Here is a 115343-nt window from a genome sequence, read left to right as displayed (position 1 = left end):
TTTGAACCCCAATCATATATTTTCTTATGGTAGGCATACCACATCATCCACAAGCCAATCAGGATCATTGGCAGGCTCAGGAATTGTCCTTTGCTCATCCAGCCAATAAACAGCTGACCATTGTCCGGCTCACGGAAGAATTCAACCACAAAACGTGCCAGGCCATAACCGATCAGGAACAGCGCAGAAACTGCCATACGTGGACGAGGCTTGGAACTGAACCACCATAAGACAATAAACAGGATCAGGCCTTCACACAGCGCCTGATAGAGTTGAGATGGATGACGCACCAGTTGCAGGGGATCGGTCGGAAAGATCATGCCCCAGGCAAAGTTTGGGTCGGTGACCTGACGGCCATACAGTTCGCCACCAATAAAGTTACCAATTCGGCCAAACATCAAGCCTGTCGGTACGCAAGGTGCGATAAAATCCAGAGTCTGGAACCAGGTCATCTTATATTTCTTACACCACCACAACATGGCCAGAATGACCCCGAGGAAACCGCCGTGGAAACTCATACCGCCGGTCCAGATCTGGAACAGCCATAAAGGATCGGCCAGGAACTGGGAAAAACCGTAGAAGAAGACATAACCGACACGGCCACCAATGATCACACCGAGTGCACCGAAGAAAATCAGGTCAGACACCATATCCGGTGTCCAGCCACGTTGTTTGGCGCGAAACGTCGCCAATCCCCAGGCAAATAAAAATGCCAGTAAGTACATCAGTCCATACCAGTGGACTTGTAAGGGCCCGAGCGAAATCGCGACGGGATCAATATTGGGATAGGTTAGCATTCCTGTTCCTTGTGATTCTGTTTTGCACAGATTTTAGCTTAAAGCAAAGAAAAATGTTGTACATTCAATGTGTAAAGATCGAGAGCGTAAATTATGTGTATCGTGGCATTGGCGTGGCGGGTTCTAGATCAGGCCCCGTTATGTCTGATTTCGAACCGGGATGAATTCTATCAGCGGCCTACACAGGCACTGCATGAATGGGAAAATAGTCCGATTATTGCCGGACAGGATCTGCAGTCAGGCGGCACCTGGATGGGAGTGACGGCGGCAGGAAGATGGGCGGTGATTACCAATTTTAGAGATGGGCAGGACCAAAAGTCTTATCCGACTTCACGCGGTCATATTCTTCAGGATTTTCTTGAAGCTGAATTAACACCAATTCGGTTTGCCCAGGAACTGGAAAAAAAGCAATGTGACTATGCAGGCTTTAACCTGTTTGTCGGTGATCGAGAGCAGGCGGTCTATATGAGCAACCGTGGTGAAGCAGCGCAAGTGTTGGCGCACGGTGTATATGTGGTATCCAATGGTTTGCTGACTGAGCATTGGGAAAAGACCCGTCACTTACGCAAGCGCTTTACCCAGGAATTCCTGCCCATGATGCAGCATCCCGATATACCTGAGTCGGATCTCTGTTATGCCGTGTGGGATATTCTGGAAGATGAACGTAAAGTGATTCCTGAACTACTACCCGAAACAGGGATTTCGATTGAAATGGAACATCTGCTGTCTTCGACATTTATTCAAAGCCCAGCCTATGGCACGCGCTGTTCCAATTTTTTGAGAATGCAGCCTCAACAATGGCACTGGATTGAAAAGTCACAACAAGGTGCAACCGCAGGTCATACCATTGAGAAAATCATTGCTCTGCAAAAATAATGGAATAAAAAAATGCCGACAGATGTCGGCATTTTAAAAAATTATCTAAATTTTTGAAGTTAGACAAAAAATTACTTAGCTAGCAATGGTGCCTCCATCATTACGCGTAATCACAACAGTTGCTGAACGTGGACGTGCTGTCTTGTTCGAACGATCTGTTTGGCTGGCAGGCCAGTTACTGGTTGGAGCATCAAATTTTTTAGAATCTTCACCCGGATGTTGTACGTTGATGAAAATTGCTTTGTAGTCCGGTGTCATGGTGACACCAGTGATTTCACACTCTACTGGACCGGTCAGGAAGCGACGTAGATTTTCATCGGTCACTTTGGCACCAGCAATTGTTGCTTGACCATTAGAGGTTGTTACTACACCACCATCACCAACTTGTCCAGGTAATGCTGCCAGCATCATACAGTTGGTTACATCTGTATAAGCGCCGTCATCAGTCTGAATCCAGAGTACACCGCGAGGGTCAAACCACATACCATCTGGTGAAGACAGATCATTATTATCATTTAAGCCAGACAGGTTGATATTGGCATCCATCGATGCTTCAGCACCGAACAAGTAGATATCCCATTCAAAGCTTTCTGATGCGGTATTTTCCTCTTTAAAGCGAATAATATGGCCATTCACATTACCTTTACCGCCTTCAGGATCTGAGTAATTACGTGGGTTGGCAGCATCAACAGGTTGTGCCGAGTTATTGCCACGGTTACTGTTATTGGTCAGGGTAACGTAGACCTCACCATTCTCTGGGTTAACAGCTACCCATTCAGGGCGGTCCATCTTCGTTGCACCAACGGCATCGCCTGCTAAACGTGCAAAAGTTAATACATCTGCATCAGAGCTAAATGGATATACTGCATTTTGTGCAGTTAAACCGTTTTTACCATGAGCAAGTTCAATCCATTGACCAGTTCCATCTGCATTGAACTTGGCCACATAGAACTTACCGTTATTCATATATTTGTCACCAGCACGGTAGCCGGTATTGATATCTTTTGGATCCCATTTTGCATCAGAGACAAATTTGTAAATGTATTCACCACGTGAGTCATCGCCCATGTAGAAGGCAAACTGTTGACCTTCAACGGCACGGCTAGCACGACAGTCTTCATGCGCAAAACGACCTAAAGCTGTACGTTTTACTGGGTTTGAGCGACTATCAAATGGATTAATCTCTACAATCCAGCCAAAGGTATTCGGTGCATTACGATAGTCTTGACTTGCTGACGCCTTAGTAACGTCCGCTGACCAACGGTCATACATATCTTGTGATTCAAGACTTGCTGGCGCTGTTTCCCAGGCATAACGAGAAGATTTATCTAAATAAATAGTGCGGCCTTGGTCATCCAGTTCAGGGATTTTTTCACCAAAGGCATCTTTAATATAAATGATGCTGCCTTTCTCATCACGTTTAACTGTACCGTCGGCATTTTTTTCAGTTTGATAAGAAATCTCTAAACCTAAGCCATAACGTTTAAGTGCTATTTTTTCAGCTTCAGTGCGTGCTGCATACTGGTCTGTTCCTGAACGTTGGAAATAACCAATAAAATTTTCTTCGGCAGTTAAATATGTACCCCATGGTGTATAGCCATTACCACAGTTATTTTGTGTACCGCGAGTTTGACGACCGTTAGGAGAGAAAGCTGTGTGGATTAATGGAGAGGTCGTTACCGGCCCAGCAAAATCCATCACTGTTGAAGCCGTAATACGGCGGTTAAAGGGAGATGATTTTACAATTTCAACAGCCTGAGACTCTGTATTTTTCTTAACATGCACAATTGAAACACCATGTGCATTCACTTCACGAATGACTTCATCTTCTGGACGGCGACCATCTACTTTAGTTGCACCCTTAGGGTGTAAAAAAGTTTGATTGATGTATTCATGGTTCATCACCAGCAGGCCATGCTCAGATGCATTTTCCTCATAACGGCCAGTTTTAGTGCTTAAACCAAAATAGCTCATACCATCATGGCAGTCACCCGCACGGAATTGAAAGCTTGGACCCGATGGAACCTCGCTATCATTCCAGTCTGGGTAAAGTGGATGAATCGAGTCACCCATTGCATAGAGGACAGTGGCTGTATAGCCTTCAGGAACAGTAACCCAGTCATCCAGGTTTTTCTTCACCGGGCTAAAGCTTAATTTTTCTGGACGTACATTGTTGTCCGCTGGAGGAGTTGGTTTGTTCTCATCATCCCCAATATTTGCATTATCATCGTCATCGCTACATGCGGTCAGGCTAGAAGCCAAAGCCAATGCTGCAGCGCCACTAGCTGTTTTTTTAATTAAGCTACGACGAGAAATACGCTGCTCTAAAATATCACGAAAGTGCATGTTATTTGAGTTGTTATTATCTAGCTCTTGATCTTCATGATAGGGTGTTTGGTATGTCATTTTTAGTTCCTAGCAAAAAAGGCTTGGTTATAAAGTTATGAACAAATTAGACCTAAAGTATGACAAAATGGTTAAGTCTATATTTCAATAAAGTTAAATAAATCAATATATTGGTGTAAATTTAAACAAAAAGACAGCCAAGGCTGCCTGAGTTAAATACGATTCTTTTTGTTTTTGGATTCTTGTTATTATTGATCGGTTAAACGACGCTTTTCAATCAGTTTTCCTGCCAACAAACCCAGTTCAAACAGCAGCCACATCGGGACAGCCAGCATGATCATCGACAGGGCATCCGGTGGGGTCACGAACATTGCTACAAAGAAACAGCCGACAATAATAAAGCGCCGTTTCTCGACCAGGGTTTGTGTTGAAACTGCGCCAATCAAGATCAGAACTAGGGTAATAATCGGGATTTCAAAGGTAAAACCAAAGACCAGAAACAGTTTTAAACAGAAGCTGAGATAACTGTTGATGTCGGTCATCGGGGCTACGGTTTCAGGCGAAACACTGATAAAAAAATGCAGAATTGAGGGCAATGCCACAAAGTATGCAAAGCTGATGCCAGTATAAAACAGCACGATACTGCCGATCAAAAGTGGCAAGGCCAGGCTCTTTTCTTTGGCATACAGCGCAGGCTTAATAAAGGTCCAGAGCTGATACAGGATAAACGGCATCGCGATCATCAGCGCGACAAAGAAGTTCAGCTTAAAAGGTGCCATGAAGGTTGCAGTGACATCTGTGGCAATCATGGTTGAGCTGGCAGGTAGCTGTGCCCGTAAGGGTTCAGACAACCACTGGTAAGTCTGATTGGCAAAGGGCAATAAGCAGAAAAACAGGCCAATCAGGACAGCAACCACTTTAAACAGATGCTTTCTTAAGATGATCAAATGCTGGGTAATCGGCATCTGTTCGAGGTTCAGTGCTGCAGCATCATTGGAGGCTGGTGTGGTCGGCAAGGATGTCATACGGCCACCTTCATTTCTGTATAGCGTTGTTCGGAAATCACGGTTTGAATTGCTGTAGGCTTGGGTAAATACACGGGTGATACAGGCTGTATCACCGGCTGATAGCTGAGCAAGGGCTGGACAGCTTGCGATTTTATTTTTACTTCATCGCTTACAATCGGCTGCTGCAAATTAGCCACTTGTGCCTGCATCTTGGCCTCCAGTTCCTGAATCCGCTGCATTTCAGCCTGCATCTGTTCACGTAGCTCAGACAGGCGCAATTCACGATCAAGATCATTCTGAACATTGCTCACCATACGCTTGATCTTGCCGTACCATGTTCCGACAAAACGTACTGCTTCCGGAAGCTTATCTGGCCCAAGAACCAAAAGCGAAATAATCCCGAAAATCAGCAGCTCGGTCATTCCAATATTGAGCATAGCGAACTCTTAACTTTTAACCGAATGTTCAGGAGTTTTGACCTGAGCATCAATGGTGCGTGGCTCTGCAAGCTGAGCTTGTTCTGCCTCTTCATCTTTGACTGATTTTTTAAAGTCTTTAATCGCGCCGCCGACGTCTTTACCCAGATTTTTAAGTTTTGATGTACCGAACAATAAAATCACCACAATTGCAAAAATCAGCACATGCCAAATTGATAATCCTGCCATTATTTTATCCTCTATATTTCATGCACCTATCTCAGCAGGCTTGTATGACAGCGCGGTGACGCTTTGATGACAGTTTGCCGAAACAGTAGCAGGGTATGAATCACTCAGATCAAAAATTCTATCATTTGAGAAAAACTAAGCTGTGCTAGCATACAGCTTGATATGGAAATCTCAGCAGTATTGTCATGGCCTTAATTCTTCCCCTCCTGTCTTTTCTGATCGGTTATTGGGGGGTGCAATATTTAAAACCAGTTCGACCTCTCTTGGCGTCTTTATTGGCCCGAGTACTGATTCCAGTACTGATTATCTACAACATGGTGTTTTACCAAGAGGGCAGTTTGTGGCTGATTGCCTTCAGCTTTTTCTGTTCCTGTCTGTTCTTTGCCCTATTTTATTTCACCTTGAAAAATAAACTACGTGCCTTATGCCTGAGTTATTTAAATGGGGCATGGCTGGGAATTCCTTTTGCACTGGCAGTTTTTGGCCCGCAAGCGACCAGTACTGTGGTGGCGCTGTACATCGGTGGTTCTTTGTTTGGCAATGTCTGTGCGGTGATGGCAGTCAGTGAAGCCAGACAAGATAGCAGCTATATTTTAAAAAATGTACTGCTCTCACCACCAGTGGTGGCACTGTCAGTGGCAGCCTTATTGTCATTTTGGGATTTGAGTCAGTGGCAGCAAGTCGCTTGGGTAGAGAGGCTGTATCAGGCCAATAAAGTGCTGGTGACTTTTAGTGGCATGTGTGTGCTGGGAATGTGGCTGAGCAATGTGCGGATCAGCAGCTTTGATTTAATGCGCAGTCTGCAACTGATTTTTTATAGAGGGCTGTTTGCGGTTTTGCTGTGTGTTGCCGCTTATTATTATTTACCTATTCCGCAGCAGACGCTGACCTATGCGGTACTGCTGATGTTCTTTTTATTGCCGCCTGCAGCCAATATTGTGGCACTGGAAACCCATTATCAGGGAACAGGCCATTCCGCCAAATATATTGCTTCGGGAACTTTGGCCAGCGCGATCTTGATTGCCTTATATGGGGTAATCGTGCATGCGTTGATGCCTACGCTATAGATTCCCTCTACTTTTAGGAGATGAGAAACGCTGTTTCGCAAGGGGAGAGGTGAATAATCCCTCCCAACCTCCCTTTTACTAAAGGGAGGAGATCAAAAACTTACTTCGCCAAACTCTTCTTAAACAGCTGCATCGCCTGTCCACGATGACTGATTTTATTCTTTTCTTCCTTGCTCATTTCTGCACTGGAAATTCCGAGTTCCGGTAACCAGAACAACGGGTCATAGCCAAAACCATTTTCACCACGCACAGCTTCCAGAATTTTCCCGTGCCAGATACCCTGAAAGACTTGTGGTAAGGGATCTTCGGCATGTTGGACCAGTGCCAGTACACAAACAAACATACCCTCGATCGCTTCACCTTCTTGGCGTAAGGGTTTGAGATTGGCCAGCAGTTTTTCATTATTGGCGGCATCATTGCCATGTTCACCGGCATAACGTGCTGAGTAGATCCCAGGAGCTCCGCCAAGAACTGGCACACAAATGCCTGAGTCATCGGCAATCGCCGGTTTACCTGAGATTTTAGCCGCGTGGCGTGCCTTGATAATGGCATTTTCAACAAAGCTTAAGCCATCTTCGATGGCATCTTCGATATTCAGTTGACCTTGAGGAATCACATCTACCGGCAGTTGCAGTTCCGCAAACATTTTCTCAAACTCGGCAATTTTACCTTTGTTATTACTTGCCAATACCAGTGTGCCTTGGGATAACCAATCTGTAGAAGCCATGTGTCACTCATTCTCTAAATATCAATCGTGCTATTTTAACTGCCATTGCGGGTTTGTAGGCAATAAAAAAGCACCCGAAGGTGCTATTTATACCATTCAGCTTTATTGTGCCTGAATCCATCTGTCGGCACGGTCACGCGCCTGACGGATCTGTTCCTGGGTCAAGTTGGCCGCCAATGCTGTTTTCTTGCCTTCAGAAAGGGTAATCACTTTATTGTCGAGCATGCCATCACGGGTAGACAGTTCATACCACTGGTAAGCACCCATATAGTTTTTCTTTTTCTCTTCCATCATTGCCAGGTTAAAGCTGGCACGGTTATCGCCACGGCTAGCTGCTTTTTCAAAATACTGACGTGCCAGCGCTTCATCTTTTCTGGTGCCAATACCATCTGCCAGCATACGGCCTACATTCAGCTGTGCAACTGCCAGACCTTGATCCGCAGCAGCTTTATACCAGGCAAAGGCCTGTCGTTCATCTTTTTGTATATCTTTACCATACTGGTATTTGGTGGCCAGATAAAACTGTGCACCAGCCTGACCGGCTTTCGCCGCTTTGGTCAGACTATTGATATCCATGATGGAATACTGAGCCGCTTGACTGGCAATAGAAGGACTCGGTGCAACATAATCTGCATGGGCTTGCATGCCAAAAAGTCCCGCCAGTAGCGTCGTACTTAATAATAATTTTTTCATAGCGCGCTCACTCGATAAATTGCGACTTCACCAAATAGATTAGGGAGATGCTTGCTTAGCAAACTATCTTCTTGATTCCCGTTCACAGCGAGTCGATTAATAATTTTGATATTATTTTCCGCACAAAGTGCTTCAAAATCACGAAATGTACATAAGTGGATATTCGGGGTGTTATACCACATATACGGCAAGGCTTCAGAAACCGGCATTCTCCCTTTGATTGCCAAGAAAGACCGGGTCTTCCAATGTGCAAAGTTCGGAAAGGTAATAATGGCCTGTTTCCCCACACGCACCATATCACGCAATAATACGTCAGGTGCATCTACAGCCTGCAAAGCTTGTGCCATGACCACATTGTCAAAAGACTGGTCGGCAAAACGGCTTAAACCGAGGTTTAAGTCCTGCTGGATGATATTTAACCCGCGACTGACCGCAATTGCAATCTTTTCCTGATCAATTTCTAATCCGTATGCACGAATATCGTGCTTTTTACTCATTTGTGCCAGCAGTTCACCGTCGCCACACCCGAGGTCGAGTACGCTAGAACCGGGCTTGATCCACTTTTCAGCGAGTTGTTGATCGATACGCATTATACGGCCTCCTTTGGTGTTGCTTTCAGGTGTTCTTCACCACCCAGGAATGCACGCAAAGATTTTACATAGAGCGGAATAGGGAACAGGAAAGAGTCATGACCCTGTTCGGCATCAATATCCAGATAGCTCACAGGTTTATGGTTGCTAATTAAAGCATCCACGATTTCCTGTGAGCGGGCAGGAGTAAAACGCCAGTCAGTCGTGAATGACACCACCAGGAATTTGCACTGGGTATTGGCCATGGCTTTTTTAAGCGACTGTTCATATTCACGCGACGGATCAAAGTAATCCAGCGCTTTGGTCATGATCAGATAGGTATTGGCATCGAAGTTACGGCTGAACTGCTCACCCTGATAACGCAGATAGCTTTCGACCTGGAATTCGACATCGAAACCATACATAAATTTGCCTGATTTCAAATCGCGGCCAAATTTCTGTTTCATGGCTTCTTCGGACAGGTAAGTAATATGACCGACCATACGCGCCAGAATCAGACCACGTTTTGGATAGCTGTCATTTTCCAGATAACGACCATTATGGAAATCCGGGTCTGACAAAATCGACTGACGTGCCACTTCGTTAAAGGCAATATTCTGTGCAGAAAGCTTTGGAGCGCTGGCAATAATCACGCATTTTCTTAAACGGTTTGGATAATCCACTGACCATTGCAATGCCTGCATACCACCCAGTGAACCGCCAATGATGGCATCCCAGGTATCAATCCCTAAACGATCAGAGAGCAGGGCCTGGGTTTTGACCCAGTCGCGGACCGTAACCAGTGGAAAATCAGGGCCATAAGGACGGTTATCATTTTCAGGGTTTGGCGAGATCGGGCCGGTAGAACCGCTACAGCCACCAATATTATTCAGTGAAACCACAAAGAATTTTGAAGTATCAATGGCTTTGCCGGGGCCAATACATGAATCCCACCAGCCGGCTTTTTTATCATCTGCATGATGATAGCCTGCGGCATGGTGATGACCGGAAAGGGCATGACAAATCAGAATGGCATTGGACTTATCGGCATTGAGTTCGCCATAAGTTTCAACCATCAGTTCAAAACGTGGGAGGATGCGACCGCATTCAAGCTCTAACGGCTCTTCAAATTGGAACTTTTGTGGGACAACAATGCCCACTGAGTCAGCTGGAAAAGACACGGGGAGGATTCGCCTTAAATCTTTAGTATGAATAATAAAAGGATACCATTTGCCGGTATCCTTCTAAAGTCATTTTAGTGCTATGAATTATTGCTAATTCTAATACAGCCGTTTAGACCGCAGCAGCAATCACCTGATCAGTGCTTAAAACACCCTGATCAATCAGACGGTTGGTCGAGGCAATAATTGCTTCGATGGAAGAGGTCACGATGTTGTCATGTACCCCGGCACCAAAGGCAGATTTACCAGTACCTTTCACTTGAAGTTCGATCAAGGCCAAGGCTTTGGCATGAGCACCTGAACTGATGCTGCGCTCTTCATAGTTCACCACGTCAATCGGCAACTGAAGTGCATCCAAAATCGCAGAAATTGGACCATTGCCTTCACCACGAACACGACGTGACTGGCCATCAATTTCAAGATCAAGCTCAATCACCTGATTGCCATTGTCATCCGACAATTTATAGTTTTTCGCAAAATAGTGAACGTTTTTAGCATCCACATAAGTTTCTTTGAACAACTTCCAGATTTCAGTCGCACTGATTTCAGTGCCTTGCTCATCGGTACGTTTTTGTACGATCTGAGAGAATTCAATCTGTAAACGACGCGGCAAGATCACGTTGTAGTTCGATTCTAACAAGTAAGCAATACCACCTTTACCTGACTGTGAATTGACACGGATCACTGCGTCATAGTCACGACCCAAATCTTTCGGGTCGATTGGCAAGTACGGCATATCCCAGATTTCTTCGTTTTTCTGGAACTCGAAACCTTTTTTGATCGCATCCTGATGCGAACCCGAGAATGCAGTAAACACCAAATCACCGGCATATGGATGACGCGGGTGCACAGGTAAACCGGTACATTCTTCCACAGTCGCAATGATTTCATTGATGTTGGAGAAGTCCAAGTTTGGTGCTACACCTTGGGTATACATGTTCAAGGCAATCGCAGCCACGTCGACGTTACCGGTACGTTCGCCATTACCAAATACACAACCTTCGACCCGGTCAGCACCAGCCATAATTGCCAATTCTGAAGCGGCAATACCACAGCCGCGGTCGTTGTGGCAGTGAACTGAAATGATCACGCCATCACGACGCTGAATGTTACGGTGCATCCATTCGATTTGATCGGCATAGATGTGTGGACCTGAAACTTCTACCGTTGCAGGTAAGTTTAAGATCACTTTATTCTCTGGAGATGCTTCCCAGATTTCAGTGACGGCATCGCAGACATCTTTCGCGACTTCTAATTCGGTTGCAGTAAAACATTCAGGGCTGTACTGAAATACGAATTCAGTTTCCGGCTGTTTTGCGGCATATTCTTTCACTTTTTGTGCAGCATTAATGGCTAACTGTTTTGCACCCTCAACATCAACATTCAAGACTTTATTGCGGAATGTCGGCGAGTTAGAGTTATAGATATGTACAATGGCACGTTTCGCACCTTGTAAAGATTCAAAGGTACGCTGAATCAAATGATCACGTGCCTGAACCAAGACCTCGATATAAACGTCATCTGGAATATGACCTTCTTCAATCAATTTACGGGTGAAATCGAAGTCAATTTGAGATGCTGACGGGAAGCCGATTTCAATATGTTTGAAACCGATTTTCACCAACATCTGGAACATCTTGAATTTCTGCTCCATGTTCATTGGCTCAAAGATCGCTTGGTTACCGTCACGCAGGTCGGTACTCATCCAGATTGGCGCTTTGTTGATTTCATTGTTCGGCCATTGACGGTCTGGTAAGTCCACACGTTGATACATGCGACGGTATTTTTTACTTGGATCAGCCAACATCATGAGAGAGCTCCTTATGCTAACTTGGGTACCGTAATCTTGGTTAAAGCGGTGCGTGGGTCAGCGGCATAGATTTTGTCTATTCATTGGGTTTTAGTGACAGTCTGGTTCAAACCTGAAATATGGTCTAAATATTGGTGGTTTAGCTTCACCAAATGCACTAAATGCCTTACTTATAATTTAAAGTTTAATCCACTTATCCCGAAAAGTTTTTGCTATTTTTATGGATTTTAGTCGTATGGTAATAAAGATTTTCTTATAAAGTTCAAGTGGTGAGAAATATTTTCACTTATTTTAAATATTGTATTTTATATTTTCTCTATTTGGGCATAATTCGTTATTTATTACGTTCAATAGTGCCATAACGCAGTATATTTTAATAAAAAATAAATCCAATGATTTTCAAAGATCATTGACGTCAGGGCATCTTTTAAAGTTCAGCCCATTTACGCATTAAATTATGATACAGATTGGTCAGTTTCATGACCTCTGCATGCTGATCGCCCAGCTGCATTCTCAGGTTTTGAATACTCTGATCCAGATTAAACAGCATATGCCGCTCTGCATCATCACGGATCATGCTTTGTACCCAAAAAAATGAAGCAATTCGACAACCGGCAGTGATTGGCGTGACTTCATGCAAGCTGGTCGATGGATACAAAATCATATCGCCGGCAGGCAATTTTACTTCGTGATAACCGTAAGTGTCTTCAACCACCAGTTCACCACCGACATATTCTTCCGGCTCACTCAAGAAAACCGTACAGGATAAATCCGTTCTAAGGCGTTCATTGCTGCCGCGAATACGACGAATCGAATTGTCGACATGAAAGCCGAAAGATTCATTATTTTCATAGCGGTTAAACAGGGGAGGAATAATATCCAGTGGAATCGCCGCTGATAAAAATAAAGCATGCTGTCCCAGAGACTCAAGAATGATTGTGCTTAAATGCTGGGTCAGGGAATGATCTTCAGGCAGTTGCTGATTCTGTTTCACCGTTGCAGAGAGTGTACCCGCGGTAACTTTGCCGTTGACCCACTCAATCTTATTCATCTCCTCACGGAAATATTGCACCTGTTCTTTGCTCAGTACATTTGGAATATGATGCAGCACGAGAAACCCCTGAATAATCGTATTTTAAAAATAACATAGCCCCCATCAGGAGGCTATGCGGTTATATTGAATTAATATTTAAAGTTGACTGCTAACACTGCACTACGGCCTTCTGCTTCAGTGGCATAGTGAGAGGCATAAGCTTTGGTGAAGTAACGTTCATCAGACAGGTTATTGACGTTTAATTGCAAATCAACATTTTCATTCACGTTATAACGCGCCATAGCATCATAACGGACATAACCTGGAACCCACTTGGTATTGGCTGCATCACCATAAACTTTATCCATTGCAACAGCACCTGCACCTAAAGTTAAAGCAGGTGTTACAGCATAGGTAGTCCACAGGGTTGCAGAATTTTTAGGTACATTCTGCATTTGCTTACCTTTGGCAGGGTTGTCAGGTGTACATACCCCTTGACGGTTACAGGATGGGCCCGGGTTCACAGTTTCACTGTCGAGATAAGTATAACCAGCAGATACAGCCCATTTATCTGTAATTTGGCCATTTACGCCCAGCTCAAGACCGTCTACTTGGGTTTCGCCGCCATTGGTATATGTAGCAGCATCCAGTTGAATCCGTGTATTTTGTTTTTCAGTACGGAACACGGCAGCGGTTAAACTCAGTCTTTCATTTAACACATCCCACTTTGTGCCGATTTCAAAGGTACGGCTCTCTTCAGGATCTAATTCCATATAGGCTTGGCCAATTGCTTCTGAACCATCCCCGCCATCTACACCGACCGGATTGGCAGAAGTCGCATAACTTGCATAGATAGAACCATTTTCAACAGGTTTAAAGATTAATCCAGCCTGATAGGTCAGGAAGTCGGTATTATTTTCAATAGAGTCGCCAGTCGCATTTGTGGTTTGCTTGGTATCAAATTTATCCCAACGTAAACCCAAATCTAATAACCATTGCGGGCTAAACTCGATATTATCTAAGAGATAGACAGATGTAGTCTCGGTCGTGGTTGTCGTGAGATTTTTGTTGGCTGCGGAAGAGCCCAACCATTGATTACGTGAGTCTGGATTAGTTAATGATGTACACCATGCATCGTTGATAGCACAGTCGCTGTTGAAACCACCTGTGGTGGTACCTGGATAGCCTGGATAACTTGTTAAGTAGTTACCTTTGTCAGATTTTTGATCTGAGTACTCTGCACCTATATTAAAGCTATGCTTGAATGCACCTGTATTAAACTTACCTGTCAAAGCAAGCTGGTCGGTAAAGATGTTGGTATCAGTAATACGTGAGTTTATACGACGCCAGACTTTATCATTTAGCACGTTACCTTTGGAGTCATCTGGCTGGGTCCATAAGTAGTCATTTTTGGCAGTGCTATATACCGCTGTATTACTCAGGGTCAGGTTATCCGTTAAATCGTGTTCCAGTTTAATGGTGCCGATCTGATTTTCCTGTTTCTGGAAATCACGACTTAATAAACCATAATAAATGCCCTGTTTTACATCAACAGGTTTACCGATGGTGGCTTTTTTTGCCGCATCATACTTATAAGGAACACCTGAATCCGGCGTGTCATCCGATTTTAAATAGTAATAACTTAAAGTCGCGCGGGTAGGGGTGTCCAGACCAAATACAATACTCGGTGCAATACCGGCACGTTTATATTCGGCACCATTTTTCTGGCCAGCTTTTTCATTATGGTGACCCATCACGGCCACACGTGCTGCTATACCATTTCCAAAATCTTTATTGCCATCCAAGGTTATGCGTTGATAGTTGTCAGTACCACCCGCGACAGAACCTTCTAGAAAGTCACCCGCTTTAGCAACTTTAGAAATCATGTTGATACTACCACCAGTCGTTCCTGCACCGCCCATAGCAGATGCAGAACCTTTGGTGACTTCAACCTGTTCGACAGCAAACATTTCACGGTTCTGTGAAGTGGCGTTGCGTACGCCGTCTACATACATGGAACTTTCAGAATTATAACCCCGAATAAAAGGACGGTCACCGTTTGGGTTACCACCTTCACCTGCGCCCAAGGTAATCCCCGGAACTGTACGCAGTGCATCAGCTAAAGTCGTCACTTGTGTATCTGCAATCAGCTGTTTTGAAATCACTGAAACTGACTTTGGGGTATCGAGTAAAGGCGCAACAAATTTGCTATTCGCAGATTGATCTACTTTTAAGCTGGGTGTTTGTTCAGCTTTGACTTCTTGATGAATCGTCTCTAACTGGATCACCTGTTCTTCTGCCATCGCAGATGCAGCTACCATTGATAAAGATGAAACAATTGCAGAAGAAACGATTTTTTTACGTGTTTTAATGAAGGTCATGTTAAACCTAATAAATGAATGCTAAAAATGTATGCGAATAATAATGATTCTTGTTTTTATTTTTATCCTTTTGTCATAGGAATTCATGATCTTTAAGAAAATATTAAATGAGATTTTAAATGTAATGATATAACAATAAGTATTTAAGTTTTTGATTTTATTTAGTATTGATAAAGAAAGCGGATTGCTGGCTTTTTATTGAGAATAATGATGTTTATAAAAGGGCACAAATTAGGGAGGTTTCATGGAGTACTCATTGAGTGATAAAAAACCCTGCCGAAGCAGGGTTTTGAATCATGACTTTTATATTAGAAGTCGTATGAAACAGATAACCAGTAGTTACGGCCTGGAATATAAGTACCTGTTGTACTAGAACCAATATCTAAATATTTATAACCAGTAGCAGTTTGTAGACGACCACGGTTGTCTAAATATTCATATGATTTTGCACCTTCGGTAAAATCTTTGTCCAGCAGGTTGTTCACAGCCATATTCAGACGTAATTGATCACTGACGGTATAACTTGCACCGAGGTTGAATACGCTATAGCCCGCTAACTTGTCACCAAATAATTTATATTCTTCATAGTCGCTTGAGCCTAAACCTGAAGCAGGTGCTGTTGGCGTAGTCAGGAAGCGTTGACGATCAGATTTATATTCGTACTGTAACCATAGGTCTACAGCAGGCACCAGATGCCATGTTGAAGTCAGGTTAAGCGCATTACGTGGCTGGTTATTGTAATAAGTGCCTTCGTTTTCTCCATTCGTAATTTCACTTCTGGTATAGGTATAGGCAGCTTTCATATCCCATTCAGGCAAAATGCTGTATTGCAAAGTTGCTTCTGCACCATAAACTTTGGCCTTATTCGCATTCACGCTGGTTGAACATGAGCTTGCAGTCAAGCATTCAGCGGATACAGGAAGATTCTCTGAAACAATTGCATCTTTAATCTGGTTGTAAAAACCGGTTGCCGTGAAATTGATATCATCTGTCGGCTGTAAATTAAAACCTAATTCATAGTTGGTTGAGGTTTCAGGCTTTAAGTCCGGATTACCAAATGTCAGGTTTTGTCCCTGTCCACTGAGGCCAACAACGCCGTCATAAAGGGCTTTCGCAGAAGGTGCTTTATAACCTGTACTTACGCCACCTTTCACAGTCAGCATGTCATTGGTATTCCAGACTAGATAGGCACGTGGACTAAAATGACCGCCAAAACCGGAGTGGTCTTCAAAACGACCGCCATAGGTTAAACTTAAACTATCCAAAAGACGCCATTCATCTTCAGCATAAACTGACCAGGATTTTTTATCGAATTCGTCTACACCAGTCGAATACAGAGCGATATTATCTTTATTGGTTTGCTCTTTGTATTCCGTACCCACAGTGAGCTTATGCGCACCTAAAGTTGAAATAATATGGCTATCTGCAATTAAATCGGTATTTTTTAACACACGATCTGCACCAATTTGTGCATTTCCGACGGGTAATGCAGCTGAAGGTATCGTACGACCTTTGGTTTCAGTTTCTGAGTGGCTGATATAAGTATTCCACTGACCAAAGCTATAGTCGCCATCATGCCCGATTGCAAACTGGGTACGATCAAAAATCAATTTATCTTTATAACCATTTGCTGTTGTTGCAGTATCTAAAGTACCTAAACGATTGTCTTCATTCTTATAGTTTTGATGGCTGTAGAATGAGTCAAGCCACAAGGCATTTTGATCATCTACTTTGTATGTAAGTTTACCGCCTACATCATAATTATGTGCGGTGGTCGGGCGTGGATCACGGCCAGTTGAACCTTCGACACGCTCAGACTGACCCCGGTCATAATAACTGCCGCGAAGTTGCAGACCAAGCACATCATTGACCAATGGACCATTCACCAAGAAGCTGGTTTTCCAAGAATCTGCTTCAGTACCATGCTCCATAACGTTGCCACTGACAGTAACGTTCCCATTCCACTCGTCTGAAACTTTTTTGGTAATGATATTAATCACACCACCCATGGCATCTGAACCGTAGAGGGTAGACATAGGTCCACGAATGACTTCAATACGCTCAATGGCTGAAAGAGGGGGCATAAAGCCTGTCGCTGCTTCACCAAAACCATTCGGGGTAACATCGGTAGAAGTGGTTTGACGACGGCCATCAATCAAAATAAGGGTATCATCAGCGTTCATACCACGGATGCTAACATTTAGTCCTGCAGTTTTGCCTACGCCATTACGCACATCCACTCCAGGGACATCAACCAACAGGTCAGCAATATTGGTGGCATTCTTACGTTGAATATCTTCTTGAGTGATCACGCTAATTGAGGCAGGGGCATCTTTTAATTGTTGTTCAAACCCCGATGCAGAAACTACAATGGTAGATAAGGTGGTAGTTGGGATGTTGGAGGGGCTATTTGTCTCTGCAAAAGCAGATGTTGCTGTGACCCCAAAAATTGCCAATGTAAGCGGACGAAGACTAAAACTATGCATGACCAAATTCCCGAACCGAAGAATAAATTAGTATTGTTGCTCAAATAAGAAACTGGATATTAATGATAGTACTTATCATTTGCAATAAAAAATATACATTTTCTGCATTTAAGTGGGGTTGACTGAATATTTGAAAGGGTAGCAATTCGAATAAAAAAGACTTAAAAACTGGAACTCGCGCGTATTTTTTGTATATCCTTAAATGTTGTCATATAATGTGGCACATTTTTATAAACCTGTTATTACCAAATATATAGAGGAAGCCATGCAAGTAACTTCTGAAGCGGTTTCGGGCGTTGCCCGTCGTTTAAATGTTTCTGTACCGACGAGCCGTATTAATGAGCAATTTGAAGCTCGTTTAAAACGCACTGCTAAAACTGCGAAGATCAACGGCTTCCGTCCAGGTAAAGTGCCTGTAAACGTCGTTCGTCGTGAATACGGCGCTGGTATCTACCAAGAAGTTGTCAACGACATCATTCGTGATACAGTTTTCGAAGCGATCCAGCAAGAAAAAATCAATGCCGTAGGCATGCCGAACATTGAAAAAACTGAAATGAAAGACGACGCTTTAGTTTATGAAGCGACTGTTGAAGTTTATCCAGAAGTTGACGTGAAATTCGAAGGCTTGGAAGTTGAACGCAAAGCTTCAGAAGTGAATGACAAAGATGTTGAGAAGATGATTGAAAATCTTCAAAAACAACGCGCTTCTTGGGCTGAAACAAAAGGCATGGCTAAAAAAGACATGCAAGTAACTTTTGATTTTGAAGGTTCAATCGACGGCGAAAAATTTGAAGGCGGTTCTGCAGAAGACTTCAAACTAGTACTTGGTTCTGGTCGTATGATCCCTGGCTTCGAAGACGGTATCGTTGGTATGAAGAAAGGCGAAGAGAAAGTGATTGATGTAACTTTCCCTGAAGACTACCAAGCTGAAAACCTTGCTGGTAAACAAGCTCAATTCAAAATCACTGTGAAGCTTGTTGAAAAACAAAAACTTCCAGAAATCGATGCTGAATTCCTGAAAATCTTCGGTGTATCTGAAGAAGAAGGCATTGAGAAGTTAAAAGCTGACGTTCGTAAAAACATGGAACGTGAAGTTAAGAATGGCCTTCGCAACCAGGTTAAAGGCGCGACTTTCGATGCACTTGTAGCTGCAAACGAAGTTGAACTTCCAGCTGCTATGCTTGCTCAAGAAATTGACCGTCAACGTCAACAAATGATCCAGCAGTTCACACAGCAGTTTGGTGCTCAAGGTGCGAAAGCATTTGATTCAAGCATGCTTCCAGACGAATTGTTCAAAGAACAAGCTGAAAAATCTGTAAAACTTGGCGTACTTGTAAGCCGTGTTTTAGCTGATGCGAAAATCGAAGTAGATGCTGCACGTGTTGAAGCGTACATCGAAGATATGGCTTCTTCTTACGAAGATCCAAACGAAGTGATCGAATACTTCAAAAACGATGCGCAACAGCGTGCTCAAATCGAAGCAGTTGTACTAGAAGACCAAGTTGTTGATTACATTTTGGCTTCTGCTAAAGTAACTGATGCGACTGTAAGCTATGAAGACTTATTGAAAGAGCAGCAAGCTCGTCAACAAGGCTAATTTAGCTTTCGATAAAAAAGGCGCTTAATGCGCCTTTTTTTCATATTGATGCCTGAAAAAAGCATTTCTGTTTTTCACAAAACTAATGCAAAAAATATAATGGATTTGTTGGCGAATTTTTTGCAATTTCAGTGATTATACCTCATATTGTGATTATGGGTTAGGTCACAAAAAATTTAGGAATAAATAAACGTATGTATGTTCCAACGATTGAAAACGCTTTAGTGCCAATGGTGGTAGAACAATCCTCTCGTGGTGAGCGTTCTTTTGATATTTATTCACGCCTTTTGCGTGAACGTGTAATTTTTATGACGGGCGAAGTTGAAGACAACATGGCGAACCTGATCGTTGCGCAAATGTTGTTTTTAGAGGCGGAAAATCCAGATAAAGATATTCATCTATATATCAATTCACCAGGCGGTTCGGTAACTGCGGGTATGGCGATTTATGACACCATGCAGTTTATCAAACCTGATGTCGTAACGTACTGCATGGGTCAGGCAGCATCAATGGGTGCGTTCCTGCTGAATGCCGGTACCAAGGGCAAGCGTTATTGCCTTGAAAATGCCCGTGTCATGATTCACCAGCCATTGGGTGGTTTCCGTGGTCAGGCTTCAGATATTGAAATTCATGCACGTGAAATCCTGTTCATTAAAGAGCGTTTAAACCGTTTAATGGCTGAACATAGCGGTCAGGACTACGAAAAAGTGGCACGTGATACAGATCGTGACAACTTTATGACTGCGCAGCAAGCGAAAGAATACGGTCTTGTGGACGAAGTTTTAACTAAACGTCCATAAGTTTTAAAGATTGAGATAGTGGAGTAAATATGTCCGAACATCCTCAAGGACAAAAGCATTGTTCATTTTGCGGTAAAACGCAGTCTGAAGTCGGGAAGCTGATTGCAGGCGAGGACGCATACATTTGTAACGAATGTGTGGACGTATGCTTAGATTTGGTTCAAACCAGTCAGCAGGTGGAAACCAATGACTGGGCCAATCGTCCTTTGCCGAAACCGCATGAAATTCGTGCGGCCTTGGATCAATATGTGATTGGTCAGGACGTCGCGAAGAAAACCTTGTCAGTTGCGGTTTATAACCATTACAAGCGCTTGAAAGTGCAAAATAATGGCAAGAAAGCTGATGATTCAGTCGAGCTTTCAAAAAGTAATATTATGTTGGTTGGTCCGACAGGATCGGGCAAAACCTTGCTTGCACAAACGCTGGCACGTCTTCTTGATGTTCCATTTGCCATGGCAGATGCAACGACACTGACCGAAGCCGGTTATGTGGGTGAAGATGTAGAAAACATCGTACAGAAGCTACTGCAAAAAGCCGATTACGATGTCGAAAAAGCGCAAAAGGGCATTATCTATATCGACGAGATCGACAAGATTACCCGCAAGTCTGAAAACCCATCCATCACGCGTGATGTATCGGGTGAAGGTGTTCAGCAAGCATTATTGAAAATGATTGAAGGTACGGTTGCATCAATTCCGCCACAAGGTGGACGTAAGCATCCGCAGCAAGAATTCATTCAGATTGATACCTCGAACATCCTGTTTATCTGTGGTGGTGCATTCTCAGGACTTGAGAAAATTGTACAGCAACGTCAGGAAAAAGGTGGCATCGGCTTTACTGCAGAAGTGCGAAAAAAAGATGAAACCAAGAAGCTGTCTGACTTGTTCCGTCAAGTTGAAGCAACTGACCTGGTAAAATTTGGTTTGATTCCAGAATTTATTGGTCGTTTGCCAGTAATTGCCACTTTGGACGAGTTGGATGAAGAAGCATTGATGCAGATTCTGACTGAGCCGAAGAATGCGTTAACCCGTCAGTATCAACATCTGTTTGATATGGAAGATGTGGATCTGGTTTTTGAAGAATCGGCATTACGTGCAGTGGCTAAGAAAGCAGTTGAGCGTAATACAGGTGCACGTGGTCTACGTTCGATCCTAGAAAATTCATTGCTGGAAACCATGTATGACTTGCCAAGCCGTAGTGATGTCGGCACTGTCGTCATCAATGAAGCCGTGATTAAAGGTGAAGCAGAGCCGGAATACCGTGCCGAGCGTCAGCCACATGATCAGCAAGAGACTGCGACAAAAATAGATTTAAAGGTCGTGAATAGCAAATCCGCTTAATTGCTATTCGTCCGAAACGTGCGAAAACTCCGTGTTTTCGCACGTTTTTTATTTCCAAAAATAAAGCTCGGTGTTAATCTGATTCACTAGGCGTGGATGCCTAAAACTTATAAAAAACAAATCGCAAAGCACTTGCATACAAAAGAATAAAGACGCAGTGAGGGATAAGCATGCGTGGAGTCGCAATTGTACTCATCAGCAGTTTGGCATTGCTGGGGTGTCATGGTAAGAAAGCCGTCGTTGAGCCTACACAGCCACTCAGCACTTTAAAAAATATCGATCTTGAAAAAAAACCGGGCTTCGTCGAGCAGCATCGTATCGGCATGTTCACCATTGGCGGTTGGGTCAATCAAAAGCAGGGCAACCAGTTTCAGACGGTGAAACCGCAGCATGATGAAGCTGCCATCGTGTATTTATACCGGCCCGATTCTAAATGGAATCGTCAGGAAATTGTCGCTGCCAGCCTGTTTATCAATCAAGAACATATTCCAAGCTTATTGCACAACCATTATTACTGGATTGAAGTGCCTGCAGGGACCTATCGTTTGAGTACCAGTCGACCGCTAGGCGCGTTGCATTTCCAGAAACCTAAATATCTGGATTTTACTGTCGAAGCGGGACAGTCTTATTTTATTAAATATGATGAAGAGAATATCAGTACACGCCGGAGTGTTTCAGGGCCACTCATGCTGATGCCGGAAAAAGTTGGTCTGAATGAAATTGCTTTTACTCAGCTAAAATCAGACAGTTTTAACTTCGTGGCACAAGATCAGGAAACTGGCCAGATTCGTAAAAAAGCCCAAAAAATTGAACCGACTGCTTATGATCCATCATTAGATGTACAGTTAAAAGCACCTTTTAAACTTTGGGATCCACGTACCTGGTAATTGATATTTTATTGAGAAAATATAATAAAAAAGCACCCATTTAGGGTGCTTTTTTATTGCAGTCAAAATTAGCCCGCAGCAGCGTCAACTACTGGAATCTTACCAATTTTTGCTTGCCAGATTTTAGGTGCAGTCGCGTGAATAGAAGTACCATTCACATCAACCGCTACAGATACCGGCATATCTTTTACCACAAACTTGTAAATTGCTTCCATACCCAGGTCAGCAAAGGCAACCACTTCAGCTTCGCGAATAGCTTTAGACACGAGGTAAGCAGCACCACCGACAGCCATCAGGTAAGTTGCCTGGTTGTCTTTAATGGCTTCAACGGCAGCAGGACCACGGTCTGCTTTACCGATCATGCCGAACATGCCAGTTGCTTCAAGAACTTGACGCGTAAATTTATCCATACGCGTAGCCGTTGTTGGGCCAGCAGGGCCTACAACTTCGTCGCCGACTGGATCAACAGGGCCAACGTAGTAGATAAACTTGCCTTTCAGATCAACAGGAAGTTCTTCACCGTTGTTCAGCATGTCGACCATACGTTTGTGTGCAGCATCACGACCTGTATAGATTGTACCGTTAAGAAGAAGTGTATCGCCTGGTTTCCAGCTATTCATTTCTTCTTGGGTAATCGTGTCAAGGTCAACACGTTTAGAAGATGAAGAATCCCAAGTCACAGCAGGGTAGTCTTCAAGTTTAGGTGCTTGAATATGTGCAACACCTGTACCATCTAACTGGAAGTGTGCATGACGAGTCGCAGCACAGTTCGGGATCATACCGACTGGCTTACCAGCAGCGTGACAAGGGTAATCCTTGATCTTAATATCTAGAACAGTGGTTAAACCGCCAAGACCTTGTGCACCAATACCCAGAGCATTTACTTTTTCGAAGATTTCGATACGAAGCTCTTCCATTTTGCTTTGTGGACCACGACGAAGCAATTCGTCCATGTTGATCTCTTCCATCAATGCTTCTTTGGCAAGCATCATGGCTTTTTCAGCAGTACCACCGATCCCGATTCCCAGCATACCTGGTGGACACCAGCCTGCACCCATGGTTGGAACAGTTTTCAGTACCCAATCCACGATTGAATCAGATGGGTTTAACATTGCTAGTTTAGATTTGTTTTCTGAACCGCCACCTTTGGCTGCCACAGTGATATCTACTTTATTACCAGGCACAAGCTTGTGGTAAATCACGGCAGGAGTGTTGTCTTTGGTATTTTTACGACCAAATGCAGGATCGGCCAGAACTGATGCGCGAAGCACGTTCGAGTTTTCTAAATAACCCTGACGTACGCCTTCATTGATTGCATCATCCAGGCTCATGGTTAAATCGAATTTAACGTCCATGCCCACTTCAACAAATACGTTGACGATACCGGTATCTTGACAGATTGGGCGGTGGCCTTCTGCACACATGCGTGAGTTAATTAAGATTTGTGCGATCGCATCTTTAGCAGCTTTGTTCTCTTCACGATCATACGCACGGCTCATCGCTTGGATAAAGTCTTGTGGGTGATAGTAAGAAATGAACTGAAGCGCATCTTTAACCGATGTGATCAAGTCATCTTGCTTGATAATAGTTGTCATACAAATATCTCTTGAGCGGGCTGATAGCTAGCGGGCTAAATTATAAGACAAAAGAATCGGGTTGTGGGCATTTTGGGCGAGCATTGGCCGAAAGTTTATAGTTTAAGCAATCTGAGCAAGGACTTTAGCTATTCAATGGGTCAAATATGACAGCAAGTTGTCATATTCAGTGTCATATTTCAGATTAAAAATACGCATAATTTTTCTGATATTATATTAAGTATTTGAATTTTATTATTTATTTTAAATTTAATAAAAACCAGATTGTCATATAACTGTCATAAAACTTTTACATAATGCAGCTATCAAATAAAGGAGATCCTAACAATGGTTACAGGTATTTTGATGGCAGCTGGTTTTTGTGTATATATCGCTGCAACTTGGATGTATGGTCAGAAAGAAGAGCAAGCCTAAGCTTATCTTCTTTCTCCTATTTTAAGGTTTTATTGATTTACACTATCTTCAAATCTTCAAATCTTCAAATCTTCAAATCTTCAAATCTTCAAATCTTCAAATCTAGTTATAAAAATATTTGAAAACTCAAATTTAAAAAGTATCTTGCCTATAGTTTACTCAAGCCATGTTGACCATTTACATTTTTAACCCAGAAAAACTCAAAGCCTGAAAACCCTTACACATGGGGCATTTTTTATTGCTTAGACTGTTTCTCTCAACTTCTAGAAACAGGCAAGTAGAATGAACAATTTTAATGCAAGTGATATTAAAGAACATGCTTCAGTCATTGCTTCATGTGGTACTCAAGTCGGGAAGGTGGACCATTTAGAAGGTCAGGATTCAATTAAATTAACAAGAAGTGATGATGAAAATAATGAGCATCATCTGATTCCCTTGAGTTGGGTAAGTGAAATCAAAGACGATAGCGTCGTGCTCAATAAAACTGCGGAAGAGGTACGTAAAGAGTGGACTACCTTATAAGAAATTAAAGTTAGTGGACTGAAAAGCAGGGCTGCTTCAGCTTAATTTTTTATGTCACAGACTTTATGAGTAACCGTTGAAAATGCCAGTTCGAAAGACTGGCATTTTTATTGTTTATTAAAACGAGATAATGATCGCGTGCTGAATTTATTGAAGCTATGAGTGTTTTTTTATAAAAAAACCACCTGATTTTTCAATCAGATGGTTTGGAAAACTTAAGTTTACGAATTATTGAGCCGCTTGTTGCTCTGCCTGAATCGCAGTCAATGCAATGGTAAACACAATGTCATCTACCAATGCACCGCGGGATAAGTCATTCACTGGCTTATTCAAGCCTTGTAGCATTGGACCAACACTCACCACATTGGCAGAACGCTGTACTGCTTTATACGTCGTATTACCTGTGTTTAAGTCAGGGAAGATGAATACATTGGCACGACCTGCAACTGGAGAGTTCGGTGCTTTAGAGCGACCAACACTTTCAACTGATGCCGCATCGTACTGTAATGGACCATCAATCAGTAAGTCCGGACGACGTTGTTTCGCAATTTCAGTTGCTTTCGCAACTTTTTCGACGTCAGCACCTGCACCTGAAGTACCCGTTGAGTAAGAAATCATGGCAATACGTGGGTCAATACCAAACGCTTTTGCAGAGTCTGCAGACTGAATCGCAATTTCAGCCAATTGTTCTGCATCTGGGTCTGGGTTAATCGCACAGTCACCGTACACATAGACTTCATCAGGTAACAGCATAAAGAATATTGAAGATACCAATGAATATTCAGGTGCAGTTTTAATGAGCTGGAACGCAGGGCGAACTGTATTGGCTGTAGTATGTACAGCACCAGACACCAAGCCATCAACCTGATCAAGTGCTAACATCATCGTACCTAATACGACGGTGTCTTGCAGTTGTTCACGTGCTTGATCTTCAGTAAGTTTGCCTTTACGCATTTCCACCATTTTTTCGACATAATTTTCACGAATCAAGTCAGGATCAATGATTTCTAAGTCGTGTGGAAGCTCTATACCACGTGCTTTGGCAACATCAACTACCGCTTCTGGTTTTGCTAATAATATGCAGTGAGCAATACCACGTGATTGACAAATCGCTGCGGCTTGAACGGTACGTGGCTCATCACCCTCTGGAAGCACGATACGTTTTTTAGCTGCGATTGATTTTTGCACCAATTCATGACGGAATGCAGAAGGCGATAACCGTGGTTTGTACGAATCGCTAATTAAATGAGACAACCACTCTTGATTGATGTGGCTAGCTACAAAACGGGTAACTTGTTCTGCTCGTTCAGTATCATCTACAGGAATTTCGTTGCTAAGGTTTAACAACTGTTGCGCTGTTTCAAATGTGCTCAACTTAGTATGTAAAATTGGCAAGCCATTTTTTATTGCCGCTTGGCAGAATTCTAAAGCTTGTGCGCTTGGCGCTTTTTGTTCAGTTAACACCAAACCTGCCAAAGGAATCCCATTACTGCTGGCCAGACTGCTCGCCAGTAACACATCAATTCGGTCGGATGCACTGATGATCAGTTCACCCGCTACAAACTTATGCAGTTCATGCTCGATATTGGCTGAAATCAGGCTGCTATTTTGTACACGGCGCTGCTTGGCTTCGCCTTCATTAATCCAGTAACCAGAAATATATGCAGCAAGATCAGACATACGCGGTACGCTTAAGGTTTTACTGAAAGGTACCAAGCCAATCACTGGTAATTTTTCAGAACCAATATGCGGATGAGTCTGCTGAATGGCTTTAATAAATTCTGCAGTTTCAGTCTTGAGGCGTAAATCCGGATTCAGCGTGACAGGAATCTGTGCAGATTCTTCAGGCAAGCCCTTGGTACGCATCAACATGATACCTGCCAGACGGGTAGAGCTGGCACCACCAAAGTTACGAAGCTGATGTTCAATTTTATCCGCGGTTTGGCTTGGCTTGAGAATATTGGCATTGCTGACCACAATAACTTTGGCATCGAGGGCCTGTGCCAATGCAGCATTCAGATCGTCGGCAAAACTGTCTTGAGTATTTGGCAGCAAACCTTCGACAATAATCAGGTCATGCTGTTTGGCAATTTGACGATGCAGACGTACCGCTTCCTCAAGTAGTTCATCCTGTTCCCCCAGATTGATCTGCTGCAAGACTTTGTTATAACGGATGGGTTCAACAGTTTCACTCTGAGAAATATGACGATACAAAGCCGTGGTGCGGTCTTCGATTTCATTCAATTCCTGAGCAAAAGGTTTCAGGAAACCAGCTTTTACCCCTTGGCATTCCAGTGCATAAATCAGGCCCAAACATGCAGAAGTTAAGCCTACGCCTTCCCCAGTGGGAACCAATAAAATTGTTTTCATAAGTTATGTCAGTCGCAGAATAATAAAAATCAGTTAAAAAGTGGCTAAGCCTGCTTATGCAGGCGTTACCTCAGCTTTAGACTTTTTTGCAGTATTGCGCTCCACTTCAAGTTCAACAACACTTTGAACTTCTTGTGCGATACGGCCTTCTTCATCTGTTGGCACTACCCAGATTTGTGGGCCTGTGCCTGAATCGATTCGGCCTTCGGTACCGCGTTTCAATTCATTGTTGGCGTTTTTATCCAGATTGAAACCAAAATGAGGCAGGTAAGTCATGGTCTTTTCACGGATATATGCAGAGTTTTCGCCAATGCCACCAGTGAAAAACAGACCATTAAGACGTGGCAGACCACAGCTCAACGCTGCCAGAGACTTAGCTAAACGGTAGCAGAATACTTCAATCGCCAGTGCGGCATCTTCATTGCCTTGTTCTGAAGCTTCAATCAGGGTACGCATGTCATTCGACAGGTCAGACAAGCCCAAAAGACCACTTTGGCTATTCAGCATCTTGTCAATTTTATAAATATCCCAACCCAGGTTTTTCGCCAGGAAGCTATGCAGGCTTGGGTCGACATCGCCACTGCGTGTGCCCATAACAATGCCTTCAAGCGGGGTTAAGCCCATTGAGGTATCTACACTTTTCCCATTCCAAACGGCACAGGTCGAGCTACCATTGCCAAGATGAGCAGTTAACCAGCCACCTTGTTTGAAACTGCCTGCCAGTTCAGAGCCACGCTCTGAAACATAAGCATGACTGGTGCCGTGGAAACCATAGCGGCGCACACCATGTGCTGTGTACAGAAATTTTGGCAGGGCATAGCGATATGCATGTGCTGGCATAGTTTGGTGGAAGGCGGTGTCAAATACCGCAACCTGTGGTAATTCTGGGAATAAGCGTCGGGTTGCTTCGATTCCAATCAAATGTGCCGGGTTGTGTAACGGCGCAAGCGGCGTTGCTTCACGAATTTTTTCAATAATTTCGTCATTGATCAGTTCAGCCTTGGTCAGGCTGCCACCATGTACCACACGGTGACCGATGGCATCTGGACGGTAATTGGCCAGACGTTCCAGACCCACTTCGAGTGCTTTTTTGTGGTCAGCAAATGGAATGTGGATATCGACCGGCTCATTGCCAACTGTCACACCTTTAATGCGAGCATTCTCTGTGCCTAAGTTCTCAGCTAAACCATGAATACGGAAATTCTGCTCCTCAAGAAGTAATGCAAACTTGATTGAAGAAGAGCCACAATTAATAACTAATACTGATTTAGACACGATTGATTACCCAATTTTTAATTAAAATTCTCGTCCATTTACTTGACCCAATTGCGGACAATGAAGCAGCAATCCAGATCAATGAATATGTTTTAACATTTGTTTTTTTTCTGTCCTAGATAGACTTTAGCAGATTAGACTTAAGCATTATCGACCGATTTAACAATAATAACTAAAATTTATCAGTTCATAGTTTTCATTTATAAATAAAATGATGCTAAAGAGATGATCAATAAGAATACTAAATTCTGCTTAAATTTAATTTTAGAACAAATTGGTTTTTAGTTAAGCGCCTGAAAAGGCAAATATTGTTTCTAAATACAATTCTATAAAGAGATTCATCAATAAAATGACCTGAAGGTTCTGATCCATGTATTTCAGTGTGAATTTATCTGTCCATAAAAAAACAGCCTCACACATGAGGCTGTTTTAAATGAGCGATCTGAATACTTATTGGCGAATCTGACCATCACCAAAGACAATCCATTTCTGCGACGTCAGGCCTTCAAGACCGACTGGGCCACGAGCATGGATTTTATCGGTCGAAATCCCGATTTCTGCGCCTAAGCCATATTCAAAACCATCTGCAAAACGAGTAGAGGCATTGATCATGACCGAACTTGAATCTACACCCGCCAGAAATTCGCGTGCCAGACTGTAGTTTTCCGTAATAATAGAATCAGTATGATGCGAGCCATATTTGTTAATGTGCTCAATGGCTTCTTCTATACCAGAAACAACTTTGATCGCCAGAATCGGGCCCAGATACTCGGTATACCAGTCTTCTTCGGTTGCTGTAATGACTGCATCTCCAAGAATACGCTGGGTTTCCCGGCAACCACGCAGTTCGACTTTTTTCTCTTGGTATAGCTCTGCGATGCGTGGCAAGAATTCTTCAGCGACTTTTTCATCGACCAGCAGGGTTTCCATGGCATTACATACGCCATAGCGATGGGTTTTGGCATTGAGCGCAATCGGCAAGGCTTTCAACAAGTCCGCTTGAGCTTCCACATACACATGACAGTTGCCATCTAAATGTTTAATGACCGGTACGCGTGCTTCCTCGGTAATTCGTTCGATCAGGCTCTTGCCACCACGAGGCACAATCACATCCACATATTCGGTCATGGTAATCAACTGACCCACTGCAGCGCGGTCAGTCGTATTCACCACCTGTACGGCAGCCTCAGGCAAGCCTGCGACTTTCAGGCCATGCTGAATCGCGACTGCAATTGCCTGATTCGATTCCAGAGCTTCTGAGCCACCACGTAGAATAATGGCATTTCCTGATTTCAGCGCAAGTGATGCCGCTTCCAGCGTGACGTTAGGACGTGATTCGTAGATCATGCCGACCACACCTAAAGGCACACGCATCTTGCCCAGTTGAATCCCCGATGGGCGATAAGCCATATCACTAATTTCACCAATCGGATCTTTCAGGCCAATGACATCTTTTAAGCCCTGTAACATACCTTTAAAGCGTGTGGGGTTGAGTTCTAAGCGATCAAGCAGGGCTGGATCCAGATTGTTGTTATGCGCCTTGGTCATATCTTTCTGGTTAGCCGCCAAAATAGCAGTTTGGCTATTTTCCAAAGCCGTATAAATAGCGGATAACGCATTATTTTTAGTTTGGGTGGACGCGCGAGCCAAAATGCGAGACGCCTGGCGTGCCTGCTGTCCTACCGTTTGCATATATTGTTCAATAGACTCTTGCATAGCGGTTTGATCACTTAGAAATTTCATTTCGATATTAACAGCCTGCTGCTGCACAATGAAGCCCATCTATTAAAAATCATCCGTTTTCGTAAACTTCTAAACATTTTGAAATTGTTTTCTGTTTAAAAGCAGATAAGTGGTCACTGAAGCGGTTGCTTGTGAAAAGCAGCTCTGTATAGAATGAAGCACGCGACATTGATGTCATTTATAATTATTAAAGAGCAGGATGCGTGTTCAGGCACACCGGAATGCGCCTGAAATATAAGATCTGTTAATCATGACTTGCACAATAAAAATAAGGCAAGGACGGAGGAAAAGGAATATGAATTCCATTATCCACATGGACGCCCATGTATTGGAACAACATAGCCACGATGGTTTTTTTGATCTTTATGATAAGCACAGTTTTAAGCAGCCGCCACGCACCACCTGGATGGATGGCTGGAAAATAGAATATATGGCGATCGCCCGTCCAGATACCTTGCATTTAAGACCCATGGTGATCATTGGGGGCGCTTTCCAGAATTTTAATTCCTACAAATATTGTGTAGAACAGCTTTTTGATGCAGGTCCCATCATTCTGATTGACCTGCCCTCCATGGGGGCGAACCAGCAGATTAGTAATGTCGATACGGGTCTGTCTGCCGGAACACTGGAGCTGGAAGACCTTGCTGCGATGCTGGGACGATGGCTGGAACAGATGCAGCTGCCGCAAGTGACAATTCTCGGCATGTCCTTAGGATCAGTGGTCGCTTCCTGTCTGGCAGATCAGCGTCCCGAACTGGTCGAGCGGATGATCCTGATGGGTGTCATGCAGAAAACCCGTAAAAGCTGGCGAATGCTGCTGGAAGAATCCTTACACCTGATGAAAGAACAGCGTATGGATGAATTTGGTCAGGCCGTGATTTTGTATCTGGTCAATCATGCACGTTTAACAGAAACTCGGATGTCACCGACTGCAAAACGTTTGTTCTTTAAACAGATGGCGGAATTTACGGCCACCGAACAGGATCGTTATGATATCAATTGCAACCGTTTATTGCGTCTGACCAATGTGCCAATTCCACAGTGCAAAGTACTGGTGGCATGTGGACAATATGACAGTTTTACCTTGCCACATGAAAATGCGAATTTTGCCCTGCAATGCCCGGATATGCAGTACGTGCAAATTGCAGGCGCCGATCATGTGCCGCAGTTACAACGTCGTAAAGAAACCATGCATTTATTTGCAACCTTTTTACGCGATGAAGCAGTTGATCAACTAGACGGCATTATTCCGTTCACTCGCGAACAGATACAGCAGCTTGAACGTCGCGGTGAAGAGCGGATTCAGGTGCAAGATTCACAACGTTTTCTCAGTCATCGTCATTCTGATCTCATTTTAAAAGCAGAGATAGTGGACATGAATTTCTTTGGAGTATTGCTGGAGTTAGATCCAGTACAGGCAGTGCGCGCAGCAGCTTATCCACGTGACTTAGCCCTGCATCTGGAAGATGAAGCTGGGGAATTTCAGATTGAGTGCCTGATCTTTGAACAGGATGACACCCAGCTGCGTGCCTTATTCAAACATGGCAGTTTTGAAGTGGCAGAACGTTTATTGGCTTTTGTAAAACAGCAGAAAATTTTGCAACATGCCGAAGTTTTTGATGCGGCAATTTAAAAAATATCAGTATTAAAAAACAGCGTACTTAAACGCTGTTTTTTTTCACTGCATGAATCATCCAGACCAGATCACCTAAATGTTCATCTTGTTCTGGTGCCGGGTTTGGCTGATGAGGCTCGGCAAAATAACGTTGTGGTTGTTGTACCTCAACCTGGTCAAATCCTGCATCTTGAAAAAAGCGCTGCAGTTCTTGGGGGGATTTAAAATGAAAGGTAAACGCACTGCGAGACATGAATTTAAGCAGACGGCTACTGCTCCAGATAAAGTTCGCCAGTTTATTTTTCACCGGTTCAGGATAAATATCGCTGAGATAGTGAACTGCCGGGAAATACTGCGCATTTTCTGTAATACCCTGCATCAGAATGCGTAACATCTGCTGATCAAAGTAATTAATCAGTCCTTCACTAATGACCACTAAGGGCTGGTTGCGGTTAAACATCTGAAAAATACAGTCCAGCTCTTCACTAAAAATATCGGCAGTCAGGACTTCAGGTGCATGCTGATCAATCTGCTGTAAAGCCTGGGTCTTGATCTTGGCCATATCCGGCAGATCCAGTTCACGATAATTAATCGCGGGAAATTTCTGTCTGAAATTCCAGCTGCGTGGAGATAGGCCGCAGGCAACTTCAAGAACCTGAAGTTGTGGGTGTTGCTCAATTAGTTGACACAGATGCTCATCAATCATCTGATGGCGCTGCTTAAGTGTAGTCCGCATGCTACCGCCAACATGGCGCTCTGCCCAGGATTCAAGAGGATGCAGTAGTTTGGCCAGAAACTTGCCTTTGGATGTAACAAAGGCTGGATGTGAGATCCCCATTTGATACCAGATATAGCCGGTATAGTGCGCCGTAAAAGAAATATGGCGATGTTGCGAAAGTGAGTCTGTCATATTGTTCTGACCTTATTTTTTTATTTTTAAGTTGATTAAATAATAGTGTAACCTTTTCATTACTATAATGAAAAAGGAACACCTTGTCGTGTCCCTTTTTCATATTGATTGGATTTAAAAAGTTTTAGCTGGATTTCTGTTTAAATGCCAGTATTTCATCACGGATCTCGCGCCATTCTTCACCCAGATCCAGTTCGTCACCAATCTGGATGTTCGGGATGTTGCCGCGCATGCGTTCCAGGCGTTGCTGGTTCGGGAGGGGCAAATCAACAATCCCTTCCAGTGCAATACATTGTGCTGCACGATCATTGCAGACCAGACCCATATCACAACCAGCTTTGAGTGCGGCCTGAATTCGGGCATCGGCACCGCCTGCGACACATGCGGCCTGCATGCTTAAATCATCCGAGAACAGGACACCGTCAAAACCAAGCTCCTGACGTAAAACTTTCTGAATCCAGAATTCAGAGAAGCCTGCCGGATTGGGATCAACCTGGCTATAGATGACATGAGCCGGCATCAACGCATCCAGTTGTGGTTGCAGTTGGATAAAGGTTTGCATATCTTTTTGCTGGATTTCTGCATAGGAGCGCGTATCAATTGCTGCAGCAACATGCGAGTCCGCTTTGACCGAACCATGCCCGGGGAAATGTTTCCCGGTTGAAGCCATACCGGCACGTTTCATACCTTTTAGAAATGCGCTGGCGAGTGGAATAATGTCCTGAATATTTTGGGCAAAGCTACGATCACCAATCACATCACTGATGTCATTCAAGTCCAGTACCGGTGCAAAGCTGAAATCAATGCCGACAGCCAGTACTTCAGTTGCCATCAACCAGCCACATTTTTCAGCCAGTTCCAGAGCGCACTGTGGATCGCTCGTATAAAGTTCGCCAAATTTTCCCATTGCAGGCAGCAGGGTAAAGCCTTGTCTTAAGCGCTGTACACGACCGCCTTCCTGATCGACCGCAATTAAAATATCAGGACGCACCTGACGCATATGATCGGTCAAAGCACGGACTTGCGCCGGAGATTCGATATTGCGACCAAATAAAATCACTCCACCGACTTGCGGCGCACTTAATAGTTCAATATCTTCTTGAGTGAGGGTTGTGCCTGCGATGTCGAGCATCAATGCGCCAATCATATGCGGAATCCGTTTTAGAGTTTTTCGGAGAAAACAATACCTGAATTCTGCAATGATTTGCTACACTTTGTCAGCACAGAATATGATAAAACTACACGACATAAACATATTAAGTTGTTTAAGATGCTGAATACGTTAAATTCTGGTCGAAAAGCAACACGGTCACATTGGTCTTTAGGCCAAGGAAGTACGAATTATTTATGAAATTTCAAACTATAGCTTGCGCAGTTGCGATTGCGACAGGTGGATTCTTTTTTACCCATGTAGTGAATGATGCGATTGCGGCCAATAGTAATGAAGTGGTCAGTAAAGCAATTCAGCCATCTCAAGAGCAGGCGCTGGTGTCACGTCAGCTGGCAACCCTGGTTGACCGTCAGCACTATTTAAATATGCGTCTGGATGCCCAGACTTCGCAGCGTATTTTTGATTTCTATATTGATAGTCTTGATCCGGAGCACAGTCTGTTTCTGGCTCCAGAAGTTGAAAACTATAAGAAACGCTATGGTGCCAATTTTGGTGCCAATCTGAAAGCCGGCAATTTGTCTGGTCCTTATGAAATGCATGCGCAATATCAACAACGCTTGCACCAGTTCTACACTTATATGTTGAATGAGCTGAAAAAACCGCAAAATCTGAATCAGCCGAATGTTTATATCGAAACGGATCGTGAAAAAGCGCCGTTCTTTAAAACTGAGGCTGAACAGCGTGCGCACTGGTCAAAAATGCTGGTGTCTCAGCTGATCAATCTGACCATCAGTAAAGAAGAGGAATTGGCCAAGCAGAAAGCTCTGAAAGCCAATCCGGAATTGGCCAATGGACAAGACCTCACGGGTCCTGAAGATCTGACGCCTGCGCAAACCTTAACCAAGCGTTATACCCGTCAGCTGGAACGTCTTAGCCGCGTCAAAAGTGATGATGTGCTCGACAAGACACTGAACGCGATGATGCTGACTTATGATCCGCACAGTAATTACTTCCCGCCTGTGGATGCGATGGAGCTGAATCGTCAGACCACTTTACAGCTGGAAGGCGTCGGGGTATCGATTCGCCCGGAACGTGGCAATGAAGATTACACCAAAATTGAAACCATCGTTGAAGGTGGTCCGGCCAGCAAATCCGGTCAGGTGAAATCCGGTGACCGTATCATTGGTGTAGCGCAAGACGGCGAGCAAATGGTTGATGTCATTGGCTGGCCAAGTAATGAAATTGTCGGTCTGATTCGTGGTAAACGTGGCACGAAAGTCACTTTACGCTTACTCGGTGCGGGTGCTGCCATGGGGCAGGCACGTAATGTGACTATTACCCGTGACGTGATTCAGGAAGAAGATGCTGGTGTACGTACACGTGTAGTCGACATTCAACGTGATGGTAAAAAATATCAATATGGTGTGATCGAAATTCCGTCGTTCTATCTGAACTATCGTGCACGCCGTGCCGGTACGGATTATCGCTCGGTATCTGAAGATACCAACAAAGCCTTGAAAGAACTCGCGGCGAAGAATGTTGCCGGGATTATTGTCGATTTACGGAATAACCCAGGTGGTTCACTGGAAGAAGTGGCACGTATGTTGGGGCAGGTGATCAAGTCTGGCCCAGTGGTGCAGATCCGTGATGGCAATGGCAATGTCAGCGTCTTTGAAGATGATGATGGCGGTGCACAAACTTATGCAGGTCCACTGGCAGTGATGGTGAATCTGGCCTCTGCATCGGCCAGTGAAATTTACTCTGCTGCGATTCAGGATTATGAGCGCGGGATTGTGATTGGTAGTACCACCACCGGTAAAGGTACAGCACAGGTACAACTGGACAGTCTGGCGCATGGCCAGGCGACATTGACGCAGCGTAAATTCTACCGTGTGACCGGTGGCAGCACCCAGAATAAAGGGGTCGTTCCGGACATTAAACTGGTCGATATTTATAACGAAGAGTTTGGTGAGCGTAAGGCTAAAAATGCCTTGCAGTGGGATACCATTCCAACGGCACCATTTAAACGTGAAGGTGCAGTACAGAAATACGTTCCTGAATTGGCTAAACTTTCTCAGCAACGGGTCACACTGGATTCTCAGTTCAAGTATTTAGAACAGCGTAAAGCCGTGATGAAGAAAGCCGAAGAAGAGAAACGTCAGGTACTGGACTTACAACAGCGTAAAGCTGAGTTGATTGCCATGGAGCAAAAAACGCTGGACGCAGAAAATACTCGTCGTGCTGCAACAGGTCTGAAACCTTATCCAAACTGGGAAAGTTATCAGGCTTCGCTGGATGCCTTGATTGAAACACGTGCCAAGATGAAGGCCAAAGAACGTCCGGCTCTGCCTGAAGAAGAAGCGTTTGTGATTGAAGCGGCAAATGTGTTACTGGACTATGCCAAATTACAGGCAAAACCCTAAGTTTTAGCCTCATTGATCGTTGATAAAAATAGCCTGTTTCGACAGGCTATTTTTTTATTTTGTAAATCTGCACAAAAATCCAAATAAAATTTTGCTATGAAGTGCCATCTGTCTAAATAAAAAGAAAAAAATTGTGATGGTGATCGAATAAATGAGCTAAAAAAATGAAGCTAAATATTTGCTTAAATTTGAAACACTTCTAATATATAAGTTGTATTTTATTTTTCTGTTGAGTTTTATTTTTGGGGCAATTCTCAACTTCAAAAGAAAGAAATATAAATTCTAAATTTTAGTTAAGACTGATGTTGTTGCAGACCAATTGGCTTGCATGGATAGTCAGTCTTGAGATTTTACTGAGTTCAAATTTGATCGGGTGAAAATGGAAATATCAGTGCAGAGAATAATAAAAATGATCACCGATGGGGAACATTTTTTATGATTGATATTCAGCATGATATTGGTCTGTTCATCGGGTCCATTCTTTCTGCATTGGTTGCTTGCTATCTCATCGCACGGATTAAAAAATTTGCTTCAGGCGCTTTACAGCTAAACTTTAAAACCTTCAATTTAATGCTAACCACCATGCTATTGGGCCTATTCATATGGTTGATCCATTTTATTGGGCTGACAGCAAGTTTTGTGCTGAATAAATATGAGATGGATTTGGGCCTGATGCTCCTGTCTGTTCTGGTGATATGCATTGCATCTATGTTTATCCTCTGGTTAAGTACCAGAAGTACCTGGTCATTTTTCCGGTCAGTTCTCGTATTAGGTGTGATCGCACTCAGCATCTTTGGCATGCACTCTATTAGCATGATGTCATTCAATTTTACTGCCGCCCATATGCAACAGTCACCGGAATTAGTTCAGGCACATGATCAGCTATTTCTGGCCATGATACTGATGAGTGGATTGCTGCTGGTAACGCTGATTTGTATCATCGTGTCCGAACTGCGTGTGGGATTACGCAACCGTCAGCTTGCATGGGCCAATCAACAAATTGAAAATCAGACCATTCAGGACAATCTGACCAAATTACCTAACCGTTTGTATCTGGCTGAATATGCAAATCTGCTGTTTTCAGGTCAGTCCGAACAGCAGCATGAAATTGCTTTTTTATATATCGATCTGGATCGTTTTAAGGCAGTCAATGATGTGTTTGGCCATCTGGTCGGCGATCAGTTGCTGATTCAATTGACCACGCGGATTCATCTGTTATTAGGCCATCATTCCAAGCTGCTCAGAATCGGTGGGGATGAATTTCTGCTGGTACTGGAAAATACTTCAGTCGCCAAAGCTGCAAAAATGTCAGAACAGATTCTTGAACTGATTCAGGAAAGTTTCCTGATTGAAGGCAAGAGTATTCATATCTCGGGCAGTATTGGTATTGCCATGTATCCGGAGCACGGCAAAAATTTACAGGATCTGCTGGTCAATGCTGATGCCGCGATGCTGAGTTCCAAGTATCAGGGACGCAATACCTATTCAGTCTTTAATTACTCTACCGATCAGGATGAAAGCAAGAGTCAGAGTACCCTGATTAATGATCTATATAAAGCCGTGGAAGAACAGCAGTTTGTGCTGTTTTATCAGCCCAAGTTTTGGACCAAGGATCGTAGCTTGTGTGGGGTAGAGGCATTAATTCGCTGGAACCATCCCCAGTTTGGGCTGCTCGGCCCGAATCTGTTTATCAATGCAGCTGAAAAAACCGGACTGATTATTCAAATGGGCTATTGGGCATTGGAACTGGCTTGTCAGCAGATTCAAAAATGGCAACGGACACATACTGAATTTTTCCCTATCGCGGTCAATTTGTCTGCGGTACAATTTGAACATAAGCATCTGTTTAGTACTTTAGAAAAGTTATTTGCACAATATAAAATCAGTCCTCAGCATTTAATGATCGAGATTACTGAATCGACTGCCATGCATCATATTGATGTGAGTATGCGCAGCTTTAAGCGCTTAAGACAAATGGGCATCCGTCTAGCCATTGATGATTTTGGTACAGGGCATTCCAGTTTTCTCTATTTAAAGAATTTCGCCGTAGATGAGTTAAAAATTGACCGTGAGTTTATCAAAAATCTGGCAGTCGGCTCCACAGAAGAAATGATTCTGGAAAGCATTATTCAGCTGGCCATAAAACTGGGCTTGGTGGTGACCGCCGAAGGTGTTGAAACAGAAGCGCAAGCAGAAATTTTAACCCGGCTCGGTTGTGAACAGTTACAAGGCTTTTTGCTGGGCTTGCCGGGAGATGAACAACGACTAGAAAACTTACAATTCCATGAATAGCGCTCTAATTCATTGAGCGTCAGGATAGATAGACAACATGGCTCACGGAACTCCACCCTGAAACTCTGCTACAATATCGCCAATTTTTTTCATATTGATCGAATTTGATCTCGAATGCTGTGCATTGAGCAGTAGGTATATTTCATGAGCTTTAAGCAAGAACTGGCGGCACAAGTCGCCCAGCGACGTACGTTCGCTATTATTTCCCACCCCGATGCCGGTAAAACCACCATGACAGAAAAATTGCTGTTATGGGGTCAGGCTATTCAGGTGGCCGGGATGGTAAAAAGCCGTAAATCTGACCGGGCCGCAACATCGGACTGGATGGAAATGGAAAAAGAGCGTGGTATCTCGATTACCACCTCGGTGATGCAATTTCCTTTTAAAGACAAGATGATCAATCTTCTGGACACCCCGGGACATGAAGACTTCTCGGAAGATACCTACCGTACCCTAACCGCGGTAGACTCGGCGCTGATGGTGATTGACGGGGCAAAAGGTGTCGAAGACCGAACCATTAAACTAATGGAAGTGTGTCGGATGCGCGATACCCCGATCATTTCATTCGTCAATAAAATGGACCGTGAAATCCGTGAGCCGCTTGAGCTTCTGGATGAAATCGAAAACGTTCTAAAAATTAAATGTGTCCCGATCACCTGGCCACTCGGTACAGGCCGTGATTTTGCCGGTGTATTTAATTTAATCGAAGAAAAATTCTACGTGTATAAAGCCGGTTTCGGTTCAGTGATTACTGAGATCGAAGTGCGTGATGGTTATGACTATCCTGATCTTCGTGAGAAAGTGGGTGAACTGGCTTGGGCGGCATTTGAAGAATCGCTTGAACTGGTACAAATGGCCAATGAGCCTTTAGACCGCGAAGAATTTCTGGCGGGTCGTCAAACGCCTGTGTTGTTCGGTACAGCCTTGGGTAATTTTGGTGTCGACCATGTTCTGGATGCTTTCAGTCAATATGCACCATCTCCTAAAGCCCATCCGACCCAAGATCGTGTTGTAGAAGCGGATGAAGAAGGCTTTACCGGTTTTGTCTTCAAGATTCAGGCCAATATGGATCCGAAACACCGTGACCGTATTGCCTTCATGCGGATCTGTTCAGGCAAGTATGAAAAAGGCTTGAAGATGAAGCATGTACGTTTGGATAAAGATGTGCGCATCAGCGATGCCTTAACTTTCTTGGCCGGTGATCGTCAGCATCTGGAAGAAGCTTGGCCGGGTGATATTATTGGTCTGCATAACCATGGCACCATCCAGATTGGTGATACATTTACCTCGGGTGAGAAACTTCAGTTTACCGGCATCCCACACTTTGCGCCTGAAATGTTCCGTCGTGTCCGCTTGAAAGATCCGCTAAAATCCAAGCAGCTGCAAAAAGGTCTGAAAGAGCTTTCAGAAGAAGGGGCAACCCAGGTATTCATGCCGCAGAATAACAATGATCTGATCGTAGGTGCTGTAGGTGTGCTACAGTTTGAAGTGGTGGCTTACCGTCTGAAAGAAGAATACAAGGTCGACTGTGTTTACGAACCGGTCAGCATCAACACAGTACGTTGGGTGTCTTGTGATGACGAGAAGAAATTCAACGAATTCAAGAAAAAAGCTCATGACCAATTGTCTGTCGATGGTGGAGGTCATTTGACTTATCTTGCACCAAGCCGGGTGAATTTACAGCTCATGCAAGAACGTTATCCGGACATCGTGTTCCACAATACGCGCGAACACTAAACTTTCAGGCTACGCAGCTAAAGTTTAAAAATATCAAACAGCTTCTCCGGAAGCTGTTTTATTTTATGCTACATTTAAGCAATTAATAACTCGATAGATATAGCAAAGAGAATGAAGCTCAGCAAGGAAGTCGTCCTCGGTTCTGTGATTGGTTTAAGTCTTGTCCTGAGTGGCTGTGATCAAAGCGAAAAAGAGCCTGTTAATACTCCGGAAAATGAGCAAATCACCGCAGCTCAGCAGACCGCAGATGTTTTGCCTTATCTGAATATTCAAGAGCAGCCGGCCAAGATTGCCTTGCCATTTTGTGAAAATAAAAACTGTATCAATCTGGATATTCAGACCTTACATACGGTTGATCCATGGATGAACCAGTGGATTGAAAAGCAGCAGGCCAAAGTGATCCAGGATCAAATTGGGTTGAAACAGGACATGAATTTACAGCAGGCGATCAATGCCTATGTAAAAAAATCGGATGCCTGGCAGGCGCAGTTCAATCTGAACAAGGCTTATGAGTTATCGCTATATACCCGTATTCCTTACCAGCGCAATCAATATGTGTTGATGCAGATCGGGGTCGATACCAAACAGGAAAATGTCAGCGTACATGAGCGCTATTATTTTTTTGTGGCGGATCGTCGCCAGCAGAAAATGCTGACCCCACTGGATATTGTTGATCCTAAGCAACAGTTAGTAATGGATCAGATTATTCAGCAAGCCTATGAGACATGGCTCAAAGAAAATGATCAGCAAGTTCAGCAGAAAGCACCGAAAAAACTGTATTGGGGACAGGCTGACTGGTTCTTTGATCAGGAAGGCATTGGTCTGCATTTTCGCAGCCATGAAATTAGCAAAGATGCCAAACAACTGGATATTTATTTAACAAAACAACAAACACAACAGGTCTTGAAAGCTGATATCTATCAGCATATGTTTTAAAGCTCATGATCCTGCGAGATTACAGGTTCCAAAAAGGTGAATGAATGCCAAAATACAAGAATATCTTTTGTCTATCTATCCTGGCATCAGCGATCTTGCTGAGTGCGTGCCAGCCGAAGAGTAATGAGCCGGAAGAATCAAGTGCTTCCGAGGTGCTACAAGCCGAAGCTGAAGCACTTAAACTCAGCGGCGATACCGAAAAGCTCAAGCTGGCGATTCCAGAATGTGAAGACAAAAGCTGTCCGGAAATCTCGATCGAACGTCTGAACAGTAATCAGAGCTTTATTGATGAATGGATCGACCAGCAGATTCTGCAACAGTTGAAAAATATCCTGTCTCTTGATGCGATTGAACCGGCAAAAGTGAGCGCTGCCAGCGAAGCAGACGTTGCCGCCTCTGAACCCAAAGCTGCTTTAGCAACAGTGGTGACACCAAAACAGCAGCTTGAGCAGCAAACTCAACCTTATATGCAGACTTTCTTGAATCTGGATAAAGAGCTCAAGGCCCTGAGTGCCAGTCATAGTATTAGCCTGATGATTAAGCCCAAGATTCTGCATTCGGGTGATCCTCTAGCGACAGTAGTTTTGAACAGCAGTTATTATCTGGGAGGCGCACACGGGGCATCTGCACAGACTTATTATAATTTTGATCTGGAACAGAAAAAGCTGATCAAGCTGGATGACATTATTGCGGTCAAACAGAAAGCCCAACTGGAAGCGCGTGCTTATGATGCGTTTAAAACCTGGGTGGTAGAGTCCAAGCTGGCCAAAGATGTCGCCGAATATGAACAGGCCTGGAAGTTCAAGCTTACCGATAACTTCTATCTGGGCAAAGACGGCTTGATATTGCAGTATGCCGAATATGAAATTGGGCCATATGTTGTTGGCTTGCCACGTCTGATGATTCCTTATGAGCAGTTACAAGGTGTGCTGAAACCCGAATATCTGCCTCAAACTGAAAAAGCTGCCTCCGAGGCACAGCCAGCATCTGCTGCAAAAGCCAAATGACCTTAAAACTGTTTGATACGCATACCCATTTTGATGTTCCCGATTTTGATCCTGATCGGGAACAGTTGGCCTATACGGCCAAAGCGGTAGGTGTCGATCATCTGGTTTTAATTGGTTTTTTGCAAAACCGTTTTCAAGATTTGTTAAGGACCCATCACTTCATCAATGATCTGGAAAATGCCCCGCAAAGCCATTTGGCACCCGGCTTGCATCCGTTTTATATTGAACAGCATCAGGCTGAACATCTATACGATTTGGAACGGCTGCTCAAAACTGAACCATGCATTGCCATTGGCGAAATCGGTCTGGATACCTTTTTAAAACAGCACAAACAGGCGGAAATTTTTCAGAAGCAAAAAGATTTTTTTGCTGCACAGCTTGAACTGGCACAGCAATTTGATAAGCCGGTTTTGCTGCATATCCGCAAATCGCATGCGGAGGTTTTGCAGATTTTAAAACAGCAGCAGTTTAAACAGGGCGGCATTGCGCATGCCTTTGGTGGTGGGATTGAGGAAGCCAAGGCTTTTATCAAGCTGGGATTCAAACTGGGCATCACCGGGCAAATCACCAATCTAAATGCCAAAAAACTTCATCAAGTGGTGCAGTATGTCGGACCAGAACATTTGGTATTGGAAACTGACTGTCCGGATATGACGCCACTCTGTTGTCAAAGCTCGACCGAGCAACGTACCCGAAATACACCTGCAAATTTACCTTATGTGCTGCAAGGACTGGCAAAGAGCCTGCATATGCACAAAGAGGAACTGGCTGAACAGCTCTGGCAAAATACTCATCAGGCCCTGCATCTGACCATTTAAGTTAATACTCTTAACTCAGTCTTAAATTCCCAGTTCATCATAAATCGAAAAAAAGGTGCATTATGCAATTTCTAAAATGCTTCAGACTTGGCATCATGCCATATACATTCTTTTAGGTGAGATTCACATGGCACAAGGACTTTTGGCGGGTAAGCGCTTCTTGATCGCGGGCATTGCGAGTAAATTATCGATTGCTTTTGGTATTGCTCAGGCATTGCATCGTGAAGGTGCTGAATTGGCTTTTACTTATCCAAATGAAAAGCTGAAAAAGCGGGTAGATGACTTTGCTGAACAGTTTGGTTCGAAACTGGTTTTTCCTTGTGATGTGGCAGTAGATGCTGAAATTGACCAGGCATTTGCTGAATTGGCCAAACACTGGGATGGTCTGGACGGTGTGGTGCATTCTATCGGTTTTGCACCGGCACATACGCTGGACGGTGACTTCACCGAGATCACGGATCGTGAAGGCTTTAATATTGCACATGACATCAGTGCTTATAGCTTTATCGCAATGGCACGTGCGGCAAAACCTTTGCTACAAGTCCGTCAAGGTTGTTTGCTGACATTGACCTATCAAGGTTCTGAGCGTGTAATGCCAAACTATAACGTGATGGGTATGGCCAAAGCCTCTTTAGAAGCTGGCGTACGTTATTTGGCGTCTAGCCTGGGGCAGGAAGGTATTCGTGTGAACGCGATCTCTGCGGGTCCCATCCGTACTTTGGCAGCTTCAGGTATTAAATCATTCCGTAAAATGCTGGACCTGAATGAGAAAGTTGCACCACTGAAACGTAATGTGACGATTGAAGATGTCGGTAATGCTGCCTTATTCCTGTGCTCGCCATGGGCCAACGGAATCACTGGTGAAATCCTGTATGTTGATGCCGGTTTTAACACTGTTGGTATGAGCGCTGATTTGATGGCAGACGCGGAATAAATCCTATAAGTCCTCTCTCCCTCAGGGAGAGAGTTAGAGAGAGGGAAATGACTTCTTCCTCTGAGTGAGGAAATGATTAAAATCCCCCCTCATTCCCCCTTTGATAAAGGGGGAGGCCACTCAAATCTAAAAAAAGACCGCATAAGCGGTCTTTTTTTAGATTTGAAGGACAGCAATTAAGCTTGACCATCCACAGCAGCAGCTTGGGCACGTTGCATATTGGCTTCAAATTCAGCATCGAAGTTGATTGGAGTCAATAGCAATTGTGGGAAGCTACCTTTAGTAACCATATCATTCACTGCTTCACGTAGGAACGGGAACAGGATGTTCGGGCAGTATGCACCCAGGATGTATGGAAGACGCTCTTCTTCAACGCCATCGACCAAGAAAATACCAGCTTGAGTCACATCAACGATAAACGCCGTATCACCTTCGTTGGTTGCTTGAACCACGACTTTCAAAGCTACTTCAAAATGAGTTTCATCAATTTTTTCTGCAGAAGAAGAAAGGTTGATGTTTAACTCAGGTTGCCATTGCTTGGTAAAAACTTGCGCCCCAGGAACTTCAAAAGAAATATCTTTGGTATAAATACGCTCTAATGCCAATTGTGGTTGAGCTTGTTGTTCTTCACTCATTTTTTGATCCTTAATATGAAGTGATAATTTTAATAAAAGTTAAGCCAGCAATTCATCAAGCTTGCCTTCACGCTCTAAAGCATAAAGTTGGTCAAAACCACCAATGAACTGATCATTGATAAAAATTTGTGGCACGGTACGGTGATTAGTACGCTGCATCAATTCAAGACGGACTTCTGGTGCTTCTTGAGACAAGTTAATCTCTTTATATGCCACACCTTTACGTTCCAGTAGCTGTTTTGCACGCACGCAATAAGGACACACTGTCGTCGAATAAATAGTAACTTCAGCCATGATCAATCTCCTGTTCGTGGATTATTTGCTTTTCACCAAAGGTAAACCTTGAGCTTTCCAGTTGCTGACGCCGCCATCAAGACGGTAGGCATCGGCATGACCGACCTGCTGTAACGCAGTACCAGCCACCTGTCCAAGGTTACAAATGAACACCAAAGGGCGATCAGATGCTTTTAGCTCTTCAACATGTTTTGTAATCTGGCTATATGGAATATTACGGCTGCCGCTGATATGACCTTCACGGAAGTCTTTGGCATCGCGTAAATCAATCAGCATAGCATTTTTTGCTTTGACTAAAATTCCCAGCGATTGCGGAGAAATTTTGCGACCGTTACGTTGACCTTCGATAATGAAGAACAAAACTACTAATACCGCGAGTGTTCCAAATAAGAAGGGGTGATTCCCCATAAACTCGAACCAACGTTCCACAATTCACCTAATTACAATTTTAAAATTGCCAAGAGTATAGCTCATAAATATGGTGATCAAAATCACCGCTTCAAGGGCCAAGGGTTAAGAAAATTAATTTTTTTGCTGTGCTTCAGTGATTTCGTCGATTAAACGTAAATAGCTGTCCAGTCGGCGCGGTAAAATTTCACCTGCTGCGGCGGCCTGGCGTAAAGCACATTGTTTTTCATGCTTATGGGTACAGTTACGGAACTGACAATGTCCGAGCAGATTTTCAATTTCAGGAAAGCCGCTTTGTACCTTATCTAAAGTCAGATGCCACAGGCCAAATTCACGAATTCCCGGAGAGTCAATCAGGGCCGCGCCTTCCCCAAAACCGATCAAACGCGTTGAGGTCGTGGTGTGCTGACCCAGCGCCGAGTTCTCGGAAATGATATTGGTTTTCTGTGCGGCATCCGGCACGATCGCATTAATCAGCGTGCTTTTACCCACACCAGATTGACCGACGAAAGCCACCGTTTCATTTTTCAGACGATTAGACAGTGCAGTCAGGTCGCCATCGGATTGGGTCTGCATCACTTCATAACCGAGATCTTGATATTCTTGCAGCAGAGTCAGAATCGGATCGTTTTCTTTTAACAAATCGGCTTTATTCATCACCAGTAATGCAGGAATATCGGCATCGGCACAGGCCACCAGATAACGGTCGATCAGGCCCGGCGCTGGCTCAGGCAATGGTGCAAACACGATCACAATCAGTGAAATGTTGGCCGCTACCGGTTTAACCTTGTGATAACGGTCGGGGCGTGTCAATAAGGATTTTCGGGGATGAATCGCGGTGATAATTCCTAAACCGGTATTCGGATCGGCTTGCCATTTGACCCGGTCACCCGTGACCAATAAATCCAGATTGGTTCGAGTATGACAGCGCCAGACGCTGTCCAGTTCAATCTCTTTCCAGAAAGGTTCAGGCTCACCATCGGCGACCACAGGTTTTTCAGGGTGAATGTCAGGGCGAGACAAAGCTTGCACTTCAAGTTGGCGGCCATAATGTTGCACCACTAAGCCTTCAAGATCACTGGAGGTATCGAGATCTTCTTGACGTGTTTTCTGTTGTTTCTGAATGCGGCGCTGTTGTTGCTCTGTCAGACGACGCTTACGTATTAAGGCCATTCATATCCTAAAAAAACCGGGTAAATCAGATGGCAAAAATAGCATGAAGCAGCCCCCGAATGACACCCAAGATGTAATTAATTTGCTACTATAGTTGTTTTTAAACCCAATAAGATTGCACATTTATGAGCAGCACCGCTGATACCCGCCTGATTTGGATTGACCTTGAAATGACAGGTCTAGACACAGACAATGATCAAATTATTGAAATTGCAACAATTGTAACCGATGACAATTTGAATATTTTGGCTGAAGGTCCTGTGCTTGCGGTACATCAGCCTGCACGTCTGTTAAATGCCATGGATGAGTGGAACACTCGCCAGCATGGTCAGTCCGGTCTGATTGAGCGTGTGCGTCGCAGTAAACTGACCGCTCAGGATGCCGAGCAGCAAACCCTTGAATTCCTGAAAAAATGGGTCAATCCAAAATCTTCACCGATGTGTGGTAACTCGATCTGTCAGGATCGTCGCTTCCTGCACCGTTTGATGCCTGAACTGGAACAGTATTTCCATTACCGTAATCTGGATGTCTCTTCAGTGAAAGAACTAGCCAAACGCTGGCGCCCGGAAATCATGAGCGGTCTCAAGAAAAATGCCTCGCATCTGGCGATGGATGATATTCGCGATTCGATTGCAGAACTGAAATATTATCGTCAATATTTCTTTATCATGAATAAAGACTAAATTCCGATGAATTGAAAAGAGGCGCAAGCCTCTTTTTTATTTTACTGAACTGGATTTTTTTCTAGCGTAAAACTGCTCCATGCTTTCAAAGCCTACCCACAAGAGCAATAACATGATCAGATGATTCTGTGTTTCATAACGATCGAAAATAACCAAGCCAAATAATCCTAAAGTCATTAAACGAATGAGAATACTGAGATAATAATTTTTGTTTTTTTGGCTGATCAGAACATAAAAATAAAGCCCGATACAAAGTATGTTCAAACCCAAAAGGGTGTTAAATAGCATGACATTTCACTCCTTTTAGCCAAATGACATAGAGTTAATTTGTTGATATTTTAATCAATCTCGAGTGGATTGTCGCTCTCATCCGGTCTGAATGTCATTTAAATCGATCAAAAATTTAGTGGCGGTAAAGAAAAGCGGATTTTGTTAAAATGATCCGGTATTTTTATTGCTATAGATGACCTATGACCGACCTGCTTCAAGATGATGAATATGACCGCCGTTTTGCTGGTGTTGCCAAAATTTATGGAGAAGACAGCTTTAACCATTATGAAAAAAGTCATGTGATGGTGATCGGTATCGGCGGTGTCGGTTCATGGGCAGTAGAAGCTCTGGCACGTAGTGGTGTGGGCGAGCTGACCTTGGTGGATATGGATGTGGTGGCCGCGTCTAATATTAACCGTCAGTTACCTGCCATGAGTACCACCTTGGGTCATGAAAAAATTGAAGTCATGGCCGAGCGTTGCCGCGCAATTAATCCACGCATTAAAATTAATCTGATTGATGATTACCTGACGCCTCAGAATATCAAAGAAATTTTAGCAGGTGATCCAGATTTAATCCTCGACTGTATTGACGATGTCAAAGCTAAATTCGCCTTGATGTTACATTGTCGTTTTAACAAGATTCCGTTAATCGTATCGGGCGGGGCAGGCGGCAAACTGGATCCACTGAAAATTCGGGTCGCCGATTTATCTAAAACTGAACAGGACCCGATGCTGGCCAAATTGCGTGCCCAATTACGTGGCAAAGGCATCTGCAAAAAGCCCAAAGAAAAATTTGGCATTACTTGTGTCTATTCCATCGATAATCCATTCTCCAGTGCCGATGTCTGTGCCAGTGCCGGTTTACGCTGCGGTGGTTATGGCTCTGCCGTGGTGGTGACTTCAAGCTTTGCCATGGTTGCCGTGGCAGAAGGCTTGAAAAAGCTTGATAGTAAAAGAGCAAAAGCCTGATTTAAAAAAATAAAAAGCACAATCTATGTGCTTTTTTTAAACTGGCGTTTAGAATGAAAGGATTCATTCGCAGAACAAAAATAATGTTTTGGAGCAGCTATGTGGTTCTTGCTGGTACTGATTTTGGGGATAGGGGCGTTGGCGATATGGATGTGGAAACGTCCGGATCCGGTGAAACGTGATCAGGCGAAGGCTGTACAACATGATTTATGGATTGAGCAGATTGATGCTCAACTGAAACATGCAGCACGTTTGAGTTCAGATCCGGAACATCCGAATTATGAACGTGCCTATCAGATTTATCAAGGACTGGCTCAGCAACAGGAAATTCCACAAGCCTATGTAGGTATGGGCCTAATGCATCTGCAAGGTCTAGGGCATGAGCAAAATACTGAAAAAGCCATCAGCTACCTGGACAAAGCCTTTCGCTTGGGTAGTGATGAAGCAGCCTATCATTTGGGGCAGATTCATGAAGGGGAGGCGTATCAACAGGCTGACCCGGATAAAGCTCTGTACTGGTACCGACATGCGGTAGCACGTGGCAATCTGGATGCCCAGTACCGCATCACTGAACTTTCTTCTACCGAAGACCATCCTCAAAACGAGATGACTGCAGAAAAACAGCGTCTGGCATTATTCATTCAAAATGCCGGACAGGGTCATGCCAATTCGCAGTATCAGCTGGCCCAGTATTATCTGGCAGATTCAACAACCCAAGATTTAGTGCAAGGAATTCATTATCTGTTTCTGGCGGCACAGCAAGATCATTTGGCTGCCAATCAGCAAATCGCCGATGATTATGCGCATGGTCAGATTCTGCCCCAAGACCTGACGCAATCGCTGCAATTTATTAAACGTTGTATCAGTCTCGGTGACCAGAAAGGTCTGTATGATTATTATGCCGGTGTGTTGCAAGGCCGTATCGATACAGACCAGCGTCAGCGCGTGTTTCAGCATTTATTGCAGCAGTCCAAAAATCACGCCGATGCACACGCCAAGACCTTAATCGGACTGGCTTATTTTCATGGCTGGTATGTTGATAAAAATGAAACCATGGCATTTCGTTACTGGTCGGAAGCGGCCAACAGTCAGCATGCGCCTGCATTATGCATGATTGCTGCGCTGTATTTTGAGCAGCACCTGGTGGCCAACGAACCGCAAAAAGCATTTGAGTTATATCAGGCTGCCTATCAGCTTAGTCCTGATGATGTGTCTGCACAGATGGGGCTAGCGCTGTGTTATTTAAATGGTGTCGGTACAGTAAAAGACATTGCCAAAGCCACACAAATGATTCAGAGCGCGGCACAGCACTATTGGCAGATTGTGGCTCAGTCTGAAGCGGATTTAATTTATATCGTCGGCCGGTTTTATAGTCTGGCTGAATATCCCTTACCGATACGTGATAAAGCTGTCCAGTACCTGAATCAGGCGGTTGCGAAAGGTTCGAAAGAGGCGGCATGGTTTCTGTATCAAGCCCTGTTAGGCATTTATCCTGTGTATATCAATAATGCAGAGCTGGCCAATCGTTATCTGCATCAGGCTGCGCAATTGGGTCATGCCCAAGCACAGGCAGAATTGGGCTTGAAATATCTTAAAGGCCAACAGATTGCGCAGGATATTGCCTTAGGCTTGAGCTATCTGCAAAAAGCAGCCGTTCAGCAGAATGGTGTAGCACTGAATGCTCTGGGTGAAGCATATGAACAGGGTCAAGGTGTTGAGAGCAATATTGAGCAAGCCGTACAGTATTATCAGCAGGCGGCAGCGCAGGTAAATGCAGATGCCTATAGCCATCTTGGACGTTTATATACTAAAGGTATTGGCGTGGAGCGTGATATCGGGATTGCACAAGACTGGCTGGAAAAGGGCAGTTTGCTCGGACATGAGCGATCCACTGAATTATTGAAAAATGTGAATGCATATTTGCAAATGAAATAAACTGACCCAAATCATATGAACTAAAAAACCGCTGCTTGGCAGCGGTTTTTTATGGATTAAGCTTTCTTAAGGCAATTGCTTAATCGGGCTGCCACCCAATGCCTGCATCAAAGTCACATAGGCATTGTATTGATTCTGTCGGGTTTGCACCAAAGACAGCCGTGCATTGCGCGTGGTTTCCTGCGCATCCAGCAGGTTTTTCAACGCAACCGCACCATTACGATAACGTACTTCAGTCAGACGCTCTGTACGTTCAGCCAGTTCAACATTGCGTTGCTGCAAAGTCACCTGTTTGGTGAGTTCAGTACGATTTGACAAGGCATTTTCCACATCGGCAAAGGCTTCGTACATGGTCTGGCGATATTGCATAATCGCTTTTTCATATTCCAGCTCATTGACTTGCAGATCACGTTTCATGTCATTCCATTGCAGGAATGGCAAAGTCAGGCCGGCACCTAAAGTTGCAACCGGATTTTTCAGTGCATTCGAGAGGGACGTACTGCTGCCAATACCGGTGGTCAGATTGCCGGTCAAACTAATGGATGGATAGTAGCTGGCTTTGTTGGCATCTTTATTAGCTAGTGCCTTACGCAAGCGCAGTTCAGTCGCTCGAAGGTCAGGACGACGTGACAATAAACTCGCCGGTAAGTCAGCCTGAATACTCGGCAATTGAATATTCGGTAAACGGCTTGGCTCTTGAATCGCGAGCTGTTGAACCGGCATGTGCAGCAATACCGCGAGTCCGGTACGTGTTTCCACACGTTGTTGTTCAATCTGGCTTAAGGTTGCCTGTTGGCTTTGAATCGCCTGTTCCGCCTGGGTTAAATCCAGACCGGATACTGCGCCGGCACGATATTGCACTCGCACCAGATCATAGGTTTTTTGCGCGGTCGCCAGATTTTGCTGTACCACGCTATAACGTTCATTCAGATAAGCCAGTTGCCAATAGAGTTGCGCTGTGGTGCCGATCAGGCTCTGAGCAGTTGCCTGCAAGTCTTCTTCAGAGGCTAAGGCCTCCCAGCGAGCGGCTTCGGTTTGATTGGCCAGTTTGCCAAACAGATCCAGTTCATAGCTTAAGCCCGGATAACCCAGAGAAATACCGGTCGAAGAATCGCCACCACCATCTAGGCTAAAACGATGGCCCGTTGAAATTCTTGCATCACCGACACGAACGCTTTGCTGGCTTTGAGCCTGTCTGGCTTGAATGCGGGCCTGTTGTAAACTAATGCCAGCCACTGCCAGGTCGGTATTCTGCGCCAATACTTCATTCACCAAATTATTTAATTGCGGATCTTTAAATAAAGTCCACCATTGATCTGCCAGAATATCGGCATGAATCTGCTGACTAAGCACCTTATTGTTTTGAAAGCTGCCCGGCATATTAAGCGCAGGCTGTTCATACGGTGTTTTTACCACTGCGGCACAACCGACCAGCGAGCTTCCCAGCAAAAGGGCACTGGCAAGCTTGGTTAAATTCATTTGCATATCAGGTTCCTTATTCGCGAGAAAGTGCATCGACTGGATTCAGACGAGCAGCATTACGTGCCGGGATAAAGCCAAACACAATCCCGATCAGGCTTGAGCAGACAAAGGCAGCTACAATCGAAGTGGTTGAATATGCCATTTGGAACGTACCACCGGCAAAATGGGTAATCAGCTGGCCAATCCCGAGGGAAAGCAGCACACCCAAAATACCACCCAAGATACAGACCAGAACCGCTTCAATCAGGAACTGTTGCAGAATATCACTTTGACGTGCACCCACCGCCATACGCACCCCAATTTCCTGAGTACGTTCAGTCACGGACACCAGCATGATATTCATCACCCCAATCCCGCCGACCACCAGTGAAATCACCGCAATCGCTGAAATTAGCAAAGTCATAGTCGCTGTGGTTTGCTGAATAGTTTCACGAATACTGTCGGCATTCTGGGTAAACACATCCTGCGCGCCATGTCGCTGTACCAGCAAATTCAAAATCGCATTTTCAGCCGCCGCACTTGGGTATTCATCCTTAATCCGCACAATGATGCTACGCACATTGGATTGCCCCAGCATACGGCTCATGACGGTGGAATACGGCAGATAGACATTCAGGCTGTCATTATTTCCCATCATGCCTTTTTGCGCGTCAATCACCCCGATAATCCGGCTCGGTACGCTCCCGAGTAAAATCACCTGACCCACCGGATTGGTGCCATCCTTAAAGAAGGTGTTTTTGGTATTGGTGTCAATGACGACATCTTGCGCCTGTTGCATGACGCTACTGCGGTCAAAAGGCTGACCGGACTGGAAAGTCATGCCACGCACGTAGAAGAAATCTTCACTGACGCCGTTGACCGTAGTTGAAGCTTCGATTTCTTTATAACGGCCGGTGACACTGCTATTCACCGATGGGCTGACGCCATCGACATACGGTTGTTCAGCTAGCGCATCGGCATCGGCCGGAATCAGGGTTTTGGACTGTGAAGATCTGGAATTATCCCCAAAGCCTCGACCCTGAAATACGGTAATGGTATTGGTCCCCAGACTGCTGATATTTTCCAGAATCTGCTTTTGTGAGCCATTACCGAGTGCCACCACCGAGACCACCGAAGCAATACCGATAATGATTCCGAGCATGGTAAGGAAAGTCCGCATGCGATGTGCATTCATGGCCAGCAAGGCCATCCGGAAGGCTTCACCCAGACGGTCAACTGCAGAACGCCATGAAGAAATCTTCTTTTGTTCACTGCGGATCAGCGGCTGTTTTTCCAGATGCTCTTCGACTTCAGGAACATTGGGCTGGTCGGAAATGATATTACCGTCTGAAATCTCGATAATCCGGGTCGCATTTTTCGCTACATTATGATCATGCGTGACCAGAATGATGGTATGACCTTTGGCATTCAGTTCACGCAAAATACGCATCACTTCAATACCGCTGTTCTTGTCCAATGCACCTGTCGGTTCATCGGCCAGAATCACGTCACCGCCATTCATTAGCGCACGGGCAATCGAAACCCGTTGCTGCTGACCACCAGAGAGCTGGCTCGGACGGTTCTGGGTTTTTTCACCCAGACCGAGATCAGTCAGAATCTTGACGGCTCGCGCATGCCGTTCAGATGAATCCGCACCGGCATAAATCGCAGGGACTTCGACATTGCCTGCTGCATTTAAATCGCCCAGCAGATGATAACGCTGAAAAATAAAGCCGAAATATTCACGGCGTAATTGCGCCAGTTCATCCGCTTCCAGTTCCCGGGTTTCACGGCCTTTGACCTTGTAGCTACCCGTGGTCGGTTTGTCCAGACAACCCAGAATGTTCATCAGGGTCGATTTACCGGAACCGGACTGACCGACAATCGCCACCAGTTCACCCGGATAAATCTCCAGATTCACCCCTTTTAAAATCTGGATCGTGCTTTCACCCGCAGGGAATTCACGAACCAGATTTTTCACCTCGAGGAGAGGCTGTTGTTGTGAATTCATGCTTACATTCTCATTGGGCCACGGCTATTGCCACCGCGTTTTGCTGCATCATTGGAGGTGTCAGAACCATCGGCAATCACCACCTGATCACCACGTTTTAAACCTTTCAGCACTTGCGCAGTGGCACGGTTATTCAAACCGATTAATACAGGGGTTGGTTTTGCAGTACCATCGGCTTGCAAGACACGAACCATGCCAAGCTGTGCTTTACCTTGCTCAATCAGCGCAAGTTCTGCTTCAGACAGGTTTAGACGCGCTGGACGTTCACCGGCAGGGCGGTTGCCTTGAGCCGATTCAGCTTCAGGACGTGATGCCGGACCGCCTTCACCGCGATTAGCACGTGACGGACGGTTTGAACCTTGAATGGCCGCAGCAGGAATGGTTAGCACATTTTTAGCTTCATCCAGCACGATATAAACTTGTGCAGTCATATCAATACGCAATTTGCCATCTTCATTCGGGACATCGAACAATGCGTTGTAATACACCGCAGAACTTGAAGATGAGCTTGATGTATTGCTATCGGTATTAATTGAATTGGGTGCAGGCTCCACCTGACGCAGTTTGGCGTAAATCTTTTTCTCGTTATTGCCTAATGTGGTGAAATAAACCGTCTGACCTTCTTCAACTTTCATGACATCTGCTTCAGAAATTTCAGCTTTAATAGTCATGGTGTCGAGTTTGGCCAGTTTGACAATGGTCGGCGCACTTTGATTAGCGTTTACTGTCTGACCTTCTTCGGTCACAATCGCCACAATAGTGCCATCCATCGGGGCCACGATCTGGGTGTAGCCAAGATCTTCTTTGGCAGTCGCCAGCGTCAAACGTGACTGTTCAATCTGTGCATTGATTGCGGTGATATCCGCTTGAGCCGTTTTATAGTTCGCAAATGCCGATTCCAGTTCGGAGCGAGAAGTGGCATCCTGTGCATACATGGCTTTCTGACGGTTGTATTCAGCTTCAACTTTGGCCAAATTCGCTTGTCTTACTGCAAGTTGTGCCATCTGATTTTTAATGCTGGCTTCAGCGGTTTTTAAATCATTTTCCTGACGAACGGAATCAATCCGCGCAATCAGCTGGCCTTGCTTGACCTGATCGCCCAGTTCTACATACATTTTTCTGACCTGACCCGAAACCTGCGCCCCCACGCTGACCATTTTGGTCGCTTCCAGAATACCAGTCGCCAGTACAGAGCTTTCGATATCGCCCTGGGTGACTTCAGCCGTAATATATTGCGGAGGCTGTTCTTTGGGTTTGAGGAAGTACCACCCCGCAGCGATGAGCGCAATGGCAATCACGGCGGCCATAATCAATTTCGTCGGTTTTATTTTTGGCATATTGAATACGAGTTCGGTCGAAGATAAGGATTGATTATAAAAGCGAAATTGGGATAAATCGTGAATTTTTTTAATTTATAATGAGAATTATTTTCTATTGGCTCGATTTTAAAAAATAGCGTTAATAGAAATCATTTTAAAATGATTAATCCATGATGTCTTTGAGATGCAAGACAGTGCCTTGCTTTTCCATAACTATCAGCCCGCAATTAAAAGATCATCACGTGATTATTAAACAAAATAATCATTGTTCCCAAGCGTATTTTTTGACTGAGATCCGCAAATGAAGTGCTGCAAAGATAAAATTATATCTGACCTAATAAAGGTATAAAACCTAACAATAGCTAGGATCTGTGGTGTGATATTTGTTCGATGGCTGTTTCCGGCCCAACTCTTATCTTTATATTTGTGATAGTAAAACCAGTTGAAAATTAAACAGAAAAAAATTAAAAAACCCATGTTTTATATATGGATTTAAAGAAATAAAACTTGTAAGATTTAATTCCATAAAAAAATTATGGTTTTGTCACTTAAGAAGAAGACGCACTTTAATTGTGCAGAAATAATACAACTTTGCTATCAAGATTGATGAGGGTTTAACGATGGAATGGAATGAAAGTTATAACATTGGAATTGACGTGATTGATAAGCAGCATCGTCAAATTTTAGACTATATTAATGCATTAGAAGAGATTAGAGGGACTGGCCAGCGTGATCGGATCAAGGAAGTTTTGAATGATTTAATTGATTATACCCAGTCCCATTTCAGCTTTGAAGAAAATCTGCTGGAACAGGTCAGTTATCAATATCTCCCTTCACATCGCGGTATACATGAATTATTTGTAAAACGACTCAATGATTACCGTCTCAAATTCGAGAAGGGAGAATCCATTGAAAATGATTTATATCGCTTATTGTCCAAATGGCTGATCAATCATATTCAACATGATGACCAAGACTATGTCGATGCAGTGCGCGATAACATGTTGAGTTATCTACGTGCCCAGGAAAGCAAAAAAGGTAAAGGCTGGTTTGCACGTTTCTTCAGTTAGGCATTTGGCGCTAAAAATAAGCGTTGACCGCACATTTCAGCAATGGCTTGTAAAATGAGATGTTCAGGGTTCTCTTTGGACATCCCTTTAATGGCTGCATCAATACGGATTAACAGTTGTGGCCAGCTCAAAAAGCGTTGTGGACTAAGACGGCGCAAGGCCTGCTGATATAGCCCCACTTTGGTTTTCCAGATTCCGATTTGCAAGGCATTTTGCGGTTGTTCAAACAGCTGCATCAACAGACGCATTTCCTTGCTGAGACTCCATAAAATCAGGCTCATCGGTTCACCTGAAGCGACCAGATACTGAAAAATCTTGATGGATTGGGAAAGATTGCCTTGTAGCAGGGCATCGCTCAAATCATAGGTGCTATAGCGTGACTGATCTTGTAAACAGGCATATAAATGATCAACCTGAATGACATCGACTTCAGCAAAGGTATCGCTGACCCGCATCAGGCTGTTCTTTGCCGCAAGCAGGTTGTGCTCATGATGTTGTTCCAGCCATTGCCAGGCATCATTGGCTAAACGGATACCCAATTTTTCAGCTTCAATTCCCAGAATCTGCTGCCGGTCTTTCGGATAATTGGCCACCAGTGAAACATTTACGCCATTGGCATCAATCAACTGAAAGAAACTGGATTTCAGGCTATTATTGTCCTGTTTTGGCATCACGACCAACAGCAGGTTTTGTTCATTATGCTGCAAATAGCTTTTCAGTAACTTGATTGCGCTGGCATCCGGTTTGATATTGCCGTGTACTTCAATCGCCAATTGCGTTGAAAACAGCGACAAACTGTTCAAGGCATTAAAGACGGTTTTCCAGTCGGCGACCGAACTAATGTCATAGCGTTGACGTTCGATGTCCTGCTTTTGCCAGCTGGCACGAAAGGCATCAATTAAATTCTGTTCCAGCAAAGGCTCTTGACCATGTAGTACCCAAGCCCCGCGAGCTTCATCGACACGTTTCAGGGCTTGCAGATAATCAAGTTTCATAAGGAGGTCTTATTGAGCAGGTTGCGCTGGAGTATTTTGTTTGACTAATGGTAAGCGGTTCGATGAAATCTGACGTGCAATCTGCTGCGCCACATCATCAATAATGACCTGATTCAGATATTTTTGTTCCTGGTCATCGGTGTTGACTGTTTCAATATCATATTGATACGTACGTGTTGCCACGACAGTCCGTGGTTCAGTGATCGGATTGCCTTGTGCATCTTCAATCCGGAAAGTCACGTTTAAACGTAATAAGGTTTCAACCAGTTTACCGTTTAGTTCCAGACGGCGAGGGGTGTAATCCAGGACACGTAACACATAAGCATTGGGTGCATTACTCAGCTGTACACCTGCAGCACCGAGGTAAACCGCCAGTTTCTCTTGCAGTTCTTCAGTATTGGGCGGTAAAGACAGGTTCATGACAGAGTAAGCAACAGGTGCGGAACTCGGATTGGTCCCTTTCAGATGAAAACCACAGCCGACTAAGCCTGCACTCAGACCACAAGTTAAAACAATTGCTGCTAAACGTTTGCCCAAATGCATGTGTTGCCCTCTATGCTTCCCGAAGGGGAATATTCGAAATCCTGAACTGGATTGTAAAGTCAAAGCCCGTTGGCTGGCAACGGGCTTTGTTTGGGAATTGTGAAATCCTTCATAAAGTTCCTTCTCCCTCTGGGAGAAGGTTAGGATGAGGGGTTATATATTTACCTCTCCCTAACCCTCTCCTGAGAGGAGAGGGGACTTAAGGATTTAAACCACCAAATTCACTAATTTATTTGGTACCACAATTTCTTTCTTGGTTGGACCTGTCAAGAATTGCTGAACTTCAGGCAATGCTTTAGCTTGAGCCAAAATATCATCTTTAGAGGCATCTACAGATACTTCTAACTTGCCACGGAGTTTACCGTTGACTTGAACCACAATCGTTTGCGTATTACGTGTCAGCGCAGATTCATCTACCGCAGGGAATAAAGTTGAATTCAATTCAATGCCAAATTCAGCCAATAAAGTCTGGCTTAAATGCGGTGCAAATGGTGCAAGTAAAGTTAACAGCGTGGTAATTGATTCACGTGCAACAGCAACGTCATTGTCATCTTGGGCTTCAAACTTGTTGTTCGCGTTTAGAAGCTCCATCAATGCTGCAATCGCAGTGTTAAATGCGTGACGACGTTCGATGTCATCACCGACTTTTTGGATGGTTTCATGCGTTTTACGACGCAAGTCTTGCGCAGCCGTTGAAAGAGCAGTTTTGTCGATGCTGGCAGCAGTATTCGCTTTTTCAAGGAAACCTGTTGCTAAACGCCATACACGTTTCAGGAAGCGATTTGCACCTTCAACACCGGCATCAGACCATTCCAGTGATTGATCAGGTGGAGCCGCGAACATCATGAACACACGTGCCGTATCTGCGCCGTACTGGTCAATAATCGATTGCGGGTCGATACCGTTATTTTTCGATTTCGACATTTTTTCCTGACCGCCAACCACAACTTTCTGGCCATCTTCTTTATATTTGGCAGAAAGCACACGGCCTTTTTCGTCTTTTTCAAGTTCGATATCTGCCGGGTTAAACCAGGTTTTCTTGCCAGATTCAGCTTCACGATAGAAGGTATCTGCAAGCACCATACCTTGGGTTAACAAGTTGGTGAATGGTTCATTGCCTTGTACCACACCTTCATCACGCATCAATTTATGGAAGAAGCGTGCATATAACAAATGCAGAATTGCATGTTCAACACCACCGATGTATTGGTTGACTGGCAGCCAGGTTTGACCCGCTTCAGGTTTTACCATGCCATCGGTAAAGTCTGGAGATGCATAACGGGCATAGTACCAAGATGATTCTACGAAGGTATCCAGCGTATCTGTTTCACGACGAGCATCGCCACCACAGCTTGGACAAGTCGTTTCATAGAACTCAGGCATTTTGTTCAGGGGGTTACCTGAACCATCTGGAACCACATCCGTTGGTAATACAACAGGAAGTTGATCTTCTGGCACTGGTACCTGACCACAGGTGTCACAGTTGATCATTGGAATTGGACAACCCCAATAACGCTGACGAGATACACCCCAGTCACGTAAACGGAATTGAACTTTAGAATTCGCAAGTTCAGTTGGTTCTAATTTTGCAAGGAAAGCATCATAAGCACCTTGTAAATCTAGACCGTCAAACTCGCCAGAGTTTACTAATCTGCCTTCTTTCGAGCCGTACCATTCTTGCCAAGTTGTAGCATCAAAATCTGCATCGTCTGCGCCTTTAGCAGCAATCACTTGTTTGATGCTTAAGCCATATTTATTGGCAAATTCAAAGTCACGTTCGTCATGTGCAGGAACCGCCATCACTGCACCTGAACCATAAGACATCAATACATAGTTGGCGATCCAGACCGGAACTTCTTCGCCAGTCACAGGATGCTTCACAGATAGCCCGGTTGCCATGCCTTTTTTCTCGGCAGTGGCAAGATCTGCTTCTGCCACAGAACCCATACGGCATTCTTCAATGAATGCAGCCAATTCTGGGTTTGTTTCAGCCGCTTTCAGTGCCATTGGGTGTTCAGCTGCAACTGCAACATACGTTACACCCATCAAGGTATCGGCACGTGTTGTGAAGACTGTTAAACCATCTGCATAGATTTCAGGATTCGCTGAAGGGAAGGTAATGTCCATCCCTTGTGAACGACCAATCCAGTTACGCTGCATGGTCAAGACCTGTTGTGGCCAGCCATCTTTAAGCGTGTCCAGGTCGTCAAGTAACTCTTGCGCATAATCAGTAATGCGGAAGTAGTACATTGGAATATCACGTTTTTCAACCAGTGCACCTGAACGCCAGCCGCGACCATTTTCAACCTGTTCGTTGGCAAGAACAGTCTGATCAACCGGATCCCAGTTCACGGTTGAAAGCTTACGGTAAATCAAGCCTTTTTTATAAAGCTGAACAAATAACCATTGTTCCCAACGATAGTATTCAGGGGTACAGGTCGCAAATTCACGATCCCAATCTACTGCAAGACCGAGTTTTTTTAACTGGTCGCGCATGTAAGCAATATTTTCAAATGTCCATTTTGCCGGAGCAACCTGGTGTGCAATCGCTGCATTTTCAGCAGGCAGACCAAAAGCATCCCAACCCATCGGTTGCAGCACAGTTTCACCTTTTAAGCGATGGAAACGGCTGATCACGTCACCAATCGTATAGTTACGCACATGACCCATATGAAGCTTGCCACTTGGGTAAGGGAACATCGAGAGAATATAACGACGTGGACCTTCTACTTTGTCGGCAACTTTAAAGGCTTTGCGAGATTCCCAATCCTGTTGGACTTGAGGCTCAATCGCACTGGCTTGATATTCGGAATCAATGTGAGTAGTCATAAACGTATCAGTGAATTACGGTGAAAAAAGTCTGTTGCACAGCATAGCGCAAAATGCACCTAAAAGTGAATTTTGCGCCGGCATTTCCCGAAGAAAAAACACGCTGTTCTATATGGAGGTATCTTATAAAGCGACTGCACGATTTTTAGATTGCTGCAAGGCTTCGTTCGCTTCACGTTGTTGCTGGTCCTGATTCGCAGGAACTTGAGGGGCGTGTTGCTGTTGTTCTTGCAATGTATTCTCGGTTTGCACTTCAGTTTCAGTCGTTCTAGACGGTGTCGGTGCCGAATTTTTCCAGCCATAGGTGTCCACTGTGGTGGCTTTTTTTGCAGATTTCGGCGGTGGCGTCTTGGTATAATGCGTGACGCCTTTCGCATCGACCCATTTATGATACTGGATCGCGGAAGCGCTAGTGCTGGAGATGCTCAAAACAACTGCGCAACTCAAACTGAAAACGGTTAAAAAAGATATTTTCATTGTTCTTGGGCCTCGGCTTGCTAGGCATGGAATACTGCAATTATTGTAGTGATTTTTTAAGTAAAAATGATGGATTTTTATCTGCTTTATTCGAGGTTAACTGCTTATATAAGCTCGACCTGGAGCGTAAGAAATCAGAGACAAATCTTCGTATACAAAAATTGTTGATAAACAATTTCCTTTCATTTAATAAAAATTCATTCATTTTTTTTATATAAGACATATTAAAAATTTATAAAATTAAACCATTAACTCTATGAATTTTATTGAATTAGGTGAGTAGAAAAGACAGTCAATGCATAGCTCTGAGCTGATATTGCTGTTAAAAACAGCAGATCTAGGCACTATAAGTATGGATTGTCTGTTTTTTAAACTTGACTTTAAAGCCTGAAAACACAAGAATGCTGCAATAGTTTTATATGCCTTAGATCGATCACCCTTCGACTAAGTGTCATTTCATGCAATGGGCGATTTCTCTAGCCGAGAAATTGAACAAAGCTAAGCAAAATATGTTTATCCCAACATGTTTTAGATCCCGTATTGCTCGAACAGCGAAGAGATCAGATTTTTTTCCTATTGCTATGAAAACTATGAATTTTGTGTGCTATAACAGTGCAGACAGTTAACAAATGAAACACTGCAAATGCCTCCCATTTGTGCAGTGAATAATATTAGGGTGAATCACGTTGGAACTTCTATCTGGTGGTGAAATGCTTGTTCGCGCATTAGCGGACGAAGGCGTTGAACATGTTTTTGGATACCCAGGCGGCGCAGTTCTTCATATTTATGATGCGCTATTTCAACAAGACAAAATCAATCATTATCTCGTACGTCATGAACAGGCTGCCGGTCATATGGCCGATGCTTACTCACGCGTGACAGGCAAGACTGGTGTTGTGCTAGTGACCTCAGGTCCGGGCGCAACCAATACGGTGACGCCAATTGCAACAGCCTATATGGACTCAATCCCGATGGTGATTTTGTCAGGTCAGGTTGCGAGTCATTTGATTGGTGAAGATGCATTCCAGGAAACCGATATGGTCGGTATTTCACGTCCGATCGTGAAGCATAGTTTCCAGGTGCGTCATGCCAGCGAAATTCCTGCAATTATCAAAAAAGCCTTCTATATCGCATCATCAGGTCGTCCAGGCCCTGTGGTGATCGATATTCCAAAGGATGCGACCAATCCTGCAGAAAAATTTGCTTACGAATACCCAGAAAAAGTGAAGATGCGTTCGTATCAGCCACCATTCCGTGGTCATTCAGGTCAAATTCGTAAAGCAATTGAAGAATTAATCAACGCTAAACGCCCAGTGATTTACTCAGGCGGTGGTGTAGTTCAAGGCAATGCTTCAGCACAATTGACAGAGCTTGCGCATTTATTGGGTTATCCAGTGACCAATACCTTGATGGGTCTAGGCGCATTCCCGGGTAATGATGAACAGTTCATCGGTATGTTGGGTATGCACGGTACTTACGAAGCCAACATGACCATGCACAATGCAGATGTAATTCTGTGTGTGGGTGCGCGTTTCGATGACCGTGTGACCAACAATCCTGCGAAATTCTGTCCGAATGCAAAAGTCATTCATATTGATATCGACCCAGCGACGATTTCAAAAACCATTATGGCGCACATTCCAATCGTCGGTGCTGTAGAGCCTGTATTGAATGAGATGCTGAACCAGTTGAAACAGCTTAATGTTTCTAAGCCAAATCCTGAAGCGATTGCGGCATGGTGGAAACAGATCAATGAATGGCGCAAGGTTCATGGTGGTCGTTTTGAGGCAGGTGTTGATGGCGTGATGAAGCCACAACAAGTGGTTCAGGCATTGGACAAAGTGACCAATGGTGAAGCGATCATTACTTCTGACGTCGGTCAGCATCAAATGTTTGGTGCGATGTATTACAAATACAAACGTCCACGTCAATGGATCAACTCAGGTGGTCTAGGTACCATGGGTGTAGGCTTACCGTATGCAATGGCTGCGAAGCTTGCATATCCAGAACAGCAAGTGGTGTGTATCACCGGTGAAGCATCGATTCAGATGTGTATCCAGGAACTGTCGACCTGTAAGCAATATGGCCTGAATGTAAAAATCCTGTGCCTGAATAACCAAGCTTTAGGCATGGTAAAACAATGGCAAGATATGAACTATGAAGGACGTCATTCAAGTTCTTATGTAGATTCATTGCCTGATTTTGCCAAACTGATGGAAGCCTATGGTCATGTCGGTATTCAGATTAATCATGCCGATGAGCTAGAGTCGAAACTTGCAGAAGCGATGGCGATTAACGACAAGTGTGTATTTATTAACGTGATGGTGGATCGTACTGAGCACGTTTATCCGATGTTGATTGCGGGTCAATCGATGCAGGATATGTGGTTGGCTAAAGGGGAGCGCACGAAATGAGACATATTATCTCTGTACTCGTAGAAAACGAATCAGGCGCGCTTTCTCGTTTAGTGGGTTTGTTCTCACAGCGTGGCTACAACATCGAAACATTGAATGTTGCTCCGACTGAAGATCCAACGCTTTCACGTCTGACATTGACCACTTATGGCGATGATCACAAGATTGAACAAATCACCAAACAGCTCAACAAGCTGGTTGAAGTGGTGAAAGTAGTTGACCTGTCTGAAGGCGCGCACATTGAGCGTGAACTGATGCTGATTAAAGTGAAGGCATTGGGTTCATCTCGTGACGAAATCAAGCGTACTGCAGATATTTTCCGTGGTCAGATTGTCGATGTAACCCCAACGACCTATACCGTTCAAATCGCAGGTACGACTGAGAAAGTGGATGCGTTTATTGATGCACTTGCAGAACACACGATTTTAGAAGTGGTACGTTCAGGTGTATCCGGTATCGCACGCGGCGAAAAAGTACTCACCATCTAAATTTTAAGTATTTCCTCCTCTAAATAAGAAGAGGGTATCAGGCAATGTAAATTTAAGGGTCATTGCCTGATTTAACGGACAAACAAGCATTTAAGCGGAGACAGCAATGCAAATTTTTTACGATAAAGACTGTGACTTATCTATCATCCAAGCTAAGAAAGTAGCGATCATTGGTTACGGTTCACAAGGCCACGCGCATGCGCTTAACCTGAAAGATTCTGGCGTTGACGTAACTGTAGGTTTACGTGCGAACTCTGCTTCTTGGAAGAAAGCTGAAAATTCAGGTCTTAAAGTTGCTGAAGTTCCTGCTGCTGTAGCGCAAGCTGACGTAGTGATGATTTTGACTCCAGATGAGTTCCAATCTCAACTTTACCGTGACGTAATTGAGCCAAACATCAAGCAAGGCGCTACTTTAGCATTTGCTCATGGTTTCTCGATTCTTTATAACCAAGTTGTTCCACGTGCTGACTTAGACGTAATCATGGTTGCGCCTAAAGCTCCTGGTCACACAGTACGTTCTGAATACCAACGTGGTTCAGGTGTTCCTGACCTTATCGCGATTCACCAAGATGCTTCTGGTAATGCGCGTAACGTTGCTCTTTCTTACGCTTCAGGCGTAGGTGGCGGCCGTACAGGTATCATCGAAACTTCATTCCGTGAAGAAACTGAAACTGATCTTTTCGGTGAGCAAGCAGTTCTTTGTGGTGGTGCTGTTGAATTGGTTAAAATGGGCTTCGAAACTCTGGTTGAAGCGGGCTATGCTCCTGAAATGGCGTACTTCGAATGTCTACACGAACTTAAATTGATCGTTGACTTGATGTTCGAAGGCGGTATCGCGGACATGAACTACTCAGTGTCAAACAACGCTGAATACGGCGAATATGTAACGGGTACTGAAGTAATTAACGAACAGTCTCGTGAAGCAATGCGTAATGCACTTAAACGTATTCAATCTGGTGAATACGCGAAGATGTTCATTCAAGAAGGTGCGTTGAACTATCCATCTATGACTGCTCGTCGTCGTCAAAACGCGGCTCACGGTATCGAAGTTACTGGTAACAAGTTACGTGCGATGATGCCTTGGATCCAAGCAAACAAAATCGTTGATAAAGAGAAAAACTAATTTCTCGAATCATTTGATTTGAATGCGAAAACCCACTCTATTTGAGTGGGTTTTTTACATTTGATGTTACGTGCCTCAAAATGATTAAAGCAGTGCTTTAATCATTTTTCGTACCTTGGATTCAAATAAACAAAATCGTTGATAAAGAGAAAAACGACTCTCTTAATTGGCTGATTTTTATGCTATAAAAGCCCTGCGAAAGCGGGTTTTTATTGGATAAGAATAGTGATTTTATATAAATATATGAGTTTTGATGATGCTCTTTTAACCTTAAATAATCGGACATTAGCTTTTTCGCATTTAGAGGATTTTAATGATCCGTTCGAATGTACAACATTAGGCTTGTATGATCATGTAATTTCAAAGCGAAATCCTAATGAGGTTTTGCAGCAGAAGTTTTCCAGAAAGTATTTATACATGTTTAACTAAACAGCCATTAAATCCATTGATGTGGGCACATTATGCAGATAGCCATAATGGTGTAGTAATTGGAATTGACGTAAATAAAGCCGGATTGAATGATGCTGATAAATTCATTATTACAGCAGACTGGGGTTCAGTCACATATTTAAGTGAAGAGCCGAAAAACTTAAATCGGTGTACTGTTGAATTTTTGAATAATGTTGAAAATTTAACTTGGGGAAAAGATAAAGAAATATTGAAACAAGCGCTACTTAATAAAATGCATTTTTGGAAGTATGAAGAAGAGGTAAGAATTGTGAAAAAAATTTCATCTTATATTTCTACCTATCATATACCACGTCAACGAAAGTATAATTTTGATGGTCAAGTATGGCAGAAAATTACACCTGGATTTAAACCAATTTATACATTGGAGATAAATCCTGATGCCTTTGTTGATGTAACATTTGGATTAGGTTCATACCGGAAATTAAGACGTTCACAAGAAAAAGAAACTAATACTTGGAATCCTGATAATATAGAAAAATTAGATCGGTTATATAACCTTTGTAGAAGTTTGAGTTTACCTGTATTTAAAGTAGATAAAGATTATGATAGGTGGGGTCTTACACGTAAAAATATTAATATTTAAAAATATTAAGTAATAATATTAGTTTTAAAGCATATTATGTGTTCTAAATTTCTACTTCATTTCTCTTTTTAAAAAATGCGAAGTATAGCCAGCGTAAAAATTTATTCTTTATTGATTATGTCTACACTCATTTTTTTATTATTTGATTTGTATAAATCAGTTATTGAACTGTAATTGTACGACCTCTACAAAAAATCAATTAAAAAATATTAAAACAAACACCACTAAACTTATTCTTATATATCTGTCAAAGTAATATTTTTCTCTAGTTTTTATCTTAAGTTCAATCAAAAAATATTTATTAGAATATTAATTCTGAAATTAAATTTTTAAATAGTAAAATTATTGATTAATTAAATTAATAGTAATTAAAACTTAATAATATTGTAAAATTAATTATTTACTTTGTCACATTTTTATACTCTAGATTTAATATATGCTTTGTGTTGTTTTATTGTAATTATTTATCTAGATGAAAAATATTAAACTTTTATGATGCTGTAAAAATAACAATAAAAAATAAAAAAAATAATTTTTTTAAAGGGTAGTATCTGGAAATTGTAAGCATTTGTAAGATTTATTTCCAATTTAAATTGAGTGGTTTGAAAAAATAATTATATCAATATCTTGTGGGTATTTTTATCTATTAGATGAAGTGTGGTGAAAGTATGAAATGCTTATAATTTTAAATGGATTGTATTTGTAATAATTTATATATAAGTCTAAGTGCTTATAAAATAAATAAATATATAGATAGATGATTTTATAAAAATATAGGCGACTATATCGTGAATATTAAAGCTTTGTACGCTAATTAAAATAATCGCACTAATATGAGTGTGCGCTTAGAAAAATAGCTCTAAATTCTAAGAGTTGGGATATAAGCGTTAAAAATAAAAGAAAAATATATTCTTCTAAAAAAAGAAATGGAGAAAAACATGAAAAAAATGACTCAAGCCACATTGGCAGCACTCGTACTGGGTTTTGGTTTTAGTTCAACAGCTCTCTACGCAGCAGAAGCAAACAGAGGTGGTCCTCCACAACAGGGTCCAAATAAACCTCATAAACCAGGCAAACATGGATGTGGAGACAAATGTGACGGAAAAATTGACATTGTTTTGGAAGTTCCAAGACATTGTGATTTAGATGTTGAGACACCTCGATTAACACTTGCACAAACCACGGGAGGTAATTGGAGTGATGCGGGCTTCTTTAATGTCAGCACAAATGCCCCTTATCGATTAAATATTAATCCACTAAATAATTTGCGCAATGGTGAGAACACTGTACCTGTAGTTGTGACTACTACACGTGGTGGAAAAGCTTATTATGGCACTCAGTCAAGTACCAAAGGACAACCTCATCGTTGGGATGTAGCAGCTACAGTAGCTGGTAGTGCGGTTGAAGCAGCTGATGCTGGTACTTATCGTGGTGTATATAACGTAGAAGTTCGATTCTAATAATAAGAAATTTTTTATATAACATTTTGAATAAGTAGGAGATGTACTACATCTCCTATTTTAATATTTTTATGATTAATAATAATTATATTTAGGTCTAGGAGTGAAATATGATTAAAAAAATTATAGGATTTTCTATATTGTTTTTATTTAGTTTTTCTTTATCAGCGGGAATAAAATTCAGTCCTATCCAACTCTATATTCAAGATTTTAAAAGACAGAAAAGTACAACTGTTAATATTGAAAGTACAGGATTAAGTACTTCAAAAATATATGAAATTAGTGCGTTTAAATGGCAGCAAAATGAAAAAGGTGAAGATGTTCTATTGGAGGATAATACTTTATTGTTTAATCCAAAAACATTTGAGCTAAAACCTGAAAGTAAACAAGTTGTCCGTATCGGGTTTAGCCAACCCCCATTAAATTTAGAACAACAGCAATCATGGAGGATCATTTTTAAAGAAGTAACACCAGTTGATGATAATTCTTCGATTAATTTTTTATTTAATTTCTCACTGCCTTTTTTTGCTGGAAAACAGGTAGCCCCACAGTTAAATGTAGATCTGCAAAAAATTAATGAGCTGGCTTATCTAAATATAAATAATTTATCTAAATCTCATGCAAAAATTACTGAAGTTATAGTAGTGGATAATAAAAACAATCAACTCATGAAAAAAGATTTTGTTCAATATATTTTGAGTGGAAATAAAATTAAATTTGAACTTGGGGAATTAAAAGAGAATGGAGATTTGAAATTAAAAATAAAAGTGGAAGACCATGAGGGATATTTGGAATTTCCTGTAAAAGCCTAGAAGATGCTTACAAAAAGAATAAATAGTAAAAGGATGATGCTATGAAGATCACTAAAATTCTTCTAATGATCGCGTGTGGGATGGGGCTAACAAATGTAAATGCTGAAAATGTTCAACAGAGGGGGCAGAAAGACAATTTAGAAATGTTCATCGTAAATATATGGGTAAATGGCTTAGATTATAAAACTGAAGCAATTCATTTTTCTGATGGAGGGCAGAGATATATTGAGTGTGAGGCTTTATCCAGAATCGGAATTCACATTGAAAGGATCCCCCGTCACTTGGTCAAGAAAGAATTCTGTTTGTTAAATCAACCCGGTGTAACAGTTGAAGATGATTATAGTTTACAAGCCATTAAAATTAACTTTCCAGTCAATTATTTTGAAGATACTCATTATGAATTAGAGATAGAAAATCCCGAGAAAGCGAATTTTGGAGGGTTTGTTAATTATAGCTTATTTTATAATAAAGACGATGAAGAACAAGAGTTTAATACATTTTCCGAAATTGGGATATTTAAAGATTATTGGTTATTAAAAAATGCTTTTTTATATCGTAATGAACCTGAAGATATTGAAGAAGGATTTTTACGTGTCAATACGACGCTCGATGTTGAATTTCCAAAAATCTTTTCAAGACTTACCTTGGGAGATACGACGAGTCCTTATAGCAGTTTAAATAATTCTTTTCGGTTTGGCGGGCTAAGCTTTGGTACCAACTATACCAATCGTCCAGACTTTGTTTACTGGAATGCGCCGACTTTAAATGGGAGTGCAAGCGTACCCTCAACAATTGATCTATATATTAATGGGGTGCGTTTATATCGGGATTCTGTGACCCCTGGTAATTATAACCTTCCTGCTGGAGCAATGTTGAATCAGGCGGGTGATGCGCAAATTGTTGTAGAAGATATTTTAGGGAATAGGACCGTCCAGAGTTTTCCCGTTTATATTAATAGTCGATTATTAAAACCAAAATTGAATGAATATAATATTTCATTGGGTAAATTAAGATATAACTATGATTATGTCGATGATGATTATCGGGAGTTTTTTACAAAATTATTTTACCGGCGGGGTATAACTTCTTCAACGACCTTGGGAGGAGATTTTTTATATAGTAAAGATGTCAGCAATTTTGATTTTTTATGGACCCAAGGAATAAGTAAATACTTGCTTATGGATAGTGCATTTTCAGTTAGCCAAACAGAAGTGGATGATGAACAAGGATATGCGGCTTCGATAGCTCTAAGTCGGGATTTTAGAAACTGGTCCTTTGGTATAAATAGTCGATATTTTACTCAGGAATATCAATATTTAAGTGGTGATGTATATGACTCTAATATTGAAGCCTCAAATATTCTATATTTTAATTTTTCCAATTTGGGATTCATTGATGGATTAAATCTTAGTTATATTTATCAATCTTATTATGATCAAAATGGTTTTAGTAATGATACTCAGAAAATTTTTGATATTCGAGCTTCAAAAAGCTTAACAAAAAAATTATATACAAATTTTGGCTTTTATAAAGATTTTGGGAATGATGGTGATCATGGTTTCAATATCGCCTTATCTTACGATTGGGAAGAAAAGGGTCAAATTTATTTAAATCACGATACTGAAGATAATGAAACGGGTTTAAGTTTTAGTCACAGAACGATGACTCAGAATGGTTTTGATTATGTTTTGGGGGTTAATCGTACTGAAGAGGAAGTGAATTACAATGCTTATGGTTTATGGAAAACCAGTATCGGTAATTTACAACTTTCTCATGATGAGTATGAGGATCGTCGTAATTCACAGGCTATGTTTGAGGGTGCCTTAGTCTGGCTGGGTGGTAAAATGGCATTCACCAAATATGCTGATAATGCTTTTGCTCTGGTTGAGGTGGATCAACATCCAAATCTTGATATCTATCGCTCAGCGAGTCTAGCTGGAAGCACCAATAATCAAGGCTATATGTTTATACATAACATCATCCCTTATATCCATTACGATATTTCTTTTGACCATAACCAGTTAGCGATGGAAGAAACTTTTGAACACTCTTCTAAAAAAATGATTGGTCTGGATCAACGTGGATATAAGCTGAATTTTCCTATCTATAAAACCAAACGTATTGCGCTAAGAATTAAAGATGCACAACAAAATAATTTAGTTATAGGCTCTGAGGTTCTTGTAGATGGTCTCAGTACAGAACCTTCTTTTGTTGATAGTCAAGGTATTGTTTACCTATATCTATTTAAAGCAGGTACTTACAACCTCAAAGTGAAGACTAAGAGAGGACAGCAGTGCCAGGCTCAATTTATTCTGAATGAAAACCAATTCCAGAATTCAGACAAGCAAATTCTGGAAACTCTATGTAAGTAGGAGTAGAAAAATGAAAAAGCTCTTTTTATTTATTACCGCACTCAGTATGAGTGAAATAGCCATGGCCCAATATTGCTCGATTGATGGTTTTACCACTCCAGAATTACGTCTAGCCAGCTATCAGCGTAGTCAGGCTGCCACTTCATTTAATATTTCATGTGATACTGGCTATTCAATTTTATTTAATAGTCAGAACCTGGTGAGTTCCAACGGTATAAGTTATGTGTCCAACGGTCCTAATAAATTGCGCACCAAATTAAATTTGAGTGGTGCAAATAGTGGGTTATGGGGAGTCAGAGTGAATCAGGGAGCTTCACAGAGACAGAAATATGTCGTTTCGGTTCAACTCGAAGAGAATCCTTTTAATGGGGTGCCAGCTGGAACTTATCGTGATCGAATCTCTGTCGATATTAATTTTTAAATCATAGAGATGAGGAAATGACCTGAAAGACTTTAAATCAACCTGAGATCAGTGCAGTAGAGTAAACATGCAGAAACTTCGAGGGGATTAAATGAAGATCTGCTTAAAGTGAATATCTTTTTAGTGTGAGGAATAGTTGGTATTCACTTATTTTTTTAATATAAATAATCATTTAGAAGATTTATTTTTGGATTTTTTTTAGTTATTTTTATTCATCAAATAGTCATGAGATCTTTTTATACTGGATGAAAAATATAAGCGAATAGGTGCGAGATGCAACAAATTTCCATCTCAGAATTATTAGAGCAACGACCTGTTATTCATAAAATCCAGTTTGATTTAAAAGAACAACGTAAACAGGCCATTCGTGACAAAATTATCTTAGAAGATCTGACACGGTCCCGTTTAAAAATTGCCATTGTTACCGAAACCTGGCCTCCTGAAATTAATGGTGTTGCCCATGCTTTATTGCAACTTTGTAAAGGATTACAAAAACAGGGGCATAAGATTTTATTAATACGTCCAGAACAACGACAAGCCTGTAACGATTTTAAACCGCATAGTGAATGTCTGGTTAAAGCGCATTGCCTTCCTAAATATAGCAATTTGCAGTTTGGTAGACCGCAATTTCTAAAAATCCATCAAGCTGTTGAAACTTTTATACCCGATATTATCCATATCGTGACCGAAGGCCCTTTGGGTTTGGTAGCTCAGCAGCTTGCAAAATTCCATAAAATTCCAGTCTCTAGCGGTTTCCATTCGTCATTTCAGGAATTCAGCCGGTTTTTTGATTTGGCTTTTTTGCTTAAGCCGATTCAAGGTTATTTAAAGTGGTTTCATAATAATACTGATTTGACCTGTGTTCCGAGTCGAGGCACCGCTCAAGCCTTAAATCAGTTTGGCGTAACTTGTCCCATGGCAGTTGTGGGTAGAGGCGTCGATCCAGATACATTTTCACCAAAGTGGCGATCACCAGATTTGCGCTATGCTTGGGGAGTTTCAAATGAGACCCGGGTGATGTTGTATGTCGGACGTCTTTCTCCTGAAAAGGAAATTGACGTGCTGATCAAGACCTATTTTGTTCTGCGCCAAGTTCGTCAGCAAGATATACGTTTGGTGGTGGTTGGAGATGGGCCGGATCGCACTCGACTGCAACAACTGAATCAGGATGGCAGTATTGTTTTTACCGGTAGCTTGACAGGAGAAAAACTGTCAGCGGCGTATGCCAGTGCAGATGTCTTCTGTTTTGCCAGTCAGGTTGAAACCTTTGGAAATGTGGTATTGGAAGCGATGGCCAGTGGCTTGCCAGTGATTGCTTATGATTATGCTTGTGCAAACTTGCATGTGCAGCATGGTGAAACGGGATGGTTGAGTAGACTTGGACATCAGCAGGGGTTGATCCAGCAGATGCTCGGATTGCCTGATCAGCAAAAATTGCAGCAGATGGGTGCGCAAGCACGTAAAAAAGCCGAAAAAGTAGGCTGGCAATATCCGGTCCGGCAATTTGAACAGGCACTGTATTCACTGGTACAGCATCAGGAATACAGGATATAAAACAAGAAAGGAGCACCAGTGTGAAACTCCAGAATGTAAAGATTAAATTTTTAGAAATCGATTTGAAAGGCTGTGTTTATCTGAATCATTTTTCGCATTCAGTCCGTATTGCCACTTTTTTTAAAATTATTAGCCGCTTAGGAAATGGTGCATTTTGGTATTTCATGCTGATACTGGTTTGGATCATGCAAGGCTTGATCTATACCGTGCAGATTGTTTATCTGATTTTGGGAAGTACTATAGGTACTATGATTTACAAGGTGCTTAAAATCAAAACTGTACGACCACGTCCTTATCAGGTACATCAAGTGATCCGTTTGGGTGAGCATCCACTGGATCATTTCAGTTTTCCTTCCGGGCATACCTTGCATGCCGTGATGGCAACCACCGTTTTAGGTTATGTCGCACCTTTATTACTGATGCTGATGTTGCCTTTTACGGTTCTGGTCGCAGTGTCCCGAATGGTGCTGGGATTGCATTATCCAAGTGATGTGGCAGTTGGCGCAATTCTGGGTGGCATGATGGCAATTGCCATTGTCCTGACCGCGCCTTATCTGAATATTGTGCTGTAAAAATAAGTGAAAGCCGGAGCAAAGGCTCGCAGATTTTCACAGATTTGTTAAAGTACAGCATCAAAGCAATTATGGTGAGAAATAGAGATGGGTTTACGTTGGACTGACACGCTCGATATCGCGATTGAACTCTATGAAGCGCATCCAGATGTGGACCCGCAGTGGATTCGTTTTACTGATTTACATGCCTGGGTGTGTGCTTTGCCTGAGTTTGAAGATGATCCAACCAAGTCGACTGAAGGTTTGCTTGAAGCCATTCAAATGGCATGGATTGACGAGGCACGCTAAGGCCTCATCTTAAAAAAGCATTTTTTTACAGATGAAAAGCAGAAAAATGCGCATTATCTCGGTATAATGCGCCAAATTTTCATGTCAACAATTGACTTAAGGAGCCTATCATGGCTATCGAACGTACTTTATCTATCGTTAAACCAGACGCAGTTGCTAAAAACCACATCGGCGACATCTTTGCTCGTTTCGAGAAAGCTGGTCTTCAAATTGTTGCAACTAAAATGAAACATTTGACTCAAGCTGAAGCTGAAGGCTTCTATGCTGAACACAAAGAACGTGGTTTCTTTGCTGACCTAGTTGCATTCATGACTTCTGGTCCAGTGGTTGTTTCAGTTCTTGAAGGCGAAAACGCTGTTCTTGCTCACCGTGACATCCTTGGCGCGACGAATCCTAAAGAAGCTGCTCCTGGTACTATCCGTGCAGATTTCGCTGTAAGCATCGACGAAAACGCTGCTCACGGTTCTGACTCTGTAGCATCTGCTGATCGTGAAGTTAACTACTTCTTCGCTCAAACTGAGATTGCTCCACGTACTCGTTAATTCGCAGTATTCAAGCCAGATAAGTGTTATTATACTTATCTGGTTTTTTTATTCTCTGAATAATTCTTTGCTCACATATTGAGCTTCTCCTTTCATCTTTAGACATGGTTTAGGTAATACACATGAGTACTGAAGCAGTCGCTGTATCAGCAGTTTCTGAGCCACAGCAACACACTCCATCCGCTCTAGCACAGGCAAATACTGTCGAGAAAGTGAATTTACTTGGCATGTCACGTCCGCAAATGGAAAAATTCTTTGAGGACATGGGTGAGAAGAAGTTTCGTGCCGGGCAGGTGATGAAATGGATTCACCAGTTCTTTGTGACTGATTTTGCTGAAATGACCAATATTTCCGGCAAACTGCGTGAAAAACTGGAAAAGATTTGTGAAATTAAAGCGCCTGAAGTGGTGCATAAAAACTATTCTAAAGATGGTACCCGTAAATGGGTATTCCGTGTTGGCGACGGTGAAGGTTCCCTCGTCGAAACCGTATTGATTCCTGCTGAACATCGCAGTGGTTTACGTCGCACTTTGTGTATTTCTTCACAAGTGGGCTGTGCACTGGACTGTTCATTCTGCTCAACCGGTAAACAGGGTTTTCAGCGTGATTTGACTCAAGCCGAAATTATCGGTCAGCTCTGGATGGCGAACTATTCCTATATGGAAGATGTGCCTGTACTTGAGCGTGAACGTTCAGTCACGAACGTGGTGATGATGGGCATGGGCGAGCCATTGCTCAACTACGATGCAGTATTGAATTCAATGCGTATTATGCTGGATGACTTTGCATACGGCATGTCAAAACGTCGTGTGACTTTATCGACTTCTGGTGTGGTACCGAAAATCGATCAGATGGTCAAAGATATTGACGTGGCGCTGGCTATTTCATTGCATGCGCCAAATGATGAACTGCGTAACGAGCTGGTGCCGATCAATAAAAAATATCCGCTTGAGCAGCTGATTGCTGCATGTCAGCGCTATATTGCTAAAGATGGTAACGAAAGTTCACGTAAACATGTGACGATTGAATATGTGATGTTAGATGGCGTGAATGACCATCCTGAACATGCTCAGCAAATGATTAAGCTGTTGAAGAATTTGCCAAGCAAGATTAATTTGATTCCTTTTAATCCGTTCCCGCATGCGCCATATGGCCGCTCAAGCCGCAACCGGATTATTTCTTTCCAAAAAACTTTGTCTGATGCCGGTTTTGTGTGTACGATTCGTCAGACACGCGGTGATGACATTGATGCCGCGTGTGGACAGTTAGTCGGACAAGTCGCTGACCGTACCCGTCGTGCGGAACAGTGGAAAAAGAAAATTGCGCAATCGAATGAGATCATGCGCTCACAAGGATAATAAGAGGTCGCCAGTTGAGAAATCTAACATCAAAGTTTGCTTTGATTTCAACAGTATGTGTGTCTTTGGTTTTAGTCGCGTGTCAGACGCCAGATCTGGGTCAGAAAGACCCTGAAAAGGCCACCAAAGTCCGTACCCAATTGGCGGTAGAATATCTGAGAACAGGTGACCTGGATGCAGCCAAACGTGCGCTGGATCAGGCACTTGAGACTACTCCGCGTGATTCTCAAGCAAATATGATGATGGGCGTGCTACTGCAACAGGAAGGTAGTAAGCTTAATCTCGAAAAAGCAGATCATTATTTCAAGCGTGCGATTTCGGCAGATCCGAAAAATGCGCAGGCGCGAAATAATTACGGCACTTATTTATATCAGCTTGAACGCTATAATGATGCAATCGAGCAGTTTCAAATTGCTGGTGCCACTTTAGGTTATGATCAACGTTTCCGTGCATTGGAAAATATGGGACGGATTTACCTGAAACTGGGTGATACAGCGAATGCTGAAAAATCATTCAAACAGGCGCTACAAGCCAATCGCGATTCTTATATTTCAATGTTAGAGTTGGCAGAAATATTTTATTTGAACCAGCAGTTCCCGGCAGCGACACAAATGTATCAACAGTTTGTGCGCGGTGTGGGGCAGAAAAATCAGGGTGCCCGTGCACTCTGGATTGGCATTCGCACTGCGCGTGCCGGAGGTGATCAGTTGGGTATGCAGGTATTGGTCAACCAGTTACGTGCACTCTTTCCTGAAAGCCAGGAATACCAACGTTATTTGCAATTACAGTACAGTACTGAGGCCGTATGGAAGTAAATCCTAATTCACCATCGAATCATTCGAGCGTAGCTCCAAATGCGTTAGGAAATATTCAACGTCCGGGCGAGTACTTGCGCCAGATTCGTATCAATCAGCAACGTAATCTGGAAGATGTAGCGAAAGAGCTGAATATTCCGGTCAAAACCCTGACTGCTCTTGAGCAGGATGAATACAAATCTTTGCCTGAAGCGACCTTTATCAAAGGTTATTACCGGACTTATGCCAAATTTCTGGGTGTAGATGCGTCTAGTATTATTCAGCGTTTTGATGAAATCTATACCAATGATACCGGGTTGCTGCCGAATCATGCCCTGAACAATTCTCCAATTAAAATTATGGGGAAATTACCAGGTTCCAAGCGTGACCGTAATCGTAAGTGGTTAAAGCGCATTTTTATTACGCTGGTACTTTTGCTGATTTTGGGCGCACTGTTTGCCATGATTCAGAACTGGTCGAGTAGTAATTCCCAAAATAGCAGTGAAGTCTCTGGAGTAGGCGCTTCTAATGTCGAGATTCTGAATCTGGATACAGGTGCCGCACTTTCCGGCGATCAGCTGAAACTTGATTTTAACCGTCCGACTTCGGTGCATATTGTCGACTCGGCGGGTAATGTTCTGGCAACTGGCCGTCAGGCATCGAGCTTGCAACTGAATGGTGAAGCGCCCTTCCAGATTCGTCTGGATGATGCATCGGCTGTATCACTCAGTTTGAATAATGAAAATATTTCATTGTCACCCTACACTGTGAACGGAAAAGCAGAATTCCGTTTATCACCTTAACAGATCAAGAGTAGAGCAGAACGATGATCGTAAATCCAATTAAACGTCGTCCAACACGTAAAATTCGTGTGGGTTCAGTTTATGTGGGTGGTGATGCACCAATCAGTATCCAGTCCATGACCAATACTGAAACCTGTGATGTGGCAGCTACGGTTGCACAAATCCAGCGCTGTGTAGATGCAGGCGCGGACATCATGCGGGTTTCTGTGCCTACCATGGAAGCGGCGGCGGCATTTGGTGAAATTCGCAAGCAGGTCAATGTACCTTTGGTGGCGGATATTCACTTCGATTATAAAATTGCTTTGGCAGTTGCCGATTTGGGTGCAGACTGCCTGCGGATTAACCCGGGCAACATCGGTTCGGAAGCGAAAATCCGTGAAGTGGTGGCCGCAGCACGTCATAACGACATTTCCATGCGGATCGGTGTCAATGCCGGCTCACTGGAAAAAGATATTCAAAAGAAATATGGCGAGCCGACGGGTCAGGCTTTGCTTGAATCTGCGATGCGCCATATCGATATTTTAGACCGTCTGGATTTCCAGGAATTCAAAATTTCAGTCAAAGCATCGAATGTGTTCCTGACCATGGATGCGTATCGTTTGCTGTCACAGCAAATTGATAATCCGCTCCATCTAGGTGTCACGGAAGCGGGTATTTACCGCACCGGTTCGGTTAAATCTGCGATCGCTTTGGGCGGCCTGCTGATGGAAGGCATCGGGGATACCATGCGTATTTCACTGGCTGCCGAGCCTGAAGAAGAAATTAAAATTGGTTTTGATATTCTGAAATCGCTAGGTCTGCGCTCCAATGGGATTAACTTCATTGCCTGCCCAAGCTGTTCACGTCAGGAATTTAATGTGATTTCAGTGATGCAGCAACTTGAAGAGCGATTAGAAGATATTCGTACCCCAATGGATGTGTCTGTCATTGGCTGTAAGGTCAATGGTCCGGGTGAAGCCAAAGAAGCGGATATTGGTGTAGTGGGTGCAGCACCACGTTCACTTGTGTACCGTAATGGTGAAAAGAGCCATTTAATTGACACGAATCAATTGGTTGATGAAATCGAAACCATGGTTCGTCAACGTGTTTCCGAGCTTGAAGAAGCTAAATCTAAAGAAATTATTCGTACAAGTTTTCCTGAGTAGATCATGAGTTCAATCGTCGCAATCAAAGGTTTTAATGACATTCTCCCAACGCAAACCCCAGCTTGGAGACGTCTTGAACAGCATCTATCCGGTTTGATGGATGCCTATGGCTATCAACAAATCCGTCTGCCTATGGTTGAGCAGACCAATCTGTTCAAACGTTCGATCGGTGATGCAACCGATATCGTTGAAAAAGAAATGTATACCTTTCTGGACAAGGGTAATCCGCCTGAGTCGTTGACGTTACGTCCTGAAGGGACGGCTGGCTGTGTACGTGCCATGCTGGAGCATAATCTGCTGCGTGGTGCGACGCCTCGGGTCTGGTATATCGGCCCAATGTTCCGTTATGAAAAACCGCAAAAAGGCCGTTACCGTCAGTTCCACCAGTTTGGTGTGGAAACCTTTGGTGTTGCGACTCCAGACATGGATGCAGAACTGATTCTGATGACGGCGCGTCTGTGGAAACGTATGGGGGTGGCAGACAAGGTTCAACTTGAGTTAAATACACTCGGTGAGTCAGATGAGCGTGCAGCATATCGCGCAGCATTGGTTGAATTTTTAGAGTCGCATAAAGCCGATCTGGATGAAGATTCTCAGCGCCGTCTGACCACGAATCCACTGCGTATTCTGGATTCTAAAGATGCCAAGACACAAAGCATCTTGGAAAATGCACCGAAACTGCATGACTTTATGGGTGAAGAAACTCTGGCACATTTTGCCCAGTTACAGCAGTATTTGACTGATGCAGGCGTGAGCTTCGTGATCAATCAAAAGCTGGTACGTGGTCTGGATTACTACAACAAAACTGTTTTTGAATGGACCACAACCCATTTGGGTTCACAAGGTACGGTATGTGCCGGTGGCCGTTATGACGGTCTGGTGGGGCAACTTAAAGGCAAGCCTGATCAATCTGTGCCGGCAGTTGGTTTTGCCATGGGGATTGAACGTTTATTGCTACTGCTGGAACAGGTTGAAGACAATACCCCAACCCGTGATTGTGAAGTGTTTTTGGTGGCTGAGCCGGCTGCTCAAGGTAAGGCTTTGGTCATTGCAGAACAGATCCGGGATCAGCTGGAAGCAGCGGGCAGTCAGGTTCGTCTGAAAGTAGGCTCACAGGGTTCAATGAAATCGCAAATGAAAAAGGCCGATCAAGCCGGTGCTTTGTATGCAGCGATTTTGGGTGAACGTGAACTGGAAGCTCAGGCGTTTACTGTGAAAGAGTTGGCAACCGCAGAGCAATCGAATGTACCATTTACGGACTTCGTTGCATTTTTTAGTACTAAAATTTCTTCAAAATAATCGATAAAACATTAGGAAAAGGGTAATCTCATGAGCGCAATGAGTGGTGATGAACAGTTTGAAAGCTTAAAATCCTTTACGAAGAAATATGGTTCTTCGATGATTACCGGGATTTTAATTGCGCTGATTGCCTTTTTTGGGTGGGAATATTGGCAGAAGAAAAACCTGGCAGAGTCGCAAATGCACACTGCCAAGGTTCAGCAGTTGATGGATGATGCGCAGGCATCGAAAGGTGATGGTTTTGCTAAGTTATCTGAAGCTGCGGACAAAATTGTCAAGGAAGCGCCTGATTCAGCTCAGGCGATTCAGACTCAGCTGGTGATGGCGAAACTGGCTTATGATAAAGAAGATTATGCTGCGGCCGAGAAAGCGCTACAGAAAGTTGAAAACTCGAAAGTAGATGATAAAGGCTTGGTTCAGGTGGTGAAACTGCGTCTGGCTTATGCACAACTGGCACAGAAAAAATATGATGCGGCTTTGAAAACTTTAGAAGCTGTCACTGATCCTGCATTTAAAGCAACAGCCGATGAAGCACGTGGTGATATCTATGTTGCCAAAAATGATATTGAAAATGCGAAAAAAGTATATCAAAGTGCATGGGATGCCTTGATTGAACGTAAAGAAGAACGTCAGATTTTACAAATTAAGCTCGAAAGCGTAGGCGTGTTGGTCGATGATCCAGAAATCGAACGCCCAATTATAGAAACACAAGCGGAAGATGCTGCATGAATAGAAAATACAAAATTACCTGTGCCTTGACTGTTTTAACGCTTGCACTGGCTGGCTGTGCAGGTAAAACCAATAAAGTTCCAGAAGTAAAACCGAATCCACTTCCAAAACTGACTCAAGCCAAAACACTGGTGTCTGTATTTTCCACCAGTGTGGCTGCGACAGATGAGGCTGATCCGTTACGCCTGCGCCTGGATGCAGACAATGGTGTGGTTTTTGCGATTGACCCGAAAGGTGAAGTGTCTGCATTTAAGGGTAAACAGCGTCTGTGGCAGAAAAAAGTCAGCAAAGAGAATTTAAGTTCTGGTGTTGAGGCTGCTGAAGGTCTTGTTGTCGTGGGTAACCAGAAAGGCCAGCTGTTTGCGCTGGATCAACAAACTGGTGAGCAGAAATGGACTGCGCAATTGACCGGTGCTTTATTGGCACCCTCATTGATTCACGCAGGCCGTGTGATTAGTGTCAGTAATGATGGCACCGTGTATGCGCATGAAATCGCGACCGGTACGCAAGTTTGGACTTATAACTTGCCTAATGTACAATTCAGCCTGCGCGGCATGGCTGCACCGGTTGCATTGGATGCTCGTAATGTACTGATTGCATCTTCCAATGCCTATATCTATGCACTGGATGCCTTAAGCGGTGTGCCAAAATTACAGCGTCGTGTCGCAGTGTCGGATGGACGTTCTGATCTCCAGCGTCTGGTGGATATTGATGGTGAGCCAGTGGTTGCAGGTCAGTTTGTGGTCACGACCAGTTATCAAGGTCAGGTGACTGTTCTAGATTTAGCTTCACAACAGGTGGTGTGGAGTGAAGATGCCAGCAGTATCCAGCGTCCGGAAGTTGTGGGCAATGGCGTATTTGTGGCGCAAACCGATGGCAAAATCAAAGCCTTCGAGATTACTTCGGGTCAGCCGCTTTGGGAAAATGACCAGTTGTTGAATCGCAAGTTAAGTAATCCAGTGATGCTGGGTACAGACCTTGTTGTCGGTGATCTGGATGGTGTTTTACACCTGATCGATCCGCGTACTGGACAAATAACTGGTCGTTCAAAAACTTCCGGGGAAGTACGTAGCTTACGCGTCATCGACAACCAGCTTTATGTTTCTACACGCAAGGGCGCATTAAGCATTTGGCAGAACCGTTAATTTTAACGAGCCTTATGCTAAACTAGCCACAACCGTATTTTTGTGAACGCGGGGTGATTGAAAAATCAATGCCCCGTGTTTTTATTTAGGGTATTTCCCCCTTATATCTTCCTATACTTTCTGATGTTCAGGCCACTTTGACGCCTGATATTGAATAAAGGTTACTCTATGAAACCCGTAATTGCGCTCATTGGTCGTCCGAACGTCGGAAAATCAACGCTGTTCAACCAGATTACCAAGAGCCGTGACGCATTGGTGGCAGACTTTGCAGGTCTGACACGCGACCGTAAATATGGCGATGCAACTTATCAAAATAAATCTTTCATTGTGGTCGATACTGGCGGTATTGGCGAAAATGAAGGTGGGATTGACTCGTACATGGCAGAGCAGTCCAAGACTGCTATTCATGAAGCCGACATCATCATTTTTGTGGTTGATGCGCGTGCCGGACTGCTGGCTTCTGATGAACAGATTGCCCGTGAATTGCGTACTTTAGGCAAAAAAGTCTTTCTGGTGGCCAACAAGGTCGACGGCGTACATGCTGAAGCTGCCCTGGTTGAATTCTACAAACTGGGTATGGGCGAGCCGCTACAAGTGGCAGCCAGCCATGGTCGTGGTGTTCAGCAGATGCTGGAAGATGTACTTGCTGATGTACCGGAAGATGAAAATCCGGAAGAGCATGACAAAAACACGGGTCTGCGTTTAGCGATTATTGGTCGTCCGAACGTCGGTAAGTCAACGCTGGTGAACCGTTTGCTCGGTGAAGAGCGTGTGGTGGCATTTGACCAGCCGGGTACAACACGTGACTCGATTTATATTCCATTCGAGCGTGATGGCCGTCAATACACCCTGATTGATACTGCAGGGGTGCGCCGTAAAGGTAAAGTTGATGAAATGATTGAGAAATTCTCGATTGTTAAAACTTTACAGGCAATGAAAGATGCTAACGTAATTGTTGTTGTGGTTGATGCGCGTGATGGTATTGTTGAGCAGGACTTGCATTTGATTGGCTATGCACTTGAAGCGGGTCGTGCCATGGTCATTGCAGTCAATAAATGGGATAACATGACTGAATATGATCGTAAGCAATGTAAGCTCGATGTAGAGCGTCGCTTCGATTTCATTCCATGGGCCAAAGTGCATTTGATTTCTGCATTGCATGGAACGGGTGTGGGTGATCTTTATCCATCGATTCACCGTGCTTATGATTCATCTCGTTTGAAAGTGTCACCAGCAAAAATCACCCAGATTTTAAATGATGCGACAGATGCCCACCAACCGCCGATGGTTCAGGGTCGTCGTATTAAAATGCGTTATGCGCATATGGGTGGGCAGAATCCACCAACGATCGTGATTCACGGAAACAAGGTGGATAAAACTCCTGCAGATTATCGCCGTTACCTGGAAAACGTGTTCCGTAAAGTGTACAAGCTTGAAGGTACACCGATTAAAATCGAGTTTAAAACTTCGGAAAACCCGTTTGAAGGTCGTAAGTCTCAAGTGGATGAGCGTGCAGCTGCGCGTAAACGTCGTTATGTACAGAAGTTCAAGAAAGCCGAGAAGAAATTTAAACGTTAATTCTATAGTTTAAATTTTTCGGATAAAAAGCCTGCGTAAAGCGGGCTTTTTGTTTTGAGAAAATAATGAATTTCTCTCCCAATAAAAGTGTGAATTCTTTTACACTCAAATCAATTGATATCTTTTTAATGGATTCACGTGGCTCGGCTGATTCAAATTCATCTGCATCAACTTTCTGATCTGACTTGTCATTCGTTGTCAGACCGCAAAACCCAGGTTGCCGAACGGAAACGCGAAGTGGCGTGTTTGCGTAATCAGCTTTTATCCCAATCTTTTGAATTGCCAGTTAGCGATCAACAGGTGGTGCGGACGAATTTCGGCAAGCCTTATTTAAATGACTATCCGGATTTCAGTTTTAATCATAGTCATAGTCAAAATTTCTACGCCTTGGCCACGAGCAAGCAAGTTCAGAATTTAGGAATTGATATTGAAGAACTGAATCGTAAAGTCCGTTTTGAAGCCTTGGCACAACATGCCTTTCATCCCGAAGAATTAAAATATTGGAAAATGCTGGCTTATGATCCCGAATACTGGTTTAAAGTCTGGACCACCAAAGAGGCGGTGTTAAAGGCATCAGGCTTGGGAATCCGGATAAACCTGAATGAGCTCAATACCAATATCCATCCTGAGCAAAATGGTGGGCGCTGCGAACATCCAGAGATTGGCGTCTATGCCTATCAAAATTATACGCTTGCTGGCTGCATGTTCACCGTGGCCTGGCAAAGTGAGGATTCCTGCAAGGGCTTGAGATTTCCTGTGATCCAGATTCATCACACTGTCTAAAACAGAATGAACCCGAATATTTTTTATTTTCTAGAAATGATCAGATTACTCAGCCGATTCACAAATTGTGGACTCATCCGCGATAAATGAAATAAAAACTGGCTTTTGAATCCGACCGGATGATGCGTTGCCTGCCATATTGAATCTTTGAGCTGTGCCAGTTTCAGAATATCTCGTGCAACATCTTCTGCTTTTAAATGCACGCCCATTTTTTTAATACTTTCTGACTGCATATCTTTGACCATGGCCGTATTAACGAAAAGTGGCATGACATCCAAGACTCGAATCCCATAGGGTTGCCACTCAATATCCAGACTTTCAGTCAGGCCACGCACTGCAAACTTGCTGGTGGAATAACTGCTTAAATCGGCCTGGCCATAAATCGCCGAAGCTGAAGATAGATTAATGATGCGGGCAAATGCAGACTCTTTTAAATAAGGGAAAGCGGCATGACAGCCGTTCATGACTCCTTTAACATTAATATCCAGAGTCCGATGATGTGCCGTAATATCAGTTTCTTCAAAAGGGCCTGAATATAAAATCCCGGCATTATTGACCAGAATATTGATTTTCCCCGCCCAGGCCGAAAATTCAGACAAGGCTGTTTCCCAGGAAGCATAATCGGCCACATCGAGAAAGCCGGCTTTGGCATGTTCGCCCAGTTGCTGGGCCAGCTGTTCAGCCTGTGCTGTATTGATATCATAAATACCGACTTTATAGCCGTGCTGGTAAAATAACTGGGCGGTTGCTGCCCCAATTCCTTGTGCTGCACCGCTAATCAATATACTGTGCATGTGCCTGATCTCCTTATTGTCTTTTTTTTGAGCATAACAAGAAACCGGCAGATTGACGCGACTATTTGGTAAAAAAAAGAGGTTTTTAAACATGGAACAACTACTCCAGGTCATGCGCGAATTACGTGAAAAATGTCCATGGGATCAGCAACAGACCCCCGAATCTCTGACCAAATATGCCATTGAGGAAGCTTACGAAGTCGAAGCAGCAGTCCGCTCTGGAAAAGTCGATGATGTCCGCGATGAGCTGGGTGATTTGCTGTTACAGGTGGTGTTCCAGTCGCAGATGTACAGTGAGCAGGGCGCTTTCGATTTTCAGGATGTGGTGCAGGCCATTACCGATAAACTGATTCGCCGTCATCCGCATGTATTTCAAGTTGAACAATTTGCAAAAATGAGTCCGGAAGATGTGTCCGAGTTATGGAAAGAAATCAAACAGCAAGAAAAGCAGGGCAAGCCGCGTTCACGCCTGGATCAGATTAAACATGCACCGGCTTTGGCGCAGGCCGATGAAATTCAAAAAAATGTCGCCAAAATCGGGTTTGATTTTCCCGACATGGCGGGTGCTTATGCCAAGCTGGAAGAAGAACTGGCTGAATTAAAAGAAGCGGTAGCCGGACAAAATTCCGATGAAATACAGGAAGAATTTGGCGACTGCTTATTTTCTCTGGTCAATGTTGGACGTAAACTTGGCATCTCCAGCGAGATGGCATTATTGGGTACGATCCATAAATTTCGGACCCGCTTTGCCTTGATGGAAGATCAGGTACAATTACAACAATTAGACCTGGAAAAGCTGTCACTGACTGAACTTGATCAGCTCTGGGAACAGGCTAAATTAGAATTAAAACAAAGAGCAGCACATGAAAAAAATACCTTATCGAATCGGTCCAACGTGGATTAGTCTTCTTTTAAGTTGTTGGCTGGGCTTTATTTCTATCGGAACTGTGCATGCGACTGCGACCGATTATATGGAATGGAAGACCCAGCAACAGCAACATGATGCCCGCCTAAAGAAAAAAGCTGCCACCACGGTTTCATCAGAAAGCAATCACTATCTGGCGAAGCCTGCATTATCGGCATCTTCCACTGCTGATAAAATCAGTTTAAATAATGCAACTGTGGAGCAATTACAACAACTGAATGGCATTGGTCAAAAGAAGGCCGAAGCGATTATTGAACATCGGCAAAAAAACGGAAAATTCAAAAGCATTGAAGAGATCCAGCTAGTCAAAGGTATTGGGCCGGCATTATTTGCCAAAAACAAGGCCAGACTGGCCTTGTAAGGCGACAGCATGGATCATGACTAGCTGATTGATTTGACTCGCAGGATTGACATAATCAAATTGCCCTTTAGGCGTGTAAGCGATATGATTAGCGTCATCTTAGAATTTTACGTTCAGACGTAGGAGACAGCGTCTTTTGCAAACTTTGCGCGCGTCAAAATGTGGTTTATCAACCGCTCAATTACCTTCTTATATTCTCGATGTGATTGATGCCTTAAACAAGGCAGGCTATGAAGCTTATATCGTGGGTGGTGGTGTTCGAGATCTGATGTTAGGTTTGAATCCTAAAGATTTCGATGCAGTCACCAATGCAACCCCGGCTCAGGTCAAGGAAGTTTTCGGACGACGTTGTCGGATTATCGGACGACGTTTCGAACTAGCGCATGTCTATTCAGGGCGGGAACTGGTTGAAGTGGCAACCTTCCGTGCACCACCAAAAAAAGCAGTGACCTCGGCCGCGGGGATGATTCTGCGTGATAATAACTGGGGCAGCATCGAGCAGGATTTTGCCCGTCGTGATTTCTCCATCAATGCAATGTACTACCAGCCGCGTAAAGGCATTGTGCTGGATTTCTGCAATGCGGTCGATGATATTCACAGCAAAACCTTACGCTTACTGGGTGATCCGACTTTAAGATTTGAAGAAGATCCGGTGCGGATGCTGCGAACCTTACGTTTTGCGGCCAAGCTGAACTTTAATATTGATGAGGCGATTCTGGATGTCTTTACGCCGGAAATGACCCAGTTACTGCGTGATGTTTCTCCACATCGACTTTATGATGAATCACAGAAACTGTTCACCATGGGACACCTAAATCGTGTCTTGCCAATGCTGATCGATTTCGGGATCTGGCAGCAGTTATTTGCAGATATCAAGCCTGAAATTACGCCGTTTATGGAACGTGCTGCGAAAAATACCGATCAGCGTATTTCTATCGGCAAGACCATCAACCCTGCATTTTTCTATGCGGTATTGTTATGGCAGCCGTTCCTTGAGCGTTGTGAATTCTATCTGAATAAAGGTGTGGTAGCGGCCGAAGCCCGTGCCCAAGCTGGGCTCGACGTATTAAAACGTCAGGCGACTCGCACCATTATTCCACGCTTTGCGGAAACCTTTATTCGTGAAGTCTGGGAAATGCAGACCCGTTTGCTGAATCCAAAACCACAGCAAATCGAAGCTTTGTCCAGCCATGCGCGTTTCCGTGCTGGCTTTGACTTTTTGCTGTTGCGTGAAAAATCAGGCGATGCAACTGCACAAGGCATGGGTAGCTGGTGGGATGCTTATCAGCAAATGAGCGGTGACGAGAAAGAACGGGCCATCAGCCAGTATAACCGTCAGCGTGCCAAGAGCCGTCGCAAGGCGAGTCAAGAAGAACATCTGGAACAGAAACTGACCCAACAGCAAGATCTTGCCGAGATTGAGCCATTAGTGAATGAACCTGAACCACGCAACCGTCGGGTGCGTAAAGCCAAGTTTGAAGACAAAGTGAAACCTCTGTCGCATGTGGCAGCCAGTGCCAGCGGTGAAATTGGCGCAGATCATCCGATTATGAAACGTAAGCGGGTAAAACGTGATCTGAGCCAGGTGGTGTTTGGGCCAACACAATGATCGTGACGTATATTGGCCTGGGCAGTAACCTGGGCGATTCACGCCAGATTCTGGCAGAAGCTGTACAGAAACTGGCGACCTTGGGACAGGTGAAAACTTCACATCTGTATCAAAGCCCACCCATGGGACCACAGGATCAGCCAAACTATCTCAATGCAGTGGTGCAATTAAATAGCAATCTGGCAGCTTTAAGCTTGCTGGATCGTCTGCAAGCCTTTGAGCAGGATGCAGGTCGTGTACGTTTACGTCATTGGGGCGAACGTACATTAGATCTGGACTTACTGCTCTACGGTAATGAGCAAATTCACAATGAACGCTTGACTGTGCCGCATGTCGGGGTATTAGAGCGTGATTTTGTCCTGATTCCCCTTCTGGATATTGATCCTGAAATACAGGTTCATGGACACAGATTAAAAGACCTGGACATTGTCAAACAATCGACCCTCGCGGTACTCGATGACGGCAACTGGGCAAATATTTAATTTTTAAGTGATGGTAGCTTCGTCAGAACTTTTAAGCATAGAGGAACATTTTCATGGTCAGTCTGAGTGATTTAAGACGCTTTAAAGCAGATGGACGCAAATTTTCATGTCTGACTTGCTATGATGCCAGTATGGCCAAAGCCATGGAAATTGCCGAAGTGGACAGCATTTTAATTGGCGATTCTCTGGGAATGTCAATTCAGGGTCGTGATTCGACTTTGCCGGTTACGGTTGCAGATATGGCTTATCATACGGCTGCGGTACGCCGTGGTAACCAGCATGCCTTTATCATGACTGACTTGCCATTTATGAGCTATGCTACCTTGAATGATGCCTTGCAAAGTTCGAAAACCGTGATGCAGGGTGGCGCGCAAATGGTGAAAATGGAAGGCGGTGCATGGTTGGCGGAAACCGTGCAAGTGCTGACCCGTAACGGTATTCCGGTGTGTGTGCATTTGGGTCTTACTCCGCAGTCGGTACATGTCTTTGGCGGTTATAAACTGCAAGCCCGTACCCGTGAAGCGGCCGATCAGCTCATTGCGGACTGTAAAGCAGTAGTAGAGGCGGGTGCTGCATTATTGCTACTCGAATGCGTACCGGCACAGATTGGCCAGGAAATCACAGAACTGTTTCCGCACATTCCGGTCATTGGCATTGGCGCAGGTGCAGCTACAGACGGCCAGGTGCTAGTGGTACAGGATATGCTGGGTCTGACCTTTGGTCACACTGCAAAATTTGTACGTAATTTTATGCAAGAACAATCGGGTGCGACAGCCATTCTGGATGCTTTTAAAGCTTACCATGCTGCAGTTTTAGATGGATCTTTCCCGGCACCAGAACAAACTTTTCAGGTTGAATTGTAAGATGAAAACAGAAACCACCATTCAGGGCTTAGCGGCATCATTAAATCCGGCGCGTACCAGTCGCAAGATTATCGGTTTTGTACCGACCATGGGCAATCTGCATCAGGGGCATTTAAACCTGGTGCGTGAAGCGCGTAAGTTGTGTGATGTAGTGGTGGTCAGTATCTTTGTCAATCCGATCCAGTTTGGACCCAATGAAGATTTTGATAGCTATCCGCGCACGCTTGAGCAGGACCAGCAGCTTTTGGCAGAGGTCGGTTGTGACATCGTTTTTGCGCCGACGGTTGAGCAAATGTATGGTAAAAAACCGCGTCTGACCAATATTAGTGTTTCTGACATTACCAATGATTTATGCGGTTTGCAGCGTCCTGGCCATTTTGATGGCGTGGCGGTGGTAGTCACTAAATTGTTTAATATCGTACAGCCGAATTACGCCTTCTTTGGCCAGAAAGATTATCAGCAATTGGCGGTGATTCGTCAGTTTGTACAAGACCTGAATATTCCACTGGAAGTGATTGGTGTGCCGATTGCCCGTGCAGAAGATGGCCTGGCTTTAAGTTCGCGCAATGGTTATTTAAGCGAAGAGCATCGTGCAATCGCACCGGTCATTTATCAAAGCTTGCAAAAAGCTGAACAGCAATTACATGCAGGCGTGGAGCTGGATACGGTATTGGCGGAGATTCGCCAGACTTTAACCGATGCCGGGTTTGTGGTGGATTATGTTGAAGTCCGCACTCCAGAATTACAAAAAATTCATACGTTTAATCAAGATCTTGTGTTATTTATAGCAGCAAAGCTGGGGAATACACGTCTGATCGATAACCTGCAGGTTAAATACACTGCCGGCTAAAATGAAAGGGTAGCATGCATGAAGCGCATTTTAATTGTCACAGGACAATCTGGTTCGGGTAAATCATCTGCATTACAGGTGCTTGAAGATCTGGGTTATTACTGTATTGATAATCTGCCTTTGGCATTGCTTCCCGAAATCGTGGCAAAACTGGACAGTGAAAATAATCTGGAACAGCTGGCACTGGGCGTCGATGTGCGCAGTACCCGGGCAGATTTACAAGAATTTGATCATGTATTTGAGCAACTGCAACAGCATGGTTCGGTCGATATTATTTATCTGACCACGCAGGATCAGGAGCTGATTGCCCGCTTTAGTGCTTCGCGTCGGCCGCATCCTCTAGCATCACGCTTTAAAAGCCTGAATCAGTGTATACAGGAAGAAAAAATCCTGTTGATGCCGATTCAGTTGCGTTCTACGGTGCATATCGATACCACCGATAAAAGCGTGCATGATCTGAAACATACTTTGTTGTCCAAGCTTGGACAGGCCGATAACCTGATCCTGATTCTGCAATCCTTTGGTTATAAGCATGGCATTCCACTGGATGCCGATTATGTCTTTGATGTCCGACATTTACCGAATCCGCATTGGGAACTGGAACTGCGCAAATTTTCAGGACTAGATCAGCCGGTGCAGGCATTTTTACAAAAGAGCGATCAGGTCGAGGATATGTTCAATGATCTGTATCATTTTCTGGACAAGTGGTTGCCGACCTTTGCTGAAGGGCATCGTCATTATATGACCGTGTCGATTGGCTGTACCGGTGGTCAGCATCGTTCTGTTTATATTGTGGATAGACTAAAAAAAGCCCTTGAGGCAAAATGGTCTATTCAAGTCCTCCATCGAGAAATGAAGCACTGGTCATGATTGATACGACAGTTGACGTAATTAATAAACTGGGTTTACATGCACGCGCATCTGGTAAACTGATAGAAGTTACCACCAAATTTCGTTCCAGTATCCAGATTGGCAAGGCTGACAAATTGGTAGATGCCAAAAATATCATGTCATTGCTCATGCTTGGTGCAGGCAAAGGAACAACTTTACGCTTAGTGATTGAAGGAGCAGACGAGGACAAAGCCTTATCTGAAATTCAGGCACTATTTGCAGCAAAATTTTATGAGGCAGATTAATCGTGGCACGTCGACCGAACAGTTTAACTGAAGAAGATTTTGATTCTTTAGAGGGACGCGCAAGTAAGACCGAACAGAAAAAAGCAGTCCAGCGTATGGCTGCTTTAGGTGCGCAGCTTGCAGAGCTGAGCGCTAAACAAATTAAAAACTTACCCGTAGATGAGCGTTTGATTGATGCCTTGCTTGATGTGCAGGCAATTAGTTCACATGAAGCACGTCGTCGTCAATTTTCACGGATTGGTAAATTATTACGTAATGAAAATGAAACGGTAATTTTGTCTTATTTAACACCCAAACAAGGTCTTAAAAAGACAGCTCAATTACAGCGTTGGGTGGATCGAATTGTCAAAGATGGTGATCCGGCCATCAATGAATTTACCAAAACCTATAATGCGACAGAGCGTCATACCTTACGTCAACATTATCTTCGGGTACACCGTGATTTAAAGAATCAAGCACCTGAAGAGGAAGTAAATGCTTCTAAATTAAAGCTGTTTAACTATGTACAGCAAGTGGCCTTGATTTCTGACAATTAAGTAGCCATGTAAAAAAGCGGTCTTTTAGGCCGCTTTTTTTATAGCTGTTTTAATCCGGTTGGCTTGACTTGGATATGCATAGTTTATAAGTGATCTATCTTAATATTACTATTCCAGCTTCTAAAATTGCATGGGTGATAAAAAACACAAAATTTTCACAATTAATTTGTTAATAAATGTAAGTTCTTTACAATCCTCAGTGGTTTTTGGGGTCTGTTTTTAGTTGAAATGCTGATATTTAAAATATTTCTTACATTAGAATTGTTAAGATATTTTAAAAAATTAAAAATTAATTCTGAGCATTATTAGGTAGATGAAGCCTGATATAAAATCTGTTTTTAATCATAAGGTCAAACTATATAGTTGAAAAATCATTAGCTTTTACTTTAAATAGAGTAAAAAGCGATGGTGGATATTTTTTATTCGGTACTGTGTTACAGTAAATACAAATAAAGATACTTATTTTAGGTGAGATATATTAATTTCAAATACTTATGTAGATTTTTTTCGAATAGTAAATTTTAAAGTTATTCTTAATCAATTAAATATCAGTATCTTGCAGTTAAGAATGTATCTGGATAGAAACAGGTTAACAAATCCTTTAACCTAGAGGTGGGTTTTCATCGTTGAGTAAATATAGAATCTTTGTTATTGATTGTATGAATTTGGTCGGCTGTGTTTTCTTTATTCCATAAACATTCAGAGAGGCAGACATGGAACTAAAACTGCTAGAGGTCGGTCAGAATACGGAGCAATTAAGCTCGTGCCGTATATCTCTCATTTTAGGTGTCTATACCTCTAACAACCTATTAGACACCTTTTGTAAGATCGCCCGTAAAGTTTTAAACGTTAAAACCAGTATTATCGGCTTCCATACGGAACCATATATCTGGTACAGCTGTCCGCGCGGTTTCCGGGCCTTGCACGCCCCGCAGAACGTGAATCTGCCTGCGTATCTGCAACAGTCAGATGTCATTGACCAGATGCATCCTGCTTATACAGAACTGTCAAATTATGTGAAAAATCTCGGTGTAGCGCATCAGAGATTAGTCGCCTTTAATTTAAAATCAAGTAGCGGTGTGTCTTTTGGACAGGTCATTTTCTTTGATGATCAGACTGAAGGGTTTGATCAGGATGATATTGCCACTATTAAACAATTTGCTGAAAGTTTAGTGATTCGAATTCAGCTCAATCAAGAACATACTGAACTGAAAGAATTATATGAACAGCAATGCGCACTCAACTTCAGTAAAACCAAATTTTTCCAGATTATTGCGCATGACTTGCGTGCACCATTTCATGGTTTACTGGGCTTTTCCGAAGTGCTAGCGCAGGAGCGTGACACTCTGGACGAATCCAGTATCCAGAGCATCGCGGATTATTTATATGATAATGCACAATCGACCTATAACCTGCTGGAAAGCCTGCTGACTTGGGCGATGGCAGAGGGTGGACGCTTTATTTATCATCCGATTAATTATGAATTGAAACAATCCAGTAATATTGTGTGCAGTGTGCTGAAAAGTCTGGCCTTAAATAAAAAAATTGAACTGGTTGATAATATTCCTGAAGACATCAAGGTACATGCGGATATCAACATGATTACCTCTGTCTTGCAGAACCTGGTGTCGAATGCGCTTAAATTCACCCCGGTGAATCAAGGCGGTAAAGTGATTTTAGCTGCAGAAATGGAAGGCGAGCAGGTCAAGATTACGATTCAGGATACTGGCTTGGGCATGACTGAAGAGCAGATGCAGAATCTGTTTAAACCGACTTTGGGTGTGAGTGTCAGAGGCACAGCTGAAGAGAAAGGGGCAGGTTTGGGTCTGGTGCTCTGCAAGCGCTTTATTGACCTGAACCATGGTCAAATTGCTGTAGATTCCAAAGAGGGTCGGGGTACGACCTTTACCGTGCATTTACCGATGGTCACCAATGATCATCAGGCACTGGTGCTTGAAGATGTACATATCGAGCAATCTTAAAAGGTAAATTTCAAACTAAAACATTCCCACTGAGACAAAACTCCTGCTATCTTTAGTGTGAAAGAGGACTCCACCCAACATTAGGGTGGAGGTGAATTTCACGACTTTTTTTAGTGCAATATGATAGAATAATTTGCATTAAGTCTCTGTATATAAATATATTTAAGGCGAAATGAAGATCAACAAAGCGTACAAATTTAGGCTTGAGCCTAATGCGGAACAGGAGCTTGTTTTAAACAAGTTGCTTGGCTCTGCACGTTTTGTTTGGAATCAAATTTTAGCTGTTTCGTTCGAGATGCTTGCTAATAATGAGCGAATCAACAAAGTTAATTTAGTCAATAAAATTCCTGAATTACGCAAAAAACCTGAATGTGCTTTTCTAGAAAACAGCTCAAATGGCGTTTCACTCCAACAAAAAGTTCGTGATCTTGGTGATGCTTGGGGGAAGTTTTTTAACAAAAAGGAACAAGCTAAGTTAAAGCAAAAACCATTTAGAGCTAAGAAGCCACGATTTTTTAAATTATCCGATGGTGGGGAAGTTCAACTTAGACCACTTATGCCACGATTCAAAAAGAAATCTGATGGTTATGATTCCATTCGTATTGTTCAATTTGGCAGATATTGTTGGGTTAAAGGCAACCAAGTTAAGTTACCTAATGACATTGGCGTTGTGAAATTCAGAAAATCACAAAATATTGTGGGTGAGATTAAGAACGTCACAATCTCAAAGCATGTCGGGAAATGGTATGTGTCATTTGGTGCTGAAAACACAGTAGAAGCACCAGTCCACCCATCAAAATCAGCCGTTGGCATTGATTTAGGTGTTAAAAAGTTAATTACAACGTCTAGTGGTCAAGTATTCGACCCGATCAATAGTTTCAAGGCCAATCAAGTAAAGTTGGCTAGGCTTCAGCGCAAGCTGAGAAAGAAAAACAAGTTCAGTCAAAATTGGAAAAAGCTGAATCTCAAGATCAATACATTACACCATCATATTGCCAATATTCGGCATGACTACTTGCACAAAGTCACCACAACGCTCAGCAAAAACCACGCAATGATCGTAGTTGAGGACTTAAAAGTAGCCAATATGTCGAAGTCAGCGAAAGGCTCAATCGAGAAAAAAGGAAAGAATGTTAAAGCCAAGTCCGGCTTAAATAAATCAATCCTGGATCAAGGTTGGTCAATGCTTGTTAATATGTTGGTGTACAAACAGCAATGGCGAGGTGGTTTACTCGTTAAAGTTGACCCTAAATATACAAGTCAGACTTGTAGTTCATGTGGTCACGTTGCAAAAGAAAATAGGCTTACTCAAGCAAACTTTAGTTGTGTCGAGTGTAGCTTTGGCGAGAATGCAGATATTAATGCTTCTCGCAATATTTTGGCGGTAGGACATACCGTTTTGTCTGTGGAGGGTGGATGCGGTAAAGGTCGCCTTGCGAAGCAGAAAGCAAGTGAAATCCGTGAGGAAGTCACCTAAGAGCTTTTACTTTTAGAATCCCCCACTTGAACATCGTGAAAGTGGTGGGAGTATGTCAAAACTAAGCAGAATGTTTCAGGGGAAGAGTTGAGTGATGAATGCGGCACAATTGCAGAAAACCTTAAGAGCTAGCCAATATACCGAACAGGTATTGGCCAATCACCAGAGTTTACTGGAACAGGATTATGCAATTGATCAGTTTCAAGGCTCACTCAGTCGGGAATATATTGATCAGCTGGTGCAGCACTGCATCCTGAATATAAGCGATGAAGCAACGTGGATGCGCGCAATGCGTATTCTGCGGGCTCGTTTGATGTTTCGCTGGATCTGGCAGGATGCCAATCAACTCACCGATGTTATTACCCTCACTCAAGAACTCTCCGATTTTGCCGATGCCTGCATCTGTGCGGCGAAAGATTTTGCCCGTATTCCGGTCGCTGCCAAGTATGGCCAGCCGATTGGCTATAACGGAAAAGTCCAGGATCTGATTGTCATCGCGATGGGCAAACTCGGCGCCCAAGAACTCAATCTTTCCAGTGATATCGACTTGATTTTTGCCTTCGATGAGCAGGGTGAAACCGATGGGCGCAAATGTATTGATGTGCAGCAGTTTTGCATCCTGTGGGGACAGAAACTGATTCATTTGCTGGATCAGATCACGGCGGATGGTTTTGTATTCCGGGTGGATATGCGCCTCCGTCCCTGGGGCGATGGTTCGGCGCTGGCCATTAGCCACGCGGCCTTGGAAAAATATCTGAGCCAGCATGGGCGTGAATGGGAGCGTTATGCCTGGATTAAAGCGCGTATTGTCAATCCAAGTCCGGAAGGCGATGAGCTGCTGGAGATGACCCGTCCATTTGTATTTCGCAAGTACGTCGATTACAGCGCTTTTGAAGCCATGCGCGAAATGAAAGCTATGATCGAGCGCGAAGTACAGCGCCGTAATATTGAAGATGATATCAAGCTCGGAGCCGGTGGCATTCGCGAAGTCGAGTTTATCGTGCAGGTGTTTCAGTTGATTTACGGCGGCGCCAAACTTGAATTGCAGGATCGGCAGTGTCTGGTGAATCTGAATCATCTGGATGATGCCGAGTTACTGGATGAACAGGCGGTGCAGGATCTGGAAGATGCTTACTTATTCCTGCGTCGGGTCGAGCACGCGATTCAGGCACTGCATGATCAGCAAACGCAATCACTACCGACTGAGCCAGAGTTAAGGGCGCGTATAACGGACACGCTTGGTTTTGCTAATTGGGATAGCTTTATGGCATATCTCAATGAGAAACGTGACAAAGTTATGTATCAGTTTGATCATTTAATTAAGGAAAATGGTCCAGATACCCTGGTTGAAAGTTTTTCACAGCTGGAAAAGAAACTCAAAGAAGTGTTGGATGAGAATGCGAAGAATCTCGTTTATGAGTTTTGGAATGGGCATGCCTTAAAAAAATTACCGGCAAAGGCGGTACAACGTTTAAAAACCTTCTGGCCACATTTAATTGAAGCCGTTTTACAGTCAAATGATCCTCAGGTGGCGTTGGTACGCTTAATGCCCCTAGTTGAATCAGTGATGCGCCGTACGGTATATCTGGTGATGTTAATCGAGAGCAAAGGCGCATTGCAGCGTCTGGTTAAAATGGCAACGGTTAGTCCATGGATTTGCGAAGAACTGACTCATTATCCGGTACTGCTGGATGAATTCCTGTCAATGGATTTTGAATTGCCAAAACGTCAGGATCTGGAAGATTCCTTGCGCCAGCAACTTTTACGGATTGAAATTGATCAGGTCGAAGACCAGATGCGGGTCTTGCGCCTGTTTAAAAAATCCAATGTACTTGCTGTAGCCGCCAGTGATGTGCTGGCAGAAAGCCCGTTGATGAAAGTTTCTGATGCCTTGACCGATATTGCTGAAGTATCGGTGAATGCAGCGCTGCATCTGGCCTATCAGATTGTGGCGAAAAAGCATGGTTTTCCACTGGATGCAGAAGGGCAGCGCTGTTCAGTCGAGCATACTGCTTTTGCAGTCATTGGTTATGGTAAAGTCGGTGGTATTGAACTGGGTTATGGCTCGGATCTGGATCTGGTCTTTATTCACTATATGGGTGAACAGGCCGATACCGATGGACTCAAGCCGATCAGTGGTTTTGAGTTTGCCATGCGTGTCGCACAAAAGTTTATGTCCCTCATGACCACGCAAACCCTAGATGGACGCGTATATGAAGTCGATACCCGCTTGCGTCCATCGGGCGAAGCTGGGCTTTTGGTGACCAGTTTGAAAGCCTTTGAACAATATCAGTTCAAGAGTGCCTGGTTATGGGAGCATCAGGCCTTGGTGCGAGCCCGTCCGATTGCGGGTGAAATGAGCTTGCGGAAAAAGTTTGAAGTCTTGCGCCGGGATATTTTGATTCAGCCTCGCGATGAAAATTATGTACGGGCAGAAGTACTGAAAATGCGTCAGAAAATGAAGGAGCATCTCGGTTCTTCTAAAGAGCAAAAAAAAGATGGTATTTTTCATTTAAAACAAGATGCAGGTGGTATCGTAGACATCGAATTTATGGCACAGTATGCGGTGTTGGCCTGGAGTGGGACGAATAAAGATCTCGCCCATTTCTCCGACAATGTACGAATTCTTGAGGATGCCGCAAAATCAGGTTGCTTATCCAGCGACGATGCGACTGCTCTGATTCAAGCTTATCTCCGTGAACGCGCCGAGAGCCATCGCTTAGCCCTTGCAAATCAATCCATGCAAGTGTCTGCAAGCGACTGGCACGATACCCGAATGACCGTTTGCAAGTTATGGCAAAGACTAATTGATCCAAGTGCAGACTTTGTACTGGATAGTGAATAATTGTGAGAAATTGGAGTTTGTGGCATGAATTTGGCTGATCGTGATGGTTTCATTTGGCAAGATGGACAACTAGTTGACTGGCGTGAGGCAAAAACTCACGTATTAACACATACTTTGCATTACAGCATGGGTGTGTTTGAAGGTGTCCGAGCTTATGAAACCCCGAATGGAACGGCTATTTTCCGTCTAAAAGAACATACCAAGCGTTTGTTGAATTCTGCAAAAATTTATCAAATGAAAGTTCCATTTGATCAAGCAGCATTAGAACAGGCTCAAATTGATGTTGTTCGTGAAAACAAATTAGCGTCTTGCTATTTACGTCCAATTATTTTTATTGGTTCTGAAAAACTCGGTATCGCTGCAACTGACAATACCATTCATGCCGTAGTTGCGGCATGGAGCTGGGGTGCTTACCTCGGTGAAGAAGCGATGGCGAAGGGAATTCGCGTAAAAACGTCTTCATTTACCCACCATCATCCGAACGTGACCATGTGTAAGGCCAAAGCATCAGGTAACTACACGCTGTCGATTCTTGCACATCAAGAAGTGGCGCATTCAGGTTATGATGAAGCAATGCTGCTCGACCCACAAGGCTATGTATGCCAAGGTTCAGGCGAAAACGTATTCCTGGTGCGTGATGGCGTGATTCATACGCCTGATATCGCAGGTGGTGCGCTGGATGGTATTACCCGTCAAACGATTATTACGATTGCTAAAGACTTGGGTTATGACGTAATTGAACGCCGTATTACCCGTGATGAGTTCTACATCGCAGATGAAGCATTCTTTACCGGCACTGCTGCAGAAGTAACACCAATCCGTGAATACGATGACCGTCAGATTGGTGAAGGTGTACGTGGTCCAATCACCACACAAATCCAGAAAGCTTATTTTGATGCAGTTCAGGGTAAAGATCCTAAATATGCACACTGGTTAACGTATGTGAAGTAATTCAGAATTTACTGATTGAAAAAACCTCTCATTTGAGAGGTTTTTTTTAAGTGATGTACTTATTCTGCCGAACTTATGTCATCATATTCACCATCAAGAAGATTTTAAGATGAGCTTAGGCATACGCAATGAGTAACATCGTTATTTGTATGAAATGGGGAACCAAATACGGTTCGGAATACGTCAATCGTTTATACAATATGGTTAAACGACATACGACAGTCGACTTTAAAATGGTCTGTCTGACGGATCGTACTGAAGGCATTGATCCTGCAGTACAATGTTTCCCTATTCCACCTCTGGCATTGCCTGAAGGTGCTCCTGAGCGTGGCTGGAACAAGCTATCTACTTTTGAGCCTGATCTGTATGGTTTGGAAGGCAATGCACTCTTCCTCGATCTTGATGTAGTGATTGTCGATAATATCGATGAGTTCTTTACCTATCCGGGCGACTTTCTGATTATTCATGACTGGAAACGGCCGTGGCGTATTACCGGTAATAGTTCGGTTTACCGGTTTAAGCTGGGTGCTTTCCCGGGCCTATTACCTTATTTCCGTGAACATTTTGATGAAATTCGTCAAAAGTTCCGCAATGAGCAAGCTTATTTGTCTTGGTATGTCGATCAAGAGAAAAAGCTCTCTTACTGGCCTGACAGTTGGTGTAAAAGTTATAAGTATCATTGCTTGCAAAAAATACCTTTGGCGTACTTTAAAGCACCAGTAAAACCCGAAGGTGCAAAAATTATTGTTTTCCATGGTGAAATTAATCCACCAGATGCGGTAAATGGTGGGGGGGGGAAATGGTATCGCTATGTGTTGCCATCAGATTGGATTAAAGAGGCTTGGCAGTAATCTTATGTCGTTTGTATTAAATCAACAACCTCGGCCATTTCGCTTAAGTGTTGTGATGATGGTAAAAAATGAGGCAAAAAATTTAGCCATATCCTTACCTGCTTTAAGGGGTTGGATTGATGAGCTTATTGTTCTTGATTCTGGTAGTACTGATGATAGTCGGCAACTAGTGGAATCTGCTGGTGGTCAATGGTTCGTGAATACAAATTGGCAAGGTTTTGGCAAGCAAAGACAATTGGCGCAGAGTTATGCAACGGGTGACTGGATTTTAGCACTAGATGCAGACGAAGAAATCACCCCTCAGTTGAAGCAAAGCATTCTTGAGGTGATTGCGCAGCCACCTGCCAATACAGTTTATGGTATTAAACGAATCGATTGTATCTTTGGTCATGCAATTGATAATCCATATTGGCCGTTAAAGGCGCATTGGCGATTGTATCCAGCAAATTTTCAATATAATGATAATTTAGTACACGAATCAATAGAAATCAAAGATGCTCATACTTCTACTTTACAAGGTCTTTTATTACATCATACTGCAGAAACGCCATATTTTTGGATAGATAAGCGTTTATCTTATGCCAAGGCTTGGGCTGATGATCGTGCACTACGAAATAAAACTTGTGGTGCATTAAGCATTTTTGTGCATACTTTTTGGGCGTTTTTTAAGCAGTATTTTATAGATGGTCGTTTCCTTATGGGGAAGTATGGGCTGGTTTATTCGTTACTATTTACTCAATATACTTTCAATAAATATGCAATTTTATATGACTTAGTTAATAATCAGGCAGAACTAGCATTTCAGGAATCTGTAGATATTGCAAAAACTTTAACCCCAATTGATCAATCACAAAAAAAGTCTACTTTGTCTTTGGTTATGATTGTTAAGAATGAAGCAAAACATTTAGCAGCTTGTTTAAATACAGTACATGATATTGTAGATGAAATTGTGATTTTAGATTCAGGTAGTCATGATCAAACTGCTCAGATAGCTGAAAAATATCATGCTCGGTGGTATGTGAATACAGATTGGCAGGGATTTGGAAAACAACGTCAATTAGCACAGCACTATGCAACGGGTGACTATATTTTAGTATTAGATGCTGATGAGCGATTGAGTCAAAGTTTACGTGAGTCGATAGTCAAGATTTTAAACCAGTCAGTACAAACAGATTGCGTTTTTAGCTTGGCTAGAGTGAATTATTTTTCAGGTATACCGACGCATTTAAGAGGTTGGTATCGTGATTGGGAAAATCGCCTTTATGCTCGTCACTTTTTTTCTTATTCTGATTTGGATGTGCATGAGTCTGTCAATACAAACAGAGCTCAGATTGTCAAATTAAAAGGTTTGCATCTCCATTTTACTAGTGAAGATTTATTTCATTATGTGGTGAAGCGTAATCGTTATAGTCTTGATTGGGCTTGTGATAAATACAAATATCAGAAAAACATTAGTTTGATTAGTATACTCTTGCGGACCTGTTTTTCGTTTATACGTGAATATTGGATACGCGGCGCATTCTTATCTGGTGCATATGGGATCATTTCATCTTTAGTTTTGATGTTTTATACATTTGATAAATATTTGATTCTTTGGGAAAAGTCCCAAGGAAATAGCTTAAATAAGTAGTGGTGTGTGATGCCTCCTAGAAAAAAATCCAAGTTTGAGCAATGGTTTTCATTTAGTCGACATCAACGTCGTTTTGGTGCAGATAAAATTTATGAAAGCTTGGAGCAAACTGATATAGAGACACTTAAGAAAAAGTTGATTGTTGGAAATGACATTGAATATACCTATGGCTCTGAAAAAGATTTAAATAAGCATATAGAAAATCTTAAGCGAGAGTTTGTTGGGCAGCCTGAGATCAATCATTTTCACGCCAGTTTAATTGTTTTGATTCGTCGTGAAATTGATATTGATAAAAATTATAATAAATTCAAAGATTTGTGGTTAAGTGAGCGAGATTTTTTATTAAACTCTTTGAATATGCGATGGTTGGTTTCTGCTTGTGATACTTTCATAGATTATGAAAAAGATACTACTCTGAGAGCAATATTGATGATAGCGGTAGTATTGATAAATACAATTAAAGCTCAGGAAACAGAAGCTATTTTGTGTAATCAACGATATGTGGAAAACAAAACCGCCTTAGAAAAATTACAAAGTCAACGGGTTGCTCTCTTTGATGGAACATCAGCTTTGGCAGTTGGCACAGATGATACACTTCGAAATATGCGTTGGCGCTTAGATCAGGTTTGTTCAGAACATCAATTAGGTGCAATTGTTATTGAAATCTTTAAACGTCTACAATGTGAAGAAAATAATAATATTTATTCACGTTCGAAACAGCGTCATAAAAGAGAACGCACAAGCTGGTGGTAAGTCTTGGATATTGATAAATGGTAAATCTTCAGATGAAAAAAATTGTAATAGCTATATTCACCTTACAAGGGAATGGAGCAGAGCGATTCGCATTAACACTTGCAAAAGGTTTGGTTGATGCTGGACATGAAGCACATATTATTTATTTTAAAAACATTATTGATTTACCGATCCCTGAAGGCGTAAAACTTCACTTTTTTGATTATCAAAAGTATCGGGCGATTCCCAAATTTATGCGTGCCGGTTTTGCAGCAAAAGCTTTTGATCGATTTGTGATTAAAAATATTGGTACTCCTGATCTTGTTCTATCAAACTTATTTCCTGTTGATTTTGTATTATCAAAAAGTCAGTTGCCGAATGTTCACTTAGTCATTCATAACACGACGAGTTTGGAATATGGTGAACAATTAGCGGGAATGAGAAAACAGCTAGATAAAGTTTATTTAGCCAAGCCTTGTGTGGCTGTGAGTAAGGGGGTCGAAAAAGACTTTATTGAAATATTTGGTTCAAAAAGTCGGATCACTACAATTTATAACCCGATTGATGTTGAACAGGTTGTTTCAACATCAAATGAATATATCCCTGATATTGAAAAACCGTATATTGTAAATGTTGGAAAATTTAAGCAGCAGAAGCGACATGATATTTTAATTAAAGCTTATGCAAAAGCTAATGTTCAAGAAAAACTGGTTTTGGTCGGGACCGGTGAGCTATTAGAAGCTTCTAAAAAATTGGTTAAAGATTTAGGTATTGAAGATAAGGTGATTTTTACAGGCTTCAAAAAAAATCCCTATCCATATATGAAGCATGCAAAGTTGATGGTTTTATCATCTGATTTTGAAGGCTTGGGGTTAGTAATTTTAGAAGCTTTAGCTTTGGGGACTCCTGTTATTAGTACTGATTGCCCTTCGGGTCCCAACGAAATTCTTGCAAATCAATATTTAGTAGCAGTACAGGATGTAGATGAACTTGCTTCTCGAATCCGTTTATTTGTTGAAAAAGATACAGAAGTATCGTATTTGAATCAAAAATTCACGCAGTTAGTTGCTACTAAAGCATATTTAGACTTATGTAAGTAAATATTATGGAATAATGAAGTGATTAAATTTGGAATTATTACACCGACTTTTAATAGACCTGAGCTATTGAAGAGATGTATTCAGAGTGTTGAAAATCAGACATATTCAAATTGGGTTCATGTTATTATTGATGATTCAACAACTCATGAAACCGAAAATCTTAGACTTGGAAGTGATAAATTAGTTTATATTAAGAATGAAGTGAATTCAGGGGTAGGTATATCTCGTAATAAAGGTATAGATTACCTTTGCTCGCAAGAAATAGACTACATTATTTTTTTAGATGATGATGATTATTTTGATATTAATTGTTTGTCTAAGGCAAACGAATATATTAAAAAAAATATTAATTATCAATGGTTTGTGTCAAGACGTGTTTTTCATAATACTAATAAGTCACTCACTGAGTTATATATAGTAAAAGACAGTTATAATTATTTAAAGGATTCTCTAATTGGGAAATGTATTCGTAGAGATACTACTCATATTTTATCTCAAAAAATTTTAGCCGATACAAGAATACGCTTTCCTGAACATATTCGAGGGGGAGGTGAGTGGCGTTTCTTCGCAAAATTAAGTGAATATATCGACTTTAGTTTTTTTGAAGGTGGGGTAACTTTTACAGAGTTACAAATGCAAGGTTTAACCGCTAACAATATAAATAATAAATTATTTATTGCTACTGAAAGAGCAGCACTAGTAATTTATTTACATGAAAGAGCAAAATTTAAATTAAAACAAATTGAATATGGTGCAAGTGTAGTAAAACATTTTATTAAACTACAACGGTATGACTTATTGAATGAGTTTTATCAAGATTTTATTAATCAAAAAAATCCGATTATTAAAGTGCTATTTAATTTAGAAATTTTTCTCTTAAAAAGAAAATATTCATAAATGTTTTGTCCAAATTTTATTCTACTCATATAGTTTATTAGCCTTTAATATTGAGCAGTTTGTATGTTAGTAATGTGGGAATTAAAAAATGTTGAGGATTAATGTTTATAAAGATTTTTAGAGTCCTTTAGTTTCCTAAACCTTTTATACCCCCACAAATACTGTTCTGGAGCGACATTAATCATGCGCTCCATTTCTTTATTTAAGGTATCAACCGACAGTTGTAAATCTTTAGATAAAATATCATTTGATAACTTAGTCACGTAAATATCATAACCGGAAAAATCTTCACGTCTTAAACAACTAAGCCCAACTACAGAACATTGTGTTTTAGCTGCCAGTTTGGAAAGTAAGGTAGAAGATAGCGCATTCTGATTGTAAAAAAGTGAGTAGATACCACCACTTTCTTTAGGCACATGATCCGGTAAAATTGCAGAAAAACCACCCTGTTTTAAATGCTTAAATAAAGCACGTACACCAGAATCATCTGTCGGGACCAGTGTGGCATTCAGACGTTGCCGGGCTTCAAGCATAAAGCGGTCAATATCCTGATTCTTGCTGGGCTTGTACATAATTACAGGGGAGGTGTGCTGATTTACCCAGACATTTAAAAGCTCCCACGTACCAAAATGAGGCACCACAGCCAAGCAGCCCTGAGGATTTTGCAGAGCCTGGAGAAAAATATCTTCGCCATGCACATCTCGAATTAAAGACAGCGCATATTCAGGAGATGATCCCCAAATCTTGACTGATTCCGCATACGTCATGCACTGACTTTTGAGACTGCATTTAGTCAAATCAGCCCGTTCAGATTCAGAAAGTTCAGGATAAGCAGAGGCCAGATTAATTTCGGTCACTTGGCGTGCAGAAGAATGGCTGATATACAAAAGCAATCCAGCCAGTTGCGCAAGATTTTGAATGAATCTTAGTGGAAGCTTGGAGAAATTTTTAAGTAGGGTGTACATGGTATCCAGATGGTCAGATTATAGGTCTTTGTCCGGATTGCCCTTCAGCACCATATATATCAAACCTACAAAAATCAGCAGGGCGCCTAAAATACTGCTCAGGCAAAAATACACAATACGGTCATTGGTATCGAGGTTGAACAGGTTGTTGGCAAGGATATAGCGCATGAACAGCCATTGAACCACTGAAAATACAATAAGCATAATGCTGCGATTACGAACTGCAGGACGCATAGCCATTGCTAATTACCTTAGATTGAAAACTGTCGCTATTATGCCACTGTTCCAGATGCGACTCAATCACACAAAAAAGCCCCACACGAGGCAGGGCTTTTTCACTTAAAACGTCAAGAAATTATTCTTGAGATTCAGCTTTTGGTTTTTCACGTAAGCGAATACCAAGGTCACGCAGTTGGTTTGATTCAACTGGTGCTGGCGCTTGAGTCAATGGACATTCAGCAGTCTTGGTTTTCGGGAACGCAATCACGTCACGAATTGAAGAACCGCCAGTCATGAGCATCACAAGACGGTCAAGACCAAATGCCAAACCACCATGCGGAGGAGCACCGTAACGTAATGCATTTAACAAGAAGCTGAATTTCTCTTCTGCTTCTTCTTCACCAATGCCAAGCGCTTCAAAGATCGCTTTTTGCATTTCAAGGTTATGGATACGCAGTGAACCACCACCGATTTCAGTACCGTTCAATACCATATCGTAAGCCACAGAAAGCGCAGCGCCTGGGTTGTTCTTCACTTCTTCTACGCTAGATTTAGGCAGCGTGAATGGGTGATGCACAGATGTCCATTTACCATCATCAGTTTCTTCGAACATTGGGAAATCAACAACCCAAAGTGGCGCCCACTCGCAAGTTGCAAGTTTCATGTCATGACCGATCTTCACACGAAGCGCGCCCATGGCATCGTTTACAACTTTCGCTTTGTCTGCACCGAAGAATACGATGTCGCCATTTTCAGCGCCAACACGTTTCAATAGATCAAGCACGATTGGCTCGATGAATTTCACGATTGGAGATTGAAGACCTTCGATACCTTTTTCAAGTTCGTTGACTTTGATGTAAGCCAAACCGCGTGCACCGTAGATGCCTACAAACTTCGTATATTCATCAATCGCGCTACGTGGAAGTGAACCAGCACCCGGTACGCGAAGCGCAACGATACGGCCTTTAGGATCTTTTGCAGGACCTGCGAATACTTTGAACTCAACGTCTTGCATCAAGTCTGCAACGTCAACCAGTTTCAAAGGAATACGCATATCTGGTTTGTCAGATGCATAGTCACGCATTGCATCGTTATAGGTCATGCGTGGGAATTTATCAAACTCTACGTTTAGAAGTTCTTTGAACATCTTCACAGTTAAAGTTTCCATTAAATCCATGATGTCATCGTCACTCATGAACGATGTTTCAACGTCGATTTGGGTGAATTCAGGCTGACGATCCGCACGTAAGTCTTCATCACGGAAACATTTAGCGATTTGGTAGTAACGATCAATACCGCCCACCATCAACAACTGTTTGAACAGCTGTGGAGATTGTGGCAGTGCATAGAAGCTACCATTAGATACACGGCTTGGAACTAGATAGTCACGTGCACCTTCAGGAGTCGCACGAGTTAAGATCGGAGTTTCAACGTCTAGGAAGCCATTGTCTTCGAAGTAGTTACGAATCAGGTTGGTTAACTTAGAACGGAAGCGTAAACGATTTAGCATTTCTGGACGACGGATATCCAGGAAACGGTATTTCAAACGGATTTCTTCAGAAATATTGGTGTTTTCGTCATTCAAAGGGAATGGCGGAGTTTCAGACTGAGCAAGAACTTCAATTTCTTTACCCAAGACTTCGATTTGACCGCTCACCATATTGGCATTTTCTGTGCCTTCATAACGGCGACGTACACGGCCTGTAATTTTTAATACAAATTCTGAACGTACTTTATCAGCAGTTGCGAATGCTTCAGGAGTATCTGGGTCAATAACCACTTGAACAAGACCATCACGGTCACGCATGTCAAGGAAGATTACACCACCGTGGTCACGGCGACGGTGTACCCAACCGCATAATGTTACGGTTTGGTCAATTTGAGCTTCGGTTAAAGAACCGCAGTAATGAGTTCGCATCATAGCGTTAGAAATCCAACTATATGGGTTAAGGTCAGCGAATACGTAAACAGCGTACCGCTTTGAGTAAAGGTAGGATTATGCCTCTTTGGGCATGTTGTCACAAGAACTTGGGTCAAAAACAATATCATTTTAAAGTGAATAGGCGCAAAGCCAGTGCTTTGTTTAACCCATCCTGCGATCTCTGTCTAAAAATAAAAACAATAAACAGCCCAGACTGAAGGTGATCAAAAAGCCTTGACTAAATTCATTGATAGAGCGACCAGTAAAATAATAGAGGTCCGATTGCCAGACTTCCGTAGAAATATAGCGCGCATAATCCCAGACCGAAAATAGGCCGGTAAATATAGAAAAGAGCAATAAGCCCCAGGCGAAAGACTTGATTCTTAGGCTGACTGCAAGATATTGCTGATGAGTTTTATAGTAATGCAGGCTCATCCACAAGATAAGAGGCAAGACAATCACTGAGGTACCAATCTGTAAAATCCGGTGCAGCGGATAACTTTGTCCAAACAACTGAAAATGTTGGGCTAAGACGTCATGGAAGGCAAAAGTTCGAAAATCGACGTGAGTCAGTCCATCCCAGATTAAATGGGTGGCTGTACCAATGATGAGTGCAAGACACATCACCAGGATGAATTTTAGTGCTGAAAGGATATTGTGAATCTTTAAATCATGCTGAATACCGATGAAACGGTAAATCACGGGCCGGTAAATTAGGTACCAGACTGCGCAAAAAGCCAGACCAATCCAGAGATCCGGATGAATCAACGAAGACCATAAATGGGTAATATTAGAATTAGTATGAGTAAACAGACGATGTAGATCGGGAACCATGCTCCCAATGGCCAGCGCAGCAACAGGGAGTCTATTCCCAGTCAAATATGAAATAGGGGGAGCAAGCACAGCATGCGACAAGGTAAAAGGCATAAAAATGATGTTTTAATGTAATCAAAAATATTCAAAGGACATTCTATTGACATCCTCTCCTTCTTAAAAGAGGGAGATTCCTACTTCTAGACGCTTATGCCCAAGCGCAAGAATGTTCAGGGCAGAATTTAAATCCCGCTGCCAGGCTGTACCGCAGTTCTGGCATGTCCATTCTCTCATTCCAAGATCAACCCTACCTTTCGGACTACTGCTTGATATTTGCTTACAGCACGAGCAGATCTGGGTGGTATAGGACTCATTGACTTCTTCAAACAATACGCTTGCGTTCTCGCATTTATACTTGAGCATTGTTTTGAGTGCTGAAAATCCTGTATCCAGGACCGACTTCGCCATCCTGGTTTTGAGCAGTTTCTTCGCACTCAAGTCACCTACAACAATCAGTGCATTCTCCCTCACCAGTTGGGTGCTGGCCTTGTGCAAATGGTCTTTACGACAGTTTGCAATTTTGGCGTGTAATGCACGGACACGCTTTTTATTTCTCGCTCGTTGAGCAATTCCTAGTTTCTGTTCATATTTTCGATAGAACTTGGGATTGGAAATGATAGTTCCATCCGAACAGGTCGCAATATCTTTTAAGCCAAGATCAATACCAATCGCTTTGGTAGTGGTGGGTTTCTCAGCTTTAGGGCTATCCACCACCAGGCAGACATACCAGCGCCCGCGAGCATCCTCAACGAATGCGCCTGTTTTAATGCTGTATTGGCTTAATCCGTAGCTGTCCCATAGCTTGAATTGGTGCTTACCGTATTGAACAGATCCATCAGCAGATTTGATGGCTACTTTTTTAAAGGGTATCCAACCAAGAGAGCGCCTTGCTGATTTCTTGTTACTTACACGCCATTTTAGCTTTGCTTTTTTGAATTGCTTGCGTCTTGTTACTAATTCTTCTGTCACAGCCTGAATGGTTTGACTATGTAGGCTGCATTCTTTAGATGCGCCTTTTGTGTATTTCGATACATCGTAAGCTGATAGAAATTCACCTTTTCTTTTTAAATGTTTGAACCCTAAATCATTGACATAATTCCAGACAAAGTTCACCTCAGATGCTAATTGGTCTAGCACCTTGCAATGTTTGTCTTTTATTCGTAATTTAAGTGTTTTCATGGGCTTATATTAGCTCATGTTAAATTAAAAGTGTGAATTTAAAAAAAATCCAACGACATTTTATGTCGTGTCACTTATATCTCTGTCATGAAGGACGGAGTTTTACGCTCCATTTGATAAAATATATCACTGAGTGTCGTAAAGGATTGCAAAAACAATGAAATGTTATATTATAACATTCATCCAGATTACTGAATTTGAGCTTCGGTCATGTCCTTCCCTAAGAATCTAATAACATTGTCAATTTTTGCTGTAGTTGCGCCTACAGTATTTGCAGAGCAATCCTCATCTTCTATCCCGGTTCAGACCATGGACACGATTCAGGTGCAAGCTCATCCATTGGTGCAGACTGCGGCGGATTTTGCGGTTGCGGATCAGGTCGTGGATCAGAAAGCGCTGTCTGAACGTGCCACTACCATTGGTGATGCCTTGGCAGATGAGCTTGGTGTTTATTCTAATCAATATGGTTCAGGCTCAAGCCGTCCGGTGATTCGTGGTCAAGATGGTCCACGCGTGAAAGTGTTGCAGCATGCTTCTGAAACAGCGGATGTATCCACTTTGTCTCCTGACCATGCTGTCACCGTTGATCCGATTCTGGCGAAACAGGTCGAAGTGATTCGCGGTCCATCTACATTGCTTTATGGTGCCGGTACAGTCGGTGGGTTGGTGAATGTCACTGATCAAAAAATCCCAACTCAAATGCCTGAAGGTGGTCTGGAAGGTACAGTCGGCCTGCGTTATAATTCAGGCAGTGATGAAAAACTGGCAAGTGCTGGTGTGACAGCGGGTATTGGTGAAAACTTTGCTTTGCGGGTAGAAGGCTCAAAGCGTAAAGCCAATGATTATATTGCGCCGGATTATGTAGTAGAAGAGCCGCATGGAGATCACTCACACTTTCATAAAGAACGTCGTGTGGGCAATACTTTTACTGAAGGGCAGACAGTCAATATTGGTGGAGCATGGATTCATGACCGTGGTTTTGTTGGATTGTCCTATAGTAACCGTCAGGATCAATATGGCTTGCCGGGACATAGTCATGAATATCATGGTTGTGGGCCTGATGAGAATGATCGCAATCAATTGGCATGTCCTCCACATGATGATGGTACTGAAGAAGGCGAACATGCGCATGGCGGACCGTGGGTCGGTTTAGAGTCACATCGTTATGATCTGCGTACCGAACTGAATAACCCTTTTGCCGGTGTAGAAAAACTACGTGCACATGCCAGTTTTACTGACTATGAACATGATGAACTGGAAGAAAATGAAATCATCAGTAACTTTAAAAGTAAGGGTTATGATAGTCGTCTAGAGTTGGTACATGTGCCAGTTGCAGGTTGGGAAGGTGTAGTTGGAGCGCAATATAGCCAACAAAAGATTGATCTTTCAGGTCAATTAGAGCCACATGATGACCATTTCCATGAGGCTGTCGTGATGCCTGATACCAAAACTGAAAAATACAGTTTATTTGGGTTAGAGCATAAGCAACTTGGCGATGTGCATGTTGAGTTGGGCGCACGCGTTGAGCATCAAAAAGTGGATGTCGACTCTCGTCGTAAAAAAGATTATTCCGATACAGGTGTATCTGCATCCACGGCTGCCAATTGGGAATTTACACCAAACTATAAGCTTTCTGTAGTGGGTTCACATCAACAACGTTTGCCACTTGCTCAGGAACTCTATGCAGACGGGATTCACTTCGCAACCAATACTTATGAGCGAGGGAATGAAGATCTGGATGTCGAGAAATCAAATAATCTTGAATTAGGTCTGCATTATGAAGGCGATAAATTGGATTATCACGTGCATGTCTATCACAACTGGTTTGATAATTATATTTATGGTTCAACGACTGATAGTGAAGGTGACTTCCGCTTGGTCGACTATACCCAAGACAAAGCCAGATTCTATGGTACAGAAGCACAAGCCGGGTATCAGATCAATGATATGTATAAGCTCAGCGTCTTTGGGGACTATGTACGTGGCAAGATTGAAGCTGAGAATGCACCACGTGTACCTGCAGGTCGCTTAGGCACTAAAGTCGAAGCAGACTTTGCCAATGGCTGGTCAGGTTTGGCTGAGTATTATCATGTCTTTAATCAGGACAAAATCGCCAGCTATGAAGATGAAACCCAAGGCTACAATATGGTGAATGTTGGCCTGAGTTATGCCAATAACCTTGCAGATAACAATGCTTATCGTGTTTATTTCAAGGCCAATAACCTGCTTGATGATCAGGTGTATTCACATACTTCCTTCCTGTCGAATATTCCGCAAGTCGGCCGCAACTTTACCGTCGGCGTGCAGTATGATTTCTAACAGGTCTACTGAAATAATCGATCAAATCATCTAGATCTCACTGAAATCTACTTGAAAAATCATAAGATAAAACCTAGCCTGAGTATATTGGGTTAGGTTTTTTCTTATGCGTATCTTTCAACGAATTCACAATAAATTGAACTGGTCGAATCGCCGTTATGCGACTTTGATCATTAGTATGCTGGCCGTGGGTTATCTGGCTTCGGCGATCTACCACACGTATAAGCCTTTGCCGGAAGGTCTGAATTACACGGGCAAGTTGCGTCATGCCGAAGTCAAATTTCTAGCCGATCAGACTTATCTGGATGCCGAAGGAAAACAGCATTTAGATCATCGCATTTTTAATGAAATGCTGAAAATGATTGAAGAAGCCAAATCACTGATTGTGCTGGACATGTTTTTATTTAATCAGCAAACCGGTGCATCTACGCAGCAGCATCAGGCACTGAGTCAACAGCTGAGTGATGCTTTAATCAGTAAGCGTCTGCTGCAGCCTGAGGTGGAAATCAAGTTTATTACCGATCCGATCAATTCAGTTTATGGCGGGATTAGATCCGAGCAGTATCGGGAATTACGTCAGCACGGCATCGATGTCATTGAAACCAATCTGACGCCGTTGCGGGCTTCCAATCCAAGCTGGTCAGGCTTCTGGTATATCTGTTGCCAGGGCATTGGCAATAATCCGGAAACAGGCTGGTTGCCGAATCCATTTGGAACAGAAAAAATTACTCTGCGCAGTTATTTTGATTTATTTAACTTTAAAGCCAATCATCGCAAAACCATGGTGGTGGATACCGATCAAGGCTGGAAAGCACTGGTCACGTCCATGAACCCGCATGATGGCAGTTCGCGGCATTCCAATATTGGCTTATTGGTCTGGGGCAGCACAGCCGTCGATATTCTGAAAACAGAACTGTCTGTGGGCAGGATGTCACAAGCGAATATGCCAGCCATTGTCGCCGGAGATTTTCAGGCAGACAGCAGCCAGCCACAAGCTCAGGTGCTGACTGAAAAAGCCATTTATGATGCAATTCTGAATCTGATTCAGACGGCGAAAGTCAATGAGCAGATTGATCTGGCGATGTTTTATCTGTCTGAGCGCAAAATTATCAAAAGTCTGATCGCGGCCCATGAACGTGGTGTCAAAGTCCGGATTTTACTCGACCCAAATAAAGATGCTTTTGGCCGTGAAAAGAATGGAATTCCAAACCGGCAGGTGGCTTCAGAATTGCACGAGGCAGGTATCGAGGTGCGCTGGTGTCGTACTCAGGGTGAGCAATGTCATAGCAAAATACTAATGAAGCGCAGCGCTCAGCAAGCTGAAATGATTTTAGGTTCGGCCAATTTTACGGTGCGCAATTTGAAAAACTATAATCTAGAAACCAATATGCGCGTGGTCGGTCAACCTCAGGCTGAAGTTTTCAGGGAGGCCCAGCAATATTTTGAGGGGGCATGGTCAAATCTGAATGGCCGTTCTATGAGTGTGGACTACACGCAATATGCAGAAAACTCATTCTTTAAATATTGGCTGTATCGCTTTATGGAATGGAGCGGCTGGTCAACGTTTTGATTTTAAATCCCTCCTGACTTCTCTTTTTTTAAAGGGAGGAAAGTCCCTCTTTGAAAAAGAGGGATTTAGGGAGATTTTTTATGATCAGCTTTTTGATTCTGGATTCGGTGGAACCAGCTGATCCAGCTCTTTATCCGTTAATTCATCCAGCTCAGAAATATCGGTTTTAATTTTCCATTGGGTTTCATCATCGACTGGATTTGGCAGACGCGCTTCTAACCAGTCACAAACCACATCTGGCGGGAAATCTGCGTGATTACACTGGATTACCCAAGACAGGAAATCTTTGGCTACACCATTCATATATGGCGGTGGCGAAACTGGAAGAAACTGAGTTGGGAGACGTTCATTTTTAGAAATATAATTCAGGACATGACCTAGTTCTTGCACAGTTTGCCAAGCCAGCGGATGATCTACATTGATCTGGAACTTAAACCACCATGCCTGTTTGCCATCTGAACCATAGCTATCAATCCGTTCTTTCTGAACACTTGGTACTTTAGAAAAATATTCATGTAAACGATCGAAATTTAAATCAGACACAGTATTCAACTCGAAACATTAAAAAAAGCAATTTTAGCATAAAGCAGCAGCCTGCCGACGTGCCTGTCAGATTGAAAATAGGCAAGCGCATTACAAAAAATTGCAGCTCCAACGAGCTTATCCATATTTTCTGCATCTATTTTGTTTAAAATATAAGCAGATTATTCGGAGGAAGCTCAAATGAGAATCGTACTATCGAGTGCAATATTCGCTGCTTTGCTATTGGGGGCTTCTGCACAGACGATGGCTGGCAATGCCTGGGTGGGTTATGGTGGTGTAGACCGATCTGTACCGAATTATCGCAGCGCACCACGATCTTATGATCCACCACGGCAGCATTATCCGCAACGTCCACTGCCACCGCGACCACATTACCCGCAACGACCACCACATTGGGGTTATCCGCCTGCGCAGAGTCAAAGTGGATTAAATATTCAGTATCAGGCACCGACCACCATTTATCAAAATTCGAATAGTTATAGCTGGGTCAATGGTGATCCGAATGTTGCCCGGATTGAAAGTTCGAGATATACGGTAATTACCGATTGGCAGCGTTTAGGACTACCAGCACCGCCACGTGGCAGCTACTGGATTTATGAAAACGGACGCTATGTACTGATGCCGAATCGTTAAACTGCTTTAAATTCTGAACGAATAATTCAGTAATAAGCGTAAATAACTAAAAAGACCAAAATAGTTCCCTCTCCTGTGAGGAGATGAGATACCGTCTTGGTAGTCAATCAGGTTTTGAGATTATTCGACCAATAAATAATCTCTTTGATAGGCAGTCTGATGTTTTAAAACGCCATAACACAGATGTATAAGCTTGCGCATTGCAGCACCTAAAGCACACATTTTATTTTTACCCTGGCTTAATAATCGTTGATATAAAGCTTCAATGTGTGGATTATATTTAATCGCTGTTAATGCTGACATATACAATACTGAGCGTATTTTACTGTCACCTGCTTTTGATAAGTGACTTTGCTTGTTGACTGAACTGCCAGACAACTGATGTACTGGAACCAAACCTACATATGCAGCAGCTTGACTTGCTTTTTCAAACTTGTGCGAATGAAATAACCCCAACAGTAATAAGCCTGATCGTTCACCGATTGAAGGAATAGTTTGCAGTAATTTCAAATCCTGTTTCAATGTTGGATCTTGATCTATGTGATTATTTATTAACTTATCAATATTTTCAAGTTGCTGATTTAAATACTCAATATTCTCTTCAAGTAATTTAATCACAACAACGGAGGTATGAGTGGACTGCGCCTTTTCAAGTCGATTCTTTTCCTGCAATAGACTACCTAGATAGACATCTCGTCTGCCTAGTAAAGCTTTTAATAATCTGACATTTTCAGGTTCAGGCTGCCATATGATTAACTTTGCGGTGTAACCATAACGTGAAAGAGCTTCACTATCAGCTTTATCCGTTTTATTTAGCATGGACATGCCTTTGGCAAAGGCTCTTACTCGTGAAGGATTAGCCACACAAACCTTTACACCTGCATCATATAGATAATATCCCAAATTCTCATGATAAACCGAAGTCGCTTCCATGATTGCTGTCACTTGATCAGGTTCAATTTTAAGAGTGATGAGCCATTTGAGCAGACTGCCAAAGCCACTTTCTGTATTAGTAAATATTTTATTTTTTCTTTTTCCAGTCAAACCTTGAGGAAAAATGCAACAATCTATTTTGGTTTTACTGACATCAATACCTAGCATAATCATGGTGATATTCCTTGAGTTTAAGCTATGATTTTTATCCCATTAACCATCATCTTACCTTGTGAATACAGCATCAAAGTGCTTAGTTACCGTTCAGAGTTGTATGAGGGATAAGGGCAAATTGTAGGTTTTATCTCAGGTTCAAATTTAAGATTTTAGCAGCACTCCAAACTCTACAATTTGCGTATAGTGGTAGCTAATCACTATATCAATCAAGATACAAG

100 protein-coding genes (1 of these 100 running past the window's edge) are annotated in these 115343 nt (G+C 43.0%); 61 read left to right on the top strand and 39 right to left on the bottom strand.

Features of this window, described 5'->3' with window-relative positions:
* Positions 1-797 carry the 5' portion of a prolipoprotein diacylglyceryl transferase gene (lgt, locus tag ACNPNW_RS07060; protein ID WP_005103147.1) on the bottom strand. It extends 13 nt beyond the left edge of the window, so only the first 797 of its 810 coding nucleotides appear in the window; it begins with the start codon at positions 795-797; its stop codon lies off the left edge, out of view.
* A gap of 93 nt (positions 798-890) precedes the next feature.
* On the opposite strand from lgt, the gene ACNPNW_RS07055 reads away from it, so the two are divergent.
* On the top strand, positions 891-1673 hold the full coding sequence (locus tag ACNPNW_RS07055) for an NRDE family protein (RefSeq protein WP_005103148.1): 783 nt from the start codon (positions 891-893) through the stop codon (positions 1671-1673).
* Between the two features lie 75 nt (positions 1674-1748).
* On the opposite strand, the gene ACNPNW_RS07050 is transcribed toward ACNPNW_RS07055, so the two are convergent.
* The 4 genes from ACNPNW_RS07050 to tatA form a co-directional block, all read right to left on the bottom strand.
* Positions 1749-4079, bottom strand: a complete 2331-nt coding sequence (locus tag ACNPNW_RS07050; RefSeq protein WP_448766809.1) for a PhoX family protein — start codon at positions 4077-4079, stop codon at positions 1749-1751.
* A 188-nt stretch (positions 4080-4267) separates the two neighbouring features.
* Positions 4268-5044, bottom strand: a complete 777-nt coding sequence (gene tatC, locus ACNPNW_RS07045; RefSeq protein ID WP_420937469.1) for a twin-arginine translocase subunit TatC — start codon at positions 5042-5044, stop codon at positions 4268-4270.
* On the bottom strand, positions 5041-5463 hold the full coding sequence (gene tatB, locus ACNPNW_RS07040) for a Sec-independent protein translocase protein TatB (protein WP_005245947.1): 423 nt from the start codon (positions 5461-5463) through the stop codon (positions 5041-5043). Before tatB ends, tatC begins: the two co-directional genes overlap by 4 nt.
* Positions 5464-5472: 9 nt before the next feature.
* On the bottom strand, positions 5473-5691 hold the full coding sequence (tatA, locus tag ACNPNW_RS07035) for a Sec-independent protein translocase subunit TatA (protein ID WP_005245949.1): 219 nt from the start codon (positions 5689-5691) through the stop codon (positions 5473-5475).
* A gap of 185 nt (positions 5692-5876) precedes the next feature.
* Here tatA and ACNPNW_RS07030 point away from each other — a divergent pair, with 185 nt between their 5' ends.
* On the top strand, positions 5877-6758 hold the full coding sequence (locus tag ACNPNW_RS07030; RefSeq protein WP_420937468.1) for an AEC family transporter: 882 nt from the start codon (positions 5877-5879) through the stop codon (positions 6756-6758).
* Between the two features lie 100 nt (positions 6759-6858).
* On the opposite strand, the gene rdgB is transcribed toward ACNPNW_RS07030, so the two are convergent.
* From rdgB to ACNPNW_RS06990, 8 genes are all read right to left on the bottom strand, one after another.
* A complete protein-coding gene (gene rdgB, locus ACNPNW_RS07025) occupies positions 6859-7485 on the bottom strand; it encodes an RdgB/HAM1 family non-canonical purine NTP pyrophosphatase (protein WP_180037951.1) in 627 nt (208 codons plus the stop codon).
* 102 nt (positions 7486-7587) lie between these two features.
* The gene (locus ACNPNW_RS07020; protein WP_044111888.1) at positions 7588-8178 is read right to left on the bottom strand and encodes a tetratricopeptide repeat protein; all 591 of its coding nucleotides are present in this window, start codon (positions 8176-8178) and stop codon (positions 7588-7590) included.
* Positions 8175-8768 carry a methionine biosynthesis protein MetW gene (gene metW / locus ACNPNW_RS07015; protein ID WP_004278415.1) on the bottom strand — a complete coding sequence of 198 codons (594 nt, stop codon included), beginning with the start codon at positions 8766-8768 and terminating at the stop codon, positions 8175-8177. Before metW ends, ACNPNW_RS07020 begins: the two co-directional genes overlap by 4 nt.
* Positions 8768-9928, bottom strand: a complete 1161-nt coding sequence (gene metX / locus ACNPNW_RS07010; RefSeq protein WP_071852261.1) for a homoserine O-succinyltransferase MetX — start codon at positions 9926-9928, stop codon at positions 8768-8770. The genes metW and metX overlap by 1 nt, the downstream gene beginning before the upstream one ends.
* Before the next feature lie 112 nt (positions 9929-10040).
* The gene (gene leuA / locus ACNPNW_RS07005) at positions 10041-11738 is read right to left on the bottom strand and encodes a 2-isopropylmalate synthase (RefSeq protein ID WP_420937467.1); all 1698 of its coding nucleotides are present in this window, start codon (positions 11736-11738) and stop codon (positions 10041-10043) included.
* Between the two features lie 427 nt (positions 11739-12165).
* On the bottom strand, positions 12166-12849 hold the full coding sequence (locus ACNPNW_RS07000; RefSeq protein ID WP_005103162.1) for a Fe2+-dependent dioxygenase: 684 nt from the start codon (positions 12847-12849) through the stop codon (positions 12166-12168).
* Between the two features lie 71 nt (positions 12850-12920).
* Positions 12921-15152 (bottom strand): TonB-dependent receptor, encoded by a 2232-nt coding sequence (locus ACNPNW_RS06995; protein WP_005103163.1) that lies wholly within the window; start codon positions 15150-15152, stop codon positions 12921-12923.
* Between the two features lie 308 nt (positions 15153-15460).
* Positions 15461-17638 carry a TonB-dependent receptor domain-containing protein gene (locus ACNPNW_RS06990; RefSeq protein ID WP_005103165.1) on the bottom strand — a complete coding sequence of 726 codons (2178 nt, stop codon included), beginning with the start codon at positions 17636-17638 and terminating at the stop codon, positions 15461-15463.
* 265 nt (positions 17639-17903) lie between these two features.
* On the opposite strand from ACNPNW_RS06990, the gene tig reads away from it, so the two are divergent.
* From tig to ACNPNW_RS06970, 4 genes are all read left to right on the top strand, one after another.
* On the top strand, positions 17904-19235 hold the full coding sequence (tig, locus tag ACNPNW_RS06985) for a trigger factor (protein ID WP_086044917.1): 1332 nt from the start codon (positions 17904-17906) through the stop codon (positions 19233-19235).
* A 194-nt stretch (positions 19236-19429) separates the two neighbouring features.
* Positions 19430-20035 carry an ATP-dependent Clp endopeptidase proteolytic subunit ClpP gene (clpP, locus tag ACNPNW_RS06980; RefSeq protein WP_004647427.1) on the top strand — a complete coding sequence of 202 codons (606 nt, stop codon included), beginning with the start codon at positions 19430-19432 and terminating at the stop codon, positions 20033-20035.
* A 29-nt stretch (positions 20036-20064) separates the two neighbouring features.
* The gene (clpX, locus tag ACNPNW_RS06975) at positions 20065-21375 is read left to right on the top strand and encodes an ATP-dependent protease ATP-binding subunit ClpX (protein WP_004278407.1); all 1311 of its coding nucleotides are present in this window, start codon (positions 20065-20067) and stop codon (positions 21373-21375) included.
* A 170-nt stretch (positions 21376-21545) separates the two neighbouring features.
* Positions 21546-22262, top strand: a complete 717-nt coding sequence (locus ACNPNW_RS06970; protein WP_004729543.1) for a DUF2846 domain-containing protein — start codon at positions 21546-21548, stop codon at positions 22260-22262.
* A 68-nt stretch (positions 22263-22330) separates the two neighbouring features.
* Here the strand turns inward: ACNPNW_RS06970 and ACNPNW_RS06965 are convergent, their stop codons facing one another.
* Entirely contained in the window at positions 22331-23857 is a 1527-nt protein-coding gene (locus ACNPNW_RS06965; RefSeq protein WP_004278405.1) for a fumarate hydratase, read from the bottom strand.
* Positions 23858-24553: 696 nt separating this feature from the next.
* On the opposite strand from ACNPNW_RS06965, the gene ACNPNW_RS06960 reads away from it, so the two are divergent.
* Positions 24554-24793: a DUF2171 domain-containing protein gene (locus tag ACNPNW_RS06960; RefSeq protein ID WP_004729548.1), complete on the top strand. Its 240-nt coding sequence runs from the start codon at positions 24554-24556 to the stop codon at positions 24791-24793.
* A 228-nt stretch (positions 24794-25021) separates the two neighbouring features.
* On the opposite strand, the gene pta is transcribed toward ACNPNW_RS06960, so the two are convergent.
* The 3 genes from pta to ACNPNW_RS06945 all read right to left on the bottom strand — a co-directional run bounded on the left by pta (position 25022) and on the right by ACNPNW_RS06945 (position 30154).
* On the bottom strand, positions 25022-27163 hold the full coding sequence (pta, locus tag ACNPNW_RS06955; protein WP_004729549.1) for a phosphate acetyltransferase: 2142 nt from the start codon (positions 27161-27163) through the stop codon (positions 25022-25024).
* A gap of 54 nt (positions 27164-27217) precedes the next feature.
* Positions 27218-28438 carry an acetate/propionate family kinase gene (locus tag ACNPNW_RS06950; protein ID WP_448766808.1) on the bottom strand — a complete coding sequence of 407 codons (1221 nt, stop codon included), beginning with the start codon at positions 28436-28438 and terminating at the stop codon, positions 27218-27220.
* Between the two features lie 450 nt (positions 28439-28888).
* On the bottom strand, positions 28889-30154 hold the full coding sequence (locus ACNPNW_RS06945) for a glutamate-5-semialdehyde dehydrogenase (RefSeq protein WP_044108634.1): 1266 nt from the start codon (positions 30152-30154) through the stop codon (positions 28889-28891).
* Between the two features lie 322 nt (positions 30155-30476).
* On the opposite strand from ACNPNW_RS06945, the gene ACNPNW_RS06940 reads away from it, so the two are divergent.
* Positions 30477-31814: an alpha/beta fold hydrolase gene (locus ACNPNW_RS06940; protein WP_129716343.1), complete on the top strand. Its 1338-nt coding sequence runs from the start codon at positions 30477-30479 to the stop codon at positions 31812-31814.
* 28 nt (positions 31815-31842) lie between these two features.
* On the opposite strand, the gene ACNPNW_RS06935 is transcribed toward ACNPNW_RS06940, so the two are convergent.
* The gene (locus tag ACNPNW_RS06935; protein ID WP_174894663.1) at positions 31843-32706 is read right to left on the bottom strand and encodes a class I SAM-dependent methyltransferase; all 864 of its coding nucleotides are present in this window, start codon (positions 32704-32706) and stop codon (positions 31843-31845) included.
* A gap of 124 nt (positions 32707-32830) precedes the next feature.
* Positions 32831-33853 (bottom strand): beta-N-acetylhexosaminidase, encoded by a 1023-nt coding sequence (nagZ, locus tag ACNPNW_RS06930; RefSeq protein WP_174894662.1) that lies wholly within the window; start codon positions 33851-33853, stop codon positions 32831-32833.
* 200 nt (positions 33854-34053) lie between these two features.
* Between nagZ and ACNPNW_RS06925 the strand changes: the two genes are divergently transcribed.
* The 7 genes from ACNPNW_RS06925 to ACNPNW_RS06895 all read left to right on the top strand — a co-directional run bounded on the left by ACNPNW_RS06925 (position 34054) and on the right by ACNPNW_RS06895 (position 43964).
* Positions 34054-36240 (top strand): carboxy terminal-processing peptidase, encoded by a 2187-nt coding sequence (locus ACNPNW_RS06925; protein ID WP_005245962.1) that lies wholly within the window; start codon positions 34054-34056, stop codon positions 36238-36240.
* A gap of 435 nt (positions 36241-36675) precedes the next feature.
* The gene (locus ACNPNW_RS06920; RefSeq protein WP_448766807.1) at positions 36676-38532 is read left to right on the top strand and encodes a putative bifunctional diguanylate cyclase/phosphodiesterase; all 1857 of its coding nucleotides are present in this window, start codon (positions 36676-36678) and stop codon (positions 38530-38532) included.
* 144 nt (positions 38533-38676) lie between these two features.
* Positions 38677-40269, top strand: a complete 1593-nt coding sequence (locus ACNPNW_RS06915; protein WP_004647433.1) for a peptide chain release factor 3 — start codon at positions 38677-38679, stop codon at positions 40267-40269.
* A gap of 111 nt (positions 40270-40380) precedes the next feature.
* Positions 40381-41205, top strand: a complete 825-nt coding sequence (locus tag ACNPNW_RS06910; protein ID WP_004733088.1) for a hypothetical protein — start codon at positions 40381-40383, stop codon at positions 41203-41205.
* 44 nt (positions 41206-41249) lie between these two features.
* Positions 41250-42212, top strand: a complete 963-nt coding sequence (locus tag ACNPNW_RS06905; RefSeq protein WP_004647436.1) for an RsiV family protein — start codon at positions 41250-41252, stop codon at positions 42210-42212.
* Positions 42209-43030 carry a TatD family hydrolase gene (locus ACNPNW_RS06900; RefSeq protein ID WP_004647437.1) on the top strand — a complete coding sequence of 274 codons (822 nt, stop codon included), beginning with the start codon at positions 42209-42211 and terminating at the stop codon, positions 43028-43030. Before ACNPNW_RS06905 ends, ACNPNW_RS06900 begins: the two co-directional genes overlap by 4 nt.
* A 127-nt stretch (positions 43031-43157) precedes the next feature.
* A complete protein-coding gene (locus ACNPNW_RS06895) occupies positions 43158-43964 on the top strand; it encodes an enoyl-ACP reductase FabI (protein ID WP_005103204.1) in 807 nt (268 codons plus the stop codon).
* Between the two features lie 176 nt (positions 43965-44140).
* Here ACNPNW_RS06895 and secB read toward each other — a convergent pair whose 3' ends face one another.
* The 4 genes from secB to rsgA all read right to left on the bottom strand — a co-directional run bounded on the left by secB (position 44141) and on the right by rsgA (position 46474).
* Positions 44141-44599: a protein-export chaperone SecB gene (gene secB, locus ACNPNW_RS06890; RefSeq protein WP_004647439.1), complete on the bottom strand. Its 459-nt coding sequence runs from the start codon at positions 44597-44599 to the stop codon at positions 44141-44143.
* Between the two features lie 39 nt (positions 44600-44638).
* Positions 44639-44893, bottom strand: coding sequence for a glutaredoxin 3 (gene grxC / locus ACNPNW_RS06885; protein WP_004278388.1), 255 nt, complete (start codon positions 44891-44893; stop codon positions 44639-44641).
* A gap of 21 nt (positions 44894-44914) precedes the next feature.
* The gene (locus ACNPNW_RS06880; RefSeq protein WP_004278386.1) at positions 44915-45322 is read right to left on the bottom strand and encodes a rhodanese-like domain-containing protein; all 408 of its coding nucleotides are present in this window, start codon (positions 45320-45322) and stop codon (positions 44915-44917) included.
* A gap of 93 nt (positions 45323-45415) precedes the next feature.
* Positions 45416-46474 (bottom strand): ribosome small subunit-dependent GTPase A, encoded by a 1059-nt coding sequence (gene rsgA / locus ACNPNW_RS06875; protein ID WP_448766806.1) that lies wholly within the window; start codon positions 46472-46474, stop codon positions 45416-45418.
* Between the two features lie 125 nt (positions 46475-46599).
* Between rsgA and orn the strand changes: the two genes are divergently transcribed.
* The gene (orn, locus tag ACNPNW_RS06870) at positions 46600-47157 is read left to right on the top strand and encodes an oligoribonuclease (protein WP_044109923.1); all 558 of its coding nucleotides are present in this window, start codon (positions 46600-46602) and stop codon (positions 47155-47157) included.
* A gap of 36 nt (positions 47158-47193) precedes the next feature.
* Here the strand turns inward: orn and ACNPNW_RS06865 are convergent, their stop codons facing one another.
* The gene (locus ACNPNW_RS06865; protein WP_004733081.1) at positions 47194-47445 is read right to left on the bottom strand and encodes a hypothetical protein; all 252 of its coding nucleotides are present in this window, start codon (positions 47443-47445) and stop codon (positions 47194-47196) included.
* A gap of 182 nt (positions 47446-47627) precedes the next feature.
* Here ACNPNW_RS06865 and ACNPNW_RS06860 point away from each other — a divergent pair, with 182 nt between their 5' ends.
* The gene (locus tag ACNPNW_RS06860) at positions 47628-48398 is read left to right on the top strand and encodes a tRNA threonylcarbamoyladenosine dehydratase (RefSeq protein ID WP_448766805.1); all 771 of its coding nucleotides are present in this window, start codon (positions 47628-47630) and stop codon (positions 48396-48398) included.
* 99 nt (positions 48399-48497) lie between these two features.
* On the top strand, positions 48498-50333 hold the full coding sequence (locus tag ACNPNW_RS06855; RefSeq protein WP_448766804.1) for a tetratricopeptide repeat protein: 1836 nt from the start codon (positions 48498-48500) through the stop codon (positions 50331-50333).
* Between the two features lie 66 nt (positions 50334-50399).
* Here ACNPNW_RS06855 and ACNPNW_RS06850 read toward each other — a convergent pair whose 3' ends face one another.
* Genes ACNPNW_RS06850 through ACNPNW_RS06840 form a run of 3 tightly spaced genes read right to left on the bottom strand, consistent with a single transcriptional unit; the run spans position 50400 to position 55142 of the window.
* The gene (locus ACNPNW_RS06850) at positions 50400-51818 is read right to left on the bottom strand and encodes an efflux transporter outer membrane subunit (RefSeq protein WP_448766803.1); all 1419 of its coding nucleotides are present in this window, start codon (positions 51816-51818) and stop codon (positions 50400-50402) included.
* A gap of 10 nt (positions 51819-51828) precedes the next feature.
* The gene (locus ACNPNW_RS06845) at positions 51829-53805 is read right to left on the bottom strand and encodes a MacB family efflux pump subunit (protein WP_448766802.1); all 1977 of its coding nucleotides are present in this window, start codon (positions 53803-53805) and stop codon (positions 51829-51831) included.
* Between the two features lie 2 nt (positions 53806-53807).
* A complete protein-coding gene (locus ACNPNW_RS06840) occupies positions 53808-55142 on the bottom strand; it encodes a MacA family efflux pump subunit (RefSeq protein ID WP_448766801.1) in 1335 nt (444 codons plus the stop codon).
* Positions 55143-55744: 602 nt separating this feature from the next.
* Here ACNPNW_RS06840 and ACNPNW_RS06835 point away from each other — a divergent pair.
* The gene (locus tag ACNPNW_RS06835; protein ID WP_218208821.1) at positions 55745-56194 is read left to right on the top strand and encodes a bacteriohemerythrin; all 450 of its coding nucleotides are present in this window, start codon (positions 55745-55747) and stop codon (positions 56192-56194) included.
* Here the strand turns inward: ACNPNW_RS06835 and holA are convergent.
* From holA to ACNPNW_RS06815, 4 genes are all read right to left on the bottom strand, one after another.
* On the bottom strand, positions 56191-57189 hold the full coding sequence (gene holA / locus ACNPNW_RS06830) for a DNA polymerase III subunit delta (protein ID WP_448766800.1): 999 nt from the start codon (positions 57187-57189) through the stop codon (positions 56191-56193). The two genes, ACNPNW_RS06835 and holA, sit on opposite strands and share 4 nt — an antisense overlap.
* A gap of 9 nt (positions 57190-57198) precedes the next feature.
* Positions 57199-57732, bottom strand: a complete 534-nt coding sequence (locus ACNPNW_RS06825) for an LPS-assembly lipoprotein LptE (RefSeq protein WP_448766799.1) — start codon at positions 57730-57732, stop codon at positions 57199-57201.
* Between the two features lie 207 nt (positions 57733-57939).
* Complete coding sequence (leuS, locus tag ACNPNW_RS06820; protein WP_448766798.1) at positions 57940-60561, bottom strand: leucine--tRNA ligase; 2622 nt, start codon at positions 60559-60561, stop codon at positions 57940-57942.
* A 123-nt stretch (positions 60562-60684) separates the two neighbouring features.
* Entirely contained in the window at positions 60685-61038 is a 354-nt protein-coding gene (locus ACNPNW_RS06815) for a DUF4124 domain-containing protein (protein ID WP_448766797.1), read from the bottom strand.
* 686 nt (positions 61039-61724) lie between these two features.
* Here ACNPNW_RS06815 and ACNPNW_RS06810 point away from each other — a divergent pair.
* From ACNPNW_RS06810 to ACNPNW_RS06710, 21 genes are all read left to right on the top strand, one after another.
* Positions 61725-63452, top strand: a complete 1728-nt coding sequence (locus tag ACNPNW_RS06810) for an acetolactate synthase 3 large subunit (RefSeq protein WP_244782948.1) — start codon at positions 61725-61727, stop codon at positions 63450-63452.
* Positions 63449-63940, top strand: coding sequence for an acetolactate synthase small subunit (gene ilvN / locus ACNPNW_RS06805; protein WP_064094785.1), 492 nt, complete (start codon positions 63449-63451; stop codon positions 63938-63940). The genes ACNPNW_RS06810 and ilvN overlap by 4 nt, the downstream gene beginning before the upstream one ends.
* Before the next feature lie 106 nt (positions 63941-64046).
* Entirely contained in the window at positions 64047-65063 is a 1017-nt protein-coding gene (ilvC, locus tag ACNPNW_RS06800) for a ketol-acid reductoisomerase (protein WP_448766796.1), read from the top strand.
* A gap of 448 nt (positions 65064-65511) precedes the next feature.
* Positions 65512-66117: a DUF2971 domain-containing protein gene (locus ACNPNW_RS06795; RefSeq protein ID WP_448766795.1), complete on the top strand. Its 606-nt coding sequence runs from the start codon at positions 65512-65514 to the stop codon at positions 66115-66117.
* A 938-nt stretch (positions 66118-67055) separates the two neighbouring features.
* A complete protein-coding gene (locus ACNPNW_RS06790; RefSeq protein WP_448766794.1) occupies positions 67056-67577 on the top strand; it encodes a hypothetical protein in 522 nt (173 codons plus the stop codon).
* A 110-nt stretch (positions 67578-67687) separates the two neighbouring features.
* Positions 67688-68389 (top strand): fimbrial biogenesis chaperone, encoded by a 702-nt coding sequence (locus ACNPNW_RS06785; protein WP_448766793.1) that lies wholly within the window; start codon positions 67688-67690, stop codon positions 68387-68389.
* A gap of 41 nt (positions 68390-68430) precedes the next feature.
* Positions 68431-70761 carry a fimbria/pilus outer membrane usher protein gene (locus ACNPNW_RS06780; protein WP_448766792.1) on the top strand — a complete coding sequence of 777 codons (2331 nt, stop codon included), beginning with the start codon at positions 68431-68433 and terminating at the stop codon, positions 70759-70761.
* 10 nt (positions 70762-70771) lie between these two features.
* Positions 70772-71182, top strand: coding sequence for a hypothetical protein (locus tag ACNPNW_RS06775; protein ID WP_086044098.1), 411 nt, complete (start codon positions 70772-70774; stop codon positions 71180-71182).
* 273 nt (positions 71183-71455) lie between these two features.
* Complete coding sequence (locus ACNPNW_RS06770; RefSeq protein ID WP_448766791.1) at positions 71456-72736, top strand: glycosyltransferase family 4 protein; 1281 nt, start codon at positions 71456-71458, stop codon at positions 72734-72736.
* A gap of 20 nt (positions 72737-72756) precedes the next feature.
* Positions 72757-73308, top strand: coding sequence for a phosphatase PAP2 family protein (locus tag ACNPNW_RS06765; protein ID WP_448766790.1), 552 nt, complete (start codon positions 72757-72759; stop codon positions 73306-73308).
* Positions 73309-73395: 87 nt separating this feature from the next.
* Positions 73396-73596, top strand: a complete 201-nt coding sequence (gene iscX / locus ACNPNW_RS06760; protein WP_004278360.1) for a Fe-S cluster assembly protein IscX — start codon at positions 73396-73398, stop codon at positions 73594-73596.
* Positions 73597-73706: 110 nt separating this feature from the next.
* The gene (gene ndk, locus ACNPNW_RS06755; RefSeq protein ID WP_004647460.1) at positions 73707-74138 is read left to right on the top strand and encodes a nucleoside-diphosphate kinase; all 432 of its coding nucleotides are present in this window, start codon (positions 73707-73709) and stop codon (positions 74136-74138) included.
* A gap of 122 nt (positions 74139-74260) precedes the next feature.
* Positions 74261-75496 (top strand): dual-specificity RNA methyltransferase RlmN, encoded by a 1236-nt coding sequence (rlmN, locus tag ACNPNW_RS06750; protein ID WP_448766789.1) that lies wholly within the window; start codon positions 74261-74263, stop codon positions 75494-75496.
* Between the two features lie 14 nt (positions 75497-75510).
* Positions 75511-76311: a type IV pilus biogenesis/stability protein PilW gene (gene pilW, locus ACNPNW_RS06745; RefSeq protein ID WP_005261820.1), complete on the top strand. Its 801-nt coding sequence runs from the start codon at positions 75511-75513 to the stop codon at positions 76309-76311.
* Complete coding sequence (locus tag ACNPNW_RS06740; protein WP_004647463.1) at positions 76302-77093, top strand: helix-turn-helix domain-containing protein; 792 nt, start codon at positions 76302-76304, stop codon at positions 77091-77093. The genes pilW and ACNPNW_RS06740 overlap by 10 nt, the downstream gene beginning before the upstream one ends.
* Positions 77094-77116: 23 nt before the next feature.
* Positions 77117-78238, top strand: coding sequence for a flavodoxin-dependent (E)-4-hydroxy-3-methylbut-2-enyl-diphosphate synthase (gene ispG, locus ACNPNW_RS06735; RefSeq protein ID WP_253173471.1), 1122 nt, complete (start codon positions 77117-77119; stop codon positions 78236-78238).
* 3 nt (positions 78239-78241) lie between these two features.
* Positions 78242-79537 carry a histidine--tRNA ligase gene (gene hisS, locus ACNPNW_RS06730; protein ID WP_448766788.1) on the top strand — a complete coding sequence of 432 codons (1296 nt, stop codon included), beginning with the start codon at positions 78242-78244 and terminating at the stop codon, positions 79535-79537.
* A 30-nt stretch (positions 79538-79567) separates the two neighbouring features.
* Entirely contained in the window at positions 79568-80266 is a 699-nt protein-coding gene (locus ACNPNW_RS06725) for a YfgM family protein (protein ID WP_448766787.1), read from the top strand.
* Complete coding sequence (bamB, locus tag ACNPNW_RS06720; protein ID WP_448766786.1) at positions 80263-81411, top strand: outer membrane protein assembly factor BamB; 1149 nt, start codon at positions 80263-80265, stop codon at positions 81409-81411. The genes ACNPNW_RS06725 and bamB overlap by 4 nt, the downstream gene beginning before the upstream one ends.
* 168 nt (positions 81412-81579) lie before the next feature.
* Positions 81580-82989: a ribosome biogenesis GTPase Der gene (gene der / locus ACNPNW_RS06715; protein WP_004278348.1), complete on the top strand. Its 1410-nt coding sequence runs from the start codon at positions 81580-81582 to the stop codon at positions 82987-82989.
* Between the two features lie 138 nt (positions 82990-83127).
* The gene (locus ACNPNW_RS06710; protein WP_253159873.1) at positions 83128-83772 is read left to right on the top strand and encodes a 4'-phosphopantetheinyl transferase family protein; all 645 of its coding nucleotides are present in this window, start codon (positions 83128-83130) and stop codon (positions 83770-83772) included.
* 23 nt (positions 83773-83795) lie between these two features.
* Here ACNPNW_RS06710 and ACNPNW_RS06705 read toward each other — a convergent pair whose 3' ends face one another.
* The gene (locus ACNPNW_RS06705) at positions 83796-84566 is read right to left on the bottom strand and encodes an SDR family oxidoreductase (protein WP_180038804.1); all 771 of its coding nucleotides are present in this window, start codon (positions 84564-84566) and stop codon (positions 83796-83798) included.
* Positions 84567-84657: 91 nt separating this feature from the next.
* Between ACNPNW_RS06705 and mazG the strand changes: the two genes are divergently transcribed.
* The 18 genes from mazG to ACNPNW_RS06615 all read left to right on the top strand — a co-directional run bounded on the left by mazG (position 84658) and on the right by ACNPNW_RS06615 (position 103793).
* On the top strand, positions 84658-85470 hold the full coding sequence (gene mazG, locus ACNPNW_RS06700) for a nucleoside triphosphate pyrophosphohydrolase (RefSeq protein ID WP_448766785.1): 813 nt from the start codon (positions 84658-84660) through the stop codon (positions 85468-85470).
* Entirely contained in the window at positions 85430-85852 is a 423-nt protein-coding gene (locus ACNPNW_RS06695) for a ComEA family DNA-binding protein (RefSeq protein WP_396469371.1), read from the top strand. Before mazG ends, ACNPNW_RS06695 begins: the two co-directional genes overlap by 41 nt.
* Before the next feature lie 136 nt (positions 85853-85988).
* Positions 85989-87461 carry a polynucleotide adenylyltransferase PcnB gene (gene pcnB, locus ACNPNW_RS06690; protein ID WP_311204280.1) on the top strand — a complete coding sequence of 491 codons (1473 nt, stop codon included), beginning with the start codon at positions 85989-85991 and terminating at the stop codon, positions 87459-87461.
* Entirely contained in the window at positions 87458-87943 is a 486-nt protein-coding gene (gene folK / locus ACNPNW_RS06685) for a 2-amino-4-hydroxy-6-hydroxymethyldihydropteridine diphosphokinase (RefSeq protein ID WP_085064510.1), read from the top strand. The genes pcnB and folK overlap by 4 nt, the downstream gene beginning before the upstream one ends.
* Positions 87944-87996: 53 nt before the next feature.
* Positions 87997-88806, top strand: a complete 810-nt coding sequence (panB, locus tag ACNPNW_RS06680; protein WP_396469370.1) for a 3-methyl-2-oxobutanoate hydroxymethyltransferase — start codon at positions 87997-87999, stop codon at positions 88804-88806.
* Between the two features lies 1 nt (position 88807).
* Complete coding sequence (gene panC, locus ACNPNW_RS06675; RefSeq protein WP_448766784.1) at positions 88808-89656, top strand: pantoate--beta-alanine ligase; 849 nt, start codon at positions 88808-88810, stop codon at positions 89654-89656.
* Positions 89657-89674: 18 nt separating this feature from the next.
* Complete coding sequence (rapZ, locus tag ACNPNW_RS06670) at positions 89675-90526, top strand: RNase adapter RapZ (RefSeq protein WP_004278335.1); 852 nt, start codon at positions 89675-89677, stop codon at positions 90524-90526.
* Positions 90523-90792, top strand: coding sequence for an HPr family phosphocarrier protein (locus ACNPNW_RS06665; protein WP_034438008.1), 270 nt, complete (start codon positions 90523-90525; stop codon positions 90790-90792). The genes rapZ and ACNPNW_RS06665 overlap by 4 nt, the downstream gene beginning before the upstream one ends.
* Before the next feature lie 2 nt (positions 90793-90794).
* The gene (gene yjgA / locus ACNPNW_RS06660; RefSeq protein ID WP_004278333.1) at positions 90795-91328 is read left to right on the top strand and encodes a ribosome biogenesis factor YjgA; all 534 of its coding nucleotides are present in this window, start codon (positions 90795-90797) and stop codon (positions 91326-91328) included.
* Between the two features lie 713 nt (positions 91329-92041).
* Positions 92042-93310 (top strand): sensor histidine kinase, encoded by a 1269-nt coding sequence (locus ACNPNW_RS06655; RefSeq protein ID WP_396469369.1) that lies wholly within the window; start codon positions 92042-92044, stop codon positions 93308-93310.
* Between the two features lie 172 nt (positions 93311-93482).
* A complete protein-coding gene (locus ACNPNW_RS06650) occupies positions 93483-94787 on the top strand; it encodes an RNA-guided endonuclease InsQ/TnpB family protein (RefSeq protein WP_004278331.1) in 1305 nt (434 codons plus the stop codon).
* A 94-nt stretch (positions 94788-94881) separates the two neighbouring features.
* On the top strand, positions 94882-97632 hold the full coding sequence (glnE, locus tag ACNPNW_RS06645) for a bifunctional [glutamate--ammonia ligase]-adenylyl-L-tyrosine phosphorylase/[glutamate--ammonia-ligase] adenylyltransferase (RefSeq protein WP_448766783.1): 2751 nt from the start codon (positions 94882-94884) through the stop codon (positions 97630-97632).
* Positions 97633-97656: 24 nt separating this feature from the next.
* Positions 97657-98583 carry a branched-chain amino acid transaminase gene (locus ACNPNW_RS06640; protein WP_004278329.1) on the top strand — a complete coding sequence of 309 codons (927 nt, stop codon included), beginning with the start codon at positions 97657-97659 and terminating at the stop codon, positions 98581-98583.
* A gap of 128 nt (positions 98584-98711) precedes the next feature.
* Positions 98712-99434, top strand: a complete 723-nt coding sequence (locus ACNPNW_RS06635) for a hypothetical protein (RefSeq protein ID WP_224217200.1) — start codon at positions 98712-98714, stop codon at positions 99432-99434.
* 4 nt (positions 99435-99438) lie between these two features.
* Entirely contained in the window at positions 99439-101064 is a 1626-nt protein-coding gene (locus ACNPNW_RS06630) for a glycosyltransferase family 2 protein (RefSeq protein WP_213687674.1), read from the top strand.
* A gap of 9 nt (positions 101065-101073) precedes the next feature.
* Complete coding sequence (locus tag ACNPNW_RS06625) at positions 101074-101817, top strand: hypothetical protein (RefSeq protein WP_201701596.1); 744 nt, start codon at positions 101074-101076, stop codon at positions 101815-101817.
* A gap of 32 nt (positions 101818-101849) precedes the next feature.
* Positions 101850-102896 carry a glycosyltransferase gene (locus ACNPNW_RS06620; RefSeq protein WP_213687673.1) on the top strand — a complete coding sequence of 349 codons (1047 nt, stop codon included), beginning with the start codon at positions 101850-101852 and terminating at the stop codon, positions 102894-102896.
* 18 nt (positions 102897-102914) lie between these two features.
* Positions 102915-103793 carry a glycosyltransferase family 2 protein gene (locus tag ACNPNW_RS06615; protein WP_213687672.1) on the top strand — a complete coding sequence of 293 codons (879 nt, stop codon included), beginning with the start codon at positions 102915-102917 and terminating at the stop codon, positions 103791-103793.
* A 98-nt stretch (positions 103794-103891) separates the two neighbouring features.
* Here ACNPNW_RS06615 and ACNPNW_RS06610 read toward each other — a convergent pair whose 3' ends face one another.
* The 5 genes from ACNPNW_RS06610 to ACNPNW_RS06590 all read right to left on the bottom strand — a co-directional run bounded on the left by ACNPNW_RS06610 (position 103892) and on the right by ACNPNW_RS06590 (position 108950).
* Positions 103892-104758 carry a lysophospholipid acyltransferase family protein gene (locus ACNPNW_RS06610; RefSeq protein WP_224217202.1) on the bottom strand — a complete coding sequence of 289 codons (867 nt, stop codon included), beginning with the start codon at positions 104756-104758 and terminating at the stop codon, positions 103892-103894.
* A gap of 18 nt (positions 104759-104776) precedes the next feature.
* Entirely contained in the window at positions 104777-104998 is a 222-nt protein-coding gene (locus ACNPNW_RS06605) for a hypothetical protein (RefSeq protein ID WP_004278319.1), read from the bottom strand.
* 115 nt (positions 104999-105113) lie between these two features.
* A complete protein-coding gene (aspS, locus tag ACNPNW_RS06600; protein WP_420937542.1) occupies positions 105114-106898 on the bottom strand; it encodes an aspartate--tRNA ligase in 1785 nt (594 codons plus the stop codon).
* A gap of 162 nt (positions 106899-107060) precedes the next feature.
* The gene (locus ACNPNW_RS06595; RefSeq protein WP_114541331.1) at positions 107061-107825 is read right to left on the bottom strand and encodes a DUF4184 family protein; all 765 of its coding nucleotides are present in this window, start codon (positions 107823-107825) and stop codon (positions 107061-107063) included.
* Between the two features lie 63 nt (positions 107826-107888).
* Positions 107889-108950 carry an RNA-guided endonuclease InsQ/TnpB family protein gene (locus tag ACNPNW_RS06590; protein WP_191112203.1) on the bottom strand — a complete coding sequence of 354 codons (1062 nt, stop codon included), beginning with the start codon at positions 108948-108950 and terminating at the stop codon, positions 107889-107891.
* 210 nt (positions 108951-109160) lie between these two features.
* Between ACNPNW_RS06590 and znuD the strand changes: the two genes are divergently transcribed.
* Both znuD and ACNPNW_RS06580 read left to right on the top strand, forming a co-directional pair.
* Positions 109161-111269 (top strand): zinc piracy TonB-dependent receptor ZnuD, encoded by a 2109-nt coding sequence (gene znuD, locus ACNPNW_RS06585; RefSeq protein WP_420937543.1) that lies wholly within the window; start codon positions 109161-109163, stop codon positions 111267-111269.
* 106 nt (positions 111270-111375) lie between these two features.
* Positions 111376-112839, top strand: a complete 1464-nt coding sequence (locus tag ACNPNW_RS06580; protein WP_191112205.1) for a phospholipase D family protein — start codon at positions 111376-111378, stop codon at positions 112837-112839.
* A gap of 84 nt (positions 112840-112923) precedes the next feature.
* On the opposite strand, the gene ACNPNW_RS06575 is transcribed toward ACNPNW_RS06580, so the two are convergent.
* On the bottom strand, positions 112924-113382 hold the full coding sequence (locus ACNPNW_RS06575) for a hypothetical protein (RefSeq protein ID WP_129716405.1): 459 nt from the start codon (positions 113380-113382) through the stop codon (positions 112924-112926).
* 180 nt (positions 113383-113562) lie between these two features.
* On the opposite strand from ACNPNW_RS06575, the gene ACNPNW_RS06570 reads away from it, so the two are divergent.
* On the top strand, positions 113563-114015 hold the full coding sequence (locus ACNPNW_RS06570) for an RcnB family protein (protein WP_129716407.1): 453 nt from the start codon (positions 113563-113565) through the stop codon (positions 114013-114015).
* Between the two features lie 120 nt (positions 114016-114135).
* On the opposite strand, the gene ACNPNW_RS06565 is transcribed toward ACNPNW_RS06570, so the two are convergent.
* Positions 114136-115122 carry an IS110 family RNA-guided transposase gene (locus tag ACNPNW_RS06565; protein ID WP_005251678.1) on the bottom strand — a complete coding sequence of 329 codons (987 nt, stop codon included), beginning with the start codon at positions 115120-115122 and terminating at the stop codon, positions 114136-114138.
* Positions 115123-115343: the final 221 nt, after the last annotated feature.

The organism is Acinetobacter endophylla (genome assembly GCF_053543775.1).
Note: the sequence above shows the minus strand (reverse complement) of the source record. Positions and strands in the feature narration are given on the sequence as shown.

What these genes read in the sequence shown, in the direction of transcription:
- ACNPNW_RS07055 (WP_005103148.1), top strand. Translation starts at nt 891, where the DNA reads ATGTGTATCGTGGCATTGGCGTGGCGGGTTCTAGATCAGGCCCCGTTA.
- ACNPNW_RS07050 (WP_448766809.1), bottom strand. Translation starts at nt 4,079, where the DNA reads ATGACATACCAAACACCCTATCATGAAGATCAAGAGCTAGATAATAAC.
- tatC (WP_420937469.1), bottom strand. Translation starts at nt 5,044, where the DNA reads ATGACATCCTTGCCGACCACACCAGCCTCCAATGATGCTGCAGCACTG.
- tatB (WP_005245947.1), bottom strand. Translation starts at nt 5,463, where the DNA reads ATGCTCAATATTGGAATGACCGAGCTGCTGATTTTCGGGATTATTTCG.
- tatA (WP_005245949.1), bottom strand. Translation starts at nt 5,691, where the DNA reads ATGGCAGGATTATCAATTTGGCATGTGCTGATTTTTGCAATTGTGGTG.
- ACNPNW_RS07030 (WP_420937468.1), top strand. Translation starts at nt 5,877, where the DNA reads ATGGCCTTAATTCTTCCCCTCCTGTCTTTTCTGATCGGTTATTGGGGG.
- rdgB (WP_180037951.1), bottom strand. Translation starts at nt 7,485, where the DNA reads ATGGCTTCTACAGATTGGTTATCCCAAGGCACACTGGTATTGGCAAGT.
- ACNPNW_RS07020 (WP_044111888.1), bottom strand. Translation starts at nt 8,178, where the DNA reads ATGAAAAAATTATTATTAAGTACGACGCTACTGGCGGGACTTTTTGGC.
- metW (WP_004278415.1), bottom strand. Translation starts at nt 8,768, where the DNA reads ATGCGTATCGATCAACAACTCGCTGAAAAGTGGATCAAGCCCGGTTCT.
- leuA (WP_420937467.1), bottom strand. Translation starts at nt 11,738, where the DNA reads ATGATGTTGGCTGATCCAAGTAAAAAATACCGTCGCATGTATCAACGT.
- ACNPNW_RS06995 (WP_005103163.1), bottom strand. Translation starts at nt 15,152, where the DNA reads ATGACCTTCATTAAAACACGTAAAAAAATCGTTTCTTCTGCAATTGTT.
- ACNPNW_RS06990 (WP_005103165.1), bottom strand. Translation starts at nt 17,638, where the DNA reads ATGCATAGTTTTAGTCTTCGTCCGCTTACATTGGCAATTTTTGGGGTC.
- tig (WP_086044917.1), top strand. Translation starts at nt 17,904, where the DNA reads ATGCAAGTAACTTCTGAAGCGGTTTCGGGCGTTGCCCGTCGTTTAAAT.
- clpP (WP_004647427.1), top strand. Translation starts at nt 19,430, where the DNA reads ATGTATGTTCCAACGATTGAAAACGCTTTAGTGCCAATGGTGGTAGAA.
- clpX (WP_004278407.1), top strand. Translation starts at nt 20,065, where the DNA reads ATGTCCGAACATCCTCAAGGACAAAAGCATTGTTCATTTTGCGGTAAA.
- ACNPNW_RS06970 (WP_004729543.1), top strand. Translation starts at nt 21,546, where the DNA reads ATGCGTGGAGTCGCAATTGTACTCATCAGCAGTTTGGCATTGCTGGGG.
- ACNPNW_RS06965 (WP_004278405.1), bottom strand. Translation starts at nt 23,857, where the DNA reads ATGACAACTATTATCAAGCAAGATGACTTGATCACATCGGTTAAAGAT.
- ACNPNW_RS06960 (WP_004729548.1), top strand. Translation starts at nt 24,554, where the DNA reads ATGAACAATTTTAATGCAAGTGATATTAAAGAACATGCTTCAGTCATT.
- pta (WP_004729549.1), bottom strand. Translation starts at nt 27,163, where the DNA reads ATGAAAACAATTTTATTGGTTCCCACTGGGGAAGGCGTAGGCTTAACT.
- ACNPNW_RS06945 (WP_044108634.1), bottom strand. Translation starts at nt 30,154, where the DNA reads ATGCAAGAGTCTATTGAACAATATATGCAAACGGTAGGACAGCAGGCA.
- ACNPNW_RS06940 (WP_129716343.1), top strand. Translation starts at nt 30,477, where the DNA reads ATGAATTCCATTATCCACATGGACGCCCATGTATTGGAACAACATAGC.
- ACNPNW_RS06935 (WP_174894663.1), bottom strand. Translation starts at nt 32,706, where the DNA reads ATGACAGACTCACTTTCGCAACATCGCCATATTTCTTTTACGGCGCAC.
- nagZ (WP_174894662.1), bottom strand. Translation starts at nt 33,853, where the DNA reads ATGATTGGCGCATTGATGCTCGACATCGCAGGCACAACCCTCACTCAA.
- ACNPNW_RS06925 (WP_005245962.1), top strand. Translation starts at nt 34,054, where the DNA reads ATGAAATTTCAAACTATAGCTTGCGCAGTTGCGATTGCGACAGGTGGA.
- ACNPNW_RS06920 (WP_448766807.1), top strand. Translation starts at nt 36,676, where the DNA reads ATGATTGATATTCAGCATGATATTGGTCTGTTCATCGGGTCCATTCTT.
- ACNPNW_RS06915 (WP_004647433.1), top strand. Translation starts at nt 38,677, where the DNA reads ATGAGCTTTAAGCAAGAACTGGCGGCACAAGTCGCCCAGCGACGTACG.
- ACNPNW_RS06910 (WP_004733088.1), top strand. Translation starts at nt 40,381, where the DNA reads ATGAAGCTCAGCAAGGAAGTCGTCCTCGGTTCTGTGATTGGTTTAAGT.
- ACNPNW_RS06905 (WP_004647436.1), top strand. Translation starts at nt 41,250, where the DNA reads ATGCCAAAATACAAGAATATCTTTTGTCTATCTATCCTGGCATCAGCG.
- ACNPNW_RS06900 (WP_004647437.1), top strand. Translation starts at nt 42,209, where the DNA reads ATGACCTTAAAACTGTTTGATACGCATACCCATTTTGATGTTCCCGAT.
- ACNPNW_RS06895 (WP_005103204.1), top strand. Translation starts at nt 43,158, where the DNA reads ATGGCACAAGGACTTTTGGCGGGTAAGCGCTTCTTGATCGCGGGCATT.
- secB (WP_004647439.1), bottom strand. Translation starts at nt 44,599, where the DNA reads ATGAGTGAAGAACAACAAGCTCAACCACAATTGGCATTAGAGCGTATT.
- grxC (WP_004278388.1), bottom strand. Translation starts at nt 44,893, where the DNA reads ATGGCTGAAGTTACTATTTATTCGACGACAGTGTGTCCTTATTGCGTG.
- rsgA (WP_448766806.1), bottom strand. Translation starts at nt 46,474, where the DNA reads ATGGCCTTAATACGTAAGCGTCGTCTGACAGAGCAACAACAGCGCCGC.
- orn (WP_044109923.1), top strand. Translation starts at nt 46,600, where the DNA reads ATGAGCAGCACCGCTGATACCCGCCTGATTTGGATTGACCTTGAAATG.
- ACNPNW_RS06865 (WP_004733081.1), bottom strand. Translation starts at nt 47,445, where the DNA reads ATGCTATTTAACACCCTTTTGGGTTTGAACATACTTTGTATCGGGCTT.
- ACNPNW_RS06860 (WP_448766805.1), top strand. Translation starts at nt 47,628, where the DNA reads ATGACCGACCTGCTTCAAGATGATGAATATGACCGCCGTTTTGCTGGT.
- ACNPNW_RS06855 (WP_448766804.1), top strand. Translation starts at nt 48,498, where the DNA reads ATGTGGTTCTTGCTGGTACTGATTTTGGGGATAGGGGCGTTGGCGATA.
- ACNPNW_RS06850 (WP_448766803.1), bottom strand. Translation starts at nt 51,818, where the DNA reads ATGCAAATGAATTTAACCAAGCTTGCCAGTGCCCTTTTGCTGGGAAGC.
- ACNPNW_RS06845 (WP_448766802.1), bottom strand. Translation starts at nt 53,805, where the DNA reads ATGAATTCACAACAACAGCCTCTCCTCGAGGTGAAAAATCTGGTTCGT.
- ACNPNW_RS06840 (WP_448766801.1), bottom strand. Translation starts at nt 55,142, where the DNA reads ATGCCAAAAATAAAACCGACGAAATTGATTATGGCCGCCGTGATTGCC.
- ACNPNW_RS06835 (WP_218208821.1), top strand. Translation starts at nt 55,745, where the DNA reads ATGGAATGGAATGAAAGTTATAACATTGGAATTGACGTGATTGATAAG.
- holA (WP_448766800.1), bottom strand. Translation starts at nt 57,189, where the DNA reads ATGAAACTTGATTATCTGCAAGCCCTGAAACGTGTCGATGAAGCTCGC.
- ACNPNW_RS06825 (WP_448766799.1), bottom strand. Translation starts at nt 57,732, where the DNA reads ATGCATTTGGGCAAACGTTTAGCAGCAATTGTTTTAACTTGTGGTCTG.
- leuS (WP_448766798.1), bottom strand. Translation starts at nt 60,561, where the DNA reads ATGACTACTCACATTGATTCCGAATATCAAGCCAGTGCGATTGAGCCT.
- ACNPNW_RS06815 (WP_448766797.1), bottom strand. Translation starts at nt 61,038, where the DNA reads ATGAAAATATCTTTTTTAACCGTTTTCAGTTTGAGTTGCGCAGTTGTT.
- ilvN (WP_064094785.1), top strand. Translation starts at nt 63,449, where the DNA reads ATGAGACATATTATCTCTGTACTCGTAGAAAACGAATCAGGCGCGCTT.
- ilvC (WP_448766796.1), top strand. Translation starts at nt 64,047, where the DNA reads ATGCAAATTTTTTACGATAAAGACTGTGACTTATCTATCATCCAAGCT.
- ACNPNW_RS06795 (WP_448766795.1), top strand. Translation starts at nt 65,512, where the DNA reads ATGTGGGCACATTATGCAGATAGCCATAATGGTGTAGTAATTGGAATT.
- ACNPNW_RS06790 (WP_448766794.1), top strand. Translation starts at nt 67,056, where the DNA reads ATGAAAAAAATGACTCAAGCCACATTGGCAGCACTCGTACTGGGTTTT.
- ACNPNW_RS06785 (WP_448766793.1), top strand. Translation starts at nt 67,688, where the DNA reads ATGATTAAAAAAATTATAGGATTTTCTATATTGTTTTTATTTAGTTTT.
- ACNPNW_RS06780 (WP_448766792.1), top strand. Translation starts at nt 68,431, where the DNA reads ATGAAGATCACTAAAATTCTTCTAATGATCGCGTGTGGGATGGGGCTA.
- ACNPNW_RS06775 (WP_086044098.1), top strand. Translation starts at nt 70,772, where the DNA reads ATGAAAAAGCTCTTTTTATTTATTACCGCACTCAGTATGAGTGAAATA.
- ACNPNW_RS06770 (WP_448766791.1), top strand. Translation starts at nt 71,456, where the DNA reads ATGCAACAAATTTCCATCTCAGAATTATTAGAGCAACGACCTGTTATT.
- iscX (WP_004278360.1), top strand. Translation starts at nt 73,396, where the DNA reads ATGGGTTTACGTTGGACTGACACGCTCGATATCGCGATTGAACTCTAT.
- ndk (WP_004647460.1), top strand. Translation starts at nt 73,707, where the DNA reads ATGGCTATCGAACGTACTTTATCTATCGTTAAACCAGACGCAGTTGCT.
- rlmN (WP_448766789.1), top strand. Translation starts at nt 74,261, where the DNA reads ATGAGTACTGAAGCAGTCGCTGTATCAGCAGTTTCTGAGCCACAGCAA.
- ACNPNW_RS06740 (WP_004647463.1), top strand. Translation starts at nt 76,302, where the DNA reads ATGGAAGTAAATCCTAATTCACCATCGAATCATTCGAGCGTAGCTCCA.
- ispG (WP_253173471.1), top strand. Translation starts at nt 77,117, where the DNA reads ATGATCGTAAATCCAATTAAACGTCGTCCAACACGTAAAATTCGTGTG.
- hisS (WP_448766788.1), top strand. Translation starts at nt 78,242, where the DNA reads ATGAGTTCAATCGTCGCAATCAAAGGTTTTAATGACATTCTCCCAACG.
- ACNPNW_RS06725 (WP_448766787.1), top strand. Translation starts at nt 79,568, where the DNA reads ATGAGCGCAATGAGTGGTGATGAACAGTTTGAAAGCTTAAAATCCTTT.
- bamB (WP_448766786.1), top strand. Translation starts at nt 80,263, where the DNA reads ATGAATAGAAAATACAAAATTACCTGTGCCTTGACTGTTTTAACGCTT.
- der (WP_004278348.1), top strand. Translation starts at nt 81,580, where the DNA reads ATGAAACCCGTAATTGCGCTCATTGGTCGTCCGAACGTCGGAAAATCA.
- ACNPNW_RS06705 (WP_180038804.1), bottom strand. Translation starts at nt 84,566, where the DNA reads ATGCACAGTATATTGATTAGCGGTGCAGCACAAGGAATTGGGGCAGCA.
- mazG (WP_448766785.1), top strand. Translation starts at nt 84,658, where the DNA reads ATGGAACAACTACTCCAGGTCATGCGCGAATTACGTGAAAAATGTCCA.
- ACNPNW_RS06695 (WP_396469371.1), top strand. Translation starts at nt 85,430, where the DNA reads ATGAAAAAAATACCTTATCGAATCGGTCCAACGTGGATTAGTCTTCTT.
- folK (WP_085064510.1), top strand. Translation starts at nt 87,458, where the DNA reads ATGATCGTGACGTATATTGGCCTGGGCAGTAACCTGGGCGATTCACGC.
- panB (WP_396469370.1), top strand. Translation starts at nt 87,997, where the DNA reads ATGGTCAGTCTGAGTGATTTAAGACGCTTTAAAGCAGATGGACGCAAA.
- panC (WP_448766784.1), top strand. Translation starts at nt 88,808, where the DNA reads ATGAAAACAGAAACCACCATTCAGGGCTTAGCGGCATCATTAAATCCG.
- rapZ (WP_004278335.1), top strand. Translation starts at nt 89,675, where the DNA reads ATGAAGCGCATTTTAATTGTCACAGGACAATCTGGTTCGGGTAAATCA.
- ACNPNW_RS06665 (WP_034438008.1), top strand. Translation starts at nt 90,523, where the DNA reads ATGATTGATACGACAGTTGACGTAATTAATAAACTGGGTTTACATGCA.
- ACNPNW_RS06655 (WP_396469369.1), top strand. Translation starts at nt 92,042, where the DNA reads ATGGAACTAAAACTGCTAGAGGTCGGTCAGAATACGGAGCAATTAAGC.
- ACNPNW_RS06650 (WP_004278331.1), top strand. Translation starts at nt 93,483, where the DNA reads ATGAAGATCAACAAAGCGTACAAATTTAGGCTTGAGCCTAATGCGGAA.
- glnE (WP_448766783.1), top strand. Translation starts at nt 94,882, where the DNA reads ATGAATGCGGCACAATTGCAGAAAACCTTAAGAGCTAGCCAATATACC.
- ACNPNW_RS06640 (WP_004278329.1), top strand. Translation starts at nt 97,657, where the DNA reads ATGAATTTGGCTGATCGTGATGGTTTCATTTGGCAAGATGGACAACTA.
- ACNPNW_RS06635 (WP_224217200.1), top strand. Translation starts at nt 98,712, where the DNA reads ATGAGTAACATCGTTATTTGTATGAAATGGGGAACCAAATACGGTTCG.
- ACNPNW_RS06630 (WP_213687674.1), top strand. Translation starts at nt 99,439, where the DNA reads ATGTCGTTTGTATTAAATCAACAACCTCGGCCATTTCGCTTAAGTGTT.
- ACNPNW_RS06625 (WP_201701596.1), top strand. Translation starts at nt 101,074, where the DNA reads ATGCCTCCTAGAAAAAAATCCAAGTTTGAGCAATGGTTTTCATTTAGT.
- ACNPNW_RS06620 (WP_213687673.1), top strand. Translation starts at nt 101,850, where the DNA reads ATGAAAAAAATTGTAATAGCTATATTCACCTTACAAGGGAATGGAGCA.
- ACNPNW_RS06610 (WP_224217202.1), bottom strand. Translation starts at nt 104,758, where the DNA reads ATGTACACCCTACTTAAAAATTTCTCCAAGCTTCCACTAAGATTCATT.
- ACNPNW_RS06605 (WP_004278319.1), bottom strand. Translation starts at nt 104,998, where the DNA reads ATGGCTATGCGTCCTGCAGTTCGTAATCGCAGCATTATGCTTATTGTA.
- aspS (WP_420937542.1), bottom strand. Translation starts at nt 106,898, where the DNA reads ATGATGCGAACTCATTACTGCGGTTCTTTAACCGAAGCTCAAATTGAC.
- ACNPNW_RS06595 (WP_114541331.1), bottom strand. Translation starts at nt 107,825, where the DNA reads ATGCCTTTTACCTTGTCGCATGCTGTGCTTGCTCCCCCTATTTCATAT.
- ACNPNW_RS06590 (WP_191112203.1), bottom strand. Translation starts at nt 108,950, where the DNA reads ATGAAAACACTTAAATTACGAATAAAAGACAAACATTGCAAGGTGCTA.
- znuD (WP_420937543.1), top strand. Translation starts at nt 109,161, where the DNA reads ATGTCCTTCCCTAAGAATCTAATAACATTGTCAATTTTTGCTGTAGTT.
- ACNPNW_RS06580 (WP_191112205.1), top strand. Translation starts at nt 111,376, where the DNA reads ATGCGTATCTTTCAACGAATTCACAATAAATTGAACTGGTCGAATCGC.
- ACNPNW_RS06570 (WP_129716407.1), top strand. Translation starts at nt 113,563, where the DNA reads ATGAGAATCGTACTATCGAGTGCAATATTCGCTGCTTTGCTATTGGGG.
- ACNPNW_RS06565 (WP_005251678.1), bottom strand. Translation starts at nt 115,122, where the DNA reads ATGATTATGCTAGGTATTGATGTCAGTAAAACCAAAATAGATTGTTGC.